The organism is Mesorhizobium sp. B2-3-5 (assembly GCF_006442395.1).
Classification (GTDB): Bacteria; Pseudomonadota; Alphaproteobacteria; order Rhizobiales; family Rhizobiaceae; genus Mesorhizobium.
The window spans coordinates 1-99487 of sequence record NZ_VFVX01000020.1; the positions used below are offsets into that span (position 1 = coordinate 1).

Below are 99487 nucleotides of genomic sequence, written 5' to 3' on the forward strand. Positions count from 1 at the left end.
AGCGCATGCTGGCCATGTACAAGAAGAAGGACAAGTGACGTGACCGTCAATCTCGCTTCCTTCCTCTATCTGGTCTCAGGCATCCTGTTCATTCTGGCGCTGCGCGGCCTGTCGCACCCGACCACCAGCCGCCAGGGCAATCTCTACGGCATGATCGGCATGGGCATCGCCCTCGCCACCACGCTGGCGCTGGCAACCCCTTCCGCCGGCCGCTTCGGCCTCATCGTGCTCGGCCTCGCCATTGGCGGCGGTGTCGGCGCCGTTACCGCGCGCCGCATCGCCATGACCTCGATGCCGCAGCTGGTCGCCGCCTTCCACTCGCTCGTCGGCCTCGCCGCCGTCATGGTGGCGGCCGCGGCGATCTATGCACCGGAAAGCTTCGGCATCGGCACGGCAGGCGACATCCATGCCCAGGCGCTGGTCGAGATGAGCCTGGGTGTGGCCATCGGCGCTATCACCTTCACGGGCTCGGTCATCGCCTTCCTCAAGCTCGATGGCCGCATGTCCGGCAAGCCGATCATGATCGGCGGCCGCCATTTCATCAACGCCGCACTCGGCACAGCGCTGGTCGTGCTGATCGTGCTTCTGGTCACCACGGAATCGAAGCTGGTCTTCTGGCTGATCGTCGCCGCCTCGCTGGTACTGGGCGTGCTGCTGATCATCCCGATCGGCGGCGCCGACATGCCCGTCGTCGTGTCGATGCTGAATTCTTACTCGGGCTGGGCCGCTGCGGCGCTCGGCTTTACGCTGGGCAATCTGGCGCTGATCATCACCGGCGCGCTGGTCGGTTCGTCCGGCGCGATCCTGTCCTACATCATGTGCAAGGGCATGAACCGGTCCTTCATCTCGGTCATCCTCGGCGGCTTCGGCGGCGAAACGGCGGCGGCAGCTGACGACGGCATCGAGCGCACGGTCAAGCAGGGCTCGGCCGACGACGCCGCCTACCTGATGATGAACGCCCAGAAGGTGATCATCGTGCCCGGCTATGGCATGGCGGTCGCGCAGGCGCAGCACGCGCTGCGTGAAATGGCCGACAAGCTCAAGGCCAATGGCGTCGACGTCAAATACGCCATCCACCCGGTCGCCGGCCGCATGCCCGGCCATATGAACGTGCTGCTCGCCGAGGCCAACGTGCCTTACGACGAGGTGTTCGAGTTGGAGGATATCAACTCCGAATTCGCGCAGGCCGACGTCGCCTATGTCATCGGCGCCAACGACGTCACCAATCCGTCCGCGCGCGACGACAAGTCGTCGCCCATCTACGGCATGCCCATCCTCGATGTCGACAAGGCGCGCACCTGCCTGTTCGTCAAGCGGTCGCTCGGCTCCGGCTATGCCGGCATCGACAACACGCTGTTCTACAAGGACGGCACCATGATGCTGCTCGGCGACGCCAAGAAGATGACCGAGGAAATCGTCAAGGCCATGGATCACTGATCTCAGGCGACCGGCGAAAGGCACAAAGCATAGGTACGGAAAGCCCGGCTCGACGCCGGGCTTCCTCTTGTCCTGGGTTGAGAACGGACGCTCAGCGGCTGGTCAGGAAAACCGCTTCCTCCTCGTCGCGCTGCCTGCCGCCCAACGCCGCCGCAGCGCTGGCGATGAAGGCGCCGACAACCAGCGACAACGCTCCCAGCAGCGCGAAGGTGGCACTTGCCTTCCTGGCGGTGTCCGCCGCCTGCTTGGCCTTGACCTTAGCGTCCTGGGCCTTCGCCAGGATCGCATCGACCCTTGCCTTGGCGTCGGCCTCGGACAGGCCGGTGCGGGCCGCGACCAGCTGCGACAGATAGGTCTTGTCGTCGGCCGAAACTTCGCCCGCCGCGGCGCTGGCGATCAGGATGCGCGACGCCTGCGATGCGGCGGCCGCGTCGTTCTGTGGATTGGCGGCGGCGAGCTTGCTCGGATCGGCCGGGCGGAACAGCGAATCCACGAAATAGGAGGTCGCATTGTCGGCGGATGCCGAGCCGGCATTGCCGGCGGCTCCGGCCGATGCACCCATCGCAGCACCCGATACCACCGTTGACGCTGCCTGCACGCCCGAGCCCAGCATCGATGTCAGCGCCGAGCCAAGCACCCCGACGACGAGCAGCGTTGCCAGTGCCCAGGCCAGGAATCCATGTGCGGTGTCACGAAAGAACACCTCGTCCGTGTGGATATCGACCCATTTGGTGCGCATCCGTCCCGCGAGATAGCCGCCGACGCCCGATGACAGCCATTGCACCACAACCAGCCAGACCGCGGTCGAGACCGCGAAGGTGGTGATCGAGGCGCCTGAGCCAGACCAGGGCGAAACCATGGTCAGCCCTAGCCCGGAGCCGAGCAGCATCAATATGAAGCTCAACGTCGATGCCGCGAAAGCACCGGCGATGATCGGACCCCAGCTGATCGCCGAGGCGGAGGATTCGGTTGAAACGGGAACATCGATAGCCGACAGGGTGGACTGCATGACGGCCCCCTATCGCGCGAACAGCATGATAAGGATGATGATCGGGATAGGAACCCCAAGCAACCAGAGCAGAATGCCGCGACCCATGAATGCCTCCTGAGAAATCGTGATCGATGGTGTCACAATGTCCCGGATGGTCTTCCGTTCCAGTGGCTTATGAAATGTTTGGTTGGCGTTCGAGACAAGATCGGCGCACCTGGTGCGCCGATCTTAAAAGACAAGGATAGATCCTAGATATCCAGATTGGCCACCGACAGCGCGTTGTCCTGGATGAATTCGCGTCGCGGCTCGACTTCGTCGCCCATCAGGCGCGAGAACAGGCTGTCGGCGTCCGTCGCGTCGCTGACCTTGACCTGCAGCAGCGAACGCACGTTCGGGTCCAGCGTGGTTTCCCAGAGCTGCTCGGCATTCATTTCGCCGAGACCCTTGTAGCGCTGCATGGTCAGTCCCTTGCGGCCTGTCGCAAAGACGGCGTTGAGCAGCGCCAGCGGTCCCGAAACGGTTTCGGCGACATCCTTGCGGCGCAGCACCGGCGGCGTCCCATAGACTTCGCTGAGACGCTGCGCGTAGCGGTCGAGCTGGCGGGCGTCGGCCGAATTGATCAGCGCCATGTCGAGATGGGCGTATTCCTTGACGCTGCGCACCGTGCGTTCGAACACATAGCCGCCGCTGCCCTCATTGGAGGTCGACATGCGGCCGGTCCAGCCGCGCTCCGTGTCCTCGGCGATGATGTCGAGACGTTGTGCAATGCGCTCCGCCATGGCGTTGGCGCGGGCAAGGTCATTGAAGATTTCGGGGTTGAGGCCGCCGGCGATCGCCGCCTGCTCGACGACGTTGCGGTTGTAGCGCGTGTGCAGGCCGTTGATGAGCTGGCGCACTGCCAGCGCGTCGTCGACGGCACCATGCAGATCCTGCCCGGTCCGCACCTCGCCCGAGCCGAGCGTAAGCGAGGCCTCCTCCAAGCCTGAATCGATCAGGAATTCCTCGAAGGCGCTCTCGTTCTTGATGTATTGCGAGCTCTTGCCGCGCGTCACCTTGTAGAGCGGCGGCTGGGCGATGTAGAGATGGCCGCGCTCGATCAGCTCAGGCATCTGCCGGAAGAAGAAGGTGAGCAGCAAGGTCCTGATATGGGCGCCGTCGACGTCGGCGTCGGTCATCAGGATGATCTTGTGGTAGCGCAGCTTGTCGGCGTTGAACTCGTCCTTGCCGATCGAGGTGCCGAGCGCGGTGATCAGCGTGCCGATCATGTCGGAGCTCAGCATCCGATCGAAGCGCGCGCGCTCGACGTTGAGGATCTTGCCGCGCAGGGGCAGGATGGCCTGGTTCTGGCGCGAGCGGCCGCCCTTGGCCGAGCCGCCCGCCGAGTCACCCTCGACGATGAAGATTTCCGATTTTGCCGGGTCACGCTCCTGGCAGTCGGCCAGCTTGCCGGGCAGGGAGGTGACGCCCAGCGAGGTCTTGCGGGTGATGTCGCGGGCCTTGCGCGCGGCTTCGCGCGCCGCCGCGGCCTGGATCACCTTCTCGACCACCACCTTGCCCTCGGTCGGATGCTCCTCCAGCCAGGTGCCCAGCGCCTCGTTGACCAGTCCTTCGACCACCGGGCGGACTTCCGAGGAAACCAGCTTGTCCTTGGTCTGCGAGGAGAATTTCGGATCGGGAACCTTGACCGACAGCACGGCCGTCAAGCCTTCGCGGCAATCGTCCCCGATCAACGAGACCTTTTCCTTCTTGGTCAGGCCCGAGGATTCGCCATAACCGGTGATCTGACGGGTCAGCGCGCCACGGAAGCCGGCGAGATGGGTGCCGCCGTCGCGCTGCGGGATGTTGTTGGTGAAGGCCAGCACGTTCTCGTGGTAGCTGTCGTTCCACCACATCGCCACTTCGACGGTGATGCCGTCGCGCTCGGCCCGGATGGCGATCGGCTTCTCGATCAGCGGCTTCTTGACCCGGTCGAGATATTTGACGAACTCTTCGAGGCCACCATCATAGTGCAGTTCATGGCGCACGATGTCGGCATGGCGGGCATCGGTCAGAACGATGCGCACGCCCGAATTGAGGAAGGCGAGCTCACGCAGCCGATGCTCCAGCGTGCCAAAGTCGAACTCGACCATGGTGAAAGTCTCGGCCGACGGAAAGAACGTGATCTCGCTGCCGCTGCGGCCCTCATTGGTGCCAGGGCGCTTGTCCTGCTCGTAGCTGCCGGTCGCCTTCAGTGGCGCGTCGGCGTTGCCATGCGTGAAGCTCATCTCGTAGATCTGGCCGTTGCGGCGGATCTTGAGCTTCAGCCAGGCCGACAGCGCGTTAACCACCGAGACGCCGACGCCGTGCAGGCCGCCCGACACCTTGTAGGAATTCTGGTCGAATTTACCGCCGGCATGCAGCTGCGTCATGATCACTTCGGCCGCCGAAATGCCCTCGCTGGGGTGGATATCGGTGGGAATGCCGCGGCCATTGTCGATGACGGTGACCGAACCATCGGGATTGAGCGTTACCGAAACGAGGTCGGCATGGCCGGCCAGCGCCTCGTCGATGGCGTTGTCCACCACCTCATAAACCATGTGGTGCAGGCCCGAACCGTCGTCGGTGTCGCCAATATACATGCCGGGACGTTTGCGGACGGCGTCCAAGCCCTTCAAAACCTTGATGGAATCGGCGCCGTATTCGGCTTCAGCGCCGTTGGCGTTCTCAGTTTGATCGCTCATGAAAACCTGTTGTCTAGAGGCCGCTAGCGCAACGCGAAAAATCGCCCCCGAATCGCGCGTCTGATATAGCCTAGATATAGGCGCTAAAGGCGGTTTTTCCAAGGTTTGCGGGCATTTCCCCGGGGATGAGCCGGCTGTGCTGGGCCGGCTCCCGCCGGGCTCTATTCGCCTTGGCCACACGGTCGCCGAGAAACGTGATCATGAACTTCCAGCGCGGCGCCAGCCGCCCGGCCCGGTCGAGCTCCAGCGTCAGGTCAGCCGGCGCGCATCGGTTGCAACGCCTCGCTCCAGCGCAGCAGCTCGTCCAGCATCGTCCTGGTGCCGCCAGCCACCTGTTCACTGGCGTTGAAGGCGCCGTTCTCATCAAGCAGTTTCTGGTACATCGGCAGCGCGACGCCCTCCGGGATCGGCATGATGCCCACCGAGGTCAGCAGCGGCTTCAGGGCCTGCGCCGCGCGCAGACCGCCGGAGACGCCACCATAGCTGAAAATGGCGGCAGGCTTGTATTTCCATTCACGCGCCAGATAGTCGATCGCGTTGACGATCGCGGGTGCCGCGAAATAATTATATTCCGGCGCCACGAAGACAAAGGCGTCGGCGGCGTCGATCGCCTTCGACCAGGCCTTGGTGTGGTCGTTCTGGTAGTTGCCAAGCCTCGGATGATGCGGCTCATCCAGCACCGGCAGCTTGAACGCGGCAATGTCGGTCAGTACTGGCGCGAATTTCCCGTGCTCGCGCGCGAATCTCTCCAGCCACTCGGCAAAAACCGGGCCGGCGCGACCGGGTCTCGTGCTGCCGATGACGATGTTCAACTGGTGCTTCAAGAAGGGCTCCTTAGTTTGGCGGTATCTGTTGGTGGCTGTCCCTACGGCAGACCATTCCGGCGGACAAGGTAGGACCTTTGGCGGAATGGTCACGATCGGATGAACGGACTGTCTGCCTTCGCGTCTCCTGCTGCCGCGGTTCGGTCTGCCGTTCAGTCACATGGACGCCCGGATTGCCAGTCACTACATTAACGGCGATAGCGGAGCCTTTCATGGACACTCAGCCCGCCCCCTTCGTTCCTCCCGCGCCAAAGCCGCGCACGTCGCCGCCTTCGACGCTGGAGATGATCCGCATCGTCTACCGCAATCCGCTCGAACTGTGGGGCGAGCCGACCTACAACGAACCGTGGATTTCGGTGAACGGCGTCGGCGGGCCGCTGGTCATTGCCAACGATCCCGGTCTCATCCGCCACGTGCTGGTCGACAATGCCAAGAACTACAGGATGGCCACGGTGCGCCAGAAGATCCTGCGGCCGATCCTGCGTGATGGCCTGCTGACCGCCGAGGGCGAGGTCTGGAGGCGGTCACGCAAGGCGATGGCGCCCGTGTTCACGCCACGCCACATCTTCGGCTTCGCTCAGCCGATGCTCAAGCGCACGCTGGAGTTCGTCACGCGCTACGAAGCGGGCGGCACGTCCGATATCGCCCATGACATGACGCTGCTCACCTATGACATCCTGGCCGAGACGCTGTTCTCCGGCGAGATATCAGGAGAGCCGGGCAGTTTTGCCAATGAGATCGACCGCCTGTTCGAGACCATGGGACGCGTCGATCCCCTCGACCTGCTGCGCGCGCCCGACTGGCTGCCTCGGCTGACCCGCATCCGCGGCCGCAAGACCATGGCCTATTTCCGCAAGATCGTCACCGACACGGTCAAGATGCGCGAGGAGAAGGTCAGGCGCGATCCCGATGCCGCGCCGCAGGATTTCCTGACTCTGCTGCTCAAGGCCGAGGGCCCGGAGGGGCTGACGCGCTCGGAAGTCGAGGACAACATCATCACCTTCATCGGTGCCGGCCATGAGACGACCGCGCGCGCTCTTGGCTGGACGCTTTATTGCCTTGCCGAATCGCCTTGGGAGCGCGACCGGGTCGAGCAGGAGATCGACCAGGTGTTGGCGCGCGAATCCGATCCGACGAAGTGGCTCGACGCCATGCCGTTGACACGCGCCGCCTTCGACGAGGCACTCAGGCTCTATCCGCCGGCGCCCTCCATCAACCGCGAGCCGATCGAGCCGGAGATGTGGAACGATCTTTACATCCCCAAATATGCGGCCGTGCTGGTCATGCCCTGGGTCGTCCATCGTCACAGGAAGCTGTGGGACCGGCCCGATGCCTTCCTGCCCGAGCGCTTCCACCCGGGAAACCGTGAAAAGATCGATCGCTTCCAGTATCTGCCGTTTGGCGCGGGGCCGCGCGTCTGTATCGGCGCCAGTTTCGCCATGCAGGAGGCGATCATCGCGCTCGCCATCCTTTTGTCACGCTTCCGCTTCGATACCACGGCTGAGACCAAGCCCTGGCCGGTGCAAAAGCTGACGACGCAACCGCAAGGCGGCTTGCCCATGCAGGTCACAGCTCGCCCTCATTGAGAGGCCGTCATTGAGAGGTAGGACCTCTCAGGAAATTATACGGCGGGCCTGCGTTGCTGGAACTGGCCGGCGGCGCGGAAGCACCAGAGATAGCTCGGCAGGATCGTCGCGATCGATTGCGGCTGGATGCCAAGTCCCGCCAATGTCCGGTTGGCCTTGGCCGCGGCTTCCGAAACGACGTTGTGCTCGCGCAACTGCATCACCTGGTCCTTGGTCAGCAGCGGGTTGGGCAAGAGCCCGAGGATCGAAGCTTGGATGTTGGCCACCCACCACGGCACCGGCACCAGCAGGCGCCTGCGCTCGATCACGCTGAGCAGCTCCTGCATGCACTCCTTGAAGGTGAGCACATTGGGGCCGCCAAGCTCGTAGATCTGGCCGCCATCGACCTTGCCGTCGACCGAGCGCGCCACCGCTTCGGCGACGTCGCCGACATAGACCGGCTGGAACTTGGTCCGGCCACCGCCGATCAGCGGCAGCACCGGCGAATAGCGCGCCATGCCGGCGAAGCGGTTGAAGAAACTGTCTTCCGGCCCGAAATTGATCGACGGCCGGAAGATCACGGCGTCGCTGATCGTCTGCAGCACGGCCTTCTCGCCAAGTGCCTTGGTGCGCGCGTAGTTCGATTCGGAGTTCGCATCGGCGCCAAGCGCCGAAATATGGGTGAACCCGGCGCCGACGGAGCACGCGGCCTCGGCAATGGCGCGGGCGCCGAACTCATGCACGGCGGAGAATTTCTGCCGACCGCTTTCGTGCAGGATGGCGACGAGGTTGACGACATGGTCGGCACCTTGCACGGCGCGGTCGACCGACCAGCGCACGCGCACATTGGCCTGCACCGGCTGGATCTGGCCGACATTGCCGAGCGGCTGCAGGTGGCCGGCAAGATCGGGCCGCCGGCAGGCGACCCGGATACGATAGCCGCGCTTGGCCAGCGCCCGCACGACATGGCGGCCGACAAAGCCTGACCCGCCAAAGACGACGACGAGCTTTGGGGTCTGCAGGATTTCTGTCATGGCGGGCTCCGGCGCACTTTCCAGATGGCTTGGCTGAAGCCGTTTCATAGTCCGTTTTGCGTCAAAGGCAAAGGGCGACGCGTCGTCGCTGTCCCGCTTGTTTTTCGAGCAATTCCAGGAACGCAGAAAACCCCGCCGAAGCGGGGTTTTCCGGGTGACGTTCGCGCCGAAAACAGGGTCCAACGAGGCGGCCTGACCTGAGACGGCATCAAGACGGCGTGAAGCAAGCACGCCCGCCCCAGCCCTGGACACATTCGACCTGAAGGCACCGGCCGGGCAAACCCGACCCGGACAGGCATGTGTCGCCGCGACAGCCGGAAAGGTTCAGCGGCGCGGAAAAAACCGCACACCGTCGGCAGTTGGCTTTCTGGTTCAATGACTATGAGGCGGTCACGCCAGCCGCCGCGCGTCCCAGCGCCCGCGGGGCTGGCCAAAGCTTCTCGGGAAAGCCCGGCGTATGCGCCCGGCATCGCCGAAGCCGCTTTCCTCCGCGATGAGATCGGGTGGCGCGTGGCTGGTCTCCGGCTCGCTACGCGCGTACGGCCGACTTTGTCGCCATGCAGTTCGAATATCCTTGGACGGCTAGGCGAAGGCACCGTCGCAAAGGCACAGCACCGGTCCGGGCATTCGTTCGCTGGAATTCAGGCCGAATAGCGCTCGGCGAATTCGGAAATGCGCTGCACCACCGCCTTGGGCGCGGCGATGCCGCGTGCCTGCGCCTTCTCGGCCGCCTCGGCCCGGGCCCGCCCCGGTACATGCACGCCGTAGCGGCGGCGAAGACGGTCCAGGTGGCCCTTCATCCGCTGTTCGAAATCCGGATCGAGCAGCTTCGGCTCGACGGCAAGCACGAACAGGCCGGTTCCGGGGCTGTCCGGGCCGCCGCTGAACCATGGCGCGTCGAGCGACCAGTTGGCCCCCGACAGGCCGGCCGCCAGCACTTCGACCATCAGCGCGATATTGGCGCCGCGCTGGCCGCCGAAGGCCAGCATGGCGCCCTTCATGGCGGCCGCCGGATCGGTGGTCGGGTTGCCGCTGGCGTCCAGCGCCCAGCCTTCAGGGATTTTCTTGCCGTCTTCGGCCGCCTTGCGGATATTGACGAAGGCGGTAGCGCTCGACGACTGGTCGATGACCAGCGGCGCGCCATCGGCGGCGGGCGCGGCAAACGACATCGGATTGGTGCAATAGACCGGTTTGACCGAGCCGGAACCAGCAAGCACGGCCGGGCCGTTGGTGGCCGCGAACGACACCAGTCCCTGTGCGGCCAGCCGGCCGGTGAAGTAGCCGAGCGCGCCGCATGTATAGGCGTTCTTCTGCGAAAAGATGGCGACACCGAACAGTCGTGCCGCCTTGGCAAGATCGTCGATCGTGCGGTCGAAGCCCGTATGCGCCAATCCGCCACGCGCGTCGGACAGATAAACGGCCAGCGCCGGCCTGGTGATGACCGGATCGGCATTGCCGTCGATGCGGCCGGCCTCGAGCGCTTCGAGATAGTCGATGAAATGCGTCAGGCCGACGCTGGCAAGTCCTTCCGCCTCGGCGGCGACGATGGACGCCGCGAGCGATTGCGCGGCTTCTTCGTTGGCGCCGGCGCCGAGCGCCGCCATCCGGCACAATCCTGTTGCCTGGTCGAGACTGAGTTGCATCGTCGTTGCCTCTGGTGAGTGGTGAGTAGTCAGTGGTGATAAGGATAGGAGTGGCCAGCTGCCACTACTGACTACTGACTAAAACCTAGCCGATCTTGTTCGGAATCCGCGCCTCGATCTTGCCGAAGGTGAAGACGAGAATGCCGGTGATCGTCATGTAGATCAACGCCAGGAGAAGCAAGGGTTCATAGGTGAGATACGTGTCCTGCCGCACCTTCGACGAGACGGCGAATATGTCGATCACGCTGATGGTCGCAACCAGCGGCGTCGACTTCAACTGCAGCACGGTTTCGCCGGTCAGCGTCGGCAGCGCCCGGTAGAAGGCCTGTGGCAGCCAGATGCGCCGGAAGATCTTCCAGCGGCTCATGCCGAACGCGCGGGCGGCTTCCAGCTGGCCCTTGGGCACCCCGGCAAAGGCACCGCGCATCACTTCGCCCTCATAACCGGCGAAGGATAGGGTCAACGCCAGCACGCCATAGGGCCATGCCTGTCTGAGATAAGGCCACATCCAAGACTCGCGAATCCACGGATATTGCGGAAACAGCGAGCCTAATCCGTAGTAGAGCAGCCACAATTGCAGAAGCAGCGGCGTGCCACGAATGATGGTGCAGAAGACCTTGGCGGGTGCCGAGAACCAGAACGAACCGGCTGCCTGTGCCATCCCGACCGGTACGGCGATCAAAAAGCCGAGCGCGCAGGTAACGGCCAGGATCCACAGCGAGCGCCAGATGCCGAGTAAGCCCATTTCATAATATTGCGGCAACCAGTCCCAGCGCATGAAGAAGACAGCCGACAGCACCAGCCCCAGCGCGACCAGGATCAGCACGATGCGATGCGGCTGCAGCCACAGCGATGTGCGCGCCACCATATTGATGACGGTCGCTTCGCTGGCCATCAGCGCGCGTCCTTGACCGAAGGCATGCCGCGCCTCGACCAGGCCTCGAGGCGGCCAAGCATCAGGTTCGAGAACAGCGATACCGCCAGATAGAGCACACCCGCCGCGAGATAGAATATCAGATAAGCCTTGGTCACGCCCGCCGCCTGCCGCGTCGCCAGTGTCAGCTCGAAGAAGCCGACGACGGCCAGCAGAGCGGTATCCTTGGTGGCGATCAGCCACAGATTGGCAAGGCCGGGTATGGCGAAAGGCAGCATCGCCGGCAATGTGATGCGCCGCAGCAGAAGACCGGGAGACATGCCGTAGGCGCGCGCGGCTTCGATCTGACCCTGCGGAATGGCGAGGATGGCGCCGCGCATCACCTCGGTCGAATAGGCGCCCTGGACGAAGCCGAGCACGGCGATGCCGGCCACCAGTCCGCTGATGTCTATCCGCTGATAGCCCATCGCCGTCAGCACCTGGTTTATCAGGTCGGTGCCGGCGTAGTAGAGCAGCAGGATCAGCACCAGTTCGGGCACGGCGCGCACGATGGTCGTATAGACGGCCAACAGATCGCGCACTACCGGGCCGCCGTAGAGCTTGCCATAGGCGCCACAGATGCCGATCAAAAGTCCAACGCAAGTGGCCCCGACGGCGATCTCGAGCGAATGCAGCAGCCCGACCATGAGGGTCCCGCCCCAGCCGACGGGCGCGGGCGAGAGGAGTTCGATGATACCGGCCGCCGAGGCCGGAAGAAACGCGTCAATCAGCTTCGCCCCCGGAGTGCTGGCTCTATCCGCCGGCGCCAGCGGCCGGCGGCATGCATGCGTGGGAAAGGTAGGGCGGAGGGCATGGCTCTTCGGTCATGCCCTCCGCCCGTGCGAGGGTTTTAGTTCGACTGTGGCGAGCCGCCGTAAATGTCGAAATTGAAGTATTTCTTCGAGATTTCGTCATACTTGCCGTTGCTGCGGATGGCCTTGATGCCGGCGTTGATCTTTTCCTTCAGGTCGGTGTCTTCCTTGCGCACGCCCGCGCCGACGCCTGGTCCGAGCACTTCATCGTCCGGAGCCACCATGCCCTTCAGGTCGCAGCAGGCCTTGCCCTGGTCGGATTTGAGGAATTCGCCGAGCGCGATGGAATCGGCCTGCACCGCGTCGAGGCGGCCTGCGGCAAGGTCATTGTTGGCTTCGTCCTGGGTCTGGTATTCCTTGATCTCGGAAGCCGTGCCGCCGAAGTGCTTCTTGGCGTAGACGGCGTGCACGGTCGACACCTGGACGCCGAGCACCTTGCCCTTGAGGTCGTCCGGCGTGGCGCCGAACTTCTGGTCCTTCGGTCCGATGATCGCCGTCGGCGTGTTATAATACTTGTCCGAGAAGTCGATGGTCTTCTTGCGCTCGCCGGTGATCGACATGGACGAGACGATGAGGTCGATCTTCTTGGTCGTCAGCGCCGGGATGATACCGTCCCAGGCGACAGGCGTGATGACGCAGTCGAGCTTTTCCTCGGCGCACACGGCGTCGACGAAGTCGATCTCCCAACCCACCCATTTGCCGGAGGCGTCAGGCGAGGTAAAGGGCGGATAGGGCTCGGCGGCGACGCCGATCTTGACCGGATCCGCCTTGGCCACGCCCATGGCGGCGACGCCGAGCAGCAGCGCCGCGGCGAATGTCTTCAGAACAGTCTTCATTTTTACAACTCCCAGTTTGTTGTTGGTTCCCGGTTTTCTTCCGTCCCGGCTTTCCTAGCCGATGTTGCGGATGAACTGCTTGAGCCTTTCGGATTTCGGCGCGCCGAAGATCTGCTCCGGCGGGCCTTCTTCCTCGACCAGCCCGTTGTAGAGATAGACGACATGGGTCGCGACCTCGCGGGCGAACTTCATCTCGTGGGTGACCAGCACCATGGTGCGGCCTTCGCGCGCGAGGTCGCCGATAACCTTCAGCACCTCGCCGACCAGTTCCGGGTCGAGCGCCGAGGTCGGCTCGTCGAACAGCATGACGCGCGGATTGATGGCCAGAGCGCGGGCGATCGCGGCGCGCTGCTGCTGGCCGCCCGACAAATAGGCCGGATAGACGTCGCGCTTTTCGGCGAGCCCGACGCGCGCCAGCAGCTTTTCGGCCTGTGAGATCGCTTCGTCTCGCTTGACCCCCAGCACATGCACCGGAACCTCGATGACGTTCTCGATCAGCGTCATGTGGCTCCACAGATTGAAGTTCTGGAACACCATGCCGAGCTTGGAGCGGATGCGCTCGATCTGCTTGCGGTCGGCCGGAACGGTGTGGCCGTGGCTGTCCGCCTTCAGCTTGATCTCCTCGCCATTGACGCGAATGATGCCGCTGGTCGGGTTTTCCAGGCAGTTGATGCAGCGCAGCAGCGTCGATTTGCCGGAGCCGGAACCGCCGATGATGGCGATCACCTCGCCATCGCGTGCCGACAGCGACACGCCCTTCAGCACATGCAGTTCACCGAACTTCTTGTGCAGGTTCTCGACATGGATAGCTTCAGCGGCGCCATTAAGCACCTCGCCGGATGAGATTGCGGCAGCTCTCACCGCGCTCACCGGGTGACCTTCATCTGGTCGACGGCAATTTGTCGAACGTCTACCCGGCTAATCAACATACGCTGTACTGCCCCGCTCTAGACCTCAGCATGGACCCAACAGCGCGAGCCCGTCAATCCCGCTCATTACGGCACTTGCGAGCTTGTTGTGCAAGTGTATAAATAGCGCTCCATGAAATTTTCTCCATTTTTTTCAGCTAAAAGGGCTTCGATGAACGCTTTCGGATCACAGTCCATGGCGGCGCCGCTGCGACGCGTTCTGATGCGGTCGGCGGCCAACGCCATGCGCAACGCCGAGGGGGCTGCCTGGCACTATGGCCCGGGATTCAATCCGGCGAAAGCGGCATTGCAGCACGCCGTCCTTGCTGAACTGGTGGCGGCTTCCGGCGCTGAAATCGAATGGATCGAGGACAAGGCCGATGGCCTTTCGGATTCGGTGTTCACGCACGACCCATCGCTGATGACCGACCGCGGCGCGCTTATTCTGTCCATGGGCAAGCCCTTGCGCGCCAGCGAGCCCTCGCTGCATGAGGAAACCTACGGAAGACTGGGCATTCCGATCCTCGGCCGCGTCGAGGCTCCCGGCCAGGTCGAAGGCGGTGATTGTGTATGGGTGGATGCCCGCACGCTGGCGATCGGGCGCGGTGTCCGCTCCAACCAGGAAGGCATCCAGCAGGTTTCCAACCTGCTGACGCCGCTTGGCATTTCAGTCTACGGCTTTGACCTGCCGCTGTGGCAAGGGGAAGAGGCGTGCCTGCATCTGATGTCGGTGATCAGCCCGCTGGCCGACGACCTCGCATTGGTCTATTCACCGCTTTTGCCGGCCGCCTTCTATCAAATGCTGAAGGCGCGCGGCATCCGGCTGGTCGAGGGTGATGCCGGAGAGTTTGCCGCCTCCAACGGCCTCAGCCTGAACGTGCTGCCGACCAGCCCGCACAAGGTCATTGCCGTTGCAGGCTTTCCCAAGACCAAAGCCGCCATGGAGGCTGCCGGGTGCACCGTAGAAATCTTCGAGGCGGATGCACTCTGCATCGCCTGCGAAGGCGGGCCAACATGCCTGACGCGGCCGATCCTGCGCCAATGAATACGCCGTCCCGCCGCAAGTTCCGTCGCGAGGGCGAGGAGCGACGGCGGCAGGATTTGATCGAAGCGACCCTGAATAGCGTGGCGGAACACGGCTTGGAGGGCGCCACCTTGCGCACCATCGCATTGCGCGCCGGCGTCACCGCCGGGCTGATCCGGCACTATTTCCCCGGTAAGGAAGAATTGCTGCAGGAAGCCTATGCAGCGCTGATGGGCCGCATGACCGAGCAGGCGAAAGCGGCGTTGGTCATGGAAGAGGCCTCGCCGCGCAAACGCCTTGCGGCTTTCGTCACAGCCAACCTCAATGCGCCAATCATCGATGCGCGGGTGTTTTCGCTCTGGGCAACCTTCATCGGCCGCGCCGGTTCGGACCCGAGCCTGGCTCGCGCCCACCGCGAAGGTTACCTTGGCTTTCGCAACGAGGTGGAAGCCGTCGTGGCCGAGGTGCTCGCCGCCGAACAGCGCGACACGGACGCAAGCCAGCTGCGCCATCACGCCATTGCGATTAACGCGATCATCGACGGGCTCTGGGTGGAAGGCTGCCTGGCTGGCGAAATGTTCTCGCCTGGCGAATTGGCGACGATCGGCATCAAATCTATCGAGGCCGAGCTCGGCCTCGCGCCGGAAAGGGGAGAAAACCAATGACCACACTCGGCGAAGCCCTCATCACGCTGCTCGAAGCCCATGGCGTCGACACGGTCTTCGGCATTCCAGGCGTCCACACGGTCGAGCTCTACCGTGGGCTGGCGCGCTCGAAAATCCGCCATGTCACGCCGCGCCACGAACAGGGCGCCGGCTTCATGGCCGACGGCTATGCCCGCGCCAGCGGCAGACCGGGTGTCGCCTTCGTCATCACCGGCCCGGGCTTGACCAACACCCTTACCGCCATGGGCCAGGCGCGCGCCGATTCGGTGCCGATGCTGGTCATCTCGGGTGTCAACGCCATGCCGACGCTGGGCAAGGGGCTTGGCTTCCTGCACGAACTGCCAGATCAGCGTGGCATGATGGAGAAGGTGGCGCTTTTGTCGCAGCGCATCACCGAGGCCAGCGAATTGCCGGGCGCGCTAGCCCAGGCCTTCGCCCTGTTTTCATCGTCGCGACCAGGTCCGGTGCATATCGAGATTCCGACCGATGTCATGGTCAAGCCGGCGGACGACATCGCGGCACTGCTGAGCAATGCGGCGCCGCCTGCTCCGGAGGGCGGGGCAATTGCCAGCGCGGCCAAACTCATCGCCGCCGCGCGCCGCCCGCTGATCCTGGCCGGCGGCGGCGCCAAGCGGGCCGAGGCGGCGCTGCAACGCCTGGCCGAAAGACTGGGCGCGCCGGTGGTCGAGACCACGAATGCGCGTGGCCTGCTGCACCGCCACCCGCTCTGCGTGCCGGCAAGTCCCAGCCTGAAGGCGGTTCGTGCACTGATGGCCGAGGCCGATCTGGTGATTGCCGCCGGCACGGAGTTCGGCCCGACCGATTATGACGGCTATGGCGATGGCGGCTTTGTGCTGCCTTCCAATCTGATCCGCATCGACATCGGCGCCGACCAGCTTGCGCGCCGTCCGGTGACGGTCGCCATCCAGGCCGATTGTGCCGAGGCGATCGAGGCCCTGCTCACCGCGATCGGCGCAGCTCATACCGCCGCGCCGGACGGCCAGAGGCGCGCAGCCGAGGCACGGAAGGCGGCTTTTGCCGAGCTGAGCCCCGCCTATGTGGCGCAGGTGCATGCCGTGGAAATGATCCGTGACGCCTTGCCGGGCGCGATCGTCGTCGGCGATTCGACGCAGCCGATCTATGCCGCCAACCTCTACTACGATCACGACCGGCCGGGCGGCTGGTTCAACGCCGCCACCGGCTTCGGCGCGCTTGGTTATGGCCCACCGGCGGCCATCGGTGCAGCCCTTGCCATGCCCGATGCACCAATTGTCTGCCTGACTGGCGACGGCGGGTTCCAGTTCACGCTGCCCGAACTTGGTGCGGCGCTCGACGCCCAGGCGCCGGTCATCTTCGTGGTCTGGAACAACAGAGGCTATCGCGAGATCGAGACCTCGATGCTCGATGTCGGCGTGGAACCCGTCGGCGTGTCGCCGGCGCCGCCGGATTTCTGCAAGCTGGCCGAGGCCTATGGCATCGGTGCCGAACGGCTGGGAAATATCGACGCCTTGCCGCAGGCGCTGAAGCACGCCCGGGCAACGGGACTGCCGCGCGTCATCGAAATCTCGGTCGACTGAGTGTCGGCTGCGTCAGCGTAGAAACAGAGAGCTGGAGCGGGTCAGCGATTCTAACAAATGCTGAACCGCTCTAAAGGCGTGTCTCAACCATCGGCCGGCCATGTCATTTTTCAAGGAACAGGCGTCCTTTCGCGATCCGCTGACATTTCCTCATCTCGCACCATTGCGTTGGGCGGCATCCTCGCCTGAGCTGCCTTGGCCCGTGAGGAAGACCGCGGCGAAGCTTTGCATGACGCTCGCGCGAAAGAAGAAGCGGTGCGCCCGGCGCGTGGCGGTCGATCATTCGCATTGGTGCTCCGCCAGCACGCCGACCGGCGGCCTCGGTCCGATCTGGCAATACTGGGCGCAAGGCGCCGACCAGGCCCCGCCACTGGTCAAGGCATGCCTGCGCTCGGTCGCGCGCCACAAGGGTTCGCGCGAACTTGTCGTGCTCGACGACAAGACCGTGGAGGGCCATATCGATTTGCCCGGCCATGTCTGGGACAAGCGGCGGCGCGGGCTGATGAACAGCCAGCATTTCTCCAATTTCATTCGCCTGAGCCTGCTCTCCCGGCACGGAGGAACATGGCTCGATGCCACCATCCTGCTCCGGCAGCCGGTGCCGCCCGAAATCGAGCGCGAGGATTTCTACATTCTGCGCGAGACCAATCGTCATCCGCGGCTTGTGGAAACCTGGTTCATTCATGCCCGCAAGGGGCACCCGCTGGTCGAGACGGTGCTGCACGGCCTCGCCGACTACTGGAAGAAGTACGACGCCCTGCACGACTACTTCATGTTCCCCTACCACTTCGAAGCCTCGCTCCTGCTGCACCGCCCGTTGCGGCGCGACTTCCTGCGCATGCCGCAGGTTGGCGCGGACCGGCCGCACGAATTGCAGTGGCGGCTCTTCGAGCCGTTCGAGGAGGCCATCCATCACGCCCTTTTTGATGGTTTCTGGCTGCACAAGCTCACGCATCACGAGCAGCGCCCAGCCGTCGGTGAGCATCTGCTGTGGGATGCGATCGTTTCGGGCTGGCCGGCGTCCTGACGCATGCAAAGACGCAACGGCTGCCATGTCGAGATATCAGTTGAGTGATCGCCCGAAAGGGGCGACGCTTCGCGTCGGCGCGGCAAAACAAGCGACATAACCATAAAAAGACAGGAGCGGTCCTAGGATGACGGAAACACTTGAAGGCAGGCATATCGTTGTAACCGGTGGAACCGGCGCGCTCGGTGGCGCGGTGGTCGGCAGGCTGCTGGAACAGGGCGTGATCTGCCACGTGCCGAACGCGCATGCAGCGGCGCCTTCGCACTTCCCCTTCACCACGCACGACAACGTCAAGCTGGCGCACAATGTCGATCTTTCGGACTCCGCCAAGGTCGAGGCGTTCTACAGCCAGGTTCCGGGCCTCTGGGGTTCGATCCACCTGGCGGGCGGCTTTGCCATGGCGCCAGTGGAAAAGATCGAATCGGCATCCTTTGCCGAGATGATGGACACCAACGCCCGCACCACCTTCCTGTGCAGCCGCGCCGCGGTGCGTTCGATGCTGGCATCAGGCACTGCCGGCCGCATCGTCAATGTCGCTGCGCGGGCGGCATTGGAGCCTCGCCGGGGCGCGGGCATGGTCGCCTACGCGGCCAGCAAGGCGGCGGTCGCTGCGATGACGGTGGCGATGGCTGAAGAGCTCAAGCACAAGGGCATCTTGGTCAACGCCGTGGCGCCCTCGACGCTCGACACACCGGCAAACCGTGCCGACATGCCGGATGCCGATTTCACCAAATGGGTCAGCCTCGAAGCGGCCGCCGAAGCCATCGCCTACCTCGCCTCTCCGGCCAACCAGGCGATGAGCGGAACGTTGGTGCCGCTCTACGGCCGGGCGTAGCTCCCCCTCGGCCGAACCGGTTTTTGCCGAAGAAAAACCCCGCCGGAGCGCTCCGGCGGGGTTTTTGTCATTCTGGACTAAGCGAAGGACTTCGCTTTGCGAAGGACTTAGTTGCCCTGCTTCTTCAGCGCGGCACCCAGGATATCGCCCAGCGAAGCGCCAGAGTCGGTCGAGCCATACTGGGCGACCGCTTCCTTTTCCTCGGCGATTTCCAGCGCCTTGATCGAGACCTGCAGCTTGCGGGTCTTCTTGTCGAAGGCGATGACACGGGCATCGACCTTCTGGCCGACGGTGAAGCGCTCGGGGCGCTGCTCGTCGCGGTCGCGGCTGAGGTCCGAGCGCTTGATGAAGGTCTCGATGCCGCTGTCGACCAGCCGCACTTCCAGGCCGCCATCCTTGACGCCGATGACTTCGCAGGTGACGACGGCGTTCTTGCGCAGTTCGCCCGAAGTCGCCGCTTCCCCGACCGTGTCGCGGGCCAGCTGCTTGATGCCGAGCGAGATGCGCTCCTTGTCGATGTCGACGTCGAGCACCTGCGCCTTGACCATGTCGCCGCGATTGTACTCTTCGATAACCTGCTCGCCCGGACGGGTCCAGTCGAGGTCGGAGAGGTGCACCATGCCGTCCACGTCGCCTTCCAGGCCGATGAACAGGCCGAACTCGGTCTTGTTCTTGACCTCGCCTTCGACCTGGCTGCCGACCGGATGGTTGCGAGCGAAGGCTTCCCACGGGTTCTCGAGCGTCTGCTTGAGGCCGAGCGAGATGCGGCGCTTGGCCGGATCGACCTCGAGCACCACCACGTCGACTTCCTGGGTCGTCGACAGGATCTTGCCGGGATGCACGTTCTTCTTGGTCCACGACATTTCCGAAACGTGGATAAGGCCCTCGATGCCCGGCTCCAGCTCGACGAACGCGCCGTAGTCGGTGATGTTGGTGACGGTGCCCTTGATCTTCTTGCCGATCGGGAACTTGGTGCCGATCTCGGACCACGGATCGCTCTCGAGCTGCTTCATGCCGAGCGAGATGCGGTGGGTTTCCTGGTTGATGCGGATGATCTGCACCTTGACCGTCTGACCGATGTTGAGGATTTCGGTCGGATGGTTGACGCGGCGCCATGCCATGTCGGTGACATGCAGCAGGCCGTCGATGCCGCCGAGGTCGACGAACGCACCGTAATCGGTGATGTTCTTGACGACGCCTTCGACAACTTGGCCTTCTTCGAGGTTCTGCACGATTTCCGAACGCTGTTCGGCGCGGCTTTCCTCGAGCACGGTGCGGCGCGACACCACGATGTTGCCGCGGCGGCGATCCATCTTGAGGATCTCGAAGGGCTGCGGGTTGTGCATCAGCGGGGAGACGTCGCGGATCGGGCGGATATCGACCTGGCTGCGCGGCAGGAAGGCCACGGCACCGTCGAGGTCGACGGTGAAGCCGCCCTTGACCTGGTTGAAGATGACGCCTTCGACGCGCTCGCCCTTGGTGAACTTCTCTTCGAGACGGACCCAGCTCTCTTCGCGGCGGGCCTTCTCACGCGACAGCATCGCTTCGCCAAGCGCGTTCTCGATGCGCTCGACATAGACTTCGACGGTGTCACCGACCTTGAGGGTGGTGTCCTTGCCCTTGACGCCGAATTCCTTCAGCGGCACGCGGCCTTCGACCTTGAGGCCGACGTCGATGATGGCCATGTCCTTTTCGATCGCGGTGATCGTGCCCTTGACGACCTGACCTTCGCCGGAGTGGCCGGTGGTGAATGATTCTTCGAGCAGGCTCGCGAAATCGTCGCGAGTGGGATTTGCAGCTGACATTGTTTCTCCTGGGTGCCCCGCATCTCGAGCGGGACGGGCGCCGTGGGTTAGCGTTGCGTTGGCCTGCCGGCGTTCCGGGCTCAAAAGCCCTGGGCCGCTTTTCAAGCGGCAATTCCGGCGCATGAAGAATGCTGGCAGGCTGGTTCGTGCCCGATATGGGTATTTTCTTCGCTTCCGGCAACGGAAACGCGGGAGAAAACCCGGATCAGGCCTTGTCTCTCTTGGCCAGCACGTCGTCTATAACAGCCATGGCCGCGAGAAACGCGGCTTCTATAGCCATTTCGCTGGTATCAAGCAAGTGCGCGTCGGCTGCCGGCTTCAATGGCGAGTCGGCGCGGCCCATGTCGCGCTCGTCACGGCGTTGGATGTCGGCGAGGATCTCGGCGAAATTGGCCGTGCCGCCGATGCTTTCGATCTCGGCCAGCCGGCGCTGTGCCCGCACCTCGGCACTCGCCGTCACATAGAGTTTGATGTCGGCGTCGGGGCACACCACGGTGCCGATGTCGCGGCCGTCAAGCACCGCGCCCGGCGGGGTCTTGGCGAATTCGCGCTGCTTTTCAACCAGGATGCGCCGCACGGTCGGGAAAACCGCGACCTTCGAGGCCGCCTCGCCGACCGCATGCGCCGACAGCACCGCACGGTCGAGCTTTGCCAGATCGACCTGGCGCGCCGCGGTCTCTGCCGCCGAGACATTGTCGAGCGGCAGGCCGACCTGAAGCAAGGCATGGGCGACCGCGCGATAGGTTAGGCCGGTGTCGAGCAGGTTCAGCCGGTAGTGGTCGGCCAGCCGCCGGGCGAGGGTGCCCTTGCCGGCGCCGGCTGGTCCGTCGATGGCGATGGTGAACGGCTTCATACAGACCTTTTGGTAAACCCGATGCGAGGCGCAATTGTCGTTAGCGGTATGCGCGAACTTTTGTCGATCCGCAAACTACGACTGCGCAGATTGGGCGCTCTCTTTTCGGCGCCGGCGTTCTTTCAAAAATGTGAGGAAAAGAACGCCGGTGACAATGGTGAAAAATAGCAGGGCGAGCGAATCGCTTTCGGGTCTCGGACCATCGTTGTCTAAGCCGAGCAATCCCGCGACCAGGACGATGACGCCCGAAAAGAAAAACAGCCCTGTCAGCCGCGCTCCGCTGACGAGGTGGATGTCGCTTACGGATCGCCACGCTTTGAGGAGAATTGCCCTGACATCAGACATGCCGGGAAATTCGACCGGCACCGAAGAGATGGAGGAGAACCGTTTCACCTGAGCAATCGCTCTGAAGCGGGCGATACTCAATGCCGTGTTGCCCGTCACGTAAATTATTGCCACGAGCAAGAGCCAATGTGTAGCGAGGTATCCGCCCCACCAAAGAAGGAAGAGGCCTCCAAGTGGGATTGTAGTCAGGATCGCAGCCCAATACTCTCGATAAAATCGTCTTCTTACGAAATCATACTGCTCGGGAGTAATCTTGTAGGCTTCGGCTCCTCTACGAAAGGAAACGATCACGAACCCATCATCTGTTTTATTTCCACTTCGCATCAGGGCTCATCCAAGTCTCGAGCGGGGCTTGAGTTTGCTCTAAAAAGAGAGAATACCAAACCCAATATGTGCCCGAAAAAATACACGCTAAGGATCGCATAGCCACCCATCGCCAGAAATATGGCATTCGATGGTGTGTTGGCTTCGAAGGGTTGAAGCATCCATCCGAAATGCAGGCCATATGCGCAGCCGATGGCTCCGCACGAAGAAGCCATGCTTGGTAGCGTGAGCGCGATCCAAAGCGCCGTGATCACACCAAGGCGCACCCATGAATAGGTGCGTTCTTTGATCATCTTGGCAACTGATATCGCCTTCGCGATGGTCAAAACTACGCCCGCTACTATCGCAAGTAAAATCGAAACCAGAATATTCATGGCGCTCCCCAATACTCGTTTGAGACTGAAGGGTCAGCCCTTAAAGAACGATTGAGTCGATCTCGAAATTTGATGCAATCTGAGGGTTAGGAAATCTCCGCGCCCAGCCCCTTCATCAGCCCCATGAACTCCGGAAAGCTCGTTGCAATCATATTGGCATCGTCGATGGTGACAGGCTTGTCCGTCGCCAATCCCATCACCAGAAAACTCATGGCGATGCGGTGGTCGAGATGGGTCTGCACGGTCGTATCCCTGCCGTTGGGATGGCCGCCCAGCCCCTTGCCGCCGGGCTTGCCGCGCACGGCAAGCGAAGCCTCGCCCTCGGTGCAGTTGACGCCGTTGAGCTTGAGCCCGTTGGCGACGGCCGACAGCCGGTCGGACTCCTTCACCCGCAATTCTTCCAGCCCCGGCATCAGCGTCTCGCCCTCGGCGAAGCTCGCGGCGACGGCCAACACCGGATACTCGTCGATCATCGACGGTGCCCGCTCGGGCGGCACAATGACGCCCTTCAACTCCGAGTAACGCACGCGCAGGTCCGCGACATCCTCGCCGCCGGCATTGCGCGGGTTCAAAATGTCGATCTTGCCGCCCATTTCCTGCAGTGTCAGCAGCAGTCCGGTGCGGGTCGGGTTCATCAGCACGTTTTCGATCATGATGTCTGAACCCGGTACGATCAGCGCCGCCACAAGCGGGAAGCCGGCCGAGGACGGGTCGCCCGGCACGGCGATCGTCTGGCCGGTCAGCTTGCCCTGGCCTTCGATGAAGATGTGGCGCACACCGCGTTCGTCCGTCTCGACCGACAGGTTGGCGCCAAATCCCTTCAGCATCTTTTCAGTATGGTCACGCGTCATCACCGGTTCGACGACGGTGGTGATTCCCGGCGTGTTGAGGCCGGCGAGCAGCACCGCCGACTTCACCTGCGCCGAGGCCATCGGCACGCGGTAGGTGATCGGGGCTGCATGCTTCGGCCCGTGCAGCGTGATCGGCATGCGGTCGCCCGGTGTCGCCTTCAGCACCTGCACGCCCATCTGGCGCAACGGCTCGAGCACGCGGCCCATCGGCCGGCCCGACAGCGAGGCGTCGCCGATGAAGGTCGTTTCCATGTCGTAGGTGCCGACGAGGCCCATGGTCAGCCGCGAGCCGGTGCCGGCATTGCCGAAATCGAGCGGCCCTTCCGGCTGCAGCAGCGCGCCGTTGCCCGTGCCGCGGATCACCCATTCGGCGCCGCGCTTTTCTATATGCGCGCCCATCGCCCTCATGGCCGCGCCGGTGCGCATCACGTCCTCGCCTTCCAGCAGGCCGGTGATGCGGGTTTCGCCGGAGGCGAGGCCCCCGAACATGAAGGAACGGTGCGAGATCGACTTGTCGCCCGGCACACGCGCGGTGCCGGAAAGGGCGGATGATTTGCGGGCGGTGGCCGGCTTGGCAGCGACGGCGTGAGACATGGAATTTCCCTGGACGGAATGCCGGCATGCCGGCGCTTTTCATTTGTTGCGGCGGTCTCGTATCACGGCGGGGCGAAATGGTCATCCCCATGGGCGTCACTTGGCGCGAGGCCTTTCAATGCATGGTTTTGTGACGCCGGCTTTTGGCTTTGACAGCGCCGCAAACTGTGGTTAAGGGGACCACTCTTTTATTCACGAGGCTTGCCGTGGCAAAAACCGAACTTGGCACAAAACGTATCGACCCTGAAACGGGCCGAAAATTCTACGACCTGAACAAGGACCCGATCGTCTCGCCCTATACGGGCAAGACCTATCCGCGTTCCTATTTCGAGGAAGGCAAGGTCGCCGCCCTCGAGGAGGAAGAGGAAGTGGCCGAGAAGGAAGTGGACGCCGAGGACGAAGAAGGCGTCGAAGTCGTCTCGCTCGAAGAGGCCGACGATGACGCCAAGGGCGACGATCTTCCCGATCTCGGCGATGACGAGGATGTCGACCTGGGCGACGACGAGGATGACACATTCCTTGCCGACGAAGAGGAAGAGGACGACGACGTTGCCGACATGATCGGCGTTGGCGATGACGACGACGAGGTCTGATCGGCCAGCGATGCAGGTGTTTGCACGCTTTCTCAGCCTGTGAACAAAAAGCCGTCCATGAAGGCTTGATATCTGGGAAAGGCGGGGTTAGAAGCCGCCTGCACTAACGGCGCGGTGTTCCACCCGCGCCGGATCTCTTCACCGGAAACGGTGCCGGTTGACTGCCGGATGTGGGGCCATAGCTCAGTTGGGAGAGCGCTTGAATGGCATTCAAGAGGTCGTCGGTTCGATTCCGATTGGCTCCACCAGTCCCTTCCAGGGTTTCAAGGAAACCCTCTGATCTCAAGCTCTTACACGGAAATGCGGCCTACGGTGGTGGCGCACGATGCGGAGAATTTCACGCCTCGCCCGGCGTGATGTCTCCAGCTTCGCGGTAGCGTCTGTTGCTTTCGGTTGCGCGCTCCCGATCGGGCTCCCATTCAGCAAATCGCGGCGGCTAAGCTTGCGCCATCAGGCAGCGTCCGCGCCGAACTCGACAGCAAACCCCGCGTCGATCGCGCTTCGCGCTATGTGGTCGCCAAGTTCCCAATCCGTGAGCTCGCACAGCGGAAACCTCTTCCTCACGGCATGAATAACCTCCGATACCGAGACGCTGGGGCTGTCGACATTGTCGATCAGGTAGCGGACAATCTCTTGGCGAATGTCCGCTGGAGCCGTCGTCTGCGCAAGTGCGGGCATCTGCGGCCTATGAATGGAGCCGTGTTGTTGCGCCATCGGCTGGTGTCGCGTCGAAGGCGACGGGCACGTCGTGAACGATGCATGCCGCCGCGAGCATGTCTTCCAACTCTCTGTCGGTGGCCTTGCACGCCGGCATCAGTGTTCGGATGGCTCGGATCGCCTGGGCAATGGACAGGAACCGCGCCCTGCCTCTGGAAAGCACGTAGGCTTCGGCCGCCTTTTCAACCGTGATGGTGTGGAACGTGTTGGTCATCAAGAGTTCCTCCCTGAAGCCGATCCAACGCAATTTACGGACAACATTCAGCGATCTGCAAGCGTCTGTCCGATTGCGGACAAATCAGGCGGGTGACTGGGCGAAGTGGCGCTGTTCCTCCTCGCCATATGCACCGTGTGTGAGTTTTATCATGCCTATGCGGTCGACAATCGTGATCTCGCCGCGCTTGGCGTGAACCAGTCCCCGATATTCAAGCATTTGCAGGGCCGTGGTAACGCCCGGCCTCCGCGCGCCGAGCATGGTCGCCAGAAACTCGTGCGTCAGGTAGATCTTGTTTCCTTCACAGCGGTCATGAACCATGAGCAACCAGCGGGCCAATCGCTCCTCTATCTTCGAGTGACCGTTGACCACCGCTGTTCGGGACGCCTGGACAAGGAATGCGTTGGCATAGCGAAGCAGGGACTCGCGAAAGCTCTGGCTGCTCGCAAGAAGCGCGCGAAGACTTTCAACCGGCAGGCACCAGCCATTGCCGGCGACCTGGATATAAGTGTCATTGGGAGACCGGTCCTGGCCGAGAACGACCGTAACCCCGGTCATGCCATCGTGGCCGACAATGCCAACCTCGCCTTGACGCCCTCCGAACATGGTGGCGACGACCGACGCGATACCTGTCTCGGGGAAATACACGTGCTGGATCGGCTGATAAGCGGTTTCCAGCGGGCTTTTGAGGCCCAGTTCGACCTGACGTATCGACGGCAGGATCGTTGCGAAATCCTCAGGCGCCAATGTTCTCAAAACATGATTGCGTATTTGGGATTGGGACATGCTCCTTCCCCGTTCCGGGCAAGAGCAAGTACCCTCTCACTGTCGGCGGCATCCGAGTGACTGGCGGCCGATGCGACAGCATAGGCCTTGGAGGCCCCGCTGGCAAACACTTGTGGTGGTGCGCCGGCGCAACGGTGTCTCTCCGCGGGAAGGCGATTGGATCACAAGCTTCGTTTCCTTCGCCAAGCCGCCGGAAACGCACGCCCTGCGGCGGCTTGAGCGCATGGCCGCCGATTGACCCATCCGCGCGGCATCCTGGGCGAAATCATCGCCGTGATATTCCAGTAGGCGAAGAGAAGGCTTTCCGGCTCGCACAGGAAGATTGACAAGTAGCGGATGTTGGCGCGGCTGATGATGGCGAGCACTTCCAGCCAGACTTCGGGCATGGACGCGCTTGTATTTGCGCGATCGCCTCGGCCTTCAGGCCGATACAAAGTCCCATTCTGCGCATGTGCTGGTCGTGTCGGGGTGCGGGGTTTCAGCCGAGAAGGTCGGCCGCGACTTCGAGCGTGTTGCGGAACGATGTCTCCAGATGGCGTTCCATTGCCTGCGCGGCGCCCTCGGCGTCATGTCGCTTCAGTGCGCCGAGGATAGCTTCGTGCTGCTCGATCGTCTGTTCGCCAAAGCCTGGTTTCGGAATGGCGAGATAGCGGCCGCGGTCCATCTGCGCCTTGGAGATGTCGACGGCTCGCCAGATCATCGGCAGGCCGCAGATCTCCGCGATGGTGCGGTGAAAGACGTCGTCTAGCTGGATCGCGGTGGCGTACCGGCCGCGCGATATTGCGAGCTTGTGCGCCGCCATGTTGTCCTCCAGCAGTTCGGCGGCTGCCGGGGTGAGCTTCACCGCCGCGCGCCTGGCGCTTTCCATCTCCAGCGCCCGGCGGATGACATAGGCCTCTTCCAGGTCGGCGCGGCTGATCGGTGCGACATAGGTGCCCGTCTGTGCCAGGATCTTGACGAGGCCCTCGTCGCTGATGCGCTTGACGGCTTCCCGCACCGGCGTGCGCGAGACACCGAGGGCCTCGGCGATCGCCACCTCGTTGATCACCTCCCCGGGTTTCATCTGTCCGACGACGATCAGGTTGCGGATCTTCTGATAGATCTGATCGCGGAGCGGCAGAGCCCGATTGAGGGTCGAAGGGTCCAGGTCCATGGCAAATCCGTAGCGTCGTTCACCGGAAATGGTCGGATTATATTAGAATGGAGATAGGGATGCATTCAATGCGCGCTCCAACCGCTCCACGGGCAGGATCGCTGCGGAGCAGCCTGTCCGCGGCGCCCTTTGCGCCGGGGTAGGAATCCGCGTCACCGCGACTTCGCTTACGCGCAATTTACGACCGTCGGCTACATCAGTTCCTGTTTGATTCGTCCGTGGCAGGAACCTCATGAGCAAAGCCCTCACGACCTTCGCACTCGTCACCGTGCTGACCGCCTTGCTCATGGCGCTGAGCCTGGCCGTGGCCCGGCACGGCTATCCCTATGGCGTGACCGGCGTGAAGCGGCTCGACGGTGTCGCCGACGCGGGAACATTCATCCCGCTTGCCGCGGTCTATTTCTTCAGCGCGCTGCTGATGATGATCCTGCCGATCAGGGCGGCGAGCATCGTTCTCACCCACGCCGCCGACGCCATCTTCTGGACCGTGATCGTGCTGCTCGCCGCCATCGTCGGCGGCCTTCTCGCCCGATGGGCCTTCGGCCAGGGCAGCGTGATGCTGGCGCTGCTGAACTGGCGGTTCCTGTTTGCCGTAGCCGTCGTCGGCTGCCACTTCGTCATGAACGAGCTGCGCCGCAACGTGCTGTTGCGCAGCCTGTTTTTCGTCGTCTTCGCCGTCACGACGCTCGCCTGCCTGTTCTGGTCCTTCACGCTCTGAGCGCGATCGTCGCTGGCTGATTTCCGGCCGCGATGTGACCCGCGGCCTGCTCCATCCATGTCCAGAGATAGGCTGCGAGACCGCGCTCGACATGGATGCGCAGCCTGTTGTCATGGCGATACACGATGGCGCTGACGCCGGCGAGGGAAAGCGCCGCACTGGCGCTTGGCTGGCGAGGATCGAGCGTCGTCCCGCGTGCGATGAAGGCATCGAGAGCCGGGCCCTCGACCTCGAACACCTGCAAGCCGGCGCTGATCGTCGTCACCGCGAAACCCTCGCCGTGCCAACCCGCCGGGATGGGGAGCGGGTTGCTTGACACGACGAGCAGCCGGTCGCGCGCCAGTCGGACCGAATAGCGTGTGTCCTCTGCCAGGCCGAATGCACCGGCGGCCGTTCCCTCGAACCCTGAGGCCTCGGCCCATGCGGCAAGGTCACCGCTGACCAAGCGTTGGTGCAGTCCGGTGATCGGGCTTATTTGGAGCCCCGGGACTTCGATCGTGGCAGTCCGCCAGTCTGGAGCAACAGACCATTTCTCCGCGAGATCACGCATGCAGCCGGTCTCCTGCCGGGTCGAAGGCGCAAGGGGCGGCAATCGTCGCCGTGCTGACCTTCCCGAGATGCTGGATTTCGATCGCCTCGCCGTGGCGTGCCGCGCCGCGTTCGATCAGGCCAAGCGCGACGGGCCGGCCAAGCGCCGGACTCTGGTAGCTCGATGTGACAAACCCCTGGCTGCGCAGCCTTCCGCCGCTCCGTTTGATGCCATGCGCGCCGGTTGGCAGCGGCGCATCGCCCTGCGGCACCGTCAGGCCGACAAGCTGCAGCCGGTTGTCGCGCGAAGCCTCCTCGGTGAACAGCGAGCGGCGGCCGACAAATTCGGTCTGGCGTTTGGCGCGTGGGCCCTCGACGCCGAGATCATGCGGCAACGTGGTCCCGTCAGTGTCCTTGCCGATGACGATGAATCCTTTTTCGGCGCGCAGGATCATCAGCGCTTCGAGTCCGATGACAGCGGCATCGAACGGCTGGCCGGCCTGACGCAGATGCGCCCAAAGCGGTTCGGCGCGGTCCGCGCGGATCGAAATCTCGTAGCTCCTGTCGCCGGTGAAGCTGACGCGGGCGATGCGGATCTCGTCGCCGCCATAGTTGCCATGGCCTATCGCCATATGCGGCAGGTCCGCATCGTCGAGCGAAAGGCCGAAATCCAGGGTTTCAAGCAGCTTCCGCGCATTCGGACCGGAGACGGTCAGCGTTGCCATTTCCGCCGTGGCGTTGTGGATATAGACGGCGCCGCGGCCAAAGCGGTCCTGGCGCCATTCCTCCAGCCGCGCATGCACCGCGGTGACATGCGAGGACGAGCACGACACGACGAAGCGATGCTCGTCCAGCCGCACCAGCACGCCGTCGTCGAACACCACGCCGTTTTCCGACAGCATGAAGCCGTAGCGGCAATGGCCCGGCTTCAGCGTCGACATGGTGTTGTAGTAGAGGAAATCCACGAATTCGGCCGCCCGCGGTCCGATCACCTCGATCTTGCCGAGCGTCGAGCCGTCGAACAGCGCGACCGACTGGCGCGCACGCCGCGCCTCATCCTGGATCGTGCGGTCCGCATCGGCATCGCGGCCGCCATAATGGGCAGGCCGCAGCCAACCGCCATATTCCTGGAACACGGCGCCATCGGCACGATGGATGTTTTCCAGCGGCAGCCGGCGCACCGGCGCCATCAACTCGCCGGCGCGCGCGCCGGCAAAGCTCGCCAGCGGCACCGGCGTGAAGGGCGGACGGTAGGTGGTGGTGCCGACCTCCGGCACCGTGCGGCCGGTGATGCCTGCCATCAGCGCCAGGCCGGGGAGGTTGGAGGTCTTGCCCTGGTCGGTCGCCATGCCGAGCGTGGTGTAGCGCTTCAGATGTTCGACCGAGACGAAGTTTTCGCGCGCCGCCAGCTCGACGTCCTTTACCGTCACATCGTTCTGGTAGTCGATCCAGATGCGCCCCTTCGAGCCGGGCACCGGCCAGGCGGCAACGATGCCGCCGGTCGCCTCCGGTCCGGTGCTGCGCGGCATCTGGGCCATCCGTTGGCCGAGCGATGCAACAGCGTTCTGCGAGCCTGCGAACACCTCCGACAGCGAAACCGCGCCAGCCGCGGCGCCGGCAACGGCAATACCGTCAACGGGGTCGCCCGGCAGGAAGGCGGCACGCGCCTCGCTCCAGGCAAGCTTGCCCTTGGCCTGGCCAAACAGATGAATGGTCGGCGTCCAGCCGCCTGAGACCAGCACGCAGTCGGCATCGAGCCTGGTGCCGTCGTCCAGCGTCACGCCCTCGACGCGCAGCTTGCCATTGGCGGCGGCAAGCGATCGCCCCTTGACCAGCCGCACCTTGGTGGCTGGCATGCCATCACGCCTGATGTCGACCAGCGTGACGTCGGCGCCGGCCTCGGCGACGGCCTCCGCCACTTCATACGCGCTGTCATTGTTGGTGGCGACGACGATGCGCCGGCCGACCACCACCGCATGGCGCCTGAGATAGGCGAGCGCCGCATCCGCCGACAGGATGCACGGCAGGTCGTTGTCGGCAAACGGCAAAGGCCGCTCGATGGCACCCGTCGCCAGCACGATCTGGCGCGGCCGCACCCGCCACAGCGTGTCGCGCCGGCCGTCGAAATGACGCTGGTTCAGCCCGACCAGATTGTGGTCGTAGATTCCAAAAGCGGTGGTCGAAGGCAGGATCAGGTGGCCCCCGGCGGCAAGCTCGGCAATCGTCTCGTCGGTCCAGACGGCAGCCGGTTTGCCGTCGATCTCGCCGGCGCGGTGGCCGAGCGATCCGCCCGGCTTCTGCTGGTCGTCGACCAGCGTGATCGAGAGGCCGGCGCCGGCCGCCGCCTTTGCCGCCGCCAATCCGGCCGGCCCGGCACCCACCACCAACACGTCGCAATGATGGTTGATCTGGTCGGCCGAGCCCGGCGAGGTCCAGCCCTTGTCCACTTCGCCCAGCCCAGCCATGGCGCGAATGCGCGGCTCGAACATGTGCCAGTCCGGCCACATGAAGGTCTTGTAGTAGAACGCCGCCGGAATGAAGCGCGAGAAGCGGTCGAGGAAGGCGTTGCGGTCGGCGAGCGCACTGGGCGTCGCGTTGACGCTTTTGGCCACCATCCCGTCGCGCGCCGGCTCGGTCGTGGCGCGCGTATTAGGGGTCGCACGTGGGCCGCCGACATCGACCAGCGCGTTCGGTTCCTCGACCCCGGCACCCCAGATGCCGCGCGGCCGGTGGTATTTGAAGGAGCGGCCGACAACCGCGACGTCGTTGGCCATTAACGCCGAGGCGATGGTGTCGCCGGCAAAGCCCTCAACGTTTGTGCCGTCGAAGCTGAAGCGGATCGGGCGCGACCGGTCGATGGCGCTGCCGCCGACGGTGAGACGCGACGCGGTCACGCCGCGTGCTCCCCGCCAAGAGCGGTCGAGGACAGCACCTCGTGCGTGACCGTGTCACGTTCCATGACGAAGAACTCGCCGCAACTCATGTGCACCCAGATTTCACGTGCCGTGCCCTTAGGGTTGCCGTGCAGATAGAGGTAGTCGGCCCAGCGCTCGATCGGCACGTCGGCTCCGTCCGGCCGGACATTGCCGGCATCGCCGCCATAGTGGAATTCCGTCTCGTCGCGCGGACCGCAGAACGGGCAAGGGAAGAGCTGCATGATTGCCTCAATCTTCGTCTTTATGCATGTCGTCGTCCCAAAACCGCTGCACACTTTTGGGCGACATGCATCAATGTGCGATGCCGGAGCCGGCCGCTTCGTCGATCAGCCGCCCGCTGGCAAAGCGATCGAGGTCGAACGGACGACTGATGTCGTTGTGCTTGCCGGTCGCCAGCAGGTTCGCCAGCAGCGTGCCGCCGGCGGGAATGGCCTTGAAGCCGCCCGTGCCCCAGCCGCAATTGAGGAACAGATTGGGCAGCGGCGATTCACCGATGATCGGCGAGGAGTCCGGCACGACGTCGACAATGCCGGCCCATTGCCGCATCAGCTTCAGCTGGCCGAAGATCGGGAACATCTCCAGCAATCCTGCGATCACCGTCTCCAGTGTCGGCAAATTGCCGCGCTGCGCATAGGAAGGGATGCGGTCGAGCCCGCCGCCAATGACGATCTCGCCCTTGTCCGACTGGCTGACATAGACGCCGGTGCCGGGCGACAGCACCACTGTGTCCAGGATCGGCTTCACCGGTTCGGAGACGCAGGCCTGCAGCGCGTAGGAATTGATCGGCAGACGGAAGCCGGCCTTGGCCGCCAGCACCGAGGAATGGCCGGCCACCGCCATGCCGATGCGGTCGGCGCAGATCGCCCCGCGCGTCGTCCGGACGCCACGGCAGCGGCCGCCCTCGATGATGAAATCGGTGATTTCGCAGTTCTGGATAATGTCGACGCCGAGCCGGCTCGCCGCCCGCGCATAACCCCAGGCGACCGCGTCATGGCGCGCCGTTCCTGCGCGGCCTTGCCAGATGCCACCGAACACCGGGAAGCGTGCGTCTGGAGAGAAATTGTAGATCGGCGCCACGCGCCGCACATCCTCGGGCGAAAACAGCTCCGCATCGATGCCGTTGATCTGCATGGCGTTGACGGTGCGCGCGCCCACCTCCATCTCGGCCGTCGAGTGGCAGAGATTGACCATGCCGCGCTGCGATAGCATGACGTTATAGTTCAGGTCTTTCGACAGGCCCTCATAAAGCCGGTGCGCCAGCCCGTAGAGCTCGACACTTTCGGGATAATAATAGTTGGAGCGCACCACTGTTGTGTTGCGGCCGGTGTTGCCGCCGCCGATCCAGCCTTTTTCAAGGACAGCCACCCGGGCGATGCCGTTGTTCTTGGCTAGGTAATAGGCCGTCGCCAGCCCATGGCCGCCGCCACCGATGACGATCGCGTCGTAAGACGGCTTCGGCTCGGGCGAGCGCCACGCCTGCTTCCAGCCGGTCTGGCCGGCGAGGCCCTCCTTGAACAGCGATAGGGCGGAATAGCGTCGGGTCATGGCGTGCCGGCCAGGCCTGATTTGGGGAAGGGGGCGTGGATCATTGCATGGTCTTCTGTATGGACGTCACCGGTTCGATCGGTCGCGCCCGCATCGCCTTGCCGAGAGGATCGTAAGGCGACGAAGCGATGACGCGCACCTCTTTCGACGCCGACGATATGGGTTGTCAACTGAGTATCGGCATCGGCGCGATCGCGACCGACAAGCGCCATGGCAAGGCTCTTGCCGACCGTATGGCCGTAGCCGCCGGAGGTGACGAAGCCGGCAAGCTTGCCCTTGTTCCAGACCGGTTCGTAGCCGCTGGCATACGCATCCTCAGCGTCGGTTTCGAGCGTCACCAGCGTTCGCCTGGCGCTGGCTGGTTCTTTTCCAGGGCCACCTCCGATTTCATCCTGTCGCACTCCACCCTGTTGCGGCTGTGCACCCTATCTCTGTTGTACATATGTGTCCAGTGCACCGCGAGAACCGGGCCGGAGGAGGCTGGTGTGTGGATATGGAGCACGCCTATCGCCGGGAAAGCTGCCGAGCCGGGCAGCCGGTGCCCCGTCTAGCGTTTGCCGGAAAGCGTCTTTTCGACATAGCGCGAAAAATCCTCGACATCCTCGGCGGTCGGTTCCTGGCCGGTGAAGCTGCGCAGATAGGACGCGAGATGCATCAGGCGGCTGCTCATCGGCTCGTCAAGTTCCAGCGAGTAATAGCCGATCTGCATGAAGTAGAGCACGCGGGCGCGTACGAACGCGTCTTCTTCATCATAGCCATGGCGCATGAACATGTCGCGTATCGCATTGACGCGTTCTTCGTCGGCCTCGTCGAGCGCGCGCCTTGTGGCGGGGGACCGGCGCGCCCAGGCCCTGATCGCGAAATCGAGCCGGGGGTCGAACAGCTTTTCGTCCACCCAGCATTCGAAAATGCTCATCACCCCACGGATGACGGTGGCGGATGGCCGCCCGGCGCGCTCGACGATGAACCGGGTGTTGGTCTGCTTCCAGTAGTCCAGCAATTGGTCGAGCAGGTCCTGCCGGCTCTTGAAATACCAGTAGAAGCTGGAACGCGAGACGTCGAGCTGCTGGCCAAGCGTCAGCACGCGGACGCGTTCGACGCCATCCGAAATCAACGTTTCAAGCGCCAGCTTCAGCCAGTCTTCACGAGTGGCCTTGATGTTGCCGGTGGCGCCGGCGCGCTGGATCGTCGTTTCGATGGCTGCCATCGGTATGACGCATGACATGCCGGATCAGGCAAATCAAGGCTATGGACATCTCTGTACAGGGCAATCGATTGAGCTGACGTGACGGCTGCGGGGATATCAACCGGGCTGGCTGTCGATGGGGCGCTGCCGCCGCCATCCTATTGACGCAGCGGTAGGCCCGGGGGTTTTTGTCGCGGCGGCCCGGCCAGTACGTGCTTTCCCCCTGAGCAATTGTCTGGCAAATACCAGTTCAGAAAGATGCCGCCGCGCGGCCAACCAGCAGGAAAGACGAGGACATGGCTCAGTTTCGAAAGAACCTCATTGATGGTGAATGGGTCGGCAACGCCGGCTCCCGCAACATCAACCCCTCGGATACCGGCGATGTCGTCGGCGAATACGCCTCGGCGGGCGTGGAACAGGCGGCCCAGGCGATCGCGGCGGCCAAGGCGGCCTTTCCCGCTTGGTCCCGCTCCGGCCCGCTGGCGCGCCATGCGGTGCTGAAGAAGGCGTCCGACGAGATCATGGCGCGCAAGGACGAGATCGGCCGCAACCTGGCGCGCGAGGAAGGCAAGACGCTGGCCGAAGGCATCGGCGAGACCATTCGCGCGGCCCAGATATTCGATTTCTTTGCCGGCGAAACGTTGCGCCTGTCGGGAGAGATGGTGCCGAGCGTGCGGCCGGGCGTCGGCGTCGAGATCACGCGCGAGGCGGTCGGCGTGGTCGGCATCATCACGCCGTGGAATTTCCCCATCGCCATTCCGGCCTGGAAGATCGCTCCGGCGCTGGCCCATGGCAACACCATCGTCTTCAAGCCGGCCGAACTCGTGCCCGAGAGCGCCTGGTCTATCGTCGATATCCTGCATCGCGCCGGTCTGCCCAAGGGCGTGCTCAACCTCGTCATGGGCAAGGGCTCGGTGGTCGGCCAGGCGATGCTCGACAGCCCCGATGTCAACGCCATCACCTTCACCGGTTCGGTCGGCACCGGCAAGCGCGTCGCAGCGGCAAGCGTCGAGCACATGCGCAAGTTCCAGCTCGAAATGGGCGGCAAGAACCCGCTGGTGGTGCTGGACGATGCCGATCTTGCGGTTGCCGTCGACTGCGCGCTCAACGGCGCCTTCTTCTCGACCGGCCAGCGCTGCACCGCCTCGTCCAGGCTGATCGTGACGGATGCCATCCATGACCGTTTCGTCGACGCGCTGAAGGAGCGGATGGACAGGCTGGTCGTCGGCGATGCGCTCGACGCGCAGACCCAGATCGGTCCGATCGTCGACGCAACGCAGCTGGAGCAGGACGAGGATTACATCGCCATCGGCGTCAGGGAAGGCGCTACGCTCGCCTTCGGCGGCGAAAGGCTCGACCGCAAGACGCCCGGCTTCTATCTGCGGCCGGCGCTGCTGACCAACGCCACCAACGCCATGCGCAGCTCGCGCGAGGAGATTTTCGGGCCTGTCGCCAGCGTCATCAGGGTCAAAGACTATGACGAGGCGTTGGCAGTCGCCAACGACACGCCCTTCGGGCTGACCTCGGGCATCTGCACATCGAGCCTCAAGCACGCCACCCACTTCAAGCGCAATTCGGAAGCCGGCATGGTGATGGTCAACCTGCCGACGGCGGGCGTCGACTTCCATGTTCCCTTCGGCGGCCGCAAGGGCTCGAGCTACGGTCCGCGCGAACAGGGCCGCTACGCCATGGAGTTCTACACCACGGTGAAGACCGCCTATACATTTGCAGGCTGATTGGATGCCGGCCATCGGGGCCGGCGGGCGTTCACTAGGGAATCGGCACGAGGCAATGACGTTGCAGGACCTGACCTGGCTCAACCCGCCACCGCATCATGCCCTGGACGGCAACATCGTCCAGGTTCGCACCGGCAAAGAGACCGACTTCTGGCGTGAGACCTTCTACGGTTTCTGGCGCGATAACGGCCACTTCCTGTATCGGTCGGTCGAGGGCGATTTCACCGCCGAGGTCACCGTCAAAGGCGACTACAAGGTACTTTACGACCAGGCCGGACTGATGATCCGGCTGAGCGAAACGCACTGGATCAAGGCCGGAATCGAATACACCGACGGTCTCGCCTACTTCTCGGTTGTCGTCACCAACGACACATCGGACTGGTCGCTGGTCGCCATTCCCGCCGGCCCGAATGGCGTCAGGATCCGCCTGACCCGCCATGGCGAAGCGATCCGCGTCCAGTATCTCGACGCTTCGGACCGGCACTGGAAGCCGGTGCGGCTCGCCTATTTCCCGATCTCGAAGACGGTCGATGTCGGCATGATGTGCTGTTCACCGCAGCGCGAGGGTTTCGAGGTCACATTCTCCGGATTTTCGGTCGGCCCGCCGATTTCTCGGGAATTGCACGACTGATGCCTGGAGCATCTCAGGCGGAAGCTACAGCAGGCCGACGCATCACCACGGCACGTGCAGGATTTCCAGTTTCGGCAGGCCGACTGGTCTGACGCCAGGATCATTGGCAAGCACGCCGAAGGCTTCGGTCTCGATCAGGTCGCGGTTAGGGAATTTCGGGGAAGCGAAGGCCGCCGCGATGCGAGGCGGCGTCGACCAGGAGCATGGTTCCGCCGGGCCGTTCCATTATGGCTCCGGCATGAATACGGATACGATATTGCAATGTCTTCCAGCTCCGGCTCAGGCTCTTGTGAGCGCGGACCGCACGCATCATGCTCATCACATCCCTGTATCGCTTGTGCTTGAGAAGCTGCCTTGAAATCCGCTGTGCGTTCCAGGCTTTCCTCCCCTGCAGAACGTCCCTGGCAATGCCTGAACCGGCGAGCTTTTCCAGTTCAAGCGTGATCGCGAGAAACGTCGCCCGCGGAGCCCGCACAAACCGTCGCGCCATTCTCTCTTCGTCATGGTGGTAGAGGAGCACCGGGGTAGGGGTCGTCACCCCGTCGGCTCGGGCAAGCAGGGCTGCCCAATAGCATGAATCCTCGTCAATGAAGAAAGGCCGCTGCGCCGCTTGCGGTCATCGCCTGGACCATGCCAGCCAGCGCGCCGCGAGGCGCCTGCGCAAGGAGGTGAGCCGGGTTCGCCGGTAGGCGTCGCCCGCCATCTTGATGCCTTGCGCCTGTGTCGGGAAGGGATGGATGACATCGGCCAGGGCATGCAATCCCATACCCGACCTGATGGCGAGCGTCACCGCATTGATCATCTCGCCGGCATGGCTGGCGACGACGGTCGCCCCCAGGATACGGTCGGATCCCTCCCTGACATGGATCTTGACGAAGCCTTCCTCCTCGCCGTCCATCACGGCACGGGCGACATCATGCATCAGCACCGTATAGGTCTTGACCGGAATGCCGTTCAGGCGCGCCTCCGCGGGATAGAGACCGACATGGGCGATCTCCGGATCGGTATAGGTACACCAGGGAACGACAAGCTCACTCAGTCTTTCGCGCCCGCGAAAGAGCGCATTGCGTACGACGATACGCGCCGTCGCCTCGGCGGTATGGGTGAATTTGTATTCGAGGCAGACGTCGCCCGCCGCGTAGATGTGCGGATTCGTGGTTCTCAGATAGTCGTCCACCCTGATGCCGCTGGCGTCATACGCCACATCGGCCTCTTCCAGTCCGAGACCATCGACATTGGGCGAACGGCCGACGCCGGTGATGATCTCGTCGACGGAGATCGTGGTCGTGTCGCCGTCCCGCACCAGGTCGGCGAGCTTCCTGCCGCCTTCCCCGCGCACCGCCACCACTTCGGTGTTGAGCCGGACCTCGATCCCCTCGCGCGCCAAGGCGTCCGACAGGATTTGCGCGGCGTCGCGTTCCTCGCCGGGCAGGAACATCGGATCGCTTTGCGCCAGGATGACCTTGGCGCCGAGCAGGCGGAAGGCCTGCGCGGTCTCGCAGCCAAGCGGCCCGCCGCCGATGACCAGGAGCCGCTGGGGGCATTCCGTAAGGTTGAACATGCTCTCGTTGTCGAGATAACCGGCCTCGGCGAGCCCCGGAATCGCCGGCCCGCTCGGATGCGCGCCCGTCGCGACCAATGCCTTCCTGAAATGCAGCCTCTTGCCGGCGACCACCGCCGTGTCCGGCCCGCCAAACCGCGCTTCGCCGAAATAGAGGTCGATGCCTTCGGCCGCGATGGTCTCGGCCGAATCGGCGCGGCTGATCCGCTGCCGGATCTGCCGCATCCGCGTCATGGCCCGGTCGAAGTCGACATGAAGACGTCGTGGCGCATCACCGCCGAAGCTCTCGGCATCGCGCATATCGGCATAGAGCCTGGCGGTGCGGATGATCGACTTCGACGGGATGCAGCCGACATTGATGCACGCACCGCCGATCAGCCCGCGCTCGATCAGGGCAACCTTCGCGCCAAGGCTCGCGGCGTCACGCGCCGCTGTCAGCCCTGCCGGCCCGGCGCCGATGACGACGAGATTGTAGGGGCCGTCCGGCTCCGGGTTCTTCCAGCGCGGCGGATGCGCGCCGCGGATCAGTTCGACGTCATTGCGGTCGACAGGAAAGGCGGCGGCCCATGTCCGTTCACGCGACATCGCCGCCCCCTGCCGCGGGCCCTGTCGGTTGCGACAGCCAGCCGCCCGTGAAGCCCGCTTTGCCCAAGCCGCGGCGGATGTGCGGATTGCACCGCATCAAGTCCCAGATCAGACGCGAGCGGTGGTTCTCGATCATCATCACCACGATGCCCTGGTCGAGCCCGTAATGGCCTTCGGACACCCAGCCATCGCCGCCGAATCTTCGCCGGTTGGCCAATGTCGGATTGAAGCCGCTCGGCAGCCGGTAATCGTCGATCACCTGCGGGTAGCGATCGGCGAGATGGCGCAGCGCAGCCAGGCAGATATCAGGCGCGAAAGGCAGCGACGCCGGATAGGACCATGGCGCGATCGTCCCGTCATCCGGACCGAAAGGCGCGCCGCGGGCGGCATAGCCGGAAAACCGGTGCGTACGCCGCTCCACGCTGGCGCGGAAGCCACCCGGCCCGTCCCCAGCCGAAAGGCCCCACAGGTTCTCGCCATAGCCATCGAAGCCATATGGGTTGTGGCGGGCATAGTCACGGTGAAGGTAGGTCGAGCGGCGGCTGTTTTCGAAATAGTCCGAGTCCTTCTCGCGCATGAAGGCGTCGCGGATGCCGGCGAAATCGATCCAGGCATGCGAGAACTGGTGCATGAACAGCGGCCCGCCATAAAGCACGTCATGGCCGTAGATGTTTTCCCACTGGTAGGTCGCCGTCCAGGCCTCGTAACTGTCGTCGGAGGCCGGTCTGTCGGGTGAGGCCATCGACAGCACATAGAGGACGATCGCCTCGTTGTAGCCTTCCCAGCCATAGTGGAGAAAGCCGCTCTTCGGCTTCCAGCCTTGCCGCAGGGTCGGGCTGCTGCCTTGCGCCCACCGCCAGTCGACGCGCCGGTAGAGCGCTTCGGCCAGGTGCCGGATTTCGGCTTCCCGTGCATTGTCGCCGCGGAAATAGGCGCCCGCCACCAGTATGCCGGCCATCAGCAAGGCGGTGTCCACCATCGACAGCTCGCAGCGCCAGACACGCAGCCCGGTCCGCATGTCGAGAAAATGGTAGTAAAAACCCTTGTGGCCAGTGACGTCCTCGCCGCCGCCTTGCGGACTGGCCAAGAAGAAACGCAGCGCGGCCAGCGTCAATTCCACCGCCGCCTCGCGTGTCATCCAGCCGCGCTCGACGCCGATCGGATAGCAGGACAGCGCGAAGCCGACGACGGCGATGCTGGCCGGCCAGTTCGGCCGCGACGTATCGGCGACCAGCCCGTTGTCGGGGTTCACATTCTCCAGGAAATAGCCGAAGGCGGCGCGCTGGTAGCGCTCCAGAAGCTCGTCGTCGGACAGCGTGGCGGGATCGGCTCTAAGCAAGAGATGCGAACTCCAGCCTGATGGCCGCGACTCCCAGGGGGGGAACGGCCACGTCGAATCCAAGGGTGCGGTCGTGCCAGGCAACTGGTTGCCGCCGTTCTTGCATTACCGAGGACGCACGCAACTGCTCGACCGCTGCCGCGCCCAGATAATCGGGTCGTCCCATTGTTACCCACAGCGCCTTGGCGTTGGCATTTTCCGCATCGATCCGCCGAACGGTTGCCGCTGTGGGCCGCGGCGCATTCCTGAGTTCGACATGGACGGTCTCGTTGGCGATCGGATGCCGTGGCAGGGCAAAGTTGGAGATCAGCACGGTCAGCGAATTCCCGTCACGGACGCACCAGCTATCAACGGTTGGGTGGGGTCCCTCCATGTACAGAATTTCCGTTCCAAGTTGATGCAGCATTTCAAAGGCACGGTAGGCCGGTTTGGCAATCCCGTGAAGATTCATCAACCCGAAGCCACCATGAAAGGGCACCGAAGGAAAATAGTTTTCCTCGAAAATATCGGAAAAGGTCCAGTAGCTGTACCCTTGAACCAATCCTCTCGCCTCCATCACCGTCTTGACGATGAAAGTGGCGGCATAGGGCTCGTCATGCATCGAATCGCGTGGATTCGAGGAGGTGCACCATTCGGTATAGTAGAGGGGCCGGTCGCCCGCTTGCAGGCGAGCGGTGCGAGCCTCATCGCGCAACGCGCTCCTGATGCTTTCCGAAAGCTGGATTTCGGTGTCATCGCCAGGTTTACCGAAGGCATCGGTGGGATAATGGTGCGTGCTGATGAAATCGGCCGGAAGGCTGTTCTGGTCACAGTATGCGACGAAGTCATCGATCCAGGCGTTGTCCGCGGTAGCCGGTCCGCCGACATTCAACTTGGTGTCCACGGATTTGATCGCCTTTGCCGTATAGGCATATAGCTTGAAATAATCTTCCAGTCTGCCGCTGCCGAACGCTTCGAGATTGGGTTCGTTCCAGACTTCGAAGAACCATTGCCGCACTTCGTCCAGGCCGTAGCGATCGATCCAATGGGCGACGAGTTTCGAAATCAGCGTCGACCATTGGCCGTAATCCTTCGGCGCGCTGACATTGGCGCGGTAGCGGAAGATGATCTGTCCGGAGGACGACAGCATTGTCGGCATGAAACTCAGCTCGACAAAGGGCCGCATGCCGATCGACAGCAGGAAATCGAAGATCTGGTCGGCATTGAAGAACGAATAGAGCGGCTGGTCATCCTGGTCGATGAACGTGCCCATGTCGTCATCGAGCAGCCCGTGAAAACGGACATGGCGAAAGCCGAGTTCGTCATGCGCCCGGCGCATCTGGGCCTGCCAGTCCGCGCGCAACGCCAGCGTCGCATGGCCGCTGCCGACCGTATGTTCCCAGAAGTGCGGGAAGTCTTCGCCTTGGACGCCGACATCGCAGCGAAAGGCCACGCCCACGGAACAGTCACGAATATTTGCCGATCGCACGCCTTGCATTGCCGACTATATACGTCGGCCAGGCTCCATTCGTTGCCTTGTCACGCGGATTTGTTGTCGCCGTCAGTAGGTGGCGCGGCCGCCGGACACGTCGAAGACGGCAGCCGTGGTGAATGAACACTCCTCCGAGGCGATCCAGCAGATCAGCGCCGCCACCTCGTCGACCTCGCCGAAGCGCGCCATCGGTATCTTGGACAGCATGAAGTCGATGTGCTCCTGGCTCATCTGCTTGAAGATCGCGGTGCGCACGGCCGCCGGCGTCACGCAATTGACCGTCACCTTGGTCTTGGCCAGTTCCTTGCCGAGCGACTTGGTCAGGCCGATCACCGCCGCCTTCGACGTGCTGTAGGCGGAAGCGTTGGGATTGCCTTCCTTGCCGGCGATCGAGGCGATGTTGACGACGCGGCCATAATTGCGCTCGAGCATGTGCGGCACGAGCGCTTTGTTGCAGTAGAAGACGCCGTTGATGTTGATGTCGATGACCCTCTGCCAATCCTCGACCGAATAGGCCCAGGTCGTCATGTTCGGCCCGGTGATGGCCGCGCTGGTGACCAGGATATCGACGCCGCCAAGCGCTTCCATAGTCGACCGTGCAGCGGCCTCCACACCGGCCGCATCGGCAACGTCCAACGTCACCCCATGCAGGTCGGGAATAACGGTTTTCGCCTGATCGATCTGGGCCGGATCACGATCCCAGACGCTGACGCGTCCGCCCTCGTCGACGATCCTTTGCGCAACGGCTAGGCCGATGCCCGAGGCGCCGCCAGTGATGACAGCCGACCGGCCAGCGAACCGTCCCGCGAAACTCATAGGCATGCGATCTCTTCCCCTGTCCGTGACCGACGGTATCGGCCGCGATCGGCCGTCTGACCTCCAGGTGACTGTGAGGTTGCCGCCAGGCAAGTTCAAGCCGGCATGCAGGCCGATCGTCTGGGCCAATGCTCGGGAGCAACCCCGAAGTGGTGGCCCGCAGATGGGTATCGCGGGGCAACCGGCTGATCTCGTCGATCGTTCCGCTGTAAGACAAGGTGACCGGATTTGCCATTGAGCACAGGGTGCGATAGATTATATTGCACTGCACAATGGAGACGCCGTTTATTGTACGCCCCTGTTTACGGATATGCCGGCTGGCTTGTGGATTGCCCGCCCCGCGTAGCGTCGACGGGACTCTGAGATGAAGATTCCAAAGTCCCTGCTGGTCGATCCCCAGAAGAACTCCGTCTACGGCGGTTTTGCCGTAGCGGTTTCCACTTGGGCATTTTCCTACTCCGTCATTTTCGGTCAGGTGATGATCCTGGCCTACTACGCCGTCTGGCTTCCGCTCATCCTGGTCGACTACCGGCGGTTCCTGCGGCAGCTGTCCAGCGCCTGGCTGCCGCTGCTGTTCGCCGCCTATATCTGCTCCTCCGTCTTCTGGTCGCAGGCGCCCGGCGTAACCGCGAGGACGGCTATCCAGTATTTTTCTCATATCGCCTGTGCCTACGTGGCGGCGCGCACAGTCAGCGTCCGGACCCTGACCATAGGTGCATTGATCGGGATATTCGTCGTCCTGCTTTATTCGCTGAAGGTCGGGGCCTATTCCGAGGACGTCCTCGACGGCACCTATAACTTCGTCGGCGCCTTTGCCTCCAAGAACCAGATCGGCTTCGTCGGTTCGCTCGGCATCTATTTCTCCGTGGTGTTCCTTGCCTTTCTGCGGCGCGGCCGGCTGAGCTTCATCTTGACGGTGCCTGTCGTGCTGTTGTCGGCCTACGTGCTGGTCGTTTCGCATTCCGCCACCTCGATGGCCTCGATACCGGCGGTTCTGGCGCTGGTGGCGCTTCTTGCCATGAGCAAGCTTTTGTCGCGGCGCTACCGCCGGGTGATTGTCCTGGTCAGCGCCGGACTGATCGTGGTGGTTGCCATTGTCGCCTTGAATTTCGGACTCATGGACTTCGTGCTTGGCATCTTCGGCAAGGATTCGACGCTAACCGGGCGGACCTATCTGTGGGAGCAGGGCTGGAACGCCGTGCAGAAATCGCCCATCCTCGGCGTCGGCTATGCCGCCTATTGGGTGCAGGGCTTCGCCGAGGCCGAGCGGCTGTGGAATGAGTTCTACATCACCGCCCGCAGCGGGTTCCATTTCCACAATACCTATATCGAAGCCCTGGTTGAGCTCGGCTTTGTCGGCGCGGTGATGATCTCGCTGATTATCCTGCGCACGCTCTTTGGTCACCTCGCGGCCGTGGTTCTCAGGACATGGCAGCCCGAGCCTGTGGTGCTGGCCGGTGTGATGGTGCTGCTCCTGATCCGTTCCTTCGTCGAGGTCGACATTCTCAATCCCTACATCATGGGGTCGTTTCTGCTGTACTACAGCTTCTTCAAGCTCGTGCCGGTGCCGGTCATGCAGCGTCGGCGGGTTCCAGTTGGGCCTGCCGAAGAGCAAAACCGGCACAGGGCTGACCAAATGGCCTAGAGCGGCTCAGCGCCCGCTCTAAGTCTTTGTTATTGCGCAATTCCGGACGGAAAAACCGCTACGCACTTTTCCTGGAATTGCTCTAAAAGCGCACGTATCCCGGGGACGCCGCTATCTCGCGAATTATTCGAGCGGGATTTCCGGCAACCAGGCTGCGCGGAGGGACACTTTTGGTGACCACGGACCCGGCTCCAACCACGCTATGGTCGCCGATTTCAACTCCAGGCAGAATTATCGAATTGCGGCCGATCCACACATTGTCGCCGATCATGACGGCTTTCGTTTTGACGCCGGCGCCTTCATCGATCTCGTGATAGTTCGAATCTTGAATGACGACGCAATCGCCGACAAGGCAGTTTTTCCCGATGCTCACCGCTGTCGAAACGTCGATCATCACACCGCTGTTTATGAATGACCTGGAGCCGATGGACAGTCTTGCATTACCGAGCACATGGAACCAGGAACGGGATCCAAAACCCCGGAATGAAACCAGGGAACCGAGCTCGATAGCGCCTTTTCCCGCTATATGCGGCGAGACGCCGAGTACCGAAACGCGATCGGCTATTTTTATGCCCCTGGTGCGCCAAAGGAAGGTAAAGATCCTACCTTTGATAAACCTTCGGACACGATAGATATTCACGACGACACCCCCTTCCGAGCCGCATTGATCGTCATGCGGACAGAGACATCAGGCTGCCCTCCGCAGCCAGGTGAATGCAATGGAACGAACAGCCTTTGCAGGACGGCCCGCTAGAGCGGCCCAGCGTTTTATGGAATCGTTGACCCGCCCTAAGTCTTTGTTATTACGCAAATCGAGACGGAAAACCGTTACGCACTTTTCCTGGAATTGCTTGGTGCGACTAACGCCTACTGGCTGGCCAGAGGCGCCAGCTTGACCTTGATGACGTCGCCAGGCAGCACGGGCGTGTCTTCCTTCGCCGCGATCTCGCTGGTCTTGCCGTCGACGACCCGCACCAGCGCGTAGAGCAGGCTGGGCTCTTCGCTGGTATCGGTGGCCGCCCTGGTGGCTGGATCGGTTGCCTGGGCGATCAGCCCCTTCTGCATGTTCACCTTCAGCGCGGCCTCATTGAGGTCGGCTTCGGTCTGCTGCCGGTTGGCGGCGAGACTCGAACTCAAGGTGTTCTGGGCATCGATGGCGTCCTGCGTCGCCTTGCTGATCGCCTGCTTGGCGGTAAGGATGGCCGTTTCGTAGTCCAGGATCTTGCCCTGCAGGTCGGTGACGGACTGCTGCGAATCCAGAAGTCGCGCATTGGCGACCAGACCCTTCTGCGCCAGCGGACCGATGCTGGCGAGTTGCTGCTGCGCCAGGTCGACCTGCTTCTGCTGGTTGACGATCTTCTTCTGCAGGGATTCGATCTCGGCCTGCAGAACCCCTTTGAGATCGTCGAGCGCCTCGAGCTTCAGCTTAAGCGCTTTCTGGTCCGAGGTCAGGATCGTCATCTCGTCGGCGACGATGGCCGGCAGCCGCGGGTCGCCCTCGACCTCTTTTGGCACGTCGAAACTCGTCTTGCCGGCCATATCGGCGTCGATGCGGGCGCGCTTGACGATCAGCCTGATGCGCTGGTCGTCAGAGATATCGAAGCCGCCCTTGGCGGTGACCAGGTCCTTGCCGAGTTGAGGCCCGTAGTCTGTGTTGCGCCTGATGCCGCCGGCGACGCTGATCGCCTTCAGCACCGTAAGGTCGGGCACATAGGGAAACTGGCCGGGGTTCTGCACCTCGCCCGAAATGTAGAATGGCCGGAACTGCGCCATTTCGACCGAGGCTTCGGGCCTGTCCGACAAAGCGAGCTTGTGCTGCAGCGCCTCGCCGATCGCTGCCGCGACTTGTGCCGTGGTCTTGCCGGCCGCCGGCAATTCGCCGACGAAAGGCACGGACAGCGTACCGGCCGGGCCGACCGTGTATTGGCCGTTCACCGACGACCAGTCGCGGAACGCACTTTCGACGGTCTGCCATTCGGCGATGCGGATGGTGAGCTTGTCCTGCGAGCCGAGGTGGTATTCGTCGGCGGCGGCCATCGGCGGAAAAGCGAGCGATGCCGCAAGGCAGGTGGCCATAAGCAGCGAGCGGCCGCAAAACGGGCCGCTGCCAAAGGCTTCCAACATGTCTTTTTTCAACTGTGCGTTCCGATCCGTTTTAGCCCCATCGCCCGATGAGCTTGCCGCCGGATGCCTGGCACCGGTTGCCGGTCAGTAAGAGCCGCGCGACATCCAGACGGCCGGCACGGTCTTGATGATGATGCGCACGTCCCCGAACAGCGACCAGTTCTCGACATAGTGGCGGTCGAACGCGACGCGGCTGTCATAGGAGACGTCGTTGCGGCCGCTGACCTGCCACAGGCCTGTCAGGCCAGGCCGGGACTTCAGATAGTACACAGCGGCGCTGCCGTAGATCTCCAGCTCGTCGCGCACCACCGGACGAGGCCCGACAAGGCTCATGTCGCCCTGAAGGATGTTGATGATCTGGGGCAGTTCATCGAGGCTGAGCTTCCTCAACACCGCTCCGACACGGGTGACGCGCGGATCGTTCTTCAACTTGCGGGTGGCCATCCACTCCGCGTTGGCTTCCGGATTGGTGGCGAGATAGGCGGCCAGCACCTTGTCGCCGTCCGGAACCATGGTGCGGAATTTCAGGCACGGAAAGATCCGGCCGCCGCGCCCGATTCGCCTGTGGCCATAGAAAATCGATCCACCGTCGGAAAACTTGACCAGCAACGCTATCATGATGAACAGCGGGCTGAGCGCGATCAGGCCAGCCAGCGAACCCACAATATCGAAACTGCGTTTGATAAGGCCGCCGATCGGCGGCGGAAAATCGGTGCCAGCCTGCGAAAAGTCCGCCGTGGCCGACTTGGCAATGTCCCTCATGCCGATACTCCATGCGTTGAACGAATGGTTTACCGCACGATATCAAAAAAATGCTGCAGCGCAACACACAATTTCCCAGCCCGTTGAAATAGTCTCGTCATGAATTGACTAAATAATAAGCTTGTGCAGCAAACTTTTCAGGATGTTGAGCAAATTTGTGACAATAAAATGGCAACTAGAAAAAATGCTGACCTTTCTGGGGCGATTTTGAGGCAGGGCGTTCCCGGTGGCCTCCAACGGGACATATTAGTGCTTTATAAAGGTGCGAAGTTTCGGAATATTAACATAAAATACTGCTCAATATTGTAGATTGTACTGAAGTAGGCCTATGAGCCTAGATCGTTTGAAATGCCTGTGTGTGCGTTGCAACACGAGCGAGTCAATCGCATCGGCTCAATCAAAAATATGTGTGGTTGCCCTTGCCGCCTCCTGCCCGCCTTAATAGAATTGCAAATTATACCTGTCAGAGTGGCGACAGGTTGAAAGGCCGGAAGCAACCGGTCAGCAGCGGGCGACTTAACAAGCCCGCGTAACAAGGGACGGCGCTCGGGTAGGGCAATCGTTGGATATAACCCGAGCCGGTTTATGGGCTGTTGGGTATGTCGCTTCCAAAATTCATCATTGGGATGATTTTCGCGCTGGCAATCATCGTCGGCTGGTCCTGGATCGATGGCGCTTCGCTGGGCACGACCCTGCTGCGCGTCATCATCTGCGCCGTGATCATCCAGGCCGGCTACTTCGTCCTTGTCTATGCCATGATCGCCAGGAGCGCGCCGACGCCGGCGGACAGGCTGCTCGAGGCCGAAAGAAAGCTCAGTGCGCCGGACGTGGCTGAAGGCGAAAAGCTGGGCAGCGCACGGCGAAGCCTGCACTGATCCAAGTAATATCGCCAAATCGCAGGGATATACCCGCTCTCAGGCCACATTGGCGGGTTCGGATTCCGATTGTTCTCCCGACAGCATCCTGGACAGCCGGCTCCCCGGCTTTGCCTTCAGCCGCTGATATTGCCCGACTTCCACGACACGGCCGTCCTCCATCGCCACCACCCAGTCGGCGAAGGCGATCATCGACGGCCGGTGGGCGATGGTCAGAATAGTCATCGCGCCGCGCAATCCGTCGATCGACCTGGCGATCAGCGACTGGTTCTGCCAATCGAGCGCGCTGGTCGCCTCGTCGAGGATGAGCAGCGACGGCTTGCGCAGCAGTGCACGCGCCAGCGCGATGCGCTGGCGCTCGCCGCCGGAGAGGCGTACGCCACGATCGCCGACCACCGTATCGAGCCTGTGATCGAGCCGTTCAACGAATTCACCGGCGTGCGCGGCGCGCAGCGCTGTCCATAAATCGTCGTCGCTGGCCTGCGGCGCGGCGAGACGCAGGTTCTGCGCGATCGTATCGTGCAGCAGGAACACGTCCTGCGGCACATACGCCACCTGATCGCGCCAGCGGCGGCGATTGGCGGCATCGATCTCGACGCCGTCGACGAGGATCTTGCCGGCGGTCGGCTCGAGCAGGCCGAGCAGCATGTCGGCGATCGTGCTCTTGCCGGATCCGGACGGGCCGATCAGGGCGGTGACCTTGCCGGCGGGAAGGCCGAACGTGATGTCGCTCACCACCTCCCTGCCGGCGCTGTCGTCATAGAAGAAGGAGACACCGCGAATGTTCAGCCCGGTGCCGAGCGCCAGCTTGCCTGCCTCCTCGAACTCGACATGGCCCGGTTCACGCTCTGCGTCGAAATGTGCCTGCAGGCTGCGCATCGCCGTATAGGCGGGCAGGTTGATCAGCACCTGCTGGGCCTGTGTCTGCATGTCCATGAAGCGCGGCGCGATGCGCATGAAGACAAGCAACAGCACGACAATCTCGGCCAGCGACAGGTTGAAACGGACCAGCGCCACATAGATGAACAAGCTCAACCCCACCACGCTCGCCACCTGGAACACGGCGGTACCGATCGAGCTGTTGCGCACATAGTCGATGTTGTCCGCCTTCATCTTTTCGAGCGTTGCCTGCAACTGGGCGAAATAGCTCGCTTCGACATTCAGGCTCTTGGCCACCTTGATGCCGCCGAGGAATTCCGAAACTGTCCGGTACTGATCCTGACGATTGGCTGTCAGAACCCTGCCGAAAGCCGTAGCGCGCGAGCGGAACGGCTGCAGCGCGACGAACATCAGGATGCCGATGACCACGGCGAACAGCGTCATTACGGGCGAAATGAACACGGAAACCACGAGGTAGCCGGCCAGCAGCACGGCGATCTGCACCAGCATCAGCAGGGAAAAGGCCGCCCCCTGGACACGATCTATGTCGCCGGTCAGGGCATGGTCGAGGTCGGAGCCGCGCATGCGGGTGAACACGCCCCAACGCGCCTTGCCGATGCTCTCGAACAGATTCATGCGCACGCGGTTGATGAAATCGAAGAGAAGCCTGGCCGTGTAGACCGACTTGAAGCGATTGAACGCTGCCTGCACGGCGACAAGCCCGACCAACGCGCACAGCACCGTGGTCAGTTGCAAGGTTCCGTCCGGGACCAGCCAGTGCACGAAATCGATATTCGGCAGCCGGACCGCGAAATCCTGGTCGGCGCGCCCGACCAGATGCAGCAGCGGCACGAGCAGCAGGATCGAGATGCCTTCCGTCAGGCTGCCGAGGATCAGGAACAGCAGCGCCATCCAGGTGCGCCGGCCGCCGATCTGGGCGATAACAGCGCCGAACGCGGCGATATCGCGAAACAGCGACAGGCGAAGGATTGACGACTTCGACATGTTTGCGCTCACCGCCGCCGACCGTCCGCGGCCCGATCTCCAGCCGCCAGGTTGATCCCGATCAACTCGACAGCCTCGCCGATCCTGTCGAGGCCTGCCGGAACTTCCAGCCGCCACACGCCGACATGGTTAGCGATCCCTGAACATTGGCGAAGATGCGTCGCCGCCAAATCGCCGGACAGGGCCGCTCGGCCAAACCGCGTCACGTAGGAGAATTTTATGATGGCCGGCAAGGCGGCAACGCCGGGCAAGGGCGTGATCTCGGCCGTTTGGCCGCGCTCCAGAACATAGATCCTGGCCACCGGCACCGTGTCACCGGAAAAGGCGCCGTGCAGGCGATGCTGCGCTTTGTCGATTGCCGGATGCACTTGCGGCCGCACCTCCGCTTGCCCAAGCGAAATCGCGGCCGCGGCGTCGGCGGCAAGCTTGATCTGCGGAAATCCCGGCACGATCATCGGCGCGTCCGGGTTGGCGAGATCGAGCGCTACGACGTCGTCGGTGAGCAGTTGGTGACCAGCCCGGATCAGCGCGCTTGCCGTCGTCGACTTGCCGGCGCCCTTGTCGCCCATGAAGACCGCGCCCTTGCCGGCCACCGCAATGGCGCTGGCGTGCAGCACGAGCAGTCCGCGCCGGTGCAGCAACAGCGCCATCACCGGTCCGAGCAGCGGAAACGCGAGCAGCGCGTCGTCGGCACCGGGCGCCGGCTCGACGTCAATGCGGCAGCCGTCGCTGATCAGGAAGGCGCCGACGGCATGCCAGGCCAGGTATTGCCGCTCCGGCTCGAAGCGGAAGATCGTCGCGGCTTCGGGTGAAGGCCTCGGCATATCGATCGTGCCGATGGCGATCAGGATATCCGCCACCGCTGGCCCCGCCGGCTCCAGCTCGGGCAAAGCAACGTCGGACGCAACGGTCAGGCCATAGGCCCGGTAGTAACGCCGCTCTCTGACCATCCCGGCATGCGCGGGCGGATGATCGGGGTATGCGGCAAGCGGCTGGTTACGGGGCATCATGCGGGACTCCCGCCGGGCTGCACCTGCCGCAGCCAGAGCGACAGGGAGGCAGAGCGCCAGACATACTGGACGTCCAGCGGTGCCGCCCGATCAGGCTGACTGAGCAGCCGCCCACAGGCGGCCTTCACCTGCGGCAGGTTGACATAGGGCGCGATGCGGCCGGTATCCGAGACCAGCAGCTGCTCCAGGAGGTCGCGGTGGTTGCGCACCATGCCGTTGACCAGATTGGCGGTGAAATCGATCTTGTCGCGCCGCCACTGGACTGCCGTCGGCAGGATGCCTTCCATGGCCCGGCGCAGCACATAGCGGCCAAAGCCGTGGCTGAGCTTCTCCTCGCCCGGCAGCGCCAGGCAGAATTCGACCAGCGGCTTGTCCCAGAACGGGTAGCGCGGCTCGATGCCGAAATTGGCCGCGGCCTTGTCGAGAATCTCGAAAGAATGCGGGACATAGCCATTTAACAGGATCCAGCGATGGCTGAGCGCGTCGCTGGCCTGGACACCGGGTGGCATGTAGCCGGCCCGGTGAAACCGGTCGACAAGCTCGGTTCGTCTGGCCAGGTCCGGGTTGATCAGGTCGCGCCAGCTTCGGCCGCGCGGCGTCCGGGCGGGTCTGCGTATCCTGTTCAGGGCGCGGTTCGCCAGATGTCTCAGCCTGGCGATGCGCCAGGCCGGCCCGTAGATGGTCAGGAACTGGAAGTACAGGCCGAGCGTACTGTCGCCATAGGTGTTCGAGGCGCTGCGGACCTCGCGCCAAAGGTCCAGCCATCGGCCGGCATTGGCAAGCTCGTGCAGATGGCCATGTCCCTGTGAAACCACCTCGTCGCCGCCGTGCCCGTCGAGCAGCACCTTGATACCCTTGGCGCCCGCCGTCCGGTAGATGCCGCGGGTCAGCGTCAGGCCCGGCGCCAGGAAGGGGCCTTCCTGCTCTTCCAGCACCCGTTCGAATTCAGCGAAGGGTGCATAATCGCCGACAGGGATCAGCGTCGGGTCGGCCTTCTGCTGGTCCAGCACGGCATCGATGAAAGGGCGCTCGTCCATCGACGAGCCCTTCTCGAAAATCAGCGAGAAGGTCGGCAGCTTCGGTTTCCGCTCGGCGGCGCTCTGCAGGCCTGCCACGCAGGCGATCGAGGAGGAATCGAGGCCACCGCTCAGCATCGCGCCGACCGACTGACTTCCGCGCATGCGGTTGCGCACCGATTGCGAGAACAGATGGGCGAACTCCTCCGCGGCGTCCGGCCGCGGCGCGCGCGGCGATGGCTCGATCTGCCAGTACCGGCGCAGCGCCACTTGCTGCGCGGTGACGGTGAGGCTATGACGCGCCGGCAGGCTGAAGATGTCGCTGTAGGGCGTTGATTGCGGGTCATCGGGAAGCCCGGCCAGGAAGCCCGAAATCCGGTGCTCGCTGATGCGCGCATCGACACCGTCCAGGCCAAGTATCGGCCCAATCTCGGAAGCGAAGGCAAAGCGGCGTTCGGTTGCGTGATAGTAGAATGGCTTGACCCCGAAATGGTCGCGCGCACAAAACAACAGCTGCCGCTCGGCATCCCAGACCGCGAAGGCGAAATCGCCTTGCAGATGCACCGGGCAGGCATCGCCCCAGCGAAGGTAGGCCTGCATCAGCAACCCTGCGTCGGCGACCGACCTGTCCCTGACGCCGAGTCTCGCCATCAGCTCGTCGCGATTGTCCAGCCGGCAATCCGCGGTGATGGCGAGCTTGCCGCCGGCCAGGGTCAGCGGGCCTGGGCCGGATTCGTCCGTGGTGTTTAGCCAGGCGTGGCCAAGCGCTATGCCGGTGTCCAGCCACCACGAATTTCCGTCGGGGCCGCGATGGCGCATGCGTGCCAGCATCTGCTGGATGTCGGTCGCCGCGTCCGTCGGCGCGGGTTCCTGTCGCAGCAGGATTCCGGCCACGCCGCTCATCGGCTGCCGTGATCGACCAGATGGGCGAAACCATCGACGGAGCCGCCGAGCACGACATGGTTGTCGCTGATCAGCCAGGCATGCGCCTTCAACTGCTCGCCCGTGCCATGTTCGATACCTATGCGGATATTGGAGGCATTGCCCTGGCGCGCGAGAATGTATTGGCCCGAAAGCGCCTGGGTAAGACACGTTGCGCGCGGCACGAACCGCGCGGCGGCCGCAACGCCCCAGGCGACGAGCCGCAACTCGCCCATGCTGGCACATTGGCGCGCGTTGAGCCGGGTCACCATGCCGCGAACACGGTTGTACGAGAACAACGTCAGCCCCAGCCGGACGGCCGCGACCACCATCAGGCAGCGGCAGAGGAAAAGCGCTTCCGAACCGCTCAAGGTGAGGACCCTGGCCACCCTCCGCCCGCCGGGGCGACGGTTCGCCGGCCTGGCGCTTTTTTCCGTTGCAGGTCTTCGCCGCGGAGCCATGGCGTTTTGCGGAACCTGCCTAGACGAATGCCTCATCCTGCAGCCTCGCAAGGCCGTTTTCGGCCAGGTCCTTCAGCAATGCGTCGATGTCGGCGTTGCAGCGTTCGGCATCGACATTGTAGCGCGCCAGCACCGCGCCGCGGATATCGGCGATCGACTTCGGCTCCTGGATCAGCTCCCAGATGAAAGCGCCGACGCCGTTGAGACTGTAATAGATATTGGATTTCAGATTCAGCAGCGCGAGGCCATCGCCGAATTCGCAAGCCACGGCATCCCCAGTGGCCCTCACGCAATCGTGGTCAGATGGGTTCCAGTTCATCCTAAAACCTCGTTTGAAACACACGCTCTACGATACGCGTCGGCAGTTCAGTGCGGGAAAGTCGGGGATTTTCATCCCCGGCTCCATTTATGTTCTTGGATCCTGGGGGCCCAACGTCATTCCTCCAGGGTCACGCTGATCTTAGGAGAACGTCAGGTCGCCGATCGGGGTGTGCGCCGGAAACGACACGTCGGTCGCCGTGTTGCCGCCGCCGCCCTGGGTGATCGTCTCGATCGAACCATGCACCGTCAGGCTTGGCGTTTCGTACTCATGCTTTTCAACATTCTGTTCCATTTTACTCTCCAATGAGGACTGGAAACGGCTTGTCGAACGCCGTCAGCACTTGCATGCTGCAATGCAATTGCTGCACAGCAACATTCATGAGTCAAGACTGATTTACCAGGCGTTAATCAATTATGGGTTGCGGGCGTCACCATGCGTGTGAGAGATGCTCAAAATTTGGTCTCTTTTGGCCTGAAGCCGAAAGCAAGCGGGCGCTGTGGCCTTCGATTCATTAAATACCTGATTTTGCTCACATAAAACTTTGACGTCTGATGGCTTTTTAGACGTCACTAAAAAGACGGATTTTTGTTAATCCATCCGTGGTTGATGGCGGGCTGAGGTTGCTTCGATAGGATCGGAATTTCAGCCTGTACTTCGCCATGTTCGGGAAAGCGGGCAAACGCTCTGGTTGCAAAATTCCGCGCTGCGAAAGGAAGGACTTTACGGCGCCGGGGTTTTTGAGGATGCTTTGCTTCGCACTTGCAGCATACGCGTGGCGCAATCGCTTTTTTGGAGACTGTGCGCTCAATGGCCCTGCCGGAAAGTTCCTATGAACGACTGCGCGCCGCGGATTGCGCCGACGAGATTGCCTACGTGCAGGCCTGCCTGCGCTTGTATTTCGCGGGCCCGGCCGCCTCGACCGGCGAGGTGTCGACGCCGGGCCTTTCCGATGCCGTGCTCGCCGATATTGCCAGACTGAACAAGGTCGCGACCTTCGTCCTGAAGGTCCTGTCGCGTGCGCCGGCGGGCGAAAGGCCGGCTGAGCTTTTCGAATGGCTCGATACCTATCGCAGGCGGACGGTTTCGATGAATGCCGCCTGCCTGATGGATTCGCTGGCGATCCATGAGGCGTTGCAGGACAGGCAGATCGACTTCGTCTTTCTGAAGGGCCCATTCCAGCAGCACCTGCTTTACGGCGACCATTTCATGAAGCCTTCGGGCGATGTCGACATCCTGGTCTCCCCTGCCGGCTTCTCGAAGGCGCGCGATGCGCTGCGCTCGATCGGCTACGAAGTGTCAGGCAAATCGCGCTCGGTCTGGTGGGTACGCTTCCTAGGCGAACAGCACATGAATCGCGGCAATGGGCCGAAATCGTCGACCGTCGACCTTCACTATCGCCTCCAGCAGCCCGGTTCGCCCAGTCCGCGTGATTCTGACGGGTTCTTGCGGCGCAAACAATTGGTCGAGATCGCCGGCAGCGAAGTGCCGTTCACGTCGGCCGCCGACACCCTGGTGCTGTCTTGCATCAGCGTGGCCAAGGCGCTGTTCAATCGCGAACCCTGCGCCGGCCACGTTTGCGATATCAGGGGCGGCACCAGCCGACTCGACGAGGCCGATCAGCGCCGTGTGCTCGATGCCGCGACGAGCCAGGGGCTAGACGATACGCTGCTGCTTGGCCTGCGCGCCGCCGACGTGCTGCTCGGCGGTGCCGGCACGCTTTTGTCGGAGCGGGCCACGCGGATCCTGTCGCGCATCGGCAATGAGGATCTGCTCAACATGGTCATCGCGCCATGGCTGTCATCGCTGCGGTGGCCGCAGCGGCGAACTGTGTTGTGGGAATTGTGTGGCAGGGCCCCAGTCCGCTACCTCGCCGAGGCCGGCTGGGCAGCGTCGGCGGACATAAGCCGCCGCATCTTCGAACGGCCGACCAGCGATGGCGGTGGCGTCGAACATTGAACACGTACAGGGCGAGGGCATCGGAACCTGTGCAAGAGGCAGAACCAATGTCGATGACGAAATCCCAGGTTTGCGTGATCATCGCGGCCAAAAACGCGGCACGCACGATCGGGGTCGCCATCGCATCCGCGTTGCGCGAGCCGGAAGTGGTGGAGGTCGTCGTCGTCGACGACGGCTCCACCGACAATACGGCTGAAGTCGCCCGGTCCGCCGACGATGGAAGCGGCCGGCTTGCGGTGATGCGCCTCGGCATCAATCGCGGTCCTTCTTTCGCCCGCAACGCCGCGATCGCCGGCTCCGAAGCGCCGTTCATCAGCATTCTGGACGCCGACGACTTCTTTCTCGAGGGACGGTTCCGCAACCTGTTTGCCGGCGCCGATTGGGATTTCGCGGCGGACAACATCATGCTCATCAGGGATGACGCGACGCGCGACGCGACCAAGATCGTCGCCCCGGATTTTGCCGCCGATCCGGAATTCCTCGACTTCGAGCGCTTCGTCGAAGGCAACATATCCAGGCGCCGCGCACAAAGAGGCGAGCTTGGTTTCTTGAAACCAGTGATCAGCCGCGCCTTCCTCGACCGGCACGGGTTGCGCTACGACGAGAGCCTGCGCCTGGGCGAGGATTATGAGCTTTACGCGCGCGCGGTCGCCCACGGAGCCCGGTTCAAGGTCATCCGTTCCTGCGGTTACGGCGCCATCGTGCGCGCCGATTCGCTCAGCGGCCGTCACAAGACGCAGGACCTGAAGCGGCTGGCCGATGCCGATCTGGCGCTGCTGGCGATCGACAGCCTGCCGGAAGGGTCCAAGGCGGTGCTGCGGCGGCATGAGCGGCACGTGCGCGACAAATACCGGCTGCGCAATTTCCTCGACGTGAAGGCCGAGCGCGGGCTGGCTTCGGCCGCGGCCTATGCTTTCGCAAGTCAATCCAACCTCGTTCCCATCGTCCAGGGCGTGGCGTCCGACAAGCTCGAGGCGCTGTTTCGTCGCGTTGGCCTTATGTCGAGGCATAAGCATGTGCCGCCGCTGCGTTTCCTGATGGCGGGAAACAGCACGGGCAAGGAACGGTAAGACGCGGGGAACGTTTGTTCTGCCCGCCGCCAGGCTCATCGCGCAAAGCATTTCCATCGGATTTATGAGTTTACGAATTGGGTGGTTGCCTCACGGCCCCGGGGATGGCAGTCTATGTTGCGGTGCAGCAAATAAAACGACCAGCCGAACTGGCCCCCGATTGGATTGGTCTGAACTCCCTCTCCCCGTCGCAGGAGGAGGACGATGCGACGTTTGAACCCCGGTTGCGGGGGGTCGGCCAGCAATCCGGCACGCGCGCCGGCGATGACAGGAATTTGAGCTCATGGCCTCGATATTCGGCTTCAGATCAAGGGATCCTGCCCGGGACCGGCAGGCCGACATCGCGCGCCTCGACCGACTGGCGAAGCTGTTCGAGCAGATCGCCGCCGAAATCGAGGCCGAGAAAACCGGCCTGGAGAGCCGCTACCGCAAGACGGCGACCAACGCGGCCTTCCTCGTCGAAGCCATGGAAAATGGCTCCGCCTCCGATCGCCGGTCGTCCGAAGTCAGCGCACTGACAAAGTCTATCCTGAATTGCGAGCGCCGCATCGCGGCGCTGTCGCGCCAGAACGGCATGATGCAGGAACTCCGTCATTCGCTGGATATGGTCTTCGACAAGGATGAGGCGTCCGATTCGGCCGTCGAGGTCGATTTTGCCAGGCCCGCGGGCGCCGGCCGAAAGTGAAAGCGAAGGTGCGAGACTGCCACGACGAATTTGATGCGAGGTGGAAAGGAAGTTCAAGGAGGGTCAAACGAGGAAGGTCAAGGTTGGCCCGTTTGGAGGCACTTCAAACGTCGACTTTGGGTTGGGGACGCACAGCACAAAGGTGAGTTTGGTATGAATTCTGATCCGAAAACCACGTCCACGACAGCAATTCACGCAATGCCGTTCGCGCGCCGGACCAGGCAAGACAGCCCGGGTCGATTGGGTTCGCTCTGTGCGTTGCTGTTGGTTGTCCTGGGCAGCCCGCTGGCAGTTCCTGCCCATGCGCAGAATATCGAGACGTCCCCGTCCTTCGTCGACGATTTCACCAGTTTCAACCGCGAGCGCTGGTATGTTTCCGACGGCTGGACAAATGGCAGCCACCAGAATTGCACCTGGTCGAAAGGGCAGGTCAAACTGTCGGACGGTGTGTTGTCGCTGGGCTTCGAGAAGCAGAAGACGAAGGATCGTGAGTTCGTCTGCGGCGAGGTCCAGACCAAGCAGCGCTACGGCTATGGCACCTATGAGGCGCGGATGAAGACCGACACGGGCCCCGGTCTCAACGCCGCCTTCTTTTCCTATATCGGCCCGTCCGACAAGCAGCCCTGGGACGAGATCGACTTCGAGATCCTGACCAAGGACACCTCCAAGGTGCAGGTCAACGCCTACATCGCCGGCAAGGGCAAGAACGAGAAGCTGGTCGACGTGCCGGGCGGCACCGACGGCGGGTTCAACGACTACGCCTTCGTCTGGCAGAAGGACAGTTTGCGCTGGTATCTCAATGGCAAGCTGGTGAACACCATCACCGATCCGGCGAAGCTGCCCGCCCACGCCCAGAAGATCTTCTTCAGCCTTTGGGGCAGCGATACCATGAAGGGCTGGATGGGGACGTTCGCGGATCCGGGCCGCAAGGTTTCGCTGCAGGTCGAGCGCGTTGCCTTCACAGCGCTCGGCGAGCCATGCCAGTTTCCGGAATCGCTGGTATGTAGCGTAAAAGAATTGGGAAAGACGAATTGAACCGGCCGGACCGTAAACGGTTCGCGGCCTTGGGAAGGAACGAAACCGAATGAACTTGACGGTGTTTGGAATTGGCTATGTCGGCCTCGTGCAGGCGGCGGTGCTTGCCGAGGTCGGCCACCAGGTGGTTTGCGTCGATGTCGACGCGAACAAGGTCGAGCGGCTGAACCAGGGCCTGGTCCCGATCTTCGAGCCCGGCCTCGAAAGCATCGTCAGGGAAAATCACGCCGCCGGCCGTATCAAATTCACCACCGATGCCGCCGCCGCCGTCAAGCATGGTGAAATCCAGATGATCGCCGTCGGCACGCCGCCCGGCGAGGATGGTTCGGCCGATCTCAAATATGTGCTGGCGGTCGCCGAGACCATCGGCCGCGAGATGGATACCGCCAAGATCGTCGTCGGCAAGTCGACCGTGCCGGTCGGCACCTGCGAAAAGGTAAAGGCGAGGATCGCCGAGACGCTGAAGAAGCGAGGGCGCGAGGATTTGACCTTCGACGTCGCCTCCAACCCCGAATTCCTCAAGGAAGGTTCCGCCGTCGCCGACTGCATGAAGCCGGACCGCATCATCGTCGGCACGTCCAGTGAGGACACCGAGGCGGTGATGCGCGAGCTCTACGCGCCGTTCAACCGCAACCACGAGAAGATGATCGTGATGGATGTGCGCAGCGCCGAATTCACGAAATACGCCGCCAATTGCATGCTGGCGACCAAGATCAGCTTCATGAACGAGATGGCCAACCTGGCCGAGCAGCTGGGCGCCGATATCGAGGAGGTGCGCAAGGGCATCGGCAGCGATCCGCGCATCGGCTACCACTTCATCTACCCGGGGCTCGGCTATGGCGGCTCGTGTTTCCCCAAGGACGTGCGCGCCCTGATCAAGACCGCCGAGGGCGTCAAGTTCGACGCCAAGCTGTTGCGTGCCGTCGAGGAGCGCAACAACGACCAGAAATCCGTGCTGTTCGACAAGGTGAATCGCTATTTCAAGGGCAACCTCGAGGGCAAGACCTTTGCGCTGTGGGGCCTGGCCTTCAAGCCCAACACCGACGACATGCGCGAGGCGCCGGCGCGCGTCCTGATGGAAGCGCTCTGGAACGCCGGCGCGACCGTGCAGGCCTATGATCCCGAGGCGATGCAGGAATGCCAGGCCATCTACGGGCTGCGCGACGACCTGATGCTGTGCGGCACCAAGGAAGCCGCCCTGCGCGGCGCCGATGCGCTTCTCATCGCCACCGAATGGAAAAGCTTCCGCGCGCCGTCTTTCGACGCGCTGAAGGATGCGCTGACCACGCCGGTGATCTTCGACGGCCGCAACCTTTACGACCCCAAGGTCGTCGCGCGCCACGGCATCGAATACCACTCGATCGGCAGAATGGCGGCGTGAGGCCCGTTACGGACAGGCCCGGAACGGAAGCCGCGACGAGCGCGCGCAACGACCGGCGCAGTTCGCCCGATGATCCGATCCGGTTCACCGGATGGCACTCATGCACCGATCCGTTCGCGATGCTTGATCCGCCACGGTACGCCTGAGGCGGCTTCGACGCGGCTCTTCGTTGGCCGCATGCATGAAACGCGAAAAGACAAGGAGCCAGGATCATGAAAGTTCTTTTTGCAGGTGGTAACGGGTATCCGCCCGAATTCAGCGGCGGTGTCCAGTCGAGCACCCATCACCTGGTCGAACAATTGATCGAACACGGACACGAGGCGGCGGTGCTCGCCGCCCTGTTCGGAGACGGTGTCTTCGGCTTCAAGGCACGCGCCAAGATGAAGCTGTTGCGTCAGCCGGCGGTCGTCGACAGCTTCCCCGGCTATCCGGTGATAAGGGCGTGGTTTCCCTGGGAGGCCGCGGGCTTTGCCGTCAACCGGGTGAAGCCGGACGTAGCGGTGGTCCAGTGCCACAAATCGGTTCCGCTCGGCAAGGCGCTGCAGGCCGAGGGCGTGCCGCTGGTCGTCTATCTCAGAAATGTCGAGTTTCACGAGCTGGGTGGCGATCTGCGCGAGTTGCACTCGGCGCTCTATATCGCCAATTCCGAGTTCACAGCGCGTACCTACAAGCGTGAGTTCGGCATCGAGGCAACGGTGATTCCGCCGACCATCAACCCGACGCATTACAGCACGCCGACGACGGGCCAGTTCGTCACCCTGATCAATCCCTATGAGGAAAAGGGCTTCGAGCTTGCGGTGCGTATCGCTGGCGCGTGCCCCGAAATCCCGTTCCTGTTCGTCGAGAGCTGGAAGCTGGATGACGACCATCGCGCGCGCATCGAGGAAACGATCGCGCCCCTTGGTAACGTCACGCTGGAGAACCGCACCAGCGACATGAAGACGGTCTATGGCCGCACCAGGATCCTGCTTGCGCCCAGCAAGTGGGAGGAGGCCTGGGGGCGTGTGGCGTCCGAGGCCCATTGCAGCGGCATCCCGGTCGTCGGCTCGCGGCGCGGCGGCCTGCCTGAAGCGATCGGTCCCGGCGGCGCGGTGCTGGACCACGATGCTCCGCTCGCCGACTGGGTGGCTGCCGTCAGGCTGCTGTGGAACGATAACAAGGAGTATGACCGGGTCTCGGGCCTCGCGCGCGGCTTCGCGGCGCGCCCGGAGCTTGATCCGGATCGTCAGTTCGTCACCTTTTTCTCGATACTGGACAGGGCGGTGCAGCAGCGCGCCCGTCAGGCCGCGTAGGGCAATTCAGGCCGGGCGCTTGCCCCGGCTTCTGAGCGTCTCGTAGCCACGGGCGCCAAGCAGGGCGCGAGCCAGGGATTTGACGACGCTCTTGCGGCCTTCCTGCGAGTTGATCTGCCGCAGTCTGGCCGGCAGGTTTCGCGCCGCCTGGCCAAGCGCCGGCAAGGATAGCGCCTCGGGAAAGCTGACCATATGGGTCTCGACGCACAGCACCGGCTTGCCCGACAGCTCGGTGATCCTCAGCGCCTGCGCGTGCTCGCTTTCGATGAACAGGATGGCATCGGATTTGCGGTAGAAATCAGCCTTGAAACTGCCATGCGCGCCAAGCCGCTGGCGCTCCGCCTTGCTCGGCAGGTCAAGCATGACCAGGTGGTCATACTGGATCCCGTGCTTGGCCAGCCACGCCTCGGTCAGCGTGCGGTATTTCTCGAGCCGGCTGGTGACCAGCCAGCCGATCCTGTGGGTCGGCGCATGAAGCGGCCGCGCTTCGCTGAGGAACTTCTCGTAGCCCGGCCCGTCGTCGTTCTCCGCCTCGGTCGGATCGAGGCACAGCACGCCGTCTATGTCGACGCAGCATTGCGCCAGGAACTTGTGGTGCATGAAATTCCACTGGAACATGCGTGGATGCGGCACGACCTCGAAGACGATATCGGTTTCGGGATGCTGCGGCCGCAGGCCGAACACGGCGGCAAAGGTGAAGTCCGCCTCGATGCCCGCGGCTGCGATGCGGGCGCGGGCGTCGCGCATGGCGTTGCCGCCGGAAACGCTGTCATCGATCACCAGCACCTTGCGCATGTCCGAAACCTTGCGGTCGAGCGCGGCGCGGCGCTTGGTGATGCCTGACGTGTAGACCCGGCCTTCCAGGAAGCTATCCAGGTCGGTCATCGGAATGTTGGCCGCGAGGCTGACCAGCGTCGCCGCCAGCACGCCGCTTCTGGGAACGCCGACCACCAGGTCGACGTCGCGCGGCAGCCGGTGAAGGTTGCTGACGATGGCGTCGTTCATGTCGGAGATCGATCGGTAGTGCATGGATCGGACCTGCTGCTCGGATGGACGGGATAACGGTCGAAAGCGCCGAAATTATTGCGCTTCACGCGGTGTCGCCGCCGGCGGCCTTGCCGGCAGCATCTTCAGAGCCTCGCGCAAGGCCTCACGACCGGGTGCGAACACCAGCGCGACGACGATGGTGATGGCGTAGGCGAGCACGGCACCGCTGGCCAGGGCGATGACATGCTGCTGCGGCAAGACCGGCTTGATCAGCCAGACCGCCGCCAACGCCAGATGCGCGCCGAGCACGAATGGCGTTGCTCCGCGCAGCACATGGCTGGCCCGCAGCGGTCCGCTCTTGCCGACATAGAGCCACAGGAAGGGCGTGCGCAGATACTCGCTGACCGCATAGGCCACCGCCACCCCGAGCGCGCCATAGGGCAGGCCGAGCGCGAACGCGATCACCGAGGTCCCGGCTGTGACGATGCCCCAGCGCATGAAGTCGCCGGAGCGGCCCTGGCTGACGAAAAGCCAGCCCGCCGGGTTGTTGAGTGGCTGCAGCAGGCCGGCAAAGCCGAGCGCCAGGAAGATCGGGGCGCTTTCACGCCACTGCTCGCCGAGCACGTAGGGGATCAGCACGTCCGACATCGCGGTGGCGAAGGCGACGCCGGGCAGCGCCACCAGCAGGATCAGCGGCATGACGCGCAGATAGGCGCTGCGGTAGCGGTCCGGCTCGTCCTTGAGCCTGGAGAGCGCCGGCACCATGACTTTCGACAAGGGATTGGTGATTTGGCTGAGCGGGAACAGAAGCAGCTTGTAGGCGCGGTCATAAAGGCCGAGCTGGGCCTCGCCCCAGTATTTGCCGATCAGCACATTGTCGAGGTTGCGGGCAAAGAAATTGGCGAAATTGAAGCCGGTGATACCGGCGCCGAAATTGATCAGCTCGCTGATGCCCGCGACCTTGCGCGGCAGGCCGGGCCGCCAGCGCGAACTTGCCCAGTAGCAGAGCGTCGGCAGCACGGCGCCGGTCAGTGTGCCGGCAAAAAGCGCCCAATAGGAGCGGTCGATGAAGGTCCAGGCGATCGAAACCGCCAGCCCCGCGACCGCGCTGGCGACATCGATGATCGCCAGGCGCCCGAACTGCATGCGGCGCGTCAAAAGCGCCAGATGCTGGGCGCCGAGCCCATAGGCCATGATCTGCAGCCCGAACGCGGCCACCAGGCCGGTCACGCGCGGCTCACCGTAGAAGGCGGCGACCAGCGGTGCGGCACCCGCCAGCACACAGGCCAGCACGGCGCTGACGGCGACGTTGATCCAGAAGAGATAGTTCACCTCCTCACGCCGGATGCCGGATTTCTGGATCGTCGCCTGGGTCAGGCCGAAATCCTGGAACAGCGCGATGAAGGCCAGCACCGGCGCGCACATCGCCACGACGCCGAAATCCTGCGGCGAAAGCAGCCGCGACAGCACGATGACGGATATGATCTGTGTCGCGATCCGCACCGATTGCGACAGGGCGGTCACCACCGCGCCACGCCCGACCGATCTGCGGAGAGAGCCTTCTGGCGGATCGAATGGATTGGCTTCCAAATTCAGGATTCCTGATCTTTGCGCGGATTCCAAAATCCGAAATCCACAACCGCCGCCAACCCCAAACTACGACAATAATTTTGCAGTGCAACAGAAAACGTGGAATGCCGAACCAAGAATATTGCAACGCAGCATATCCGGCGCATATGCCTTGATGCTCGACAAAGCAGCCTTGGTGCCGTGAAGTTTAGCTCATTGGCCGACGTCGCTGCGCCTGTATCCGTGAAGTGTCATGACCAGTCTTTCCGAAGGGGCCATTGGCTCCCATTTGCCGGCCCAACGCGGATCCATGGCCGCGCCTGCCGCCACCCACAGGTCGAAATACGGCTGCATGGGCTTGTTCGGAAAGGCTCCGCCGGGGGTGTCGGCCGGCGTTACGACGGCCACTTCCTTGCCGTCGATGAAGAAGGCAACTCTTTTCCCGGCCTCGTATTGCATGGCTAGGCGATATCGTTTGCCCGAGAGGTCGCCAGACTGGATCAATTTCATCCAAACGGTCTTGTGCTGATTGTCGACGTTGGCCCAGACCGTAAGCTGCATCCCCTTGGTGCCGACGATCTCAAAGTCGACTTCCTCATGGGCCTTGTCGTTGAAAATCCAAAGCGGCGCCGCGATTAGCCCTGGCTTCATCGAGGGAAGCGTTACGTCCACTTCCCATTTCGCCGATGAGGAAGCGGAGTTGGCGCCGGACACTACCTGCGCGGATGCCTTCTCGCTGACGGTAAGCTGAAGGGAGCCGTCGACGATCTTGACGTTCGCGGCTTTCCAGTCGTAGCCTCCAAGCTTGGGTTCGCTCCACTGCGATGGCACGAAGGGATTGCTGTATTTCCAAAGTTGCAGCCTGACATCCGACCAGTCGGGAAGCTTGTCGAGGGTAACGTTCCCGCTTCCCGCCGTGCCGCTTTCAGCCAGTGCATGGCCGGCAACCCACTGCATGGCCGTGGAGGCCGCCAGAAGCGTCAGGAATTGTCTGCGTGTGGAACTCATCGCTAGCCTCCATTGGGTCGCCTTGACCTTGTCAGCGGCGACGATGCCAAGCCGGGCGTTCGATGCGGCCTAGGTCGTTCTAGTGCATGGACACCACTTTGATGATCGAGCCGTACACCAAAGATAAGGCGATTGTTTGCTGCATTGCGTCAAAAATGTTGCACTGCAGAAAAGGCCTTTCGTGTCAGGCGGCGCGGCAGCAACTGCAACTCCTGGAGAGACGCTCAAGCCGCGGAGGCTGTTGGGAGGTGGGTTTGTCCACTACATTCTTGCCTGCCAGGTTCAAACTGCGATGAACCGAGTCGAACGGTTTCAAGCTGCAAGGACTGGGGAGATGCAACATCGAGGGCAGGATCGAGCTGCACAGACTCGCCCGCTCTTTCCAATGCGACACGATCGTAAAGCGCATCGAGAAACGCGCCCGCGGATTCTAATCCGAACATGGTCTCCGCGGTCCTGCGGGCATCGCGCCGGAGCGGCTCCATCAAGGCGGGTTGCCCTATATACGGCTTCAATCGTTCGATGGCCAAACTGGCGAGCCGCTCGACCTCGTCGCGGAAATATTCGGCATATTTCGCCTCCCCCCGCGAATCGTATCCCGGACTCCACCAATCGCCGATGTCGTTGAGCCTGACGGGCAGGGCAATCCCGTTGACGCCGTCCTCAAGGAATTCCGGCAAGGCGCAGACCTTCGTTCCAAGAACCGGAGTGTGCTCGGACATGGATTCCAGCGCTGAATAGCCGAAAGTATCGCCAAACGTGGCGAGGATGCCGAAGTGCGAGTTGCGCAGCAATTGTCGCACCGATCGGTTGGGCAATACCCCGTGATGCTGGACGTTTCTCAGTTCGAGCAGCTTTATATAGGGGTCGAAGAATCCCGGACTTGTCGGATCCGTCCATATATCGCCGCCAACCTGGAGACTTGAGACAATGTTTACCCGGATGGGCAATTTCTGCTGGATGGCTTTTTCGGCGATCTTGACTGCAACGCATCCGCCCTTGCGGCCAAAGTGAGCGCCGACAAATGTCAGCACCAGTTCCTCGGCGCTGTTTTCGGACATCGCATCTTCCGTCGCGGGCACCACGATATTCGGGTGGCGGACCAATAGCTTTTCCGTCAGGAGGCCGATTTCCGGATTGTCGCTGTGCTGGGCCAGAAAACTTCTGTGGGCAAAATGCGACAGTGCGATGATGCGACGGCAATTTGGGCTGGCAATCCGCGACCTCAGGTAGCTGGCCATCAACCCGCGTTTACGAAGGGCAAACTGTCGCGGCAAATGAGATTCAAACGACATGATGTACTTGGAGGAATTGATCGGTATCCGGTTGAATGCATGCACCATGTCGACAGACAAGGCAGGTTCGATCAGCGTCACGCCTTCCAGCTTGGATGAGACCAGATTCAATGGCAGAAATCGCTGGCGCAGGATCGTATGCCTTGATGCTCGCGGCGTGACGAAGCTGGTCGGATACTTATCGTCAAAGATGGCGATGCGAAGAGACTTGCCCATACTGAACCACCCGTCTTCAAGCAGCGGCATCGGGGATTTCGCAAGCTATTCCAATGATGCAGAAAGCATGCTGCCGCGCTGCAACAGAATGCAAGAGCGGATCCCTAGCCAAACTCAAGGCCCAACTTTCCTGACGAGAGTTCAACACCGTTTTGTGTTGCAGTGCAATACGAATTTTAGCAATTGCTTAACCTTCAGCTCGGCTACCGGGTGGGGAGCGATTTGGGCCGATGTGACCGTCACATTGCGGGGTTTGCAGCAGAACGCCTCGGTTTATGGGCGCGTCAGGCCATGCCTCGCCTCCGATGGCGCGATTGTGTGGCCGCGCCCGCGCTGTCAAAAATTGGGTCATATGTTTTGTGCAGTGCGGTAGAGATGGCTAATTTTGCTACGCGGTGCCAAAAATGTTGCGATGCAGCAAAAGCTGTACTAGCATCCCCTTGGGTGGGTCAAACAGCGGTTGAGTTTTCATGCTGCATGTCTTGTACCTGGTGCACGATGTTTCCGATCCGGCGGTTCGCCGGCGGATTACAATGCTCAGGACAGGCGGCGCCCGTGTCACCCTGGCGGGCTTCCGCCGCACCGCGACCCCGATCGCCGACATCGAAGGATTGCGGCCGATCGACCTTGGCGCGACACGCGATGGCCGATTCGCCCAACGCCTGACGGCGGTGGCGAAAGCGGCGGTTTCGATAGGTTCGAAGCTCGGCGGCGTGCCGAAGCCCGATCTCATCATCGCGCGCAACCTGGAAATGCTGGCGCTTGCCCGCCGCGCCAGGTCGGTTTTCGGCGCTGCGGTGCCGATCGTCTATGAATGCCTCGATATCCATCGCCTGGTGCTCCGCGATGATGTCCTCGGCAAGGCGTTGCGCGCCACCGAGCGGCATCTGGCGCGCGACGTGAAGCTGCTGGTGACCAGTTCGCCCGCCTTCATCGCCAATTATTTCAAACCCTTCCGCCAGGTCGCCGCACCCGTCGAGTTGGTCGAGAACAAATATTTCGAGGCAGCGGTGATCTTGCCCGGCGAGCGCGAGCCGGTCGAAGCGCCTGTCGCCCCGCCCTGGCGGATCGGCTGGTTCGGAGCCCTTCGCTGCCGCCACTCGCTCGAACTGCTGGCCGATTTCACGCGCCGCATGGAGGGACGTTTCGAGGTCGTGCTGCGCGGCCGCCCGGCTCTGTCCGAATTCCCGGATTTCCACGGCTTCGTCGAAGCCGAGCCGTGGTTGTCGTTTGGTGGGCCATACCGCAATCCGGAGGACATGTCGGCGATCTATCAGGACGTCCATTTCTCCTGGGCGATCGATTTCTTCGAAGCGGGCCAGAACTCGGAATGGCTGCTGCCCAACCGCCTTTATGAAGGCTGCCGCTTCGGGGCGGTGCCGATCTCGATGGCCCATACCGAAACGGGACGGTTCCTCAACCAGCAGGATATCGGCGTCCTTCTGCCGAACGCCACGCCCGACGCGCTCGAAACAGCACTCGGCACGATGGAGGAGCACCGCTTCGGCCGACTGAAGGCGCGCGTGCTTGCCCATGATCCGAGAATGTGGAGCTACGATCGCGGCGACTGCAGCGCACTGGTCGAAAAACTGCGCCGCCTGACCACCGTGCGCGAGCCCTTCGCGACCGAAGCCTTGGCATAGGATGGACATCGCCTGATGACGCAAGCGCTTCCTTCCAGCCTGATCGTGATCCCGTGCCTGAACGAGGCAGCCCATATCGGTGCGCTGCTCGACCAGCTCTGCCCGGCGGCGGCAAGGCTTGGCGCCCGCATCGCCGTTGCCGATGGCGGCAGCACCGACGGCACGCTCGCCATTGTCGGCGAGCGCCTGAAGAAAGATCCGCGTATCATCCTGCTCCACAATGAAAAGCGTATCCAGAGCGCGGCGGTCAACCTTGCGGTGGCCAGGTTCGGCGACGGCGCGCAATATCTGATCCGCATCGATGCCCATGGCGGCTATCCCGACGATTATTGCGACCGGTTGGTGGAGGAGGCGCTGGCCACCGGTGCCGATTCGGTCGTGGTTTCGATGCTGACCAGCGGCAGCGGCGCGGTCCAGAAGGCGACCGCCGCGGCGCAGAATTCCAAGCTCGGCACCGGCGGCTCCAAGCACCGTCATCTCTCCGCCGGAGAGTGGGTCGACCACGGCCATCACGCGCTGATGCGGATCTCCGCCTTCCAGGCCGTCGGCGGCTATGACGAGACGTTCAGCCACAATGAGGATGCCGAACTCGACTATCGGCTGCGGCAGGCCGGCTACAGGATCTGGATGAGCGGCAGGACGCAGATGGTCTACTATCCGCGCGCTTCGCTCAAAGGCCTCTATTTCCAGTATCTTGGCTATGGCCGCGGCCGCGCCAAGAACGTGCTGAAACACCGTGTCATCCCCAAGGTCCGGCAGATGGTGCCGCTTCTGGTTCTTCCGGTGGTTCTTCTGGCCGCCTTCTCCTTCGTGCACTGGATCGCGGCGGTGCCGCTGCTGATCTGGGCGTCGGTATGCCTGGGCTATGGTTTGGCGACGGCGGTCGGCGAGCGCAATGCCGACATCGCGCTCGCCGGCGTTTCGGCCATGGTCATGCATTTCGGCTGGTCCGTCGGCTTCTGGCTGCAGCTTCTCGGCCTCGGCACGCGACGCGGGGTGGCGTGATGGCGGCTCGGACCAAGAACCGCAGCATCGACATCGGCGTGTGCACGTTCCGACGTCCGGAATTGGCCGACACGCTGCGCTCGCTCGCCGCCATGGACATGCCAGGAGGTTTCGATGTCGGCGTCATTGTCGCCGACAATGACGACACGCCGAGCGCCAGGGACTTGGTCACGGCGCTATCGCGAGAACTGACCTTGCCGATCCGCTATCGGCATTGCCCGGCGCGTAATATCTCGATCGCCCGCAACGCCTGTCTCGACGCCAGCGAGGCGGATTTCCTCGCCTTCATCGACGACGACGAGACCGCCACGGCTTCTTGGCTTGCCGAACTGGTCGCGACGGCTGAGAAAAGTGGCGCTGCCGCCGTGCTCGGCCCGGTGCGGGCACTTTACCGCCCGGATGCGCCGGACTGGATGCGCCGCGGCGATTTCCATTCGACCTTGCCCGTCTGGGTGCGGGGCGAGATCCGCACCGGCTACACCTGCAACGTTCTGCTCCGCATGGGATCGGACAGCCTGCGTGGCCGCCGCTTCAGCCTGGCGCGCGGCCAGACCGGCGGCGAGGACACCGAGTTCTTCGACCAGATGGTCAAGGCAAGCGGCCGGATCGCCTTTTCAAAGGAGGCGTGGGTGGACGAGGTGGTGCCGGGCGCCAGGGCCGCGTTCGACTGGCTTGGCCGGCGTCGCTTCAGGGTCGGGCAGACACATGGTCATCTCCTGGGCAACAACGCCGGCGGCATTGACCTGGCCAAACAGGTCGGCCTTGCCGCGGCCAAGGCGGTCTATTGCTTCGCGGCGGCACTTCCCGTCATCGCCAGCCCGGTGCGCCGGAACCGCAGCGTGCTGCGCGGCATTATGCATGTCGGGGTCGTCAGCGGTCTTGTCGGCATCCGCGAAATCCGTCTCTACGGCCAGCCCTCGCCGCGAGAAGGAGGTAAACGTGCAGCCTGACGCCTCCTTCGTCCCGGATGTTTCCTTCGTCATCGCCGCCTACAATGCCGAGGCCACTCTTGACCGGGCGATCGCCAGCGCCATTGCACAGAAGGATGTCAGCGTCGAGATCATCGTCGTCGACGACCAGTCGCGCGACGCCACGCTCGATGTGGCGCGGGCCTATCCAGAGGATATTGTGCGCGTCGTCGCGCTCACCGCAAATCGTGGTCCCGGCGGCGCCAGGAACGCCGGGCTCGACATCGCCCGCGGCAGGTGGATCGCGGTTCTCGATTCCGACGACGCCGTCTTTCCCGGCCGCATCGCCCCCATGATCGGCCGCGCCGAAAAGGCGGGCGCCCAGATCGCCGTTGACAATCTCCAGGTCGTCCGTGAGGACGGCGTCGTCGAGGATGCGATGTTCCCGCGGCAGTATCTCGAAGGCCTGCGCGAGATTTCGCTGGCCACCTACATCGCCGGCAACGTCGTCTTCGAATCGAAGTTCAATCTCGGCTACCTCAAGCCGATCTTCCAGCGCCGGTTCCTCGATGAAAACCGGCTTCGCTATGATGAAAAACTGAGGATCGGCGAGGATTACATCCTGTTTGCCGACGCCCTGGCCAAGGGCGGCAGATGCGTGGTCGAACCTGCCATCGGCTATGCCTACCACATACGCAGCGGCTCCATCTCCCGTGTGCTCGAGCTTCACCATGTCGAAGCGATGCGCAAGGCGGATGCGGTGTTCGCTCAAACCCATCGGATGGATGAGGCAGCCCAGGCTGCTTTCGCGCGGCGCGGCCGCAGCCTGCGCAGGGCGGCTTCGTTCCTGGCGATGGTCCAGCACATCAAGGCGCGGTCCCTGCTCAAAGCGATCCGGACGGCGCTCAGCGACCCGGCGGCGGTCAGGCATATGGGCATGCCGATCGCCGTGCGGTTGCGAAGAGTAGCGGCACAGTTTGCCGTGGGGGCGGGGAGGTGAAGATGCAGGCACATGGAGGGATTTTTCGTGGCCTGCGAATGGACTGCAGTCGATCTCCTCAGAAGGAATTTGCGATGAAGAAAATCAGGAAGGCCGTGATACCGGTGGCGGGGCTTGGGACGCGGTTCCTGCCGGCGACCAAGTCGATGCCGAAGGAAATGCTTCCCGTCGTCGACAGGCCTGTCGTGCAATATGCGGTGGACGAGGCCTTCGAGGCCGGCATCGAGCACATCGTGTTCGTGACCGGCCGCAACAAGGCGGTCATCGAGGACTATTTCGACCTGCATCCGGAATTGATCGGAACCTTGGAGCAGACCGGCAAGAAGACGCAATTGCAGTCGCTGGAAAGCCTTTTGCCCGTGGCCGGCGCCACCAGCTTCATCCGCCAGCAATCCCCGCAGGGCCTCGGCCATGCCGTCTGGTGCGCGCGCGAGGTCATCGGTAACGAACCCTTCGCCCTGCTCTTGCCTGACATGGTCTCCTTCGGTGGGCGCGGATGTTTGGCCGAGATCGCCGATCTCTACGCGCAAACCGGTGGCAACGTCATCGCCGTCGAACGCTGCGATCCGAGCGAAACCAACAAATACGGCATTGTCGGTCGGGGCGCCGACATTGGCGGCGGCTTCGAGGTGACGGCCATGATCGAAAAGCCGGCGCCGGCCAACGCGCCGTCGAACTTCTACATCAACGGCCGCTACATCCTGCAGCCCGAGATCTTCGCGCTGCTCGGCAACCAGCAGCGCGGCGCCGGTAACGAGATCCAGCTGACGGACGCCATGGTGCGTCTGGCGAAGGACCAGTCGTTCTTCGCTCAGCCCTTCAACGGCCGTATGTTCGACTGCGGGTCGAAAGAAGGGTTCATCCAGGCCAATGTCGCCTTCGCGCTGGCGCGGGATGACATGAAAGGCCCGGTTTTCGAGATGCTCCGGGAGTTCGTCCGGTCGCATGAACGCCAGGAAGAAGCCGCATAATGCCCATCTTTCGGGAGCATTGTCGGATGGCTGACGGCGGAGGGGCCAGCCGGCTCACCGCTGTCCGGCATGAAGCTTATGCCGCGCCCGGCAGTGCTCCCGATCGTCCCGGGGCCTGTGCGCTAGACAAGCCAGAATTGGACCGAAGATGAATTATGCCAACTTTCCTCTCGACAAGAGGATGCCATTGCCGAATTCGGATGCAGGAGACGGCGAAGACTTCATCGATATCGAGCGGCTGCTTGGCATGGCCGCACGACAGGCCAAGGTGGTCGGCGTGTGCGCCATCATCGGTCTTTTCCTTGGCATGCTCTATATCCAGACCACGCCGCCCAAATATCAGTCTTACGCCTCGGTGCTCATCGACGAGGGCTTGAACAAGATCGTCGACGACATTTCGGCAGCGTCGACAACGATGCAGACCGATTCCGCCATTCTGAGCCAGATCGAGATTCTGACCTCGACGCGGCTTGCCGCCGTGGTCGTCGACAAGCTCAAGCTGGACCAGAACGATACGTTCATGAACCCGCCCCAGTCGGCGCTTGCCCAGGGCGTCGACCTTGTCCGCGGCGTGATCCAGTATTTTCGCCCCAGCCCTCCCATGCCGGGCGTCGGTGACGTCAGCAAGCTCGACCCGGCCGCGCGCGATGCGCTGATCGCCACGTCGCGCCGCGACTACGCGATCCTCAAGCTGCAGAACGAGATCCGGGCTGATCGCGTCGGACGAAGCTACGTCATCGCGCTTGGCTATCAGGCGACGGATCCGGCGCTGGCGACCGCGATCACAAAGGCCTATGCCGATGCCTATCTCGCCGATCAGCTCGATGCCAGCTTCGACGCCACCGAGCGTGCGGCGGTCTGGCTGCAGGGCAGGTTGACGGAACTGCGCGAGAGCTCGCAGGCGGCATCGCTCGCGGTCGAGAAATTCAGGGCCGAACACGGACTGTCCGCCAACAGCGACGGCCAGTTGATGAGCGACAAGCAGCTCGCCGACCTGAACGCCCAGCTCATCGTGGCGCAGGCCGATACCGCACGCGCCAGCGCCCGCTACCAGCAATACAAGTCGATCGTCGACAGCGGCTCCGACAACGCGTTCAAGGATGCCGCAATATCGAGCGACCAGCCGAGCAGCTCGGTCATATCGGCGCTCAAGACGCGCTACCTCACGGTCGCCAAGCGACAGCAGGATGTCGAAGCGAATTTCGGACCGCAGCATCCACAGGCGGTGGCGCTCGCCAAGGAAAAGGCCGACATATCGGCGCAGATCTTCGGCGAGCTGAAGCAGCTCACCGAAAGCTATCGCAACGAATATGAGGTGGCGCTGGCGCGCGAGACCGCGCTCAGGGCCAATGTCGCCGCCGCACAAGGCAAGAGTTCCATCGACAATCAGTCGCAGGTCAAACTGCGCGACCTGGACCAGAAGGCGACGGCACTCACCACGCTCTATCAGACGTTCCTCGGCCGCTACGAGGAGGCCGCCCAGCAGCAATCCTTCCCGGTCGGCAAGATCCGCATCATCTCGGATGCCTCGACGCCGCTCTCCGCCTCGAGCCCGCGCACCATCATCGTGCTCGGACTTTCGCTCGTGCTCGGCGTTCTGATGGGCGCCGGCTTCGGCGGCCTCAACGAGTTCAACGAGCGCTTCTTCAGGACTGGCGAGGAAGTGCGCGACCGCGTCGGCCTCAAGTTCCTCGGCTACCTGCCGACCATCGGCAGCAAACCCGTCAAGGAGGACAAGCCAGCCGACGGTCAGCTTGACGTCAAGGCCGCCAGATCGCCGGCGGCCATCGAAAGGCGCGCGCGCATGAGGGTGAGCATCGATGCTCCGGCATCGATGTTCGCCGAAACATTGCGCAGCGCCAAGATCGCTTTCGACGTCGTGCTGGAAGGGCAAGGCAGCCGCGTCATCGGCGTCATCTCGGTCCTTCCAGGCGAAGGCAAGTCGACGGTCGCGGCCAATCTGGCCGGGCTGCTTGCCGCCAACGGCGCCAGGACGCTGCTCATCGACGGTGACCTGCGCAATCCGGGGCTCAGCCGCGGCCTTGGCATGGAAGCCGACCAGGGGCTGATGGAAGCGGTGGTGAGTGGCCAGACCTGGCAGTCGGTCGGCAAGATCGACCGGCAGACCAAGCTGGCCATCATTCCGGCCGTGTCGCGCGGGCACTTCTCGCACACCAGCGAGCTGCTTTCCTCGGCCGGGATGCGGCGCTTCATCGAGAACGCCAAGGAGACGTTCGAATACATCGTCGTCGACCTGCCGCCGCTCGGGCCGGTTGTCGACGCCAAGGCCTTCGCGCCGCTCGTCGACGGCTTCGTGCTGGTCACCGAGTGGGGGCGCACGCCGCGCGCCATGGTGCGGTCGATGCTGGAATCCGAACCCTATGTCGCCAACAAGATCGTCGGGGTGGTGTTGAACAAGGTCGACCTGAAGAAGCTGGCCAAATACGGATCGTTCGGGGCCTCGGAGAAATTCTTCGACAAATACTCGACCTACTATCTCGACAAGTCGGAAGTGCGCAGCAAGGCACCCGTCTAGCCCGGTTGCGCTCCTCAGCAATTCCAGGGAGGGTGTCAGACGGTTTTCCTTCGGAATTGCATCAAAACAAAGAGTTGGGGACAGGTCACCGTTTCCGTGAAACGGTGTCCTGTCCCCAGGAAAAGATCAGCCGGCTCTGCTTGTCGGCGAATCCGGACAGGCGGCCGCTCTGGAAGACGGCGGGGCCTATGCCTCAGCCTGCATCCCTCGATCCTCGGCTTGTCCACCGGCGTACGGCCGTACATCACCCAGCGGTCGAGAAGATGCGCCGCTTCGAAGGCGTCCGATTGCGTGTGGCGGGCAGGCCGAGAGGGTTCACATCTTGGCGGTTACGCTGCCTTCATCCGGTAGCGGAAAACGGTGTGGTCGAGCAGCAGCCGGATACGCGGTTCGGCCTCGGTGGCCACCAGCCAGCTTGCCGCGATCATGGTCGCGCCGACCACTGTCATCGACAGGAGATAAGGCACGTGATTTTCTTTTGAGCCATGCGACCTTGTCGATGGCCCCCCGTCAATCACTGTAGGGTGGCTTGCTGCATTGCACAATAAAAGTATTGCTTGCCGATCAAGATAGGCCCATCAGCAAGCGAAGCGGCGCCTCAAACCCCTATCCCGCGTTCCTTCAGGGCGGCGGTGATCTCGTCGAGGATAGCCGGGTCGTCAATGGTCGCCGGCATGGCCCACTCTTCCTTGTCGGCGATCTTCTGCATGGTGCCGCGCAGGATCTTCCCCGACCGCGTCTTGGGCAGGCGCTTGATCATCACCACGGTCTTGAAGGCGGCGACCGGGCCGATGCGTTCGCGCACCAGCGCGACAACCTCCTTCTCAATGGCATCCCCATCGCGCGCGACACCGGCATTGAGCACCACGAAGCCGAGCGGCACCTGGCCCTTCATGGCATCGGCAATGCCGACGACGGCGCATTCGGCAACGTCGGGATGGGCGGCCAGCACCTCTTCCATGGCGCCGGTCGACAGCCGGTGGCCGGCGACATTGATGATGTCGTCGGTGCGGGCCATCACATAGAGATAGCCGTCTTCGTCGATCATGCCGGCATCGGCCGTCTTGTAGAAGCCGGGGAACTCGTCGAGATAGGCCTGGCGGAAGCGGGCATCGGCGTTCCACAAGGTCGGCAGGCAGCCGGCCGGCAATGGCAGCTTGACCACGACATTGCCCAGCGTGCCGCGCGGCACTTCGTGGCCGGCGTCGTCGAGCACCCGGATGTCGTAGCCGGGCATCGGCACGCCGGGCGAGCCATATTTCACCGGCAGCAGGCCGAGGCCGGCCGGGTTGATCGTCATCGGCGATCCGGTCTCCGTCTGCCACCAATGATCGACGACGGGCACGTTCAATTTCTGCTCCGCCCATTTGATGGTTTCGGGATCGGCGCGCTCGCCGGCGAGGAACAGCGTGCGGAACTTCGACAGATCGTATTTGGGAACGAACTCGCCCCTGGGATCCTGCCCCTTGATGGCGCGGAAGGCTGTCGGCGCGGTGAACAGCGCGACGGCGCCGTGTTCGGCAATGACGCGCCAGTAAGTGCCGGCGTCGGGCGTGCCGATCGGTTTGCCTTCGAACAGGATGCTGGTGCAGCCATGCAGCAGCGGTCCGTAGACGATGTAGGAATGGCCGACCACCCAGCCGACATCGGACGCCGCCCAGAACACCTCGCCCGGCTTGACGCCGAATTCGTTCTCCATCGTCCATTTCAGCGCGACCATGTGGCCGCCATTGTCGCGCACGATGCCCTTGGGCTGACCGGTCGTGCCTGAGGTGTAGATGATGTAGAGCGGGTCGGTGGCGAGCACCGGCACGCAGTCGACATTGGCGCCGGCCGCCCGCTCGCGGGCGACGGCGTCGGCATAGTCGACGTCGAAATGGTCCTTCAGATCGCAGGGCAATTGGTCGCGCTGCAGGATCAGGCAGGCGTCCGGCTTGTGGCGGGACATCTCGATCGCCTTGTCGAGCAGCGGCTTGTAGGCCACGATGCGGCCTGGCTCAAGGCCGCAGGAGGCGGAGATGATCAGCTTCGGCCTGGCGTCATCGATGCGGGTGGCAAGCTCATGCGAGGCAAAGCCGCCGAAAACGACCGAATGCACCGCGCCGATCCGGGCGCAGGCGAGCATGGCGATCGCCGCCTCTGCCACCATCGGCATGTAGATGATGACACGGTCGCCCTTGCCGATGCCGCGATTCTTCAGCACCGAGGTCAGCGCCACCACTTCGCGCTTGAGCTCGGCATAGGTGAATTTCTTCACCGTTCCGGTGATGGCGCTGTCATGGATCAGCGCGATCTGATCGGCGCGCCCGCCGGCGACATGGCGGTCGATGGCGTTGTAGCAGGTGTTGCAGGTCGCGCCGGTGAACCAGCGTCCGTAGACGCCGGCCGTGGCATCGAACACCTTGTCCCAGGGCGAGTACCAATCGATGGCGACGGCCGCGTCCGCCCAGAATTTTTCCGGATCGCGTTTCCAGCCGTCATAGACCTCGTGATAGCGTGAAGCCATCCACATCCTCCCCAGGATCGATTTGCCGTCTTTGTGATAGCCTATGCTGTTTTTTCCGGCGATGTCTTCCCCGATTTTCGTCCGAGATGGTCTCGTCCTGAGCGGAGACGCCCACCGCCGTGAAGTACGGCATTGAGGGAGCGCATGCGCCACCGGTGGTCGCCTGCAAAACGCAAACCGGCATGGACTATCTCCCCGGCTGATAGACAGCGCCCCATCACCGCGCTATCTCATTTCGGGGTTTTGCATGGCTTTTTGGGGCTGGTGATGGAAATTGTTTCTGGGACGGTTTTGCGGCTGGCGGACGACGCCTCGGTCCAGCATGTCGGCGATGGGGCCGTCGTGCTTCTGGCGCGTAGCGGCCAGCTCTACACCTGCAACGGTACGACCGAAGCCTTTCTAGACAAGGTCGATGGCGCCCGCAGCCTTGACCAGATCGTCGGCCTGCTTTGCGAGGAGTTCGAGGTCGACAAGGATACGCTAGACGAGGACATGGCGACACTCGCCACCGATCTGGTCTCGGAAGGTATCCTCGCCGCACCTAGCGCCTGATGAAGGGACGCGCCTGATGGCCGACGGTCCGCTCCTGCGTGCTTTGTTTCGCTGCCATCTCTGGGCAAGCGCGCGGCTGATGCCGGTCCTCATCGCCAACCGCGGTTTCGAGGAGGTGCTGAAATGGGCGCCGCTCGCCTCGCCGACACCCTATCGCGGCCTGCCAGCCATCTACATCGTCGCCCGCGTCAACCGCACCGTGCGCCATCCCTGGCTGATGCGCGACCGCAGATGTCTGCGCGAGGGTCTGCTCGGCCATCGTTTCCTGCGCTTCGCCGGCTTCGATCCGGAGCTGCGTTTCGGCGTCGATCCGAAATCGCTGCAGGCGCAGCATTTGTCGGCCCATTGCTGGGTCTGCCTGGACGGCAAGCCGGTGGTCAGTGACAGTCTTCCCGGCATGGTCGAGATCTATCGCCACCATGCCGATGCCACAAAGGTGGGTCGCGCTTGACCCGACTTTCAACATGCTATGGCCTCAACGGCCAGATTCTCGGCATATCGGCCGACCGTCCCGAGCTGTGGCAGGATTTCGACAGGATGCTGGGCGTCATGCGCATGGGAGCTGCCGTCGAGCCGGGCTTTCACCTTGATATCACTGAGACGGATGTTCTGGAGGAAGAACCCAACGGGTCGCTCGTCTTCGAAGGAGAGATACCGGAAGACGGCTACTGCCGGATGATCGCGGAAGGCGGCACGGTCCATCTCGTCTTTCCAGGACGCCAGACGGTGGCGATGAATGACGAGGAGGGCTGGGCGAAACTCCGGGTCCGCCCCGGTACGAAAGCGGCCTGGACGCCGTCGATGCTGGTGCTGGACGCCGCGCTCGATGCCGGCGGCCAGCATATGCTGCACACCGCCGGCCTGACGCTGCCCGATCGTGACGCTGTCGTGCTGATCCACGCGCCAAGCGGCACAGGCAAGACCACCACGTCGCTGGCGCTGGCAACGCAAGGCTTCGGCCTCTGCTCCGACGACGCCATGATCCTGAACGTCGCTTCGGCCAGGCCCGTGGCCTGGGGTTTGCCGCGCCACGTCAAGATCCACCAGAAGACCGCCGCGATGATCCCGCTCGTGTCGCCATGCCTTGGTCCGTCATGGGACCGCAACGGCGAACAGGCGGTCTCGCTGGAGCGGCTGGCCGAGATCGTACGAATCGAAAGCCCGGCCGCCAGGCCGGTGGCGGCCCTTCTGCATCTGGCCCGGTCCGTCGACAATGAGACCCGGCTCTTACCCATGGCCCGGACCGACGCGATGGTGGCGCTGGCGATGGACAATATCCGCACCGGCATGACCGGCCTGTTGCCGCTGCAGAAGCGCCGGCTGGCGACGATCGGCAAGCTGGTCTCCTCGGTGCCGACCTTTACCCTGGAAGTCGGCACGCGCCCGGCCGACGCGGCGGCGTTGATCCTGGATACGCTGGCTGCGTCGAACTGAATCCCCGCGGCAATTTCCAGACGGAAAACCGCTTCACACTTTCCCTGGAATTGCTCTGGCCTTCGCCAGCCGCTGGATCCAGCGGAAGGCGTCGCGGCGCAGGCGCGAGCCGATCTTTTCCCGGGAATTGACCCTGAGCAGCGTGTTGGTCGTGATCAGCCGCCTGGCCAGCCGTATCGAGAGGTCGGGCTTGATCCGTCCGGCGAGTTCAAGCGCGCAGGCTTCGCCGAACAATCTGCCGGTGACGTCGAGCACGATCGCCAGTTCGAGTTCGATGCCGGTCATGAGTGCGGCGTCGAGCAGGCGGGTTTCCGATTGGGATGATTGCAGCACACGCACGCCCTGCAGAACGTCGACGCAAAGCTGCAGCCGGTGGAATTTGTGGCCGCCGGCGGCGTGCACGATGGCGATCGTCAAAAGCGCTGCCGGCGTGTCCATCGCCTCGCCGTCGATGATGCCCAACTCGCGGAAGCCCAGCGACAGGCGCCGCCGCATGCCGGTGTCGTGCACAAGGTCGCCATGCAGTTCGACCAGCAGGCTGGAATTCTCCTTTTCCAGCCATTTGAATTCCTGCAACCGGTAGGATTCGGCTTCGTCGCTGCCAAGCTCGAAGCCGCATGCCGCGATCACCCGGTTGGCCCGCGCGAGGTTGGCGGGCTCGACGAGAATGTCGATGTCGGTGAACGGCCTGTCGGATACGTTGCGGTAAAGCTTTCGCGCGAAGACAGGGCCCTTGACGATCCGCGCCGGAATGCCTTCCGCCGCCATTCCCTTCATGATGCGGTCGCCATGATACTGCAGCAGCATCGACTGGCCGGTGACAATCGTCGCCTGATCACGCAGTCCCGACAGCTTCAGCTGCAAGGCAGGGTCATCAGGCAAACGGACATCGCCACGCTCACGGAGCTTGCGCAGCATGATCGGCAGAATGCCGTGGAATTCGGCATTGTCGAGCAGTGCCGACAGAGCCTTTGCCGACAAATTGTCGTCGACCGCCGCGGACTCCGGATCGGCGAAGCGCAGCAGCAGTTTTTCGTCGGCGGGTGTCAGGGGTGGCAGCATCAAGCCGGACAATATTGCAGACAATAGGGTTGTGCACGATGGTCGCAGAAACGCATGTCTGAAGCCAGTCTTACATGCCCCAGCGCAGCGCCGCCGTGTGGACGGGGGCGTCCCACCAGCCTGTCATCTCGTCGTCGAGCATGGTGAGCGTGATCGAGCAGCCGGCCATGTCGAGCGAGGTGACATAGGCGCCGACGAGCGAGCGGGTGAGCGTTATGCCGTGGCTCTCGAATATCCGGCGCGCGCTGTTGTACATCAGATAGAGTTCCATCAGCGGCGTGCCGCCGAAGCCATTGACGAACAGCAGCGCCGGGCCTGTCGCCCTGGCGCCGAGATCGCCCAGGATAGCGGTGCAGATTTCCTCGGCGATCGCGTCGGCGCTTTTCAACTTGTCGCGGCGGCGGCCGGGTTCGCCATGGATGCCGACGCCGAACTCCATCTCGCCGTCGCCGATGTCGAAGGTCGGCTTGCCCGCGGCCGGCACCGTGCCACTGGTCAGCGCCACGCCCATTGAGCGGGTCGCGGCATTGACGCGCTCGCCCAGCGTCTTCAGCATCGGGAGGGCCAGGCCATGCTCGGCGGCCGCGCCGACGATCTTTTCCACCACCAGCGTGCCGGCGACGCCGCGCCGGCCGGTCGTGTAGGAAGAATTCTCGACGGCGACGTCGTCATTGGTCACCACCTGCAGGACGCCTTCCGACATTTCGGCCGCCATGTCGAAGTTCATCACGTCGCCCTCATAATTCTTGACGATGAACAGGCAGCCGGCGCCGGTGTCGACAGCCTGCGCCGCCGCCAGCATCTGGTCCGGCGTCGGCGAGGTGAAAACCTGGCCGGGGCAGGCGGCATCCAGCATGCCATGGCCGACAAAGCCGCCATGCAGCGGCTCGTGGCCCGAGCCACCTCCGGAGATCAGCGCCACCTTGCCTGGCCGCAAGCTCCTGCGGCGGATGAATTTGTGCTCCTCGCCAAGCACCAGTATATCGGCATGGGCGGCCACGAAACCGTCGAGGCTCTCGGTCAGCACCGTGTCCACCGCGTTCATAAATTTCTTCATGGCGTCCTCCCAAACAGCCCGGCAAGAAATGGTCAGCTGCTACCTCTGCCGGCGATGCTGGTGATCTTCTGAATGAATTCGTTGATCGCCCGGTCGAGCGCTGCGTTCTGCTTGTCGTCGCCGAAATCGGGCACGACCAGAGAAACATGCCGTGTCTTGCGCATGCCCGCCGCGATCGACATCTTTCCCGGATGTGCCTGATGGTAGGCGGCAAGGAACTGATCCCGCTCGGCCGGGCTGAAATGGCAGACGGAAAAGATTGAAGGCAGATGCTTTGAGGGGATGGGAATCGAATAGGCGGGGCTCGAAATCTGCGTGACGAAGCTGCGGTGCTTGCCAAGCGCGTCGGCAAGGCGCTGGCGCATGCCGGACGGGCGCTGGTCGATGACCTGCGACAGGATTGTCTTGTAGGCGCGGATCGCCTCTTCGGAACCGGGTTCGGGTGTGTTGTCGACCATGCCAGCCGCGCCTAGACCGAAATATCCGATATGGCCGCCTTGGCCATGGCGAGTTGCGCCGGCGCGACGGAAAGGTCGCGCAAGCCGGCTTCCAGCAGCGATGGGATCGACGCCGGATCGCCGCCGGCATCGCCGCACAGGCTGACGGGAATGCCGTTGTCCCGCCCGAAGGCCACAACCGAGCCGATCAGCCGCAGGACGGCAGGATGACGGACGGAATTGAGATGCGCGACCGCTGCATTGTCGCGCGCCGCCGCCATCACATATTGCGTCAGGTCGTTGGAGCCGATGGACAAGAAGGCGACATTGGCGAACGCCTCCGGCGCGATGGCCACCGACGGCACCTCGACCATGATGCCGAGCGGCGGCATCTTCTGAACGATGCCGCGCGTGGCGAGGCCTACCTGTTCTTCGGCGAACAAGGCGGCCGCGCGCTCATACTCCTCGGCCATGGCGATCATCGGAAACATCACTTTCAGATTGCCGTGTGGTGCGGCGCGCAGCAATGCCCTGATTTGAACGCGGAATATGTCGAGCCGCGCCAGCGACAGCCTGATGCCACGCAGGCCAAGGAACGGGTTGCCTTCCTCGACGGTGAAGCCTGGCACCGGCTTGTCGCCGCCGGCATCGACGGTGCGGATCGTCACCGGTTTTTCCCCGGCCCAGTCCAGCACCTTGCGATAGGCACGATATTGCGTCTCTTCGTCCGGCAGGGGCTTGCCGAACAGGAATTCGGTCCGCATCAGGCCGACACCGTCGCAGGTCGCGATGTCGATCGTGTCGACGTCGGACGGGCCGGCGATGTTGACCTGCACGCGCACCGCCGTGCCGGCCTTGGTAACCGCCGGCCGTGCCAGGAAGGTCCGTGCCTTGCCTTGGCGGGTCGTGAAAGAAGAGGACAATTGCCGGAAGGAGACGACCTCCGCCGGCGAGGGCGCCAGCACGATGCTGCCGTGCTCGGCGTCGAGCAAAGCGAGGCCGGCCAGATTGGCCTCCAATTGGCGCAGCCCAACCACCATCGGCACGCCGCGCGATCGCGCCAGCATGGCGACATGGCTGGCGGTGCTGCCTGCCTGCAGCGCGATGCCGCCGCCGTTCGTCCAGTCGGTTTCGAGAAAACGCGTCGGCGCGATGTCCTCGCCGAACAGGATGGCGCCCGAAGGCGCGGCGCGGTCCTCGTCCTCGGTCAGGGCACGCAGCACCTGATCCCTGATATCGCGCAGGTCCGCGGCGCGAGCGCGGAAATAATCCTGGTCGGAGGCTTCGTAGCCGGCGATCTCACCATTGAGTGCCTCTCGCCAGGCCGTGTCGGCGGTCCGTCCGGAAACGATCGACGCGAAGGCCGGTCCGCTCAGCGTGTCGTCCTCCAGCATGGCGATATGGAATTCGAGTATGCCGGCGGCGTCGCGGTCTGCGGCTTCGACCATGGCGGCAAGCCGTTTCACCGCCTTGCCGATCGCGGCTTCCAGCGACGCCTTCTCTTCCGCCGCGGTGGCTTTGCTTGCGTAGACGGCCGGTGGCCGATCGAGGTCGAACAGCGGCCCCTCGGCATAGCCGGCCGAGGCGGAAATGCCTTGGAGCCTAAGCGGTGCGGGCATGGTCCGCGCCTTCGTCGAAGTCGCGCCGCACCAGATCGACCAGCGCATCGACGGCATCATTGGCGCCATCACCCCTGGCCCTGATGTGCAGCAACGTGCCCTTCGGCGCCTTGGCCGCCATCACCTTGACGATGCTCTTGGCGTCGAACCACGGCCCGTTGGCGGCAAGCGCGATCTCGACATCGGCGGCAAAGGTCTTGGCCAGCTTGGTGAACTTCACCGAAGGGCGCGCATGCAGGCCCACGGCATGGGTGATCAGGACGGTCGCTTCGGTGGCTGCGGACATAGGTTCAACGTTCCCGTTCACTCACGACGGCGACAATTCGCGCGCCGTCGCCACCACCTCTTTCAGCGAGGCGCCGCCGGACGCCTCGGTCGCCGCCATCACCGCGCCCTCGACGATCGGTGCGTTGCAGACGACGATCTTATGCGCACGCGGCTCGCCAATCATCTCGACCGCCATTTCCGAGTTGGTCTCGGCGCCGCCGAGATCGACGAGAATGGCGACGCCGGCTTCCGACCAGGCCTTGTCGATTGCGCCCATGATCGCCTCGACATTGGTGCCGAGCCCGCCATGGCCATTTCCGCCGCACCATGCAAGCGGCACTTCGTCGCCCACCATCTGGCGTACCATGTCGGCCGTGCCCTCCGCGACCAGCGGCGAATGCGACACGATCACGATCCCGACATTGCTCATCAGGCAACCTCCCCGATGGCTTCCGCCACTGTACGCACCAGCAGCGCGGTCGAGCGCGCGCCGGCATCCATATGGCCGATCGAGCGTTCGCCAAGAAACGAGGCGCGGCCGCGCAACGCCTTCATGGCCACGGTAGCTTCAGCAGCCGCGTCGGCGACATCGACGATCTCCGTTGCCGTTTTTCCGTCCGCCAGCGCGTCATGCACCGGCTGCAGCACGTCGAGCATGGTTTTCTGGCCAACCTGTGACTTGCCGCGCGCGGCCACCGCCTCGATCGCCTTGCCGAAGGCCGCCGTCAAATTGGCGCGATCGGGGCCCGCCGAAATCTCCTTGCCGAGCGCCATGAACAGCGTGCCGAAGAGCGGGCCGGAAGCCCCGCCCACCGTCATCACCAGCTTGGTGCCGATCGCCTTCAGCGCGTCGGGCAGCGGCTTTGCCGCGAACAGATCGGCCTCGGCCCGCACGGCCTCGAAGCCGCGTTTCATGTTCAGCCCGTGGTCGCCGTCGCCGATCGCCTGGTCGAGCGCCGTCAATTCATCGGCGTGAGCGGCAATCGTATCGGCGGCGGCCGCGACCATCCTGGCAAGGTTCAATGCCGTCATGTCGGCCAAATTCCTGGTTTGCGCCTTGCCCGCAGTAGCGAAAGAACAGCCATTCGACAACTGGAGCATGCGTCAGGCCGTGACAAGCAGCGTGGCGGCGGCCGCGAACGCCTCGGCCACGGCATGGGCTCCGGGGTCGACCACGCCCTGCAATTTGGCGCCGACATAGGCGGACCGCCCCGCCTTTGCCTCCTCCATGGCGGCCGTGGCCTCTGCACCGCGCCGGGCCGCTATTGCCGCTTGCACCAGGCCTTCGGCATCAAACGCCTTGAGCGCTGGCTCCAGCGCGTCGACCATGGTGCGGTCGCCCGGTCTGGCGCCGCCGTAGAAGGTCATCCGCTCGAGCCCGGCAAGCAGCGCCCGGGCAACGCGCGCGCCGCCGTCCAGGGCCTGTGCCGCCGCGGTGAAGAAGATCGACAGCAGCACCCCGCTGGAACCACCCATCGATGCGCTCAAAATGTCACCCACCGCGCCAAGGGTCGCCGTGGGGTTGGCCAGCGGCAAAGCATCAAGCCGTTCGAGGATGCTGCGCGCGCCGGTCGCCACCGTCGAGCCGGTGTCGCCGTCGCCCGCCTTGGCGTCCAGTCCGTTCAATGTCGCTTCGAGCGAAATCAGTTTTTCGCAGACCGTGACGATCAGGCGCCTGGTGACGGCGTCCTGGCTGGGCTTGTGCGCGGCACTCTGTCCGACTGCTTTCGCCATCGGCACGACAGCAGGTGCGGCGACCGGCCTTGCCGGCATCCAGGCGTGCGGGCCGACCGGCGCCAGCAGGGCGGCCTCGCGGGCCGCGTCAAGCCGTATCAGCGACAGCGAGAAGCCGTTCATGTTGAGCGCCGTCATCAGCGGGCCGGGGCCGATCGCCAGCCTGATGGACTTGCCGAGCGGCGAGGCAAGCACGGCATTCGCGATCAGCGACATTTCAAGCGGCGGCACCGAGCCGAGATTGTTGATCAGCAGGGCATGGCTGGCCTTCGGGTCGAGCCGCGCCGCCAGGCGCTCCGTCATGATCGCCACCAGCCGGTCGGCGCTTTGCACTGCGATGCGTTCGACGCCAGGCTCGCCATGGATGCCAAGGCCAAGCTCGCCATCATCGGCGCCAAACCGGTCTTCATGCGGCTGGCCGGGGATGGAACAGGACGACAGCGACAGGCCGAGCGAGACGATGTCCTTCGCCGCCGCGCGTGCAGCGGCCGCGATGTCGGCCAGGTCGTGGCCGGCTTCCGACAGATGGCCTGATATCTTGTGCACGAACAAGGTGCCGGCGACGCCGCGTGGCTGGGCAATGCCGGGCAGCGCGATATCGTCGGCGACGATCACCATCTCGATGGCAAAGCCTTCGGCGCGCGCCTTCTCGGCGGCCAGGCCGAAGTTGAGGCGGTCACCGGTGTAATTCTTCACGATCAGCAGGCAGCCAGCGGGTCCAGTGACCGCGCGGATGGCGGCCAGCACCGCTTCGACGCTTGGCGAGGCAAAGATCTCGCCCGACACCGCCGCCGTCAGCATGCCCTTGCCGACAAAGCCGGCGTGCGATGGCTCGTGTCCCGCACCGCCGCCGGAGACGATGCTGACCTTCGTCTTGTCCCAGCCGGCGCGCAGCACGACCTTGATCTCGGGATAGCCGTCGAGGCGCGCGAGATCTTCGGAACCAGTGGTCCGCAACACGCCGTCAAGCGCCTCCGTGACGATAGTTTCCCTGCGGTTGAAAAAGTGCTTCATCGAATTCGTCCCGTATTCGCAATCGTCAATCAGAAGCCGGCGTCACCTTGGCGGGGCGCCAAGAATCATTCACATCAATCTCTGTCCATCCGCGCCGAAATAGAGCGGCGAGCGGTAGCGGATCACCACTCTGTCGCCTTGCGCCAGATCGGTGTCGGGGTCGGTCAGCGTCACCAGTTTCTTCGGCCCCACCGTCACATGCAGATGGTTCTGGTCGCCAAGATGCTCGACCCAATCGACGGCGCCGTCGGCATGGCCATTCACGGCCTTTTCGATCGTCAGATGTTCGGTGCGCGCGCCGATCGTCTTCGTGCCGGCCGGCACGCCGCCATCGGGAAGCAGCCCCATGGGCAAAAGATTGATCGCGGGCTGGCCGAGCCTTGCCGCGACATGCAGGTTCGCCGGCTCCGAATAGATCGTGCGCGGCGAGCCGATCTGCACCAGCACGCCATCGGCGAGGATACCGATGCGGTCGGCCATGGTCATCGCCTCGATCTGGTCGTGGGTGACGTAGAGCATGGTGGCGCCGAGTTCGGACTGGATGCGCTTCAGTTCGAGCCGCAAATCCGCGCGAAGCTTGGCGTCGAGCGAGGACAGCGGCTCGTCCATCAGGTAGATGGCGGGCTTGCGCACCAGCGCGCGGCCGATGGCGACGCGCTGCATTTCACCGCCCGAGAGCTTGGTCGAGCGGTTGGCGAGCTTGTGATGGATGCGAACCATCTTCGCCACTTCCTCGACGCGGCGGCGGATCTGGTCCTCCGGCGTTTTCCGCGCCGGCGAGCGCAACGGGAAGGCGAGATTGTCGAACACCGACAGATGCGGATAGAGCGAGTATTGCTGGAAGACGAAGGCGGTGTCACGCTCGGCCGGCGACAGTGTCGTAGCATTATGGCCGCCGATCTGGATCGTGCCGGCATCCGGCCGTTCCAGCCCCGCGATCAGCCGCAGCGTCGTCGTCTTGCCGGCCCCGGTCGGCCCGAGCAGCACGACGAATTCGCCGTCTGATATATGCAGATCGAGACCGTTGACGGCGGCATGCTCACCAAAACTCTTGGTCACGTTCTTGATGCGCACATCAGCCATGCCGCGCTCTCCGCTCAGAGGCAGTATCGTGGATCGCCGTCTTCACGGCGCGGCCGGAGCCCCTGTCGAACAGCGACAGCCGCGCGCTGTTCAAGGCCAGGCCGACATGATCGCCGGCATTGAGCCGGATTTCGGCCGGCACCCGCGCCTTGATGATGCCGTCCGCCGTTTCCACGGCGACGATCTGCGTCGTGCCGAGATATTCGGTGCCGTAGATGGCCCCGCGCAGCTTGGAGGCATCGTCGAAGCGGATGTGTTCCGGGCGGATGCCGAGCGCCATGTCGGCTGGCGCGATGTCCTCGCGCACCTCCGGTACCGCGACCTTTGCGCCTTGCACGACAATCTCCTTCGCGCCCTTGGCAAGCCCGCCGCCGAACTTGAGAAAATTCATCGGCGGCGAGCCGATGAAGTCGGCGACGAACATGGTCGCCGGCCGGTCGTAGATCTCCCGAGGTGTACCGAACTGTTCGATGACGCCATGGTTCATCACAGCGATCTTGTCGGCCATCGACATCGCTTCCATCTGGTCGTGCGTGACATAGACCGTTGTGGCGTGGATCCGGTTGTGCAGTTCGCGCAGTTCATGCACCATCAGGTCGCGGAATTCGGTGTCGAGCGTGCCCAGCGGCTCGTCCATGAGGAAGCATTTTGGCCGCCGCACGATGGCGCGGCCAAGCGCCACGCGCTGGCGATCGCCGCCAGCAAGACCCGAGACGGATTTGTTGAGCAGATGGTCGATGCGCAGCAGCTTGGCCGTCTCCTCGACCCTTGTGCGGATTTCGGCCGACGGCATGCCTTGCGCCAAGAGCGGGAAGCCGATGTTCTTGCGCACATTCATGTGCGGATAGAGCGCGAACAGCTGGAACACGAAGGCGATGTCGCGCTCGCGTGCCCTGAGCATGGTGACGTCCTCGCCGTCGAGCAGGATCTGGCCGCCGGTCGGCAGTTCCAGCCCTGCTATCATGCGCAAGGTCGTCGTCTTGCCGCAGCCCGACGGCCCGAGCATGACGAAGAACTCGCCATCCTCGACGACGAAGTTGGAATCCTGCACGGCAACGAAGTCGCCGAAGGCCTTCCTCAGGTGTTGGACGCGGATCTCGGCCATGATTATTCCGGGAACTTCGAGACGACGATGAACATCACGGTGCCAGCAAGCATGGTGATGAAGGAATGGGTGTAGAGCGACAGCGCGAAGGGCTGGAACAGCATCAGGAAGCCGATGGCGATGAGCGCCGTGGCGACGTTTTCCATCACACCGCGCCTGGCCCAGCGCGGCCAGAGCGATTTGCGTTTTGCGGATTGGGTCATGCTCATTTGCGCACCGCGCCGAAGGTGATGCCGCGCAGCAATTGCTTGCGAAGCAGGATGGTGAAAACCAGGATCGGCACCAGGAAGATCGTCGTGCCGGCCGCGACCGCCGGCCAGTCCTGGCCGCCTTCGCCGATGATGGTCGGGATGAAGGGCGGCGCGGTTTGCGCCGTGCCGGAGGTCAAAAGTGCCGCGAACGCATATTCGTTCCAGGCGAAGATCAGGCAGAAGATGGCGGTGGCGGCAATGCCGGTCGTCGCCTGCGGCAGCACGGTGCGCCAGAAGGCTTGCAGCCGCGTATAGCCGTCGATCATCGCCGCTTCCTCATATTCGCGCGGGATTTCGTCGATGAAGCCTTTGAGCAGCCATACCGCCAGCGACACGTTGACCGCCGTGTAGAGCAGGATCATGCCGAGCGCGGTGTCCGACAGGCCAAGCTCGCGATACATCAGATAGATCGGGATGGCGACGGCGATCGGCGGCATGAAGCGTGTCGACAGGATGAAGAACAGCAGATCGTCGGCCAGCGGCACCTTGAAGCGCGAGAAGCCATAGGCCGACAGCGTGCCGAGAAAGACAGCACAGAAGGTCGAGCCGAAGGCGATGATCAGCGAATTGAGGAAGCGCGGCAGGAAGTTGGACGGGCCGGCGATCACCATATTGCGCTTGCGCACCGTCTCGTCGCAGAAGCCGGTCGCCGGCCCGAGCGAGTTGATATATTCCGGCGTCTGCCTTGTCCGCGTGGTGAACAGGTTGCAGTAGCCCTCGATGCTCGGCTGGAACACGATCTTGGGCGGATAGGCGATCGAATCCGGCGGCGTCTTGAAGCTGGTCGCGAAGATCCACAAGAGCGGGACGATCGAGATCAGCGCGTAGGCGATGATGATCGCGCCGGCGATGCGCTTCGAACCTGCCGAGGGTGCGACGACAGAATGGGCTGTGGTCAGGCTCATCTCTGTTTCACCTTGTTGAGCGCCTTGACGTAGATGTTGGCCAGCCCGAACACCGCGACGAACAGGATGATGGCGAAGGCCGAGGAATAGCCGGTGCGCCAGCTCTCGAAGGCCTGCCGCTTCAGCGTGATCGAGGCGACCTCGGTGGTCGAGCCCGGCCCGCCGCCGGTGAGCAGGTTGACCATGTCGAACATCTTGAAGTTCTCGATGCCGCGAAACAGCACCGCCAGCATGATGAAGGGCAGCGCCATAGGCAGCGTGATCGACCAGAATTGCCGCCAGTTGGAGGCGCGGTCGACCTCGGCCGCTTCATAGATGTATTCAGGGATGGAGCGCAGGCCGGCGAGGCAGATCAGCATCACGTAAGGCGTCCACATCCAGGTGTCGACGATGACGATTGCCCACGGTGCGAGTTGTACGCTGCCCAGCATCTCGAAGGAGGAAGGCGGCACGCCCGTGAAAAAGGCGACGAGATAGTTGAAGAGGCCGGTCTGAGGTTGGTAGAGGAAGCGCCAGAAATTGCCGACCACGGCGGGCGACAGCATCATTGGCACCAGAATGACCGTGGTCCAGAAAGCGTGGCCGCGGAACTTCCGGTCGATCAGCCAGGCCAGCGTGAAGCCGATAACCGTCTGCAGCAGGATGGTCCAGAACACGAAATGCGCCGTTGTCTGCATGGCAATCCAGACATCCTGGTCCCCGAGGATGCGTTGGTAGTTGGCAAAGCCGAGATTCTTCACAACCTCGTTGGACCGGTTGGCGCGGTAGTTGGTGAACGAAAGATAAATCGCCCAGAACAGCGGGAAGATGTTGATGGCGAGCAGCAGAAGGATCGTCGGCGAGATGAACAGCCACGCCAGGCCCTTGTCGCTGATGCCCCGGACCCTGCGCGCCAACGGCTCCGGGGTAGCCCGGGGAACGTTGTCCGCGGTCCGATTGAGCATGGTCATTCCTGCTTCGGTCACGTGCTCGTCTCGATGATGGAATTTATCTGAACTGTGTCCCGTGCCAAGGCGGCACGGGACACTCGGCCGTGGCTCGGGAGGAGCCTTACATCTTGCCATCGTCCTGGAAGGTCGCTGTCCAGTCCTTGACCAGGCTGTCGAGCGCTTCCTGGGCCGTGCCCTGGTCGGCCACGACGTAATCATGGACGCGCTTCTGCATCGCCTGCAGCAATGTGGCGTAGCTCGGCTCGGCCCAGAAGTCCTTGACCATCTGCATCGATGCGAGGAAGTCAGGGGCGAAGGGCGCGCTGTGCGGGAAGGATGGTGCTTCCACCACCGCCTTCAGCGCCGAGTAGCCACCGATCTCCCACCATTTCTGCTGAACAGCCGGCTGGGCAAACCACTTGATGTACTTCAGCGCGTCGTCCTTATGATCCGAATACGAGACCACCGAGATGCCTTGGCCGCCAAGTTGGGTGAAGTGCGCCTGCGGGCCGGCAGGGTTGGGGAAGAACCCTATCTTGTCGCCGCCGACGTTCGGGTCCTTGTACAAGCCAGGGAAGAACGCGAACCAGTTCATCTGCATGGCCACCTGGCCTGACTTGAAGGCGTCAAGTCCCTCTGACATGTAGGCGTCGGTCATGCCCGGCGCGGTGCAGCACTTGTAGAGATCCTTGTAGAACTCGAGGCCCTTCACCGCGCCCGCCGAATTGACGAACCCCTTCATATCGTATGGCTTCTTCGGATTCTCGTATTGGAAGCCGTAGTCGTAGAGGACGTTTGTCACGCCCATGGTGATGCCTTCCGAGCCCCGCTCGGTGAAGATATACGCGCCGTATACCTTCTTGCCGTCGATATCGCGGCCTTGGAAAAACTTGGCGATGTCCTTGAGCTCGTCATAGGTCTTGGGCGGCGCCAGATCGCGTCCGTACTTCGCCTTGAACTCGGCTTGCAACTCCGGGCGCGAGAACCAGTCCTTGCGATAGGTCCAGCCGACAGCGTCGGCCATCGCCGGCAGTGCCCAGTAGTTCGGCGTGTTCTTTGGCCACTCTGAATAACCCAGCACCGTCGCCGGCACGAAGTCGTCCATGCTGATCTTCTCCTTGTCGAAGAAGTCGTTCAGCTTGACGTAATGGCCGTTCTCGGCCGCACCCCCGATCCACTGGCTGTCGCCGATGATCAGGTCGCACAATTTGCCGTGTGAGTTCAGTTCGTTGAGGAAGCGGTCGGCATAGTTGGTCCACGGCACGAACTCGAATTTCATGCCGATGCCGGTCTGCTTGGTAAAATCCTTGGACAGTTCGACAAGCGCGTTTGCCGGGTCCCAGGCGGCCCAGCACAGCGTCAGGTCTTCAGCGTGCGCGGCATTCGAGACAACTGTCGACGCAACCATCGCCGAAGCCAGTCCCAACGCCAGTTTCAAGCTCGATTTCATGCCTTCCTCCCATTTGCGAAACGCGCCCGAATGACGGTTTCAAAATCCTCAACCCTCTCCTCAGGGGCCCAAACATGGCGGCGCGGCAGCACTGCCAATGTTTAGTAATTTGTTTAGTGATGCAATTTTTACTAAACAAGGCAAGCGAATTCGTTGCTGCGCCGCAACATGACGAGCGGGCACTTGAAATCGTTGGGAAATGACCGCCGGGTTCCTCCGGCAGCCGCTCAGCCGGCCTCGTTGGCGGTGCTCGGGTTTGGCATCACCGGCCGCAGGGGTGGCGCTGGCGGCAACAATGCCCGTATATCGGCGAAGGGAAATCTGGGCTCGAAGCGGAAGGCCTCCGCCAATGAACCGGGGAGGCTGTTGCATTGGCCGGCGCGAAATTCATTTTGGATGCGCGCCCTGTCGACATATTGCTCCGGCCCCTGCGAGCGGTGCGCCCGGATCGCCTGCGTTTTGATATCCCGATAGGCGGAAATATCGACATAGTGCGTGGGCGCGAACCCGGTGCCGCCCATCGTGTCGGCATGCAGCACGGGGACGGCGAACGAGGCCGCGATGCGCACGCCGTCAGACAGGGACCGATGATCGGCGTGATAGTCGTTGGGGGCGTGCGTGATCACCAGATCCGGTCCAATCTCGCATAGAAGCGTTTTCAACGCGCCGATAAGCGCGCCGTCGGCCACCAGCTCGCCATCGGGAAAGTCGAGGAAGCGCGGCGCTGCGCCAAGCAGCGCGGCCGCGGCTGTCGCTTCCTCGCGGCGGACACGGGCCAGAACCCGGGGATCACTCTTGCCGCCCCTGGCACCATCCGTGGCCACGGCAAAAGTCAGTTCTGCGCCTTGCGCCGCATAGGCGGCCATCGTACCGAACATGAAAATCTCGATGTCGTCGGGATGCGCGCCGAGCGCCAGTATTTTCACGCTACTCTCTCCCGGAAATGGAAAAACGTGCCGAACGGAATCCTGCTCGCCCTCATCGCCTACGCAAGTTATTCGGGCAGCGATGCCGTTATCAAGAGCCTGGGCGGGCAGTTCACCGTCTTCGAGATCGGCTTTTTCTCCACCTTGTTTGCCGGCTTTTTCCTGTTCTTCACCCGCCCGGCGGGCGAACGCTGGCGCCATTTCTGGCGCATGAAACGGCCATTGGCCGTGCAGGCGCGGGCCTTTGCCGGCATCGCGTCGGGCGTGCTCAGTGTCTACGCCTTCACCCATATTCCGCTTGCCGAAGTCTACGCGCTGATCTTCCTGGCGCCTTTGCTGGTCACCATCCTGTCGACCGTCATCCTGAAGGAAAAGGTCGGCCCCTGGCGCTGGCTGGCCGTCATCGCCGGCTTCGCCGGGGTGATGCTGGTGGTGCGGCCGGGTTTTCGCGAATTGAACCTCGGCCATCTGGCCGCCTTCGTGAATGCCTTCCTCGCCGCGACCAGCGTCATCCTGATGCGATCGCTCGCCCAGCAGGAAAAGCGTACATCGATGCTCGGCGTGCTTGTCGGTTATGGCCTGCTGTTCAACGGGCTCGGGGCCGCCACCACTTCGCTCACCCTGCCAAATGCCATGCAGCTTGTCTGGCTGGCGATGGCGGGCGCCTTCACGGCCTGCGGGCAATTCATGCAGCTTCTGGCCGCCAAATACGCGCCCGCCAACCGGATTGCGCCGACGCATTATTCGCAGATCGTCTGGGCGGTCATCCTCGGCGCGCTGTTCTTCCAGGAATATCCCGACTGGCTGTCGCTGGTTGGTCTGGCGGTGGTCGGCGGTTCCGGTCTGCTGACGATGGTGCGCGAGGAGGCGCGGCTCGGCACGGTGCGCTGGAACCCGTTTTCACGGACCAGGCTTTGAGGCCGTACACATTGCAGAGCGACCGCGACCGCTGATATGCGAACGCGATGACGACCAGACTCTTGCCGGAACTTCCGGTCACAGCCGTGCTGCCGGCGCTTGTTGAAGCGCTCGGCGATGGCAACAGCGCCGTGCTGGTGGCGCCGCCCGGCGCCGGCAAGACGACGCTGGTGCCATTGGCACTGCTCGATGCGTCCTGGCTGGGAGCCGGCAAGATCGTTTTACTCGAGCCGCGCCGGCTCGCCGCCCGCGCCGCCGCCCGCCGCATGGCCGAACTGCTGGGCGAGGAGCCCGGCGGCACCGTCGGCTACGCCATGCGCATGGAGAACCGCACTTCGGGCAGGACCAGGATTCTGGTCGTCACCGAGGGTGTGCTCGCGCGCATGGTCCTCGACGACCCCGAACTGCCCGGCATCTCGGCTGTCATTTTCGACGAGTTCCACGAGCGCTCGCTTGATGGCGATTTCGGCCTTGCGCTGGCGCTCGACGTGCAAGGTGCGCTGCGGCCCGACCTGCGATTGGCCGTCATGTCGGCAACGCTCGATGGCGCCCGCGTCGCGAAACTCCTGTCGGGCGCGCCGGTGATCGAGAGCGAGGGCCGCGCCTTTCCTGTCGATATCCGCTACGACGAGCGGCCGGCCGGCGTTCCGGTCGAGGACGCCATGGCCAAGGCGATCCGTGCGGCCCTTGCCGAAGAAAGCGGGAGCGTGCTCGCTTTCCTGCCGGGCCAGCGCGAGATCGAGCGCACCGCCGAACGGCTGGCGGGCAAGGTCGGCGCCGACACCGACATCGTGCCGCTCTATGGCCAGCTCGACGGCAAGGCGCAGGACGCGGCCATCAGGCCGGCGTCGGCCGGACGCCGCAAGGTGGTGCTGGCGACCTCGATCGCCGAGACCTCCATCACCATCGACGGCGTGCGCGTCGTCATCGATTCCGGCCTGTCGCGGCTGCCGCGCTACGAGCCGGCAAGCGGCCTGACAAGGCTGGAGACCGTGCGTGTCAGCAAGGCTTCCGCCGACCAGCGCGCCGGCCGCGCCGGCCGAACGCAGGCCGGCGTCGCGATCCGGTTGTGGCGCGCCGAGCAGACGGCGGCGCTTCCCGCCTTCACGCCGCCGGAAATCCTCGAAGCGGACCTATCCGGCCTGCTGCTCGATTGCGCCGCCTTCGGTGTCGCCGATCCCACCGGGCTCGCCTTTCTCGACCCGCCGCCGGCTCCGGCACTGAACGAGGCAAGGACGCTGCTGCGCGCGCTCCATGCCATCGACGAGGCAGGGCGCCTGACGCAAGCGGGCATCGCGATGCGCAAGCTCGCTCTCCCGGTGCGGCTGGCGCATATGGTGGCCGAAGCAGCCAGGAACGGACACGCCGGCGAGGCGGCCATGCTCGCGGTGTTGCTCACCGAACGCGGCCTTGGCGGCGGCGACGGCGCCGATCTGGAACGGCGGCTGATGCGCTTTCGCCAGGAAAGATCGCCGCGCGCCACCGCGGCGCGGCAACTGGCCGAGAGGTTGGCGAAGCAGGCCTTACCCTCCCCCTCGAGGGGAGGGTCGGCGACCGAGCTGAGCGCAGCGAAGCGAGAGAGACGGGGTGGGGTCGGTTCGGGCACGCGACCCATCCTTCCACCCCACAGTGCTTCGGGGGTCGACACACCGGGGCGAGCCACAGGTCTCGCCCGTCCCTTGGACCCCCACGAGGAGGGAGATGTGACCGCCGGTCCTCTCCTCATCCACGCCTGGCCGGACCGCGTCGCCAAGGCACGCGGCGAGCGCGGCCGCTTCGTGCTGGCCAATGGCTCCGGCGCCATGCTCGATGCCGCCGACCCCCTGGCGGGCGAGCCGTTTCTGGTCGTCGCCGACCTGCAGGGCAAGGCGCAGAATGCGCGCATCGCGGCGGCGGCGGCAATAAACGAGGACGATATCCGCGCCGCACTGGCCGACCGGATCGAAACGCGCAAGCAAACGAGCTTCGACCGCGATCGCCGCTCCGTGCGCGTGCGCGAAACGGTGCGCCTCGGCGCCGTCACGCTCGCCGAGCGCATGCTGCCGGCGCCGGCCGGCGCCGATGCCGATCGCGCCATCCTGGATGCCTTGCGCGAGCACGGGCTGTCGCTGCTGAGCTGGAGCAAGGACGCCGAGACGCTGCGCCAGCGGCTCTCCTGGCTGCATCGCGGCCTCGGGTCGCCTTGGCCGGATATGTCGGACGCAGCACTTCTCGAGCGCCTTGACGACTGGCTGTTGCCCTTCCTGTCGGGTGCCGCATCCCTGGCCGCCATCGATCCCGGTGTTGTGTCGGCTGGCCTGACCTCGCTCGTGCCGCATGACCTGCGGCGCAAGGTCGATGCGCTGGCGCCGACCCACTTCGAAGCCCCGTCGGGCAGTCACGTGCCGATCCGCTATGACGGCGAATGGCCGGTGCTGGCGGTTCGCGTGCAGGAACTGTTCGGGCTGGACCGGCATCCCTCGATCGCCAACGGCACCGTGCCGCTGACGCTCGAACTGTTGTCGCCGGCGCACCGGCCGATCCAGACGACCCGCGACCTGCCTGGATTCTGGCGCGGCTCCTGGGCCGATGTGCGCGCCGACATGCGCGGCCGCTATCCCAAGCATGTCTGGCCGGAAAATCCGCTGCTCGCCGCCGCCACCGCCCGCGCCAAGCCACGAGCATGATCCCAAAGTGAAACCGGTTTGAGACAAGATCATGGTCAACAGGGAGTAGAGCTTCAATCCGACCCCATCGGATTGGAGCGGACCTAGCGTTCCCGGCTCCGCGGCTGTAATCCATGGCGATGATCAAGGTTTTGCGCGCACCCGACTTCCAGCAGAGCCAGCGGCTGCGGCTCAACACGCTGATCCGACTGCGCTGGCTGGCTATCGTCGGCCAGAGCGTGACGGTGCTCGTCGTCGCTTATGGTTTGAAGTTCCCATTGCCGGTCAGCCTGTGCTTCGCGCTCATTGCCTGCTCGGCCTGGATGAACCTCTTCCTGGCCTTCCGGTTTCCGGCCGCGCACCGGCTCACCCCGTTCGCCGCCTTCGGCATCCTGATCTTCGACAGCCTGCAGCTTGCCGGCCTGCTCTACATGACCGGCGGCCTGACCAATCCGTTCTCGCTGCTGATGACCGTGCCCGTCGTCATTTCGGCGACGTCGCTGCCCCTGCGCCTGACCGCCATTCTCGGCGCGCTGGTGATGATGGCGGCGACCTTGCTTGTGTTCATCCATCTGCCGTTGCCCTGGTATGAAGGCGCGCCGTTGGTGATGCCCTTCATCTATGTCGCCGGCATGTGGATGGCGGTACTGTCCTCGATCGCCTTCACGGCCATCTATGCCTTCCGGGTGGCCGCCGAAGCGCGGCTTCTGGCCAATGCGCTTGCCGCCACCGAATTGGTGCTGCAGCGCGAGCAGCATCTTTCGGCGCTCGACGGCCTGGCCGCCGCGGCTGCGCACGAGCTCGGCACGCCGCTCGCCACCATCACGCTCGTCGCCAAGGAAATGGAAAAGGCGCTCGGCAAGGATCCGAAATATGGCGATGACGTGAAGCTGCTGCGCTCGCAGAGCGAGCGTTGCCGCGAAATCCTCAAGCGCCTCACCAGCCTGTCGTCCGAGGGTGAGGCGCATCTGTCCCGCTTGCCGCTGACTTCGCTGGTCGAGGAGGTCACCGCGCCGCATCGCGACTTCGGCATCTCGATCAAGCTTCGCCCCGGCGAACGGACCGGGCCGGAGCCGGTCGGGCGCCGCAATCCGGGCGTCATCTATGGCCTCGGCAATCTGGTCGAGAACGCCGTCGATTTCGCCCGCAAGAACGTCACCGTGAGCTGGAGCTGGGACGAGGCGACCGTCACCTTTTCGATTGTCGACGACGGGCCCGGCTTTCCGCCTGAGATCATCGACCGCATCGGCGAGCCTTACATGTCGACGCGCCAGGGCACGGAGGCCGGCGGTGGCCTGGGGCTTGGCCTGTTCATTGCCAAGACGCTGCTCGAACGCTCGGGCGCCGCGCTCGATTTCCGCAACTCGAGCGGCCTGGGCGAGGGCGCGGTGGTGCGGATTTCATGGCCGAGAACTGTCTTCCTGAATCCGGAATCGGCCCCTGCCACCATGTTTGACACCGCGTAGATTGGACAATAGCGGCGCAAAACTATATCTGCGTAAAATTAAGGCAGCAGGATTTTCGAGACGATGACAGGCGATGAATTTATTGGCGCAATGGTCGAGGGCGAGGACACTTCGCTTCTGATCGTCGATGACGACAAACCATTCCTGACCCGCCTCGCTCGCGCCATGGAAACCAGGGGCTTCGTGGTCGAAACCGCCGAGAGCGTCGAGGAGGCGGTGGGCAAGGCGCGCGCCAACCCGCCCGCCTATGCCGTGGTCGACATGCGGCTTGGCGACGGCAACGGCCTCGATGTCGTCGCCGCCATCCGCGAGAAGCGCGGGGATTCCCGCACCATCATCCTCACCGGTTACGGCAACATCGCCACCGCGGTGACAGCGGTGAAACTCGGCGCCGTCGACTATCTCTCGAAGCCGGCCGATGCCGACGATGTCTTTGCCGCGCTCACCCGCACGACAGGTGAGCGCGCGGCACCCCCGGAAAACCCGATGTCGGCCGACCGTGTGCGCTGGGAACACATCCAGCGCGTCTACGAAATGTGCGAGCGCAACGTCTCCGAGACCGCGCGCCGGCTCAACATGCACCGCCGCACGCTGCAGCGGATCCTCGCCAAGCGCGCGCCGCGCTGATCGCCGAAACACGCAGGCAATCGCCTGCGATATTGGTAATTGGCGAAACCATCGATGACAGCGCCCCTCTCCCCGTCACTATACGAGGAGAAGATGCCGTCAGGCAGGTGAGGGGCAGCGCAACGCTTGGGAAACGATGACGGAGGCGACATGCAGGATTTGAAGCAACGGCCGGTTTCCGTCTTCCGCGAATTTCTCGACAGCGAGGCGGCCGGCGGCATCATTCTGATGGTGGCGGCCGCCCTGGCGCTGATCGTCGCCAATTCGCCGCTTGCCGAGACCTACTTCTCCGTTCTCCACGCCTATCTCGGCCCGCTCAGCATCTCGCACTGGGTCAATGATGGGCTGATGGCCGTGTTCTTCCTGCTCGTCGGGCTTGAGATCAAACGCGAGATGCTGGACGGCCAGCTTTCGACCTGGCCCAGGCGCGTGCTGCCCGGCATCGCGGCCGCCGGCGGCATGGTGGTTCCTGCCCTTGTCTATGTCGCCATCAACCGCAACAACGGGCCGGCCTTGTCCGGCTGGGCCATACCGACCGCCACCGACATCGCCTTCGCGCTCGGCGTGCTGTCGCTACTCGGCAGCCGGGTGCCGGCCTCGCTGAAGGTTTTCCTCACCGCGCTTGCCATCATCGACGATCTCGGCGCCGTGATCATCATCGCCATATTCTACACCAGCGGCCTGTCGCTGGCCTATCTCGGCGCCGCCTTCGCCGTTATTGCCGCGCTCATCATGCTCAATCGCATGCGGGTGATGACGCTGGTGCCCTATCTCGTGCTTGGCGCCATCCTGTGGGTGCTGGTGCTGAAGTCGGGCGTCCATGCCACGCTTGCCGGCGTCGCCCTTGCGCTCACCATTCCGCTTGAACGCGCCGCCGGCATCGGGCACGACCTCGAGCATTCGCCGCTGCACCGGCTCGAGCACGGCCTGCACAAGCTCGTGGCATTCATAGTCGTCCCGATCTTCGGCTTCGCCAATGCCGGTGTTTCGCTCGCCGGCCTGAGCCTTGGCGCGCTGCTCGAGCCGTTGACGCTGGGCGTCGCCGCCGGCCTCGTGGTCGGCAAGCTGGTCGGCGTCTTCGGCTCCTCCGCGCTTGCCATCCGGCTCGGCCTCGCCGACCTGCCCGCCCATGCCGGTTGGACCCACATGCTCGGCGTCTCGCTGCTCTGCGGCATCGGTTTCACCATGAGCCTGTTCATCGGCCTGCTCGCCTTCGCCAGCGATGTGGCGCTGCAGGACGCGGTCAAGGTCGGCATCCTCGCCGGCTCCTTCATCGCCGCCATCTTCGGCGCTGCCGTGCTCCTGCTGGCGCCGGCCACGGCTGGGGTGGAAAAGGACGAGGAATAGCGTCCGCGCTTCTGGCAGACGCCGCGCCGCCCCTCATCTGCCCGCCGGCATCTTTGTAACTTGTCATTTGCCGAATCCGTTATGATGGCGGGAGCGGTGGCGGA

Annotated in this window: 92 protein-coding genes, 1 tRNA gene and 1 pseudogene; 34 read left to right on the forward strand and 60 right to left on the reverse strand. The window is 63.4% G+C overall.

Annotation, left to right across the window (positions count from 1 at the left end):
- The first annotated feature begins 39 nt into the window (after positions 1-39).
- Positions 40-1437: an NAD(P)(+) transhydrogenase (Re/Si-specific) subunit beta gene (locus FJ958_RS20955; protein WP_140745098.1), complete on the forward strand. Its 1398-nt coding sequence runs from the start codon at positions 40-42 to the stop codon at positions 1435-1437.
- A gap of 91 nt (positions 1438-1528) precedes the next feature.
- Here FJ958_RS20955 and FJ958_RS20960 read toward each other — a convergent pair whose 3' ends face one another.
- From FJ958_RS20960 to FJ958_RS20970, 3 genes are all read right to left on the reverse strand, one after another.
- Positions 1529-2446, reverse strand: a complete 918-nt coding sequence (locus tag FJ958_RS20960) for a hypothetical protein (protein ID WP_140745100.1) — start codon at positions 2444-2446, stop codon at positions 1529-1531.
- A 230-nt stretch (positions 2447-2676) separates the two neighbouring features.
- A complete protein-coding gene (gene gyrB, locus FJ958_RS20965; RefSeq protein WP_140745102.1) occupies positions 2677-5148 on the reverse strand; it encodes a DNA topoisomerase (ATP-hydrolyzing) subunit B in 2472 nt (823 codons plus the stop codon).
- A gap of 254 nt (positions 5149-5402) precedes the next feature.
- Complete coding sequence (locus FJ958_RS20970) at positions 5403-5972, reverse strand: NADPH-dependent FMN reductase (RefSeq protein WP_140745104.1); 570 nt, start codon at positions 5970-5972, stop codon at positions 5403-5405.
- Positions 5973-6184: 212 nt separating this feature from the next.
- Here FJ958_RS20970 and FJ958_RS20975 point away from each other — a divergent pair, with 212 nt between their 5' ends.
- A complete protein-coding gene (locus tag FJ958_RS20975; RefSeq protein ID WP_140745105.1) occupies positions 6185-7558 on the forward strand; it encodes a cytochrome P450 in 1374 nt (457 codons plus the stop codon).
- 35 nt (positions 7559-7593) lie between these two features.
- Here the strand turns inward: FJ958_RS20975 and FJ958_RS20980 are convergent, their stop codons facing one another.
- The 6 genes from FJ958_RS20980 to FJ958_RS21005 form a co-directional block, all read right to left on the reverse strand.
- Entirely contained in the window at positions 7594-8571 is a 978-nt protein-coding gene (locus FJ958_RS20980) for a complex I NDUFA9 subunit family protein (RefSeq protein WP_140745107.1), read from the reverse strand.
- 641 nt (positions 8572-9212) lie between these two features.
- Complete coding sequence (locus tag FJ958_RS20985; RefSeq protein WP_140745109.1) at positions 9213-10214, reverse strand: Ldh family oxidoreductase; 1002 nt, start codon at positions 10212-10214, stop codon at positions 9213-9215.
- An 85-nt stretch (positions 10215-10299) separates the two neighbouring features.
- Positions 10300-11109 (reverse strand): ABC transporter permease, encoded by an 810-nt coding sequence (locus FJ958_RS20990; protein ID WP_140745111.1) that lies wholly within the window; start codon positions 11107-11109, stop codon positions 10300-10302.
- On the reverse strand, positions 11109-11774 hold the full coding sequence (locus tag FJ958_RS20995) for an ABC transporter permease (protein ID WP_140745113.1): 666 nt from the start codon (positions 11772-11774) through the stop codon (positions 11109-11111). Before FJ958_RS20995 ends, FJ958_RS20990 begins: the two co-directional genes overlap by 1 nt.
- Positions 11775-11977: 203 nt before the next feature.
- Positions 11978-12775 carry a transporter substrate-binding domain-containing protein gene (locus FJ958_RS21000; protein ID WP_140745115.1) on the reverse strand — a complete coding sequence of 266 codons (798 nt, stop codon included), beginning with the start codon at positions 12773-12775 and terminating at the stop codon, positions 11978-11980.
- Positions 12776-12829: 54 nt separating this feature from the next.
- A complete protein-coding gene (locus FJ958_RS21005) occupies positions 12830-13645 on the reverse strand; it encodes an ABC transporter ATP-binding protein (protein ID WP_140745117.1) in 816 nt (271 codons plus the stop codon).
- 210 nt (positions 13646-13855) lie between these two features.
- Between FJ958_RS21005 and FJ958_RS21010 the strand changes: the two genes are divergently transcribed.
- The 5 genes from FJ958_RS21010 to FJ958_RS21030 all read left to right on the forward strand — a co-directional run bounded on the left by FJ958_RS21010 (position 13856) and on the right by FJ958_RS21030 (position 18811).
- Entirely contained in the window at positions 13856-14728 is an 873-nt protein-coding gene (locus tag FJ958_RS21010) for a dimethylarginine dimethylaminohydrolase family protein (RefSeq protein ID WP_140745119.1), read from the forward strand.
- The gene (locus FJ958_RS21015) at positions 14725-15372 is read left to right on the forward strand and encodes a TetR family transcriptional regulator C-terminal domain-containing protein (protein ID WP_181176456.1); all 648 of its coding nucleotides are present in this window, start codon (positions 14725-14727) and stop codon (positions 15370-15372) included. The genes FJ958_RS21010 and FJ958_RS21015 overlap by 4 nt, the downstream gene beginning before the upstream one ends.
- A complete protein-coding gene (locus FJ958_RS21020; RefSeq protein WP_140745122.1) occupies positions 15369-16949 on the forward strand; it encodes a 5-guanidino-2-oxopentanoate decarboxylase in 1581 nt (526 codons plus the stop codon). The genes FJ958_RS21015 and FJ958_RS21020 overlap by 4 nt, the downstream gene beginning before the upstream one ends.
- Before the next feature lie 229 nt (positions 16950-17178).
- On the forward strand, positions 17179-17976 hold the full coding sequence (locus tag FJ958_RS21025; RefSeq protein ID WP_181176457.1) for a capsular polysaccharide synthesis protein: 798 nt from the start codon (positions 17179-17181) through the stop codon (positions 17974-17976).
- 127 nt (positions 17977-18103) lie between these two features.
- Positions 18104-18811: an SDR family NAD(P)-dependent oxidoreductase gene (locus FJ958_RS21030; protein WP_140745126.1), complete on the forward strand. Its 708-nt coding sequence runs from the start codon at positions 18104-18106 to the stop codon at positions 18809-18811.
- A 107-nt stretch (positions 18812-18918) separates the two neighbouring features.
- Here FJ958_RS21030 and rpsA read toward each other — a convergent pair whose 3' ends face one another.
- From rpsA to aroA, 5 genes are all read right to left on the reverse strand, one after another.
- Complete coding sequence (rpsA, locus tag FJ958_RS21035) at positions 18919-20616, reverse strand: 30S ribosomal protein S1 (RefSeq protein WP_140606777.1); 1698 nt, start codon at positions 20614-20616, stop codon at positions 18919-18921.
- A gap of 205 nt (positions 20617-20821) precedes the next feature.
- Entirely contained in the window at positions 20822-21469 is a 648-nt protein-coding gene (gene cmk, locus FJ958_RS21040; protein ID WP_140745128.1) for a (d)CMP kinase, read from the reverse strand.
- A gap of 75 nt (positions 21470-21544) precedes the next feature.
- Positions 21545-22138 (reverse strand): hypothetical protein, encoded by a 594-nt coding sequence (locus FJ958_RS21045; protein WP_140745130.1) that lies wholly within the window; start codon positions 22136-22138, stop codon positions 21545-21547.
- A complete protein-coding gene (locus tag FJ958_RS21050) occupies positions 22138-22512 on the reverse strand; it encodes a hypothetical protein (protein ID WP_140745131.1) in 375 nt (124 codons plus the stop codon). The genes FJ958_RS21045 and FJ958_RS21050 overlap by 1 nt, the downstream gene beginning before the upstream one ends.
- An 86-nt stretch (positions 22513-22598) precedes the next feature.
- The gene (aroA, locus tag FJ958_RS21055; RefSeq protein ID WP_140745133.1) at positions 22599-23957 is read right to left on the reverse strand and encodes a 3-phosphoshikimate 1-carboxyvinyltransferase; all 1359 of its coding nucleotides are present in this window, start codon (positions 23955-23957) and stop codon (positions 22599-22601) included.
- A 206-nt stretch (positions 23958-24163) separates the two neighbouring features.
- Here aroA and FJ958_RS21060 point away from each other — a divergent pair, with 206 nt between their 5' ends.
- On the forward strand, positions 24164-24550 hold the full coding sequence (locus tag FJ958_RS21060; RefSeq protein ID WP_140745134.1) for a TIGR02300 family protein: 387 nt from the start codon (positions 24164-24166) through the stop codon (positions 24548-24550).
- A 172-nt stretch (positions 24551-24722) separates the two neighbouring features.
- Positions 24723-24798 (forward strand) — tRNA-Ala (locus FJ958_RS21065).
- A gap of 202 nt (positions 24799-25000) precedes the next feature.
- Here the strand turns inward: FJ958_RS21065 and FJ958_RS21070 are convergent.
- The 5 genes and pseudogenes from FJ958_RS21070 to FJ958_RS21090 form a co-directional block, all read right to left on the reverse strand.
- On the reverse strand, positions 25001-25228 hold the full coding sequence (locus FJ958_RS21070; RefSeq protein WP_140745136.1) for a hypothetical protein: 228 nt from the start codon (positions 25226-25228) through the stop codon (positions 25001-25003).
- A gap of 7 nt (positions 25229-25235) precedes the next feature.
- A complete protein-coding gene (locus FJ958_RS21075; RefSeq protein WP_140745138.1) occupies positions 25236-25481 on the reverse strand; it encodes a hypothetical protein in 246 nt (81 codons plus the stop codon).
- 84 nt (positions 25482-25565) lie between these two features.
- Positions 25566-26267 carry a Crp/Fnr family transcriptional regulator gene (locus FJ958_RS21080; RefSeq protein WP_140745140.1) on the reverse strand — a complete coding sequence of 234 codons (702 nt, stop codon included), beginning with the start codon at positions 26265-26267 and terminating at the stop codon, positions 25566-25568.
- A 281-nt stretch (positions 26268-26548) separates the two neighbouring features.
- Positions 26549-26718 (reverse strand): annotated as a pseudogene (locus FJ958_RS32060) (L-rhamnose mutarotase); the annotation flags it as partial.
- A 27-nt stretch (positions 26719-26745) separates the two neighbouring features.
- Positions 26746-27420 carry a GntR family transcriptional regulator gene (locus FJ958_RS21090; protein ID WP_140745142.1) on the reverse strand — a complete coding sequence of 225 codons (675 nt, stop codon included), beginning with the start codon at positions 27418-27420 and terminating at the stop codon, positions 26746-26748.
- A gap of 232 nt (positions 27421-27652) precedes the next feature.
- On the opposite strand from FJ958_RS21090, the gene FJ958_RS21095 reads away from it, so the two are divergent.
- Entirely contained in the window at positions 27653-28138 is a 486-nt protein-coding gene (locus FJ958_RS21095; protein ID WP_140745143.1) for a hypothetical protein, read from the forward strand.
- Here FJ958_RS21095 and FJ958_RS21100 read toward each other — a convergent pair.
- The 6 genes from FJ958_RS21100 to FJ958_RS21125 form a co-directional block, all read right to left on the reverse strand.
- A complete protein-coding gene (locus FJ958_RS21100; RefSeq protein ID WP_140745145.1) occupies positions 28128-28688 on the reverse strand; it encodes a hypothetical protein in 561 nt (186 codons plus the stop codon). The two genes, FJ958_RS21095 and FJ958_RS21100, sit on opposite strands and share 11 nt — an antisense overlap.
- The gene (locus tag FJ958_RS21105; RefSeq protein ID WP_140745147.1) at positions 28681-31560 is read right to left on the reverse strand and encodes a sarcosine oxidase subunit alpha family protein; all 2880 of its coding nucleotides are present in this window, start codon (positions 31558-31560) and stop codon (positions 28681-28683) included. The genes FJ958_RS21100 and FJ958_RS21105 overlap by 8 nt, the downstream gene beginning before the upstream one ends.
- Positions 31557-31823, reverse strand: coding sequence for a sarcosine oxidase subunit delta (locus FJ958_RS21110; RefSeq protein ID WP_140745148.1), 267 nt, complete (start codon positions 31821-31823; stop codon positions 31557-31559). The genes FJ958_RS21105 and FJ958_RS21110 overlap by 4 nt, the downstream gene beginning before the upstream one ends.
- Positions 31824-31893: 70 nt before the next feature.
- Positions 31894-33147 carry a sarcosine oxidase subunit beta gene (locus FJ958_RS21115; RefSeq protein ID WP_140745150.1) on the reverse strand — a complete coding sequence of 418 codons (1254 nt, stop codon included), beginning with the start codon at positions 33145-33147 and terminating at the stop codon, positions 31894-31896.
- Positions 33144-33485 carry a glycine cleavage T C-terminal barrel domain-containing protein gene (locus FJ958_RS21120; RefSeq protein WP_246679678.1) on the reverse strand — a complete coding sequence of 114 codons (342 nt, stop codon included), beginning with the start codon at positions 33483-33485 and terminating at the stop codon, positions 33144-33146. The genes FJ958_RS21115 and FJ958_RS21120 overlap by 4 nt, the downstream gene beginning before the upstream one ends.
- 209 nt (positions 33486-33694) lie before the next feature.
- A complete protein-coding gene (locus FJ958_RS21125; RefSeq protein ID WP_181176459.1) occupies positions 33695-34354 on the reverse strand; it encodes a TetR/AcrR family transcriptional regulator in 660 nt (219 codons plus the stop codon).
- Positions 34355-34629: 275 nt separating this feature from the next.
- On the opposite strand from FJ958_RS21125, the gene FJ958_RS21130 reads away from it, so the two are divergent.
- Positions 34630-36069, forward strand: a complete 1440-nt coding sequence (locus FJ958_RS21130) for an aldehyde dehydrogenase family protein (protein ID WP_140745154.1) — start codon at positions 34630-34632, stop codon at positions 36067-36069.
- Positions 36070-36124: 55 nt separating this feature from the next.
- Complete coding sequence (locus tag FJ958_RS21135; protein ID WP_140745156.1) at positions 36125-36700, forward strand: DUF1349 domain-containing protein; 576 nt, start codon at positions 36125-36127, stop codon at positions 36698-36700.
- Positions 36701-36845: 145 nt separating this feature from the next.
- On the opposite strand, the gene FJ958_RS32065 is transcribed toward FJ958_RS21135, so the two are convergent.
- The 5 genes from FJ958_RS32065 to FJ958_RS21160 all read right to left on the reverse strand — a co-directional run bounded on the left by FJ958_RS32065 (position 36846) and on the right by FJ958_RS21160 (position 42478).
- Positions 36846-37190 carry a hypothetical protein gene (locus FJ958_RS32065; RefSeq protein ID WP_246679679.1) on the reverse strand — a complete coding sequence of 115 codons (345 nt, stop codon included), beginning with the start codon at positions 37188-37190 and terminating at the stop codon, positions 36846-36848.
- Between the two features lie 126 nt (positions 37191-37316).
- Positions 37317-38846, reverse strand: a complete 1530-nt coding sequence (locus tag FJ958_RS21145) for a mercuric reductase (RefSeq protein WP_140745158.1) — start codon at positions 38844-38846, stop codon at positions 37317-37319.
- Positions 38836-40185: a glucoamylase family protein gene (locus FJ958_RS21150; protein ID WP_140745160.1), complete on the reverse strand. Its 1350-nt coding sequence runs from the start codon at positions 40183-40185 to the stop codon at positions 38836-38838. The genes FJ958_RS21145 and FJ958_RS21150 overlap by 11 nt, the downstream gene beginning before the upstream one ends.
- Positions 40178-41623 (reverse strand): glycosyl hydrolase, encoded by a 1446-nt coding sequence (locus tag FJ958_RS21155; protein ID WP_246679681.1) that lies wholly within the window; start codon positions 41621-41623, stop codon positions 40178-40180. Before FJ958_RS21155 ends, FJ958_RS21150 begins: the two co-directional genes overlap by 8 nt.
- 102 nt (positions 41624-41725) lie before the next feature.
- Positions 41726-42478: an SDR family NAD(P)-dependent oxidoreductase gene (locus FJ958_RS21160; protein WP_140745164.1), complete on the reverse strand. Its 753-nt coding sequence runs from the start codon at positions 42476-42478 to the stop codon at positions 41726-41728.
- A gap of 358 nt (positions 42479-42836) precedes the next feature.
- Here FJ958_RS21160 and FJ958_RS21165 point away from each other — a divergent pair, with 358 nt between their 5' ends.
- Positions 42837-44117 (forward strand): O-antigen ligase, encoded by a 1281-nt coding sequence (locus FJ958_RS21165; RefSeq protein WP_140745166.1) that lies wholly within the window; start codon positions 42837-42839, stop codon positions 44115-44117.
- A gap of 82 nt (positions 44118-44199) precedes the next feature.
- On the opposite strand, the gene FJ958_RS32440 is transcribed toward FJ958_RS21165, so the two are convergent.
- The 3 genes from FJ958_RS32440 to FJ958_RS21180 form a co-directional block, all read right to left on the reverse strand.
- Entirely contained in the window at positions 44200-44757 is a 558-nt protein-coding gene (locus FJ958_RS32440) for an acyltransferase (RefSeq protein ID WP_140745168.1), read from the reverse strand.
- A 227-nt stretch (positions 44758-44984) separates the two neighbouring features.
- A complete protein-coding gene (locus tag FJ958_RS21175; RefSeq protein WP_181176460.1) occupies positions 44985-46241 on the reverse strand; it encodes a polysaccharide biosynthesis/export family protein in 1257 nt (418 codons plus the stop codon).
- Positions 46242-46325: 84 nt separating this feature from the next.
- A complete protein-coding gene (locus tag FJ958_RS21180; protein WP_140695201.1) occupies positions 46326-47003 on the reverse strand; it encodes a sugar transferase in 678 nt (225 codons plus the stop codon).
- Positions 47004-47602: 599 nt separating this feature from the next.
- On the opposite strand from FJ958_RS21180, the gene FJ958_RS21185 reads away from it, so the two are divergent.
- Positions 47603-47878 carry an exopolysaccharide production repressor exox gene (locus FJ958_RS21185; RefSeq protein ID WP_140745172.1) on the forward strand — a complete coding sequence of 92 codons (276 nt, stop codon included), beginning with the start codon at positions 47603-47605 and terminating at the stop codon, positions 47876-47878.
- A gap of 39 nt (positions 47879-47917) precedes the next feature.
- Here the strand turns inward: FJ958_RS21185 and FJ958_RS21190 are convergent, their stop codons facing one another.
- The 6 genes from FJ958_RS21190 to FJ958_RS21215 form a co-directional block, all read right to left on the reverse strand.
- On the reverse strand, positions 47918-49762 hold the full coding sequence (locus tag FJ958_RS21190; protein ID WP_140745174.1) for an ABC transporter ATP-binding protein: 1845 nt from the start codon (positions 49760-49762) through the stop codon (positions 47918-47920).
- Positions 49763-49770: 8 nt separating this feature from the next.
- Positions 49771-50772 carry a serine kinase gene (locus tag FJ958_RS21195; RefSeq protein ID WP_140745176.1) on the reverse strand — a complete coding sequence of 334 codons (1002 nt, stop codon included), beginning with the start codon at positions 50770-50772 and terminating at the stop codon, positions 49771-49773.
- Positions 50769-52691: a lasso peptide isopeptide bond-forming cyclase gene (locus FJ958_RS21200; protein ID WP_140745178.1), complete on the reverse strand. Its 1923-nt coding sequence runs from the start codon at positions 52689-52691 to the stop codon at positions 50769-50771. Before FJ958_RS21200 ends, FJ958_RS21195 begins: the two co-directional genes overlap by 4 nt.
- Positions 52688-53080, reverse strand: a complete 393-nt coding sequence (locus FJ958_RS21205) for a lasso peptide biosynthesis B2 protein (RefSeq protein WP_246676835.1) — start codon at positions 53078-53080, stop codon at positions 52688-52690. Before FJ958_RS21205 ends, FJ958_RS21200 begins: the two co-directional genes overlap by 4 nt.
- Positions 53081-53189: 109 nt before the next feature.
- Entirely contained in the window at positions 53190-53438 is a 249-nt protein-coding gene (locus FJ958_RS21210) for a PqqD family protein (RefSeq protein ID WP_246679682.1), read from the reverse strand.
- Between the two features lie 192 nt (positions 53439-53630).
- Complete coding sequence (locus tag FJ958_RS21215; protein WP_140745183.1) at positions 53631-53783, reverse strand: lasso peptide; 153 nt, start codon at positions 53781-53783, stop codon at positions 53631-53633.
- 516 nt (positions 53784-54299) lie between these two features.
- On the opposite strand from FJ958_RS21215, the gene FJ958_RS21220 reads away from it, so the two are divergent.
- The 6 genes from FJ958_RS21220 to FJ958_RS21245 all read left to right on the forward strand — a co-directional run bounded on the left by FJ958_RS21220 (position 54300) and on the right by FJ958_RS21245 (position 60911).
- Positions 54300-55448 carry a nucleotidyltransferase family protein gene (locus FJ958_RS21220; protein ID WP_140745184.1) on the forward strand — a complete coding sequence of 383 codons (1149 nt, stop codon included), beginning with the start codon at positions 54300-54302 and terminating at the stop codon, positions 55446-55448.
- A gap of 47 nt (positions 55449-55495) precedes the next feature.
- Positions 55496-56518, forward strand: a complete 1023-nt coding sequence (locus FJ958_RS21225; RefSeq protein WP_140745186.1) for a glycosyltransferase family 2 protein — start codon at positions 55496-55498, stop codon at positions 56516-56518.
- Positions 56519-56801: 283 nt separating this feature from the next.
- Positions 56802-57203: a hypothetical protein gene (locus FJ958_RS21230; protein WP_140606813.1), complete on the forward strand. Its 402-nt coding sequence runs from the start codon at positions 56802-56804 to the stop codon at positions 57201-57203.
- 153 nt (positions 57204-57356) lie between these two features.
- Complete coding sequence (locus tag FJ958_RS21235) at positions 57357-58238, forward strand: glycoside hydrolase family 16 protein (protein ID WP_140745187.1); 882 nt, start codon at positions 57357-57359, stop codon at positions 58236-58238.
- 49 nt (positions 58239-58287) lie between these two features.
- The gene (locus FJ958_RS21240; RefSeq protein ID WP_140745189.1) at positions 58288-59619 is read left to right on the forward strand and encodes a UDP-glucose/GDP-mannose dehydrogenase family protein; all 1332 of its coding nucleotides are present in this window, start codon (positions 58288-58290) and stop codon (positions 59617-59619) included.
- A 212-nt stretch (positions 59620-59831) separates the two neighbouring features.
- The gene (locus FJ958_RS21245) at positions 59832-60911 is read left to right on the forward strand and encodes a glycosyltransferase (protein WP_140745190.1); all 1080 of its coding nucleotides are present in this window, start codon (positions 59832-59834) and stop codon (positions 60909-60911) included.
- 6 nt (positions 60912-60917) lie between these two features.
- Here the strand turns inward: FJ958_RS21245 and FJ958_RS21250 are convergent, their stop codons facing one another.
- The 4 genes from FJ958_RS21250 to FJ958_RS21265 form a co-directional block, all read right to left on the reverse strand.
- On the reverse strand, positions 60918-61940 hold the full coding sequence (locus tag FJ958_RS21250; protein WP_140745192.1) for a phosphoribosyltransferase family protein: 1023 nt from the start codon (positions 61938-61940) through the stop codon (positions 60918-60920).
- A 51-nt stretch (positions 61941-61991) separates the two neighbouring features.
- A complete protein-coding gene (locus FJ958_RS21255) occupies positions 61992-63488 on the reverse strand; it encodes a lipopolysaccharide biosynthesis protein (RefSeq protein ID WP_140745194.1) in 1497 nt (498 codons plus the stop codon).
- Positions 63489-63680: 192 nt separating this feature from the next.
- The gene (locus tag FJ958_RS21260; RefSeq protein WP_140745196.1) at positions 63681-64475 is read right to left on the reverse strand and encodes a family 16 glycosylhydrolase; all 795 of its coding nucleotides are present in this window, start codon (positions 64473-64475) and stop codon (positions 63681-63683) included.
- A gap of 224 nt (positions 64476-64699) precedes the next feature.
- Positions 64700-66016: a glycosyltransferase family 4 protein gene (locus FJ958_RS21265; RefSeq protein WP_140745197.1), complete on the reverse strand. Its 1317-nt coding sequence runs from the start codon at positions 66014-66016 to the stop codon at positions 64700-64702.
- 440 nt (positions 66017-66456) lie between these two features.
- Between FJ958_RS21265 and FJ958_RS21270 the strand changes: the two genes are divergently transcribed.
- The 6 genes from FJ958_RS21270 to FJ958_RS21295 all read left to right on the forward strand — a co-directional run bounded on the left by FJ958_RS21270 (position 66457) and on the right by FJ958_RS21295 (position 74049).
- Positions 66457-67629, forward strand: coding sequence for a glycosyltransferase family 4 protein (locus FJ958_RS21270; protein WP_140745199.1), 1173 nt, complete (start codon positions 66457-66459; stop codon positions 67627-67629).
- A gap of 15 nt (positions 67630-67644) precedes the next feature.
- Entirely contained in the window at positions 67645-68634 is a 990-nt protein-coding gene (locus tag FJ958_RS21275) for a glycosyltransferase family 2 protein (RefSeq protein WP_140745201.1), read from the forward strand.
- The gene (locus tag FJ958_RS21280) at positions 68634-69584 is read left to right on the forward strand and encodes a glycosyltransferase family 2 protein (RefSeq protein WP_140745203.1); all 951 of its coding nucleotides are present in this window, start codon (positions 68634-68636) and stop codon (positions 69582-69584) included. The genes FJ958_RS21275 and FJ958_RS21280 overlap by 1 nt, the downstream gene beginning before the upstream one ends.
- Positions 69574-70542, forward strand: a complete 969-nt coding sequence (locus FJ958_RS21285; protein WP_140745205.1) for a glycosyltransferase family 2 protein — start codon at positions 69574-69576, stop codon at positions 70540-70542. The genes FJ958_RS21280 and FJ958_RS21285 overlap by 11 nt, the downstream gene beginning before the upstream one ends.
- Positions 70543-70616: 74 nt before the next feature.
- Positions 70617-71513 (forward strand): UTP--glucose-1-phosphate uridylyltransferase, encoded by an 897-nt coding sequence (locus FJ958_RS21290; protein ID WP_140745207.1) that lies wholly within the window; start codon positions 70617-70619, stop codon positions 71511-71513.
- Positions 71514-71661: 148 nt separating this feature from the next.
- Complete coding sequence (locus FJ958_RS21295; protein ID WP_140745209.1) at positions 71662-74049, forward strand: polysaccharide biosynthesis tyrosine autokinase; 2388 nt, start codon at positions 71662-71664, stop codon at positions 74047-74049.
- 329 nt (positions 74050-74378) lie between these two features.
- Here the strand turns inward: FJ958_RS21295 and FJ958_RS21300 are convergent, their stop codons facing one another.
- Both FJ958_RS21300 and FJ958_RS21305 read right to left on the reverse strand, forming a co-directional pair.
- Entirely contained in the window at positions 74379-74516 is a 138-nt protein-coding gene (locus tag FJ958_RS21300) for a hypothetical protein (RefSeq protein ID WP_246679683.1), read from the reverse strand.
- A 131-nt stretch (positions 74517-74647) separates the two neighbouring features.
- The gene (locus FJ958_RS21305; protein WP_140745210.1) at positions 74648-76555 is read right to left on the reverse strand and encodes a propionyl-CoA synthetase; all 1908 of its coding nucleotides are present in this window, start codon (positions 76553-76555) and stop codon (positions 74648-74650) included.
- Positions 76556-76822: 267 nt separating this feature from the next.
- Here FJ958_RS21305 and FJ958_RS21310 point away from each other — a divergent pair, with 267 nt between their 5' ends.
- From FJ958_RS21310 to FJ958_RS21320, 3 genes are read left to right on the forward strand one after another with little or no spacing between them, the layout of a single operon-like run.
- Entirely contained in the window at positions 76823-77107 is a 285-nt protein-coding gene (locus tag FJ958_RS21310) for a PqqD family protein (RefSeq protein ID WP_140745212.1), read from the forward strand.
- Positions 77108-77123: 16 nt separating this feature from the next.
- Positions 77124-77558 (forward strand): lasso peptide biosynthesis B2 protein, encoded by a 435-nt coding sequence (locus tag FJ958_RS21315; RefSeq protein ID WP_140745214.1) that lies wholly within the window; start codon positions 77124-77126, stop codon positions 77556-77558.
- Entirely contained in the window at positions 77555-78541 is a 987-nt protein-coding gene (locus FJ958_RS21320) for a serine kinase (protein WP_140745216.1), read from the forward strand. Before FJ958_RS21315 ends, FJ958_RS21320 begins: the two co-directional genes overlap by 4 nt.
- Positions 78542-78574: 33 nt before the next feature.
- Here the strand turns inward: FJ958_RS21320 and FJ958_RS21325 are convergent, their stop codons facing one another.
- The 15 genes from FJ958_RS21325 to FJ958_RS21395 all read right to left on the reverse strand — a co-directional run bounded on the left by FJ958_RS21325 (position 78575) and on the right by FJ958_RS21395 (position 92380).
- The gene (locus FJ958_RS21325; RefSeq protein ID WP_181176461.1) at positions 78575-79603 is read right to left on the reverse strand and encodes a nucleotidyltransferase family protein; all 1029 of its coding nucleotides are present in this window, start codon (positions 79601-79603) and stop codon (positions 78575-78577) included.
- A gap of 70 nt (positions 79604-79673) precedes the next feature.
- A complete protein-coding gene (dhaK, locus tag FJ958_RS21330; RefSeq protein WP_140745218.1) occupies positions 79674-80660 on the reverse strand; it encodes a dihydroxyacetone kinase subunit DhaK in 987 nt (328 codons plus the stop codon).
- Between the two features lie 32 nt (positions 80661-80692).
- Positions 80693-81118, reverse strand: coding sequence for a hypothetical protein (locus FJ958_RS21335; protein WP_140745220.1), 426 nt, complete (start codon positions 81116-81118; stop codon positions 80693-80695).
- A gap of 11 nt (positions 81119-81129) precedes the next feature.
- On the reverse strand, positions 81130-82716 hold the full coding sequence (gene ptsP / locus FJ958_RS21340; protein ID WP_140745221.1) for a phosphoenolpyruvate--protein phosphotransferase: 1587 nt from the start codon (positions 82714-82716) through the stop codon (positions 81130-81132).
- Positions 82700-83002, reverse strand: coding sequence for an HPr family phosphocarrier protein (locus FJ958_RS21345; RefSeq protein WP_140745223.1), 303 nt, complete (start codon positions 83000-83002; stop codon positions 82700-82702). Before FJ958_RS21345 ends, ptsP begins: the two co-directional genes overlap by 17 nt.
- Before the next feature lie 21 nt (positions 83003-83023).
- Positions 83024-83413: a dihydroxyacetone kinase phosphoryl donor subunit DhaM gene (dhaM, locus tag FJ958_RS21350; protein WP_140745225.1), complete on the reverse strand. Its 390-nt coding sequence runs from the start codon at positions 83411-83413 to the stop codon at positions 83024-83026.
- Positions 83413-84015, reverse strand: a complete 603-nt coding sequence (dhaL, locus tag FJ958_RS21355; protein WP_140745227.1) for a dihydroxyacetone kinase subunit DhaL — start codon at positions 84013-84015, stop codon at positions 83413-83415. The genes dhaM and dhaL overlap by 1 nt, the downstream gene beginning before the upstream one ends.
- Before the next feature lie 72 nt (positions 84016-84087).
- Complete coding sequence (locus FJ958_RS21360) at positions 84088-85731, reverse strand: dihydroxyacetone kinase subunit DhaK (RefSeq protein ID WP_140745228.1); 1644 nt, start codon at positions 85729-85731, stop codon at positions 84088-84090.
- A 69-nt stretch (positions 85732-85800) separates the two neighbouring features.
- Positions 85801-86814: an ABC transporter ATP-binding protein gene (locus tag FJ958_RS21365; protein ID WP_140745230.1), complete on the reverse strand. Its 1014-nt coding sequence runs from the start codon at positions 86812-86814 to the stop codon at positions 85801-85803.
- Positions 86807-87919 carry an ABC transporter ATP-binding protein gene (locus FJ958_RS21370; protein WP_140745232.1) on the reverse strand — a complete coding sequence of 371 codons (1113 nt, stop codon included), beginning with the start codon at positions 87917-87919 and terminating at the stop codon, positions 86807-86809. Before FJ958_RS21370 ends, FJ958_RS21365 begins: the two co-directional genes overlap by 8 nt.
- 2 nt (positions 87920-87921) lie before the next feature.
- A complete protein-coding gene (locus FJ958_RS21375) occupies positions 87922-88128 on the reverse strand; it encodes a hypothetical protein (RefSeq protein WP_140745234.1) in 207 nt (68 codons plus the stop codon).
- The gene (locus FJ958_RS21380) at positions 88125-89075 is read right to left on the reverse strand and encodes a carbohydrate ABC transporter permease (RefSeq protein WP_140745236.1); all 951 of its coding nucleotides are present in this window, start codon (positions 89073-89075) and stop codon (positions 88125-88127) included. Before FJ958_RS21380 ends, FJ958_RS21375 begins: the two co-directional genes overlap by 4 nt.
- Complete coding sequence (locus tag FJ958_RS21385; protein WP_140745238.1) at positions 89072-90019, reverse strand: sugar ABC transporter permease; 948 nt, start codon at positions 90017-90019, stop codon at positions 89072-89074. The genes FJ958_RS21380 and FJ958_RS21385 overlap by 4 nt, the downstream gene beginning before the upstream one ends.
- Positions 90020-90125: 106 nt before the next feature.
- Complete coding sequence (locus tag FJ958_RS21390; protein ID WP_140745240.1) at positions 90126-91454, reverse strand: extracellular solute-binding protein; 1329 nt, start codon at positions 91452-91454, stop codon at positions 90126-90128.
- A gap of 227 nt (positions 91455-91681) precedes the next feature.
- On the reverse strand, positions 91682-92380 hold the full coding sequence (locus FJ958_RS21395) for a PIG-L deacetylase family protein (protein ID WP_140745242.1): 699 nt from the start codon (positions 92378-92380) through the stop codon (positions 91682-91684).
- A 27-nt stretch (positions 92381-92407) separates the two neighbouring features.
- On the opposite strand from FJ958_RS21395, the gene FJ958_RS21400 reads away from it, so the two are divergent.
- The 5 genes from FJ958_RS21400 (at position 92408) to nhaA (ending at position 99383) form a co-directional block, all read left to right on the forward strand.
- The gene (locus FJ958_RS21400; RefSeq protein ID WP_140745244.1) at positions 92408-93298 is read left to right on the forward strand and encodes a DMT family transporter; all 891 of its coding nucleotides are present in this window, start codon (positions 92408-92410) and stop codon (positions 93296-93298) included.
- A 47-nt stretch (positions 93299-93345) separates the two neighbouring features.
- The gene (gene hrpB / locus FJ958_RS21405; RefSeq protein WP_140745246.1) at positions 93346-95964 is read left to right on the forward strand and encodes an ATP-dependent helicase HrpB; all 2619 of its coding nucleotides are present in this window, start codon (positions 93346-93348) and stop codon (positions 95962-95964) included.
- Positions 95965-96077: 113 nt separating this feature from the next.
- The gene (locus FJ958_RS21410) at positions 96078-97409 is read left to right on the forward strand and encodes an ActS/PrrB/RegB family redox-sensitive histidine kinase (RefSeq protein ID WP_140745247.1); all 1332 of its coding nucleotides are present in this window, start codon (positions 96078-96080) and stop codon (positions 97407-97409) included.
- Positions 97410-97472: 63 nt separating this feature from the next.
- Entirely contained in the window at positions 97473-98036 is a 564-nt protein-coding gene (locus tag FJ958_RS21415; protein ID WP_140745249.1) for an ActR/PrrA/RegA family redox response regulator transcription factor, read from the forward strand.
- Positions 98037-98186: 150 nt separating this feature from the next.
- Positions 98187-99383 carry a Na+/H+ antiporter NhaA gene (gene nhaA, locus FJ958_RS21425; RefSeq protein WP_140745253.1) on the forward strand — a complete coding sequence of 399 codons (1197 nt, stop codon included), beginning with the start codon at positions 98187-98189 and terminating at the stop codon, positions 99381-99383.
- Positions 99384-99487 lie beyond the last annotated feature (104 nt).

Excerpts from the sequence above, each read along its gene's own strand:
- FJ958_RS20960 (WP_140745100.1), bottom strand. The coding sequence starts at position 2,446 with ATGCAGTCCACCCTGTCGGCTATCGATGTTCCCGTTTCAACCGAATCC.
- gyrB (WP_140745102.1), bottom strand. The coding sequence starts at position 5,148 with ATGAGCGATCAAACTGAGAACGCCAACGGCGCTGAAGCCGAATACGGC.
- FJ958_RS20975 (WP_140745105.1), top strand. The coding sequence starts at position 6,185 with ATGGACACTCAGCCCGCCCCCTTCGTTCCTCCCGCGCCAAAGCCGCGC.
- FJ958_RS20980 (WP_140745107.1), bottom strand. The coding sequence starts at position 8,571 with ATGACAGAAATCCTGCAGACCCCAAAGCTCGTCGTCGTCTTTGGCGGG.
- FJ958_RS20985 (WP_140745109.1), bottom strand. The coding sequence starts at position 10,214 with ATGCAACTCAGTCTCGACCAGGCAACAGGATTGTGCCGGATGGCGGCG.
- FJ958_RS20990 (WP_140745111.1), bottom strand. The coding sequence starts at position 11,109 with ATGGCCAGCGAAGCGACCGTCATCAATATGGTGGCGCGCACATCGCTG.
- FJ958_RS20995 (WP_140745113.1), bottom strand. The coding sequence starts at position 11,774 with ATGGTCGGGCTGCTGCATTCGCTCGAGATCGCCGTCGGGGCCACTTGC.
- FJ958_RS21000 (WP_140745115.1), bottom strand. The coding sequence starts at position 12,775 with ATGAAGACTGTTCTGAAGACATTCGCCGCGGCGCTGCTGCTCGGCGTC.
- FJ958_RS21010 (WP_140745119.1), top strand. The coding sequence starts at position 13,856 with ATGAACGCTTTCGGATCACAGTCCATGGCGGCGCCGCTGCGACGCGTT.
- FJ958_RS21015 (WP_181176456.1), top strand. The coding sequence starts at position 14,725 with ATGAATACGCCGTCCCGCCGCAAGTTCCGTCGCGAGGGCGAGGAGCGA.
- FJ958_RS21020 (WP_140745122.1), top strand. The coding sequence starts at position 15,369 with ATGACCACACTCGGCGAAGCCCTCATCACGCTGCTCGAAGCCCATGGC.
- FJ958_RS21025 (WP_181176457.1), top strand. The coding sequence starts at position 17,179 with ATGACGCTCGCGCGAAAGAAGAAGCGGTGCGCCCGGCGCGTGGCGGTC.
- FJ958_RS21030 (WP_140745126.1), top strand. The coding sequence starts at position 18,104 with ATGACGGAAACACTTGAAGGCAGGCATATCGTTGTAACCGGTGGAACC.
- rpsA (WP_140606777.1), bottom strand. The coding sequence starts at position 20,616 with ATGTCAGCTGCAAATCCCACTCGCGACGATTTCGCGAGCCTGCTCGAA.
- cmk (WP_140745128.1), bottom strand. The coding sequence starts at position 21,469 with ATGAAGCCGTTCACCATCGCCATCGACGGACCAGCCGGCGCCGGCAAG.
- FJ958_RS21045 (WP_140745130.1), bottom strand. The coding sequence starts at position 22,138 with ATGCGAAGTGGAAATAAAACAGATGATGGGTTCGTGATCGTTTCCTTT.
- FJ958_RS21050 (WP_140745131.1), bottom strand. The coding sequence starts at position 22,512 with ATGAATATTCTGGTTTCGATTTTACTTGCGATAGTAGCGGGCGTAGTT.
- aroA (WP_140745133.1), bottom strand. The coding sequence starts at position 23,957 with ATGTCTCACGCCGTCGCTGCCAAGCCGGCCACCGCCCGCAAATCATCC.
- FJ958_RS21070 (WP_140745136.1), bottom strand. The coding sequence starts at position 25,228 with ATGCCCGCACTTGCGCAGACGACGGCTCCAGCGGACATTCGCCAAGAG.
- FJ958_RS21075 (WP_140745138.1), bottom strand. The coding sequence starts at position 25,481 with ATGACCAACACGTTCCACACCATCACGGTTGAAAAGGCGGCCGAAGCC.
- FJ958_RS21080 (WP_140745140.1), bottom strand. The coding sequence starts at position 26,267 with ATGTCCCAATCCCAAATACGCAATCATGTTTTGAGAACATTGGCGCCT.
- FJ958_RS21090 (WP_140745142.1), bottom strand. The coding sequence starts at position 27,420 with ATGGACCTGGACCCTTCGACCCTCAATCGGGCTCTGCCGCTCCGCGAT.
- FJ958_RS21095 (WP_140745143.1), top strand. The coding sequence starts at position 27,653 with ATGAGCAAAGCCCTCACGACCTTCGCACTCGTCACCGTGCTGACCGCC.
- FJ958_RS21100 (WP_140745145.1), bottom strand. The coding sequence starts at position 28,688 with ATGCGTGATCTCGCGGAGAAATGGTCTGTTGCTCCAGACTGGCGGACT.
- FJ958_RS21110 (WP_140745148.1), bottom strand. The coding sequence starts at position 31,823 with ATGCAGCTCTTCCCTTGCCCGTTCTGCGGTCCGCGCGACGAGACGGAA.
- FJ958_RS21115 (WP_140745150.1), bottom strand. The coding sequence starts at position 33,147 with ATGACCCGACGCTATTCCGCCCTATCGCTGTTCAAGGAGGGCCTCGCC.
- FJ958_RS21125 (WP_181176459.1), bottom strand. The coding sequence starts at position 34,354 with ATGGCAGCCATCGAAACGACGATCCAGCGCGCCGGCGCCACCGGCAAC.
- FJ958_RS21130 (WP_140745154.1), top strand. The coding sequence starts at position 34,630 with ATGGCTCAGTTTCGAAAGAACCTCATTGATGGTGAATGGGTCGGCAAC.
- FJ958_RS21135 (WP_140745156.1), top strand. The coding sequence starts at position 36,125 with ATGACGTTGCAGGACCTGACCTGGCTCAACCCGCCACCGCATCATGCC.
- FJ958_RS32065 (WP_246679679.1), bottom strand. The coding sequence starts at position 37,190 with ATGGCGCGACGGTTTGTGCGGGCTCCGCGGGCGACGTTTCTCGCGATC.
- FJ958_RS21145 (WP_140745158.1), bottom strand. The coding sequence starts at position 38,846 with ATGTCGCGTGAACGGACATGGGCCGCCGCCTTTCCTGTCGACCGCAAT.
- FJ958_RS21160 (WP_140745164.1), bottom strand. The coding sequence starts at position 42,478 with ATGCCTATGAGTTTCGCGGGACGGTTCGCTGGCCGGTCGGCTGTCATC.
- FJ958_RS21165 (WP_140745166.1), top strand. The coding sequence starts at position 42,837 with ATGAAGATTCCAAAGTCCCTGCTGGTCGATCCCCAGAAGAACTCCGTC.
- FJ958_RS21175 (WP_181176460.1), bottom strand. The coding sequence starts at position 46,241 with ATGTTGGAAGCCTTTGGCAGCGGCCCGTTTTGCGGCCGCTCGCTGCTT.
- FJ958_RS21180 (WP_140695201.1), bottom strand. The coding sequence starts at position 47,003 with ATGAGGGACATTGCCAAGTCGGCCACGGCGGACTTTTCGCAGGCTGGC.
- FJ958_RS21185 (WP_140745172.1), top strand. The coding sequence starts at position 47,603 with ATGTCGCTTCCAAAATTCATCATTGGGATGATTTTCGCGCTGGCAATC.
- FJ958_RS21190 (WP_140745174.1), bottom strand. The coding sequence starts at position 49,762 with ATGTCGAAGTCGTCAATCCTTCGCCTGTCGCTGTTTCGCGATATCGCC.
- FJ958_RS21195 (WP_140745176.1), bottom strand. The coding sequence starts at position 50,772 with ATGATGCCCCGTAACCAGCCGCTTGCCGCATACCCCGATCATCCGCCC.
- FJ958_RS21200 (WP_140745178.1), bottom strand. The coding sequence starts at position 52,691 with ATGAGCGGCGTGGCCGGAATCCTGCTGCGACAGGAACCCGCGCCGACG.
- FJ958_RS21215 (WP_140745183.1), bottom strand. The coding sequence starts at position 53,783 with ATGGAACAGAATGTTGAAAAGCATGAGTACGAAACGCCAAGCCTGACG.
- FJ958_RS21220 (WP_140745184.1), top strand. The coding sequence starts at position 54,300 with ATGGCCCTGCCGGAAAGTTCCTATGAACGACTGCGCGCCGCGGATTGC.
- FJ958_RS21225 (WP_140745186.1), top strand. The coding sequence starts at position 55,496 with ATGTCGATGACGAAATCCCAGGTTTGCGTGATCATCGCGGCCAAAAAC.
- FJ958_RS21230 (WP_140606813.1), top strand. The coding sequence starts at position 56,802 with ATGGCCTCGATATTCGGCTTCAGATCAAGGGATCCTGCCCGGGACCGG.
- FJ958_RS21235 (WP_140745187.1), top strand. The coding sequence starts at position 57,357 with ATGAATTCTGATCCGAAAACCACGTCCACGACAGCAATTCACGCAATG.
- FJ958_RS21240 (WP_140745189.1), top strand. The coding sequence starts at position 58,288 with ATGAACTTGACGGTGTTTGGAATTGGCTATGTCGGCCTCGTGCAGGCG.
- FJ958_RS21245 (WP_140745190.1), top strand. The coding sequence starts at position 59,832 with ATGAAAGTTCTTTTTGCAGGTGGTAACGGGTATCCGCCCGAATTCAGC.
- FJ958_RS21250 (WP_140745192.1), bottom strand. The coding sequence starts at position 61,940 with ATGCACTACCGATCGATCTCCGACATGAACGACGCCATCGTCAGCAAC.
- FJ958_RS21260 (WP_140745196.1), bottom strand. The coding sequence starts at position 64,475 with ATGAGTTCCACACGCAGACAATTCCTGACGCTTCTGGCGGCCTCCACG.
- FJ958_RS21265 (WP_140745197.1), bottom strand. The coding sequence starts at position 66,016 with ATGCCGCTGCTTGAAGACGGGTGGTTCAGTATGGGCAAGTCTCTTCGC.
- FJ958_RS21270 (WP_140745199.1), top strand. The coding sequence starts at position 66,457 with ATGCTGCATGTCTTGTACCTGGTGCACGATGTTTCCGATCCGGCGGTT.
- FJ958_RS21275 (WP_140745201.1), top strand. The coding sequence starts at position 67,645 with ATGACGCAAGCGCTTCCTTCCAGCCTGATCGTGATCCCGTGCCTGAAC.
- FJ958_RS21280 (WP_140745203.1), top strand. The coding sequence starts at position 68,634 with ATGGCGGCTCGGACCAAGAACCGCAGCATCGACATCGGCGTGTGCACG.
- FJ958_RS21290 (WP_140745207.1), top strand. The coding sequence starts at position 70,617 with ATGAAGAAAATCAGGAAGGCCGTGATACCGGTGGCGGGGCTTGGGACG.
- FJ958_RS21295 (WP_140745209.1), top strand. The coding sequence starts at position 71,662 with ATGAATTATGCCAACTTTCCTCTCGACAAGAGGATGCCATTGCCGAAT.
- FJ958_RS21305 (WP_140745210.1), bottom strand. The coding sequence starts at position 76,555 with ATGGCTTCACGCTATCACGAGGTCTATGACGGCTGGAAACGCGATCCG.
- FJ958_RS21310 (WP_140745212.1), top strand. The coding sequence starts at position 76,823 with ATGGAAATTGTTTCTGGGACGGTTTTGCGGCTGGCGGACGACGCCTCG.
- FJ958_RS21315 (WP_140745214.1), top strand. The coding sequence starts at position 77,124 with ATGGCCGACGGTCCGCTCCTGCGTGCTTTGTTTCGCTGCCATCTCTGG.
- FJ958_RS21325 (WP_181176461.1), bottom strand. The coding sequence starts at position 79,603 with ATGCTGCCACCCCTGACACCCGCCGACGAAAAACTGCTGCTGCGCTTC.
- dhaK (WP_140745218.1), bottom strand. The coding sequence starts at position 80,660 with ATGAAGAAATTTATGAACGCGGTGGACACGGTGCTGACCGAGAGCCTC.
- FJ958_RS21335 (WP_140745220.1), bottom strand. The coding sequence starts at position 81,118 with ATGGTCGACAACACACCCGAACCCGGTTCCGAAGAGGCGATCCGCGCC.
- ptsP (WP_140745221.1), bottom strand. The coding sequence starts at position 82,716 with ATGCCCGCACCGCTTAGGCTCCAAGGCATTTCCGCCTCGGCCGGCTAT.
- FJ958_RS21345 (WP_140745223.1), bottom strand. The coding sequence starts at position 83,002 with ATGTCCGCAGCCACCGAAGCGACCGTCCTGATCACCCATGCCGTGGGC.
- dhaM (WP_140745225.1), bottom strand. The coding sequence starts at position 83,413 with ATGAGCAATGTCGGGATCGTGATCGTGTCGCATTCGCCGCTGGTCGCG.
- dhaL (WP_140745227.1), bottom strand. The coding sequence starts at position 84,015 with ATGACGGCATTGAACCTTGCCAGGATGGTCGCGGCCGCCGCCGATACG.
- FJ958_RS21360 (WP_140745228.1), bottom strand. The coding sequence starts at position 85,731 with ATGAAGCACTTTTTCAACCGCAGGGAAACTATCGTCACGGAGGCGCTT.
- FJ958_RS21365 (WP_140745230.1), bottom strand. The coding sequence starts at position 86,814 with ATGGCTGATGTGCGCATCAAGAACGTGACCAAGAGTTTTGGTGAGCAT.
- FJ958_RS21370 (WP_140745232.1), bottom strand. The coding sequence starts at position 87,919 with ATGGCCGAGATCCGCGTCCAACACCTGAGGAAGGCCTTCGGCGACTTC.
- FJ958_RS21375 (WP_140745234.1), bottom strand. The coding sequence starts at position 88,128 with ATGAGCATGACCCAATCCGCAAAACGCAAATCGCTCTGGCCGCGCTGG.
- FJ958_RS21380 (WP_140745236.1), bottom strand. The coding sequence starts at position 89,075 with ATGAGCCTGACCACAGCCCATTCTGTCGTCGCACCCTCGGCAGGTTCG.
- FJ958_RS21385 (WP_140745238.1), bottom strand. The coding sequence starts at position 90,019 with ATGCTCAATCGGACCGCGGACAACGTTCCCCGGGCTACCCCGGAGCCG.
- FJ958_RS21390 (WP_140745240.1), bottom strand. The coding sequence starts at position 91,454 with ATGAAATCGAGCTTGAAACTGGCGTTGGGACTGGCTTCGGCGATGGTT.
- hrpB (WP_140745246.1), top strand. The coding sequence starts at position 93,346 with ATGACGACCAGACTCTTGCCGGAACTTCCGGTCACAGCCGTGCTGCCG.
- FJ958_RS21410 (WP_140745247.1), top strand. The coding sequence starts at position 96,078 with ATGGCGATGATCAAGGTTTTGCGCGCACCCGACTTCCAGCAGAGCCAG.
- FJ958_RS21415 (WP_140745249.1), top strand. The coding sequence starts at position 97,473 with ATGACAGGCGATGAATTTATTGGCGCAATGGTCGAGGGCGAGGACACT.
- nhaA (WP_140745253.1), top strand. The coding sequence starts at position 98,187 with ATGCAGGATTTGAAGCAACGGCCGGTTTCCGTCTTCCGCGAATTTCTC.